Consider the following 82,637-nt stretch of genomic DNA (forward strand, 5'->3'; position numbering starts at 1 on the left):
GGACATCCGAAACATCCTGCGCTTCGAACAGGATTTTCCGGGCGCCAAGGTCTTCAAGCTCCAGCAGAACTACCGCTCCACCAAGTCCATCATCCAGGCGGCCCAATCGGTCATCCGCAACAATTCCCAACGCAAGGAGAAGGAGCTTTTCTCGCTCCGGGAGATGGGGGAGACCCCCACCTATTACCAGGCGGAGGACGACAAGGACGAGGCCGAATTCGTGGTGAAGACCCTCTACGAGCGGCTGGCCCAGCCGGGCCGGTCCTTCCGCCACGTGGCCATCCTTTACCGCACCAACGCCCAGTCCCGGGTGCTGGAGGACGCCTGCCGCCGGCATAACATCCCCTACATCATCGTGGGGGGGTTGAAGTTCTACGACCGCAAGGAAGTGAAGGACCTGGTGGCCTACCTGCATGTGCTGGTGAACCCGAAGGACTCGGTGTCGCTGCGTCGCATGATCAACGTGCCCATCCGGGGCATCGGGAGCGGCACGGTCGCCAAGCTGGAGGAATCGGCCAAGGCCCAGGACCTCACCCTTTTGGAGGCCGTGCGGCAGGGGGCGGTGAAGGGGGAATTCCCCAAGAAGACCACCAACGCCCTGGCCGCCTTCGCGGGGATGATGGACGGTTTGATGGCCGAAAAGGACGGGTTGAAGCCTTCGGAGTTCGTGAAAAAGGTCCTGGAGCGCTCGGGCTATCTGACCGAGCTGGCCAGCGAGGACACCCTGGAAGCCAAGATGCGGGCGGAGAACCTGAAGGAATTGGTGAACTCGGTCGTCGATTACGAGCAGGGGCAGGAGAACCCCACCCTGGAAGGCTATCTGGACCAGGTCTCCCTCTTCGCCGACGCGGACAAGCTGGAGGACAAGAAGAATTGCGTGACCCTCATGACCATGCACAACGCCAAGGGGTTGGAATACCCCATCGTCTTCATCACGGGCATGGAAGAAGGCCTTTTTCCGCATAACAATTCGATGGAGGCCGACGAAGAAGTGCAGGAGGAAAGGCGGCTCTGCTACGTCGGAATGACGCGGGCCATGGATGTCCTTTATATGACGGGTGCGGCCTGCCGCTATGTCTATGGAAGTCCCCAATGGCGGGCCCCTTCCCGGTTCCTTTCCGAGATCCCCAAGGAAATGATCCAGGTGACGGGCAAGGCGGCGAGGATCGTGGCCACCGAAGGCGGACTTTACGAGGTCAAGGACGCCAAATCCAAAGACTTCGACGAATTGAAGGACCCGGAATGGGACGACGATCCGGTCATGGCGCCTTACAGCTTGGGCGATACGGTCCGGCATAGCAAGTTCGGCAAGGGCATGGTGCTGGCGCTCAATGGGTCCGGAGAGAACCTGAAGGTGACGGTCTCCTTCCCGAACCATGGGAAGAAGCAGCTCTTGGCCAAGATCGCCAAATTGGAGAAGGTGGAATGACGGGGGACACGCAGGAAAAGACCATCATCCTTCCCGTCGCCGACGGCACCGACATGGCCGCCTTCGTGGCCGGGCCCGAAGAGCCCGCCCGGCGCGGCATCCTGGTCTTCCAGGAGATCTTCGGGGTGAACCGCCATATCAAGAACATCTGCCGGCGCTTGGCCCAGGAAGGCTATCTGGCCATCGCTCCGGAGATATTCCATCGCACGGCTCCGGCCGGTTGGGAAGGGAACTATGACGACTACCCGGCCTCCAAACCCCATATGGAAGCTTTGATCCCCGAGAACATCAACGCGGACGTGAGGGCGGCCTATGAATGGCTGAAGGGCGAAGGGGGGATCGGAGAGCGCCCCATCGCGGCGGTGGGGTTCTGCTTCGGGGGCATGGTGGCCTTCGGGACCAACACCGTCCTTCCCTTGAAATGCGCGGTCTCGTTCTATGGAAGCCGCATCCTGTCCCAGTTCATCCCGGTCGCCAAGGACCAGAAGGCGCCCCTGTTGCTTTTATGGGGCGGCAAGGACAGATCCACCCCGCCGGATAAGGTAAAGGAACTGACCGACGCCCTTCGGGCGGCGGGGAAGGATTTCGTCTCGGCCGAGTTCTCCGAGGCGGGCCACGGTTTCAACTGCGACGAGCGTTCGGCCTTCCATTCGGCCTCCGCCGCCTCCGCCTGGGCCCTGACCCTGGGCTTCCTCCAACATCACCTCTTATAGTCTGTCCTGAAGCGCCTGAAGACCAGCCAGCTCAAAAGAAGGCTTATGGCCCCTCCGGCCTGGAGCGCGTGGTTGGCCCCCACATGATCCGCCAATAACCCGATGAGGAAACTGCCGAAGGGGGCCCCGCCCCCGAATCCCAGGGCCCAGAGGCCCATGACCCGGCCCCTGAGTTCATTGGGGGTCTCGGATTGGATCAGGCTGTTACTGGTGGAGAAGAAAAGGATCACCCCATAGCCGCAGAAGAAGAGGAAGAAGGCCGCGCCGAGAGGATGGTGTTGCAGGCCGAAGAGCAGGATCGCTGTCCCGAACAAAAGGATCCCCCAAAAGACCTGCCGGTCCTTGAAGGGCCGGTCGCCCAGGGCGGCCACCGTCAGGGCCGCCGCGCAGGCCCCCAGGCCGTTGATGGCCGCCAGCCAGCCGTAGCCTTCCGCGTTCATCCCCAACTGGGCCTTGGCCACGGCGGGCAACTGGGAAATGTAGGGCCAGGCGCAGGTGCTCATGACCAGCAAAAGGGAAAGGGTCCGGAAGACCGAGGGGTTGCGGCGGACGTAACGGATCCCCTCCAGCAAATGATCCCACCCCTTTTGGCGGAATTTCACGGGTGGGAGGGTGATGCGGATGTTGTGGATGGCGTAGAGGACGGCCAGATAGCTTAGGCCGTCCAAGAGGAAGCACCAGGCCGCTCCCAGCCGCGCGATGAGGACCCCGGCCACCGCCGGCCCCAGGATGCGGGTGGCGTTCACCATGGCGCTGTTCAAGGCGATGGCGTTGGTGAGGTCCTTGGCCCCGACCAGTTCGACGATCATGGCCTGCCTCGAGGGGACCTCGAAGGCCGTGGCCAGGCCCCAGAAGAGCGAGAAGACCAGCAGGTAGGAAACCGAGGCCTGTCCCTGGAAAAGGAAATAGGAAAGCAGGAGGGACGAGAGCATCGCGACCCAACTGGTGGCGGTGAACATGCGCAGCTTGGGGATCCGGTCCGCCAGGGAACCCGCCCAGACCGAGAAGAGCACCATAGGCAGGGCATTGAGAGTGGCGACCAGGCCCAAGATGAATTCGGAGCCGCTCATCTGGTAGGCGATCCAGCCCAGCGCCGCCATCCGGACCCAGGTGCCGATCATGGAAATGAACTGGCCCATGTAGAAATAACGGTAATTGGGGACTTTAAGGGAGGCGAAGATACGCCGCCATCCGGCGGCGGGCGGCATGGCCTCCTCAGGCGAGGGGGCCGTGGGGAATTTTGGGAGGGTGGGTTTGTTCATGGCTCTTCGCCAAGGATAGTCCGGCCCCGTCGGCCGAAGCAATGACCCTGGCCGGACCTAGCGGTCCAGGAGCTCCAGTTGGGCGGTGCCGTCCAGGGACATCCGGGCCCGGATGCCGTCCCGGTCCACGAAGGCTTCCAGGATCCGGAAGGATTCCATGTCGGTCTTCAGGCTCGCGTGCTGTCCGACCGGACGGTTCAGGACCACGTTCATCCTTTGGCGCAGTTGTTCCAGCTTCCCTTCCACCGGGATGCGGGCTTTTTTCCGCAAGGCGTCGCGGATGTCCGATTTCAGGATCCAATTGGCCACCTGCATCAGCAGGTCCCCGGTCTTCACGTCGAAATCCAGGTCCTTCAAATAAAAGATCTCGTTATGGGGGTTGAAGGTGGGATGCCCCCGGAAATAGATGGTCATTTGGGAGGGTTCCCCATCGAAATTGATGAGCGGGTAATACTCGATGAGGGTCTGGGCGATGACCTCGCCCTGGGACCCGTAGAGCTTCACGCCTTTCACCTTGAGGCGGTAACTGCCGGTCCCCTTGATGCGGTAATTCACCAATCCGTTCTTGGGGTCCGCCAGGATGCGGTTGGCTTCCTTAAAGCTGACGGTCGTATCGCCGACCGCGTGGAAACCTTCCGGGCCGAACTTGTAAAGACCGAAGGGCGGGAGCTTCCGGAGGGTGACCTGGGGTTCGGGCCCGAAGACCACCTGGGGATGGGCGGTCATTTCCAGCACCAGGTTCCAAAGGAAGGGGTTCTTGGGATCGGCTTGGGCGACCCCGCTGCTCAAGGCTTCGGGACGGATCAGCAGCCAGATGTTCTTCTCGAGGAAGATGGGTTCCTGCATGGCGTCCCAGAGCTTGGGGAGTTTCTCCAGGTCGGTCGCCCCGCGCAGGGCGGAAAGTTTCCATCCCAGGTCCTTGACCTTGGTCTGCAGGAGCCTGTTCACCCGATGGACCTCCTGGTCCAGCCATTGGGGGATGTCCTTGGGCAGGTCGGTGACCTTGGGGAAGGCGAGTTTCACGGGCATGCGGATGACCGTGGGCGGGGCCGGGGCGAAGGAACGCTGCGGGGAATCGGAAGCGGGAATGGCGAGCGAAGGTTTCGAGGTCGCGCATCCGCAAAGCAGGCCACCCAAGAGAAGGACGAAGCCGGAAAAAAGGGCGCGCGCTTTCATGGGCTTACTATAGAACGCCGAAGGCCCCCAAAAGGCCGAAAAGATTGTCCTTTGGGGCTTCTTCTGGCAAGATAACGGCCCCCAGCCAAGGAGAAAGACTTGTCCCTTTCCGAAAAAGACGTCCAATACGTGGCCAAACTGGCCCGCCTCCAGGTGACCGACGAAGAGGTCGGCCGCTACACCCAGCAGTTGGCGAACATCCTGGAATACGTCGAACAATTGGGCAAGCTCGATACCTCCAACGTGGAACCCTTGACCCATCCCTTGGACGTGAAGAATGTCTTCCGCCCCGATGAGATCCGCCCCAGCCTGACCCAAGCCGAGGTCCTGTCCAACGCGCCGGAACCCCAGAGCGGGCATTTCAAAGTGCCCAAAATTATGTGAATCCAATAATGGAATTTTGGGCACCCTGAGCGACCGAAGCGAGTCGAACGGGTCACCCGGGATAAATGAGAAAAATGAAAAACGAACTGCTCCATAAAACCATCCACGAGATCTCGGCGGACCTAAAGGCCAAGAAGGTCTCCTCGGTCGAGTTGACCCGGGCCGCCCTGGACCACCTGGAAGCGGTCGAACCCAAGGTGCAGGCCTTCATCACCGTCACCCGGGACGGGGCCCTGAAACAGGCCGCCGAGGCCGACAAGCGCCTGGCCTCGGGGACCGATATCACCCTGCTCACCGGCGTTCCCCTAGGCATCAAGGACCTGCTTTGCACCCAGGGTGTCCGCACCACCTGCGCTTCCCGCATGTTGGAGAACTTCATCCCTCCCTATAACGCCACGGTGGTCGAGCGGCTTTACCGGGCTGGGGCCGTTTCGGTGGGGAAGACCAACATGGACGAATTCGCCATGGGATCTTCGACCGAGACCTCCTATTACAAGAAGACCAAGAACCCCTGGGACCTGCGTTGTGTGCCGGGCGGCTCTTCGGGCGGCTCCGCCGCCTGTGTTTCCGCCGACCAGGCTTTCGGCTCCCTGGGTTCCGATACTGGGGGCTCCATCCGCCAGCCCGCCGCCCTTTGCGGCATCGTGGGGCTCAAACCCACCTATGGCCGCGTTTCCCGCTACGGGCTCATTGCCTTTGCTTCTTCCCTGGACCAGATCGGTCCCTTCGCCAAGGATGTGGAGGATTGCGGCATCCTCTTGAAGGCTATCGCGGGCCATGACCCGATGGATTCCACCTCCGCCGACGTTCCTGTTCCCGACTATGGGGCCGAGATGAAGAAGTCCATCAAAGGATTGAAGGTCGGGATCCCCAAGGAATTCTTCCCGGAAGGGCTCAATCCTGAGGTTTCCAGCGCGGTCAAGGCGGCCATCGATCAGTTGAAGCAACTGGGCGCCGAGATCGTGGAAGTCTCCCTGCCCGCGTCCCCCTACGGCCTGGCGGCTTACTATGTGTTGGCTCCCTCGGAAGCCTCGTCCAACCTGGCCCGCTATGACGGGGTCCGTTACGGGTTCCGCGAGCCGGGCGAGAACATCGTGGAGATGTTCTCCAAGACCCGCGCGGCGGGCTTCGGCCCCGAAGTGAAGCGCCGCATCATGCTGGGCACTTACGCCCTTTCTTCCGGCTACTACGACGCTTATTACCTGAAAGCGCTGAAGGTCCGCCGCCTCATCAAGCAGGACTACGACAAGGCCTTCGAGAAGGTGGATGTCATCGCCACCCCGACCGCCCCCAACCCGGCCTTCCGCTTCGGGGAAAAGACGGGTGACCCATTGACCATGTATCTCGAGGATGTGTTCACCGTTTCCATCAATATCACCGGGCTTCCGGGCCTATCGGTGCCCTGCGGCCTTTCCAAGGCGGGCCTGCCCATCGGCCTCCAGCTCATCGGCAAGGCTTTTGACGAATCCACCCTCTTGAAGACCGCCTATGCCTATGAACAGTCCACTGACTGGCATAAGAGGAAACCGACGCTTAAAGAGAGTTAACCAGGCGCGCCGATGCAAAGTCGCATCGGCACATTGAAAATAAAGTTACTAGCGCGCTTTCGAATAAATGAGTTCGAAAGCGAAGGAAAAATGGAGAATTTCCAATGGAATGGGAACCGGTCATCGGCCTTGAGGTCCATGTCGAACTGAAGACCAATACCAAGCTCTTCTGCGGTTGCCCGACCGTTTTCGGGAACGATTCCAATACCCAGGTCTGTCCCATCTGCCTGGGGCTCCCCGGGACCCTTCCCGTCATGAACGCCAAGGCCGTGGAATTCGCGGTCAAGATCGGCCATGCCCTCAACTGCACCATTTCCAAATACTCCAAGATGGACCGTAAGAACTACTATTACCCGGACCTGGCCAAGGCCTACCAGATCTCCCAATACGACAAGCCGTTGAATTACGACGGCCATTTGGAGATCACGACCAAAGAGGGGACCAAGCGCATCGGCATCACCCGGGCCCATTTGGAAGAGGACGCGGGCAAGCTCGTCCACCAGGGCGGCAAAGCAGGGCGGCTGGATTCTTCCGATTATTCCCTGGCCGACTACAACCGGGCCGGCATCCCCCTGGTCGAGATCGTGTCCGAGCCCGATATCCGCAGCGCCGAGGAAGCCTATGCCTACCTGACGGAGCTCAAAAGCATCCTCCTCTATACGGGAGTGTCGGACTGCAACATGGAGGAAGGGTCCCTCCGCTGCGACGCCAACGTGTCCGTGCGGCCCAAGGGGCAGGAGAAATTCGGCACCAAGGCCGAGATCAAGAACATGAACAGTTTCCGCTTCGCCAAGCAGGCCATGGAATACGAGATCAAGCGCCAGATCGCCCTGCTCGAAAAGGGCGAGCGGGTGGTGCAGGAATCCCGCCTCTGGGACGTGACCGAGAACAAGACCAAGCCCATGCGCTCCAAGGAAGAGGCCCATGATTACCGCTATTTCCCCGAGCCCGACCTGGTGCCCATCGTCCTGAACGAGGATTATGTCCAGAAGATCAAGCAAGCCCTGCCCGAACTGCCGGGCGCCAAGCGGGAACGCCTCTGTAAGGCCTATGGCCTGACCCCCTACGATGCCGGGGTATTGACCTCGGAACAGGAACTGGCCGACTGGTTCGAGGCCGGCGCCAAGCTCTCCAAGAGCCCCAAGGGTTTCGCCAATTGGATGATGGGGGACATGGCCGCCAAGATGAAGGAGCAGGAAAAGGGCCTGAAGGACCTCAAGTTCGACCAGAAGAAGCTGGCCGAGCTGGTGGACCTGGTCGAGGGCGGCACGATCAACAGCAAACAGGCCAAGGAAGTCTTCGCCGAGATGTTCGACCTGGGTGTTTCGCCCGCCGAGGTGGTGAAGAGCCGGGGCATGGCCCAGGTCTCGGACCCCAAAGCCATCGAAGCGGCGGTGGATAAGGTCCTCTCCGAGAACCCCAGCGTGGTGGCCGACTACAAGGGCGGCAAGCAGGGCGTCATCGGCTTCCTGGTGGGCAAGGTCATGCAGGCCAGCCAAGGCAAAGCGAACCCTAAGTTGGTAAATGATGTTTTGAAAAATAAATTAGGTAATTAAAATTTTTTGAGGATATTTTTTTGGGACTTATTAAGCAAAACCGACCTTTTGGAATAACTTTTCTTTCGGTTTCTTCTTTGGCGGCTGGGCTTTATGGTATTTCTTTACTTTTCAATAATTTATCTACAATTTACCAGGCCTTCTCTCCTGGGGCAGTAGGGATGATGAAAGCCGTTGGGGGACTTTCTGCTACCTTTACTTGCTGTCTCTTCTTAATTGCTACAGCTTATGGATTATGGAAGATGGTTAAATGGGGATGGATTTACGCCATAATAATTTATGGTCTTATAGTTATTGCAAGAGTTACCGGAACAATTTTTGTAATTTATCAACAGCATCATTTTCGTGTCTCGATGAGGTGGGTAATCGGAAACGTTTTTTTTATATTTGCATTGGTGTATTTGCTTCAACCGAAAGTAAAAAAGTTGTTTGAATCGAAAGTTGTGGAAAAATTTGGTGACTAGAGTGGATTGGTAATTGAGCCCTGTTTCCTACGGCCCTTCCGATATCAACAATCCCCGCGGCACCCCCTTTGGGGGGCCTGTTCCCGAAAGCTATTGGCTGACCAAAGCGCTCATCTTCGACTTCGAATGGGTCATGGCCGAGGCCCAGAACCTGGGTTACGACAAGAAAGATTATGAAGACCCCACCCCCCTGACCGCCTTGAAGGATTGCCTGAGGACCCTCCGCAGTTACGAGGTCCGACTCTCCCTGACCACCAACCGCAAGACCCAGGAGATCATGCCCGAACTCCACCGCTTGAACCTGGCGGAGGATTTTGACAACATCCGCTGTGCTGAGGACGTGAAGAACCTGAAGCCCTCCCCGGAACTGCACCAGCTCACGATGGACATGCTGGGGGTCAAGCCCTGGCGGGTGGTGGCTTTTGAAAGCAAGACGGTGGGGGTCGAGGCGGCGAAAGCGGCGGGTATTTTCTGCGTGGGGCATCCGCCCATGGCGGACCAGGTGGATATGACCTTGGATTCCTTCACGGGCCTTCCCCTCATCCGGCTCTTGGAACTGATCGACAACAATAAACGGGTCAAGATGGGGTTGGTCCAGCCCTAGTCTTGGTGGGCCTTCAGGGTGGCCTTCACGAAATCCATGATGGGCTTCTTATATTGGTAGGCCACGCTGGGGAAGCTGTTGTGATCGATCCCCTTGATCTCCAGCCATTGCTTGGGGGGCGCAGCTTCCTCAAAGACCTGTCTTCCCAGGCTTTCCGGGATGATGGTGTCCTTTTCCGCGTGGGTCTCCAGGAGCGGGCAAGTCCTTGCCTGCACGTATTTCTCCGTCTCGAACTTGTCCTTCACCATGAAATCGGCCACCAGGAGCCAGGGTTTCCTTTGGCGGCTCACGGAAAGCACCGAGGGGAAAGCCCCTTCCAGGATGAGCCCGGCGGGTTGGACCTTGGTGGCCAATTGGGCGGCCACCGAGGAGCCGAGGGAATGGCCCCAGATGAAGATGCGATCCTCGGGGATGTCCTTGGTCTTGAGCCAGATATAGGCCGCGAGGGCGTCGCCGTCGAGCGCGGCCTCGCTCAAGGGGGCCTTCTGGCTGTCGCCATAGCTGCGGTAATCGAAGAGGAGGGTGTCGAAGCCGAAGTCGTAGAAGATCTTGGCCACCTGGGCCAGGTCGGAGAGGCAATCGGCGTTCCCGTGGCAATAAAGGAGGACGGGCCGTTTCGGGTCCGCCTTGGGGTGCTCGACCCACCAGCCGGTCAGGGAGACCCCGTCCCCGGAGGCGAAGGACACTTCCTGGTAGTTCTTCAGGCCGAACTGGACGGGGGTGGTGCCGTTGCGGGCCACGGGATGGAAGATCATGGCCCTTTGCAGGAGGACATAGAAGAAAAGGATGGTGCAATAGGCCAGCACAAGCGGGACGACAACGCGGGATAAATGTTTCAAGTCATGCTCCTGGAAGGAAAGGCGGGTCAATTCAGGATGCCTTGGATGTTTTATCAGAAATACTTGATTTCGATGAAACAAAAAGGCAATGGTAGGGGTATTCCAAGTGACCAGCCGTCCGGACAGGTGAACGATGATGGAACCCAAGAATCCCTTGAAGTGGCCGTTGGAAAGCAAGCTCAGTGAGATGGACTGGGGGAGCATGGAGTGGTTGTTGGACGACTCCATCGCCCCGGGCGCCGACATGAGCGTGGCGGTCATGACCGTGAAGGGCGGGGAGCTTTCCCCGGCCCATTCCCACCCCAACTGCAACGAATTCCTTCTGCTGACCCGTGGGTCGGTGGAACAGGTCTCCGGCGGCGAGAAGAAGGTCCTCCAGGCGGGGGACTCGGTCTTCGTCCCCGCCGGAACGGTCCATTCGGTCCGGAACCTCGGGGCCACGGACGCCCAAATGCTGGTCACCTATTCGGCGGGCGTCCGCAAATACGAGTCGGCCTGAACCTGCCTTAGCCGTTCTTCACGCTCTTGATGGCCTTCCAATCCTTTTGGACCGCCGGGGTCAGGGAATCCATATGCTTGAGGAAGAGCACCATTTTCCAGATCTGATCGTCGTTCAAGGTCGGGCTGAAGGCCGGCATCCCGGTCAGCCGGATCCCATGCTTGACCTTCCAGAAGATCTCACCCTCGGGATCGTCCTCGACCCCATGCTTGGCCAATTGGGGGGCGTGCTGGTAAAGGCCCATCGCGATGTTGGAGGCTTGCCCGTCGGAGGCCCCGTGGCAGACGGCGCAGTTCTGCGCGTAGAGCTTGATCCCTTCCTTCAGATTGGCGTCGGTCAGCGCCATCGGCACGGCCCCTTTGGGTGATTCCCGGTCGATGGAAGCGTGGAGGGACTTGCGGGCCATCCATTTCTCGATCGCCGGAGGCTTGCCGTCCGCGTTGGCGGGCATGAGGCCCATGGAAATGAAAAGGTAGCCCCCGAACAACAGGGCCAAGAGGGTCACCACGACACCGGATACGAAAGCTTTCATCGAATCCTCCTTGAAATGGATACTCGGGGATTTGGACGTCTTTCCCCGGTTTTCAACCTTTTACCGGTCCCCTTTCCAGGCCCTTTTCAGGACCCGAACGGCTTTTTTCGGTTTCCGGTCCCGGCCAAAGACCCCCTTATAGTTCATGCCGTTGGGCCGGTGCGTGGCCTGGGCGGTGCGGAAGTCGTTCAGGTTCCAGACGTGGGCCCCGGCTACGAAGGGCTTGCGGGCCATGATCCTCAAATAGCCATCGATCAGGGCGGCTTGGTATTCCTCGCTGAAGAGCGCGGGCGGGTCCGCGTGGCTTCCGGGAATGGCGTCGGCGCCGAATTCGGTGACCAATACCGGCTTTTTGAACCGCCGACCCATGGAGTCCAGATCCTTGGAAAGCCGGGGTAGGGCTTTTGCCAAGTCGCCCGGTTCCGAGTACCAACCGAAATAGCGGTTCACACAGACCGTATCCAGGAACGAGAAGGACGCTTCCTTGGTTCCCAAATAACTGACCAGGGTCACGGGACGGGTGGGGTCCAAGGTCCGGGCCAAACTGGCCAAGTCCTTGAAGAAGGGAAGGGCCGCGGGCCGGTGGGAATGGGGCTCATTGGCCAGGCTCCACATGACCACACTGGGGTGGTTCTTGTCGCGTTCGATCATGTCCCGGGTCATTTGGCGGCAAAGGGCCAGCCGTTTTTTCAGTCCCTCTTTCCGGAAGAAAAGGCCCACGGCCGGGGTTTCGTCGATGACGAGGAATCCCAACCGGTCGGCCAGGTCCAGGTCCTTTTCGGAATAGGGATAGTGGGAAGTCCGGTAGGAATTGGCCCCGACAGCGAGCATGTTCCGGAAATCCTTTTGCCGCTCCCGGTCCGTGAGGCCGCGTCCCAACCTGGGGGAATCCTCGTGCCTTCCGAAGCCCTTCAGGGAAATGGGTTTTCCATTCAGCAACAATTTCTCCCCGTGGACCTCGAAGGTCCGGATGCCGACCGGAAGGTCCACCCGGTCCACCGGGCGGCCGTTCTTCATCCGTTCGACCGTCAGACCATAAAGGGATGGGGAACCTGGGGCCCAAAGTTTGGCCTGGGGGACCCGAAAGACGGTCTCGGGGGAGGGGCCTTCGACCTGGAGGGGCCGCCCATGGCCGGAAAGCTTCATCCGGAATTCAGATCCCTCGGGAGCCGCCACCTGGACATGCACCAAGCCGGTGGGACCATCCGAGCGGGTCGAGACCGTCAGGTCCCGGACGGATTCTTTCGGCGTGCTGTAAAGGACGACCTCTCGTTGGATACCGCAATAGGGGAAGAAGTCGAAGGAGGCGGGCGGGTTGAATTGGTTGTTGAAAGCATCCTTGGGATGAAAGGGGACGTTGCCGGGCGGGACCCGGTCGGGCCGCAAAAGGCCCTCGACCCGCACCACCAGACGATCCATGCCTTTCCTTGGGATGTCAGTGACCTCGAACTGGAAAGGAAGATGTCCTCCCTCGTGCGAACCGAGCCTAAGCCCGTTCAACCAGACGGTGGCGTGGTAATGGACCGACCCGAAGCGCAGGAAGGTCCTGGAACCGCGAGGGGATGAAAAAGGCCGAAAGGTGGTTTGATACCAGCCGGGGCCCAGATAGTCCCAGAGGTCCTGGGCCTGCTCGTTCCAACTGGCGGGGACGGGGAGGAACCGGTCCTTCTTGAAGCCTTTTCCCCAACCCTTCCTGAGGCCCAGGTCCATGGGGTCCTTGCGGAATTCCCACCGGCCATCGAGAGCCCGCAACTTCCGGAACCGGTTCTTTTGGGGGCGGATCATCGTTGCTTTTTCCTCGGGGGGTGGGCGGTCCTCTTGGGTTGGGGGTATTTGCTTTCGTAGGGATTGAGCATGTTCTTATACGAGGGATTCTTCCAGAGATCCTTGGGGGCGGTCCGCTTGGGTTTTCGGGTGGCGCGTTTCAAAAGAGCGAGGCGGAGAGGCTGATGATCAGCGTGACGGTCACGGCCGAGACCAGGGTGGTGATGGAGACCACGGCCGCGGCGAAATGGGGCTCCTTGTCGTATTCGATCCCGAAAAGGACCACCGCGACGGCGGTGGGGAAGGCGCTGGAGACGAAAAGGACCCGCGCCAGGAGCCCGTGGAGCCCCATGAGTTGGATGATCAGGAAGGCCAGGAAGGGGGAAAGAAGGAGCCGCGCGGCGGTCGTGACCCAGACCTCCCGGGGGTGCCGGAGGGAAACCCCGCTTTTCCCCAACTGGGCCCCCAGGGTCAAAAGCGCGATGGGGAGCATGCCGTCGGAGACCCATTTCAAGGGGGTGATGATGGCGTCGGGCGGGTCCCAGTCCACCGCCCGAAGCAATAGGGCGGCGATGAGGGAATAAATAATGGGCATCCGGATGATGCTCTGAAGGCCCTTGCGCCATTCGCTCCAGCCGCCCGCGACAAGGATCCCCAGGGTATAGGTCAGCACGTTCATGGCGGTGATGGTGATGACCTGGATGGCCACCCCTTCGCCCTGGAAGGCCAATTGGACCACCGGGATCCCGTAATTGGCGGAGTTGAAGATCATCACGCCCAGGGTGGCCGAGGCGGCCAGGCTGGCCCTGAGCTTGAGCCAGCGGCCCAGGGCATAGGCGGCCCCGAAGTTGGCGCAGGCCAAAAGGGTGTTGAACAGGACGCTGTCGGCCATCTCGCGGTTGCCGGGCTTGAAGATGAGCAGGCTATAGAACATGAAGGCCGGCACGAAGACGTAGAAGTTGAGCTTGGAGAGGGTGGCCAGGTCGATGTGGAACTTCTGGTAGGTCCAGAAGCCGAGGGCCATGACCAGGAAGATGGGAAGGATGATGTCGCGGGCGATGGTCAGGAAGAACAAGGTCGGCCTCGCAGGCGGGGATGCGCGTCGCCAAAATTGTAACCGAAGGCCCGGAAAACAAATATCTTCAAAAGGCCGCTGCGTCTCGGCTATACTTTCGTTCCATGAAGGTTTTGTTAACGAACTCCCTCAAAACGCTCCCGCCGGGTCCCTCCCGGTGCCTTTCCGTGGTCCCCTAAATGGCCGACACGAAACGCCGCCAGTTCCTGGCGGTCCTTCTGACCGGAAGTTTCTGCCTTTTGACCGCCCTCTCCCTCGTCCCGACCGGGTCCAGGCATAACCTTTTGGGACCGGCGGGCGCCCTGGTCGGCTCCTTCCTTTATTACGGTTTCGGTCTTTGGGCCTGGCTCTTCCCCTTCCTTTTCCTCCGTCTCACCCTTCACCGCCTGCGTAAGGAACCCCTGGTCGAGCCCGGGTTCAAGATCCTGGGTTTGATCCTGGCCCTCCTTTCCTTTTGTTCCATCACCCGGGTCCTCTGGCCCGGCCGCCAAATGCTCGACGGCGTGGAGTGGGGCGGGTGGATCGGCATCCACATGGGGGACTGGCTCATCGGCGTCTTCAGCCCCGTGGGGTCGGTGGTCGTGGGGGTGCTGGTGCTGATCCTGGCCGCCTGGCTTTTGGAGAAAGAGGAGCATCTCTTGACCGCCGCCAAGAGCACCGTCAACGGGTTGAGCCGCGGCGGCAACTGGTTCCGCGAGCACGGCTTCGAGGCCCTGGCGACCCTGCAGGAAAGGCTTTCGGCCGCTCTCCAGGCCTGGAAGGACCGGCGCCAGGAAAAGAAGATCGGGGAGGAAGGCCGCCGGAAACTGGGGGTGGAGAAGGCCCCGGAACGCCCCAGCGAAAAACCCGCCCTATCCCGGCCCGCTCCCGCGACGGTCCTGTCGCCGGCCCCGGTCTCCCGGGTGGAGAAACCTTCGGTCCGTTCGCGCCCCCTCTTCACCGGTGAGGCGGAGGAGACCCCCGTTCCGCCCATGCCCGGGCCCGCGGAGGATGTGGTCTCCGCCGCGCTGGCGGAGGCCAAGGGGACGGGTCCGGAGGCCATGAGCCTGAAGCAAAAGATGGAGGCCGCCAGTATCGAGATGGCCGAGGAGGAACCGGAGGAAGAAAAGAAACCGGCCCGGGTCGTCCGCTCATGGCAGCTGCCTGCCGTGCATATCCTCAAGACCGTGGAGGATCCCAACGACAAGATGGTGGCCGATTTCGAGGGGGTGAGCCGCACCTTGAAGGAGACCCTCACCAATTTCGGCGTCGAGGCCACCGTGGTGGGCGTGAACCCCGGACCGACCGTGACCCAATACGAGGTCCAACCCGCGGCGGGGGTCAAGATCACCCGCATCGCGTCCTTGGCCGACGACCTGGCCCTGGCCTTGAAGTGCGGCCAGGTGCGGGTGGTGGCGCCCATTCCGGGCAAGGCCACCGTGGGCATCGAGGTGCCCAACGCCCAAGGCCGGTTGGTCACCTTCAAGGAGCTCATTTCCCAGGAGGAGTTCCTGGCGTCCAAAAAGAAACTGGGCGTGGCGCTGGGCAAGGACATCGCGGGCGCCACCTTCATCGCCTCCTTGAAGGAGATGCCCCACGTGCTCATCGCCGGGTCCACGGGTTCGGGCAAGAGCGTCTGCGTGAACACCCTCATCGCCAGCCTCATCTTCAAGTACACGCCCGAGGAAATGCGCCTGGTCCTGGTGGACCCGAAACGGGTGGAGATGACCATCTACCAGGGCCTGCCCCACCTTGCCCTGCCCGTCATGAACGATTCCAAACAGGCCCACCTGGCCTTGAAGTGGCTGGTGCGCGAGATGGAGGAGCGCTACGAGCAGTTGGCCCATATCGGCGCCCGGGACATCGACAGCTACAACGCCAAGGTCGCCCAGAAGCGCGAGGCGGGCGACACGGACATCTACCCCATGTATTACATCGTGGTGCTCGTGGACGAGCTGGCGGACCTGATGATGGTGGCGAAGGACCAGGTGGAGGAATCCATCACCCGGCTGGCCCAGATGGCCCGCGCGGTGGGCATCCATCTTTGCCTGGCGACCCAGCGTCCGTCGGTCGAGGTCATCACGGGCATCATCAAGGCCAACTTCCCCAGCCGCATCGCCTTCCAAGTGGCGTCCAAGGTGGACTCGCGCACCATCCTCGACATGAACGGCGCGGAAGCGCTTTTGGGCCGCGGGGACATGCTTTACCTCCCGCCCGGCGCTCCCAAACCCTTGCGGCTCCAGGGGGCCTATGTTACGTTGGAAGAAATCGAGCGTTTGGTGGACTTTTGGAAGTCCCAGGGCGCCCCGATCTTCTCGGCGGAGCTCAACCCGGCCAAGGCCAAGGACCTGGTCACCGAGGAGTCCGAGGACGAACTCTACGAACAGGCCAAGGAGATCGTGCTCAGGGCCAAACAGGCGTCCACTTCCTTGCTTCAAAGGCGTCTAAAGGTAGGCTACAGCCGGGCGGCCCGGCTCCTGGACGACATGGAAATGCGGGGGGTCGTGGGCCCCGCCGATGGGAACAAACCCCGGAAGATCCTCGTCCCAGGGGGCGGGGGACAGGCACCTTTGGAAGGCGGGGATGAGGAATTCGATGAGAACAATGCGTGAAATGGGCCGTTCGGCCCTCCTGGTCCTTTCCTTCGTCCTTCCCGTTTCCCTTTCGGCCGACGAGGCCAAGAAACCCCTGACCGTCGAGGAGATCTCCGAAAAGGTGGACGCCGCCCAGTCGGGCGTGAAGGACGCCCAGATGGACCTTAAGATGGAAATGAAGGACGCCCTCTCGGGCCAGGTCCAGCGCATCAAGGGCCAGGTCAAGATCAAGAACCCCGACAAGGTCTTCGTGCACTACAACGAACCCATCGACCAGGACCTCTATGTGTCCGGTCCCCTGGCCCAGATGTACCAGCCCGCCCAGAAGATGGTCTATCGCCGGGAGAACAAGACCGGGGAAGAGGCACAGACCCCTCTTTATGTCGGGGTGGGGAAGGAACTCAAACGCTACATGGGCATCAGCAAGGTCACCCTCCTGGAGGACTCGGACCAGCAGGTCCGCCTCCTCTTCAAGGCCAAGAGCGATGACGCCGGGTTCGACGAGATGAAGGTCACGCTCCGTAAATCCGACTGGTGGCCCACGCGCATGGAGGTGACCACCCCCTCGGCCACCACCCGCGCCGAGTTCACCCGGTTCCGGTTCGACCAAGGCCTGAAGGACGGCCTCTTCCAATTCACCCCTCCGAAGGACGTCGAGGTGGTGGACGGGGCGGTCTTCTGATGAGCATCGGTTCCGACCTGAAGGCGGCCCGGGTGGCCCGCAAGATCGACCTGGAGACGATCTCGGCCCGCACCCGTATCCCCCCGAAATACCTGGAAGCCCTGGAAGAGGACCGTTTCGACGTCTTCCCGTCCCAGACCTATGTGACCGGCTTCCTGCGCGCCTATGCCAAGGTCGTGGGGATGGACCAAGCCGAATTGACCCGCCGTTTCAAGGCCGAGACCCGGCCCCAAGAGATCCGGATCGAACCCATGAACGCCGAGGCCGAGTTGGAAAAGACCCTGGGTTGGAAGCCGACCCTGCACCGGCCCCCCGTCTTCCGCCCGGCCGACGAGGAAGAGGCCCTGCAGGAGACCCTGGAGGAGGACTTCGGCGAGAACATCCAGCACGAGGCCTCGGTCATGCGGCGGAGGGCCCGGCTCGGGCGCCGCTTCCGCTCCCTTCAAAAGTTTGGGCGCACGGCCTTGAGTGTCCTGGCGGCGGCGCTCCTGGCGGGAGGCGCCTATTACGGATTCAAAGCCCTTCCCAAATGGAAGTTGGGCACCGCGACCGCACCCGAGTCCGCTGCGGCCCCCACCGGGGACGGTTACACCGTCCCGGACAAGTACCAGCATCTTCTCCTGAAGGCCTTGGACCGCTCCTGGGTCCTGGTCACCACCGATGACGGAGCGACCCGCACCCAATTGGCCCTGGAGGCGGGACAATTCAAGACATTCAAAGCCCTCAAGAACTTTCGCCTGCGCGTGGGCAATGCCGGCGGGGTGGTGGTGCAATATAACCAAACACCCCTAGGGGTCCTGGGCACCACCGGCCAAGTGGTGGAAGTCCAGTTGCCTCCGGGCCCCCAAGGGATGCGGGCACTCTCGCCGGATGGGACCCCGGACAAGAACCCGGACTGACCTGTTTTTCCCGTCCTCCCCGCCCCCCTTTGTTCCCCCGCTTGGGTTAGAATCCTCCCCACATCCAATGAAAGCCGGGGTGCCCCATGGCCGATAGCTATTCCTTCGACGTCGTCTCCGAGGTGGACCTGCAGGAGGTCGATAACGCCGTCAACCAGGCGATGAAGGAGATCTCCCAGCGTTACGACTTCAAGGGCAGCATCAGCCAGGTGACCCTGAAAAAAGCCGAGAAGGAATTGGAGATCGTCTCCGACAACGAGACCCGATTGCAGGCCGTGGTCGACGTCCTGAAGGGCAAGTTCATCAAGCGCAACATCTCCCCCAAGGCCATGGACTTCCAGAAGGTGGAGGCGGCCTTCAGCGGGACGGTCAACCAGAAGGTCAAGATCGTCAGCGGGCTTCCCATGGAGGCGGCCAAGGACATCGTGAAACGCGTCAAGGACTCCAAGCTCAAGGTCCAGGTCTCCATCGTGGACGAAAAGGTCCGCGTATCGGGAAAATCCAAGGACGACCTGCAGGCCGTCATGCAGATGCTCCGGGGCGCCGCCGATATCAAGGTGGCCCTGCAGTTCAATAATTACCGCTAGGGACCCCATGGAAAGATCCGCCCCCCCTTCCTTCTTCGCCACCTATGCCTTGGCCGGTCGCCAGGCCTTGAAGGTCTGGCCCCTTTTCCTGGTGGAGTTCCTCTTCATGGTCCTCAAATACGGTGCTTTTTTACTTTCCCTGGCCGTCCTTTTTGGGCCCTTCCTGGCGCGCAACATGGGACGCCTCCTGGAGGGCCTGAAAGATCCAAAAGGTTATGATTGGTCCGAGGTGGTGGGGGATTGGTTGGGGATGGTCTCCGACGTTTCCTGGTGGGTCATCCTGGGGGTGGTGGTCCTGCTGGCCACGACCTGGTGGTGCCTCCTGGCGGCCCTGGAGGATGGCGGGATCTATGGGACCTTTTGGGACCTGGCCCGGGAAGGGAACCTCTTCTCCTTCGGTCGTTTCCTCGAGCGGGCCTTCCAGTTGTTGCTTCCCATGATCTGGCTCCAGATCTATCTGGGCCTTTTCGTGCTCTTGGCGCTGGCCTTCTGGGTGGTACTGGGGCTTTTAGCGGCCGGGTTCCTGGGGCTTTTGGGTTTTCCCTTCGGATTAGGCCTGGCGTTGGGGGTCCTCTTGGGCGCCCTTTTCCTGCTCTTTTGGGTCCTGTTCGGGATTGGGTTCGGGGCCTTCTCCTACTTGGCCAAGGCCTACGTTGCCCTGGGGGTCGGTGCGGGGGATTCCATCCGGCGGGCCTATGCCAAGTTCAAGGCCGACAGCTGGCGGGTGGGATTGGGAATGACGGTGGCACTGGTCCTTTACATCGCCGTGACCACGGCCATCCGGACCTTCTTCGTGTTCCTGGGGATGATCCCCTTGCTCGGCATCCTTTTCAAAATGGTGGATATGCTCATCGCCCTGGTCCTGGCCCTCTTGGTCCTGGTCCTGTTCCCGGGGCTTTCGGTGACCTACCTTCAGGATGAGGCGGAGGCTTGAACGGGATTTCCGCCCGGGGTTTCACCCTGGCGCTTCGCCCTTTTTCCGAGTCGGACAAGATCGTCCAGCTCTATACCCTGCAATGGGGACTCCTGCGCGCCTTGGTCAAGGGGGCCCGCAAACCCAAGAGCAAATTGGCGCCCGCCCTGGAACTCTTCAGCGAATCGGACCTGATGCTCACCAAGAAACCATCCGGGGACCTTTATCTCCTCACCCAGGTCAAGGTGGCGCGGGGCCACGGGGACTTGAGGAAGGACCTGGGTTCCATCACCCGGCTCCAGGTCCTGGCCGACCTTTTGATCCAGGCCCTGCCGGGGACCGAACCCCATCCCGAGGTCTATCACCTTTTGCGTGGGACCCTGGAAGCCCTGGAGGCGCATCCGGAGGCGGGCGAGACCCTGCTCATCGCCTTCGCCCTCAAATTCCTCGAATGCCTGGGCCATCCCTTGGAACTGTCGGCTTGCGCCCATTGCGGGTCCGAACTCCCCAAGCGGCCCGTCTTCCTCGTGCCGCACCGGGGCGGGGCCCTTTGCGCCGACTGCGGTCCCGCGGGAACGTCCCGGCTCTCGGTGAGCCCGGCGGGTCTCGGCATCCTGACGAAGATCCGGACCCTCTCCATGGACAAGGTGGACCGGGTGAAGGTCCCGCCCATCCAGGCCCGGGCCCTTTTCCTGGCGGTCATGGATTACGCGGAGCGGACCCTGGAAAGGGAATTGAAGACCATTCCCTACTATCTCACCCTGGAGCCCCTGCCCGGATGATCGTCCTGCTCATGGGCCCCATGGGGTCGGGAAAGACCACGGTCGGCCGGCTTTTGGCCGAAAGGCTCCGGGTCCCATTCCTCGACGCCGACGACCTTCACCCGAAAACCAACCGGGACAAGATGGCCCAGGGAGTATCCTTGGACGATCGCGACCGGGAGCCCTGGCTTATGGCCGTTCGCGAGAGGATCCTGCCTTACCGGGGAAAGGGACCGGAAGGGGTGCTGGCCTGTTCGGCGCTCAAGGCCCGCTACCGGGACTTTTTATCGGAGGGGACCCGGATCCAATGGTTTTATTTGAAGGGTGACCAGGAACTCTTGGGAGAGCGTTTGAAGGGTCGACAAGGGCATTTTGCCTCGCCAAAGTTACTGACGGGTCAATTGGCGGACCTGGAAGAGCCATCAAATATGACCTGGATTGATATCCGACTGGATCCTACTATTATCGTCGATGGGGTCCTGAAGGAACTGGAGGCTTCCCATGATGGCCACACCGGGTAGTGGAAAATGGGTCGCCGCCATGATCTTCGCCATCCTCGTGGCGGTGGTTTGGACCTTCCCCCAGCAGACCCTTTTTCTCCTTAAGTTCTTCCGGGATCTCGTCGCCTTGAATCTCCAGTCTTTTTTCGATTCCGTGGCCCAGATGGTCCACCAGCATTTCTCCCACTAGGGCCCATCGGGCCTAAAATTCATGAAAAACCTTGATTTGGAAAGCCCGATTCCTATACTTGACTTTCTTTTCAAGATTGCGGAAGGTTGAAGGGTAGGGAAAGAAACTCCCTTTGAGGCGAGGTGCCGGATGAAATTCTCAACCACCGAGGAATACGGGCTTCGGTGCATGCTCCAAATGGCCAAAAAAGGTCCCAAAGGAATGGTGACCCTGGTCGAGCTTTCCCAAAAGGAAGGGCTGACCACCGCCTATGTGGCCAAGATCATGGGTATGCTCCGCAAAGCCGGACTGGTCCAGAGCCTTCGGGGCCAAAGCGGCGGCTACCAGCTCGCCCGGGAGCCCCAGGCCATCGACGTCAATGAAGTGATGGAAGCCTTGGGGGGCAAGTTCTTTTCCAAGGAAGAGGTCTGCTCCACTCCCGGGGAACACGAGGTCTGCATCCATTCGATGGATTGCGCCATCCGGTCCCTTTGGACCGGCCTAGCCTTCTCCATGACCCACTATCTCAAGAAGTGCCGCCTTTCGGACCTGGTCACCACCGAACCCGAGATGGAACGGTGGGTGAGCCAGAGGGCCTCGGAGCCCTTCAGCCCGGCACGCCCTGGAGCGAAGCCATGAACCCAAGAGCCCAGGAAAAACCCGTGGAAGCGTTGACCCAGAACGAGTACCAATACGGGTTCATCACCGACATCGAGGCGGACTCGGCCCCGGCGGGTCTGAACGAGGACATCATCCGCTTCATTTCCAAGAAGAAGGAGGAGCCGGCCTTCCTGTTGGAATGGCGCCTCAAGTGCTACCGCCACTGGACCAAGATGAAGGAGCCGACCTGGCCCAGCGTGCATTACCCCAAGATCGACTACCAGGACATCATCTATTACTCCGCGCCCAAGAAGAACGGGCCCAAGAGCCTCGACGAGGTGGACCCGGAGATCCTCAAGACCTTCGACAAACTGGGCGTTCCCCTGCAGGAGCGCGAGATGCTGGCCGGCGTCGCCGTGGACGCGGTGATGGACAGCGTGTCGGTGGGGACCACCTTCAAGGCCAAGCTCTCGGAGCTGGGGATCATTTTCTGTTCCTTCTCGGAGGCGGTGAAGGATCATCCGGACCTGGTGGAGAAGTACATGGGATCGGTCGTCCCCTACAACGACAACTTTTTCGCGGCCCTCAACAGCGCGGTCTTCACCGACGGGTCCTTCTGCTACGTGCCCAAAGGGGTGCGCTGTCCCATGGAACTTTCCACTTATTTCCGCATCAACGCCGCCAAGACGGGGCAGTTCGAGCGGACGCTCCTCATCGCCGACGAGGGATCTTACGTGTCCTATCTCGAAGGCTGCACCGCTCCCATGCGCGACGAGAACCAATTGCACGCCGCCGTGGTGGAATTGGTCGCCCTGGGCGACGCCGAGATCAAGTATTCCACCGTGCAGAACTGGTACCCGGGCGACAAGAACGGGAAGGGCGGCATCTATAACTTCGTCACCAAACGGGGCGCCTGTCGGGGCGCCAGGTCCAAGATCTCCTGGACCCAGGTAGAGACGGGCTCCGCCATCACCTGGAAATATCCCTCCTGCATCCTGCAGGGCGAAGGTTCGGTCGGGGAGTTCTATTCGGTGGCGGTGGCCAACAACTACCAGCAGGCCGACACCGGCACCAAGATGATCCACCTGGGGAAGAACACCAAAAGCACCGTCATTTCCAAGGGTATCTCGGCGGGACATGGCCAGAACACCTACCGGGGGTTGGTGCGCATCCTGCCGGCGGCCGAAGGCTCCCAGAACTACACCCAGTGCGATTCGCTGCTGATGGGCGACCAATGCGGGGCCCATACGGTGCCCTACATCGAGGTGAAGAACGAAAGCTCCCGGGTGGGGCATGAGGCCTCCACTTCCAAGATCAGCGAGGACCAGGTCTTCTATTGCCGCCAAAGGGGTCTGTCCAATGAGGATGCGGTGAACCTGATCGTGAACGGATTCTGTAAGGAGGTCTTCCGCAAGCTCCCCATGGAGTTCGCGGTGGAGGCCCAGAAGCTATTGAACGTGAGCCTGGAAGGCTCGGTGGGATAAGGAAAGGACCAGCATGCTCGAGATCAAGGACCTACAAGTGAAGGCGGGGGACCAGCCGATCCTCCAAGGGATCAATCTGACGGTCAAGGCGGGGGAAGTGCACGCCATCATGGGCCCCAATGGCTCGGGCAAGAGCACCCTGGCCCACGTGTTGGCCGGGCGCGATGGATACGAGGTGACGGGCGGCCAAGTGCTCTTCGAGGGGAAGGACCTGTTGGCCCTGGCCCCGGAGGACCGGGCCCGCGCCGGTATCTTCCTGGCCTTCCAATACCCGGTGGAGATCCCCGGGGTGAACAACACCTATTTCCTCAAGGCCGCCCTGAACGCCCTGCGCAAGTCCCGCGGGGAAGAGGAACTGGACGCCATGGACTTCTTGGAACTGGTGAAGGCCAAGCTCAAGCCCTTGAAGATGGACGAATCCATGTTGCAGCGTTCGGTGAACGAGGGTTTCTCGGGCGGGGAAAAGAAGAAGAACGAGGTGCTCCAGATGGCGGTGCTCGAACCCAAATTGGCGATCCTGGACGAGACCGATTCGGGGCTCGATATCGACGCCCTCAAGGTGGTGGCCGAGGGGGTGAACGCCCTCAAGGACGCCCAACGGTCCTTCCTCATGGTCACCCACTACCAGCGCCTGCTCGACTACATCGTGCCCGACCGGGTCCATGTGCTGGCCAAGGGCCGTATCGTCAAGAGCGGCGGCAAGGAACTGGCCCTGGAACTGGAAGAGAAGGGCTACGGCTGGGTCGCCCCCGAGGGGAAAAAGGAAGCGAAGGTCTGATATGAACGCCGTCGATTTCAAGAAGAACTACCTGGAAGCCTTCAACGACTGGGAAAAGTCCGCGCTGACCAAGGACCCCTTCTGGATCCGCGAGACCCGCGAGGCCGCCTTGGCCTATTTCGAGAAGGCCGCCCTTCCCACCGCCGAGGAAGAGGCCTGGCGTTACGCCGACCTGGACCCCCTCTTCAAGGTCTCCTTCGCCCTCCAGGGCGACCGCCGCTCCAAGGAGACCGTGGCCCGGGAACTGGCTTCCCTGGGGTTCGACATGGGAAAGGCCGATCTGTTGGTCTTCGTGAACGGGCATCATTCCCCGGCGCTCTCGGCGGTCCAGGAAATGCCCCGCGGGGTGAAGGTCCAGAGCCTCATCCAGAGCCTGTCCGACGGCCCCCTGAAGCGCTATTTCTCCCATATCTTGCCCTTCGAGAACCGGCCTTTCGTGGCCCTCAATTACGCCTATTTCACCGATGGTCTTTTCCTCCATGTCCCCAAAGGAAGGTCCCTGGAGCGTCCCTTGCATGTGGTCTACCTCTCGAGCAATTCGGGGCGGCCGACCCAATCCCATGTGCGGAACCTCATCTTGATGGAGGAAGGGTCCAGCGCCAAGGTAGTCGAACACTACTGGGGCAACAATCTGAACCCCTATTTCACCAACGCGGTCACCAAGATCGCGCTCGAAAAGGACACGCGGCTGGAACATACCAAGATCCAGCAAGAAAGCGACCTGTCCTTCCACCTGGGGGTGGTGGCGGTGCGCCAATCCCAAGGAAGCCGCTTCCTGTCACGGACCCTTTCCACCGGCGGGGCGCTGGGACGGAGCGAGGTCGAGGTGGCCCTGGCCGAACCCCACGCCGAGTGCGCCCTGGAGGGGTTGTCCTTGTCCCGGGGCAAGCAGATGCTGGAACTCCACAGTTTCGTGGACCATCAGGCGCCCTACGGGACCAGCGACCAATTGTTCAAGGCTGTGGCCGATAAGGGTTCCGCCTCGGTCTTCGACGGGCGGGTGCTGGTGCGCGAGGGCGCCCAAAAGACCGATGCCCGCCAATCCAACAAGAACCTGGAACTGTCCAAGGACGCCAAGGTCTATGCCAAGCCCCAATTGCAGATCTACGCCAACGACGTGAAGTGCTCCCACGGCTCCGCCACGGGCCAACTGGACGAGGAGGCCCTTTTCTACTTCCGTTCGCGCGGCATCGGCCGGGAGGAGGCCCTCCGGAGCCTGGTCTATGCCTTCGCCGGCGAAATGGTGGGAAGGGTCCAGGACGCCCATTTGCAAGGGCCTTACCGGAAGATGGTGGAGGAGTGGCTGGAGGGGAAACCATGAAACTCACGGTGCCAAGGCAACACACGACACGGAGCCACAAGGCCGCGAAGGAAAGCATTTCCGCGAAAGACAAGACCTTCAATGTTCAAAGGTTCCGAAAGGACTTTCCGATCCTGCGCGAGAAGGTGCATGGAAAGCCGCTCATCTACCTGGACAACGCCGCGACCACCCAAAAACCCGAGGCGGTCCTCGAGGCCTTGGACGGTTACTACCGCCATACCAACGCCAACATCCACCGGGGCGTGCATTTCCTGAGCGAGAAAGCCACGGCCCAGTACGAAGGGGCGCGGGAGAAGGTCCGCGCCTTCCTGAACGCCAAGTCGGCCTCCGAGATCGTTTTCACCCGGGGAGCCACCGAGGCCATCAACCTGGTGGCCCAGACCTGGGGCCGGCAGAACTTGGGGCCGGGCGATGAGATCCTCCTGACCGTGATGGAGCACCATTCCAATATCGTGCCTTGGCAGATGATCGCGGCCGAGCGGGGCGCCAAGGTCAAGGCGGTGCCGATCAACGACCGGGGCGAGCTCATTCCGGAGGAATTGGGGAAGCTCCTGACCCCCCAAGTGAAGCTCTTGGCCCTGACCCATGTATCGAACGCCCTGGGCACCGTCAATCCGATCAAGGGGATCGTGGCCCTGGCCCATGCCGTGGGAGCCAAGGTGTTGGTGGACGGCGCCCAGGCCGTGCCCCATGTACCGGTGGATGTCCAGGACCTGGACTGCGATTTCTACGTGTTCTCGGGCCATAAGGTCTATGGACCCACGGGGATCGGCGTCCTTTATGGAAAGTACGCCCTTTTGGATGCCGTGCCGCCCTACCAAGGCGGCGGGGACATGATCATGTCCGTCACGATCGAGAAGACCCTCTATAAGAAACCGCCCCACAAGTTCGAGGCGGGAACACCGGCCATCGCCGAGGTCATTGGCCTGGGCGCCGCGCTGGATTACGTCTCCGCCATCGGGCTCTCCGCCATCGCCGCCCACGAGAAATCCCTCTTGGAATATGGAACGGCCCTTCTTAAGGAGATACCCGGGGTGATGCCGGTGGGGACCGCCGCCCACAAGGCAGGGGTGCTTTCCTTCACCTTGGGCGAGATCCATCCCCACGACATCGGGACCATCCTGGACCGGCAGGGCATCGCCATCCGCGCCGGGCACCATTGCGCCCAGCCGGTCATGGACCGTTTCGATATCCCGGCGACCGCCCGCGCTTCGCTGGGGCTTTACAACACCAAGGAAGAGTTGGATGCGCTGGCCAAGGGGATCAAGAAAGTCATCGAAGTATTTCGATGACAATTTTCAATTTTGAATTCTTAGTTTTGAATTCAAAATTAAGAATTAAAAATTAAGAATCGAGGCTTTGATGTCGGATTTCAGCGACCTCTATCAGGACCTGATCCTGGACCATCAGAAGAACCCGCGCAATTTCGGGGAACTGGCCGAAGCCAACCGCCACGCGGATGGTTTCAACCCGCTTTGCGGCGATAAGATCGCGTTGGACCTGAAGGTGGGCGTGGATGGCCGGATCGAGGACGTGAAATTCAAAGGGTCGGGCTGCGCCATTTCCAAGGCCTCGGCCTCGATGATGACCATGGCCCTGAAGGGGAAAAAGACCGAGGAGGCGGAGCGGATGTTCCACCAGTTCCACGACATGGTGATGGGCAAGGAAGGCGCCAAACCGACCGAGCTGGGCAAGCTCAAGGTCTTCCAGGGTGTGCGGGATTACCCGGCCCGGGTCAAGTGCGCCAGCCTGGCCTGGCACACCCTGGAAGCGGCCCTGCACCAGTCCAAGGACCTGGTCTCCACCGACGACGGGGTGGCGCCATGAGCCAGACCCAGGAACTGGTCACCCTCGCCCGGGATTGCAAGGTCATCACCATTCCCTATGGGACCGAGTCGGTGGTCTTCAAGGATGAGAAGGTCTATATCACCCAGAACCTGGGTGGAAGCTTCACCTTGCAAAGGGACAACGGCCAACTGGTCCGTCTCGACGGCAAGGACGCCGACGTGATCGGCAAGGAAGTGCCCGAGGAAGCCAAGGTCTTCAAGCTGGAATATGGCGATGAAACCCCCCGGGACGCCAAGGAGGTGGAGGACGACGTCTGGAAACAGCTTCGCACCTGCTACGACCCTGAGATCCCGGTGGATATCGTCGAACTGGGCCTGATCTACGAATGCTCCGTCGAGGACCACTCCCAGGGGGGGAAGAAGGTCCACGTGGTCATGACCCTGACCGCTCCCGGCTGCGGGATGTCGACCGTCCTCAAGGCCGAGATCGAGCAAAAGCTCAAGCGCATCCAGGGGGTCAAGGAAGCCCTGGTGGATGTCACTTTCGAGCCGCCCTGGAACCAATCCCTCATGAGCGAGGCCGCCCGGCTCCAATTGGGAATGATGTAAGCGTCCCGTTAAAACCCCGGGTTCCGGCGGCAAAAAGGATTAGAAAGGGCGTAAGGCGGGGCATACAATGTCCCCCGTCAAAATCCCCGCACTCAAGAAGAGATCCTCATGCCCGATGCGTCCTGGAGATCCACAGCCCGCCTGATCCTCATGAAAACGTTGGGAGTCGTCCTCTGCGTCCTTTTCCTCCTAATGGGGTTGGCGCTGCTGAGTTTCCCGATGGTGGCCCTTTTGACCAACCAAGGCGGCGTGGACGGCAAGGTGGTCGCCGTGTCCGACCGCACCCACGGTTGCCATACGGGCACCCGGGTGGGGGGGCTTTTCACCCTTTCGGTCACGAATTCATCGGAAGAACCGTCCCCTAAGAAGAAGCCCCAGGTCCATCCGAACGTGTACGGCGTCTACCCCGCTTGGCCGGACCATCTGGAACCCACGGCCGGGGACGAGGTGCGGATCTGGCCCGGGAAAAAGCCCCTTTTGGCCATGCCGGCCATCGAGGGATGGGGTTGGATCCTGTTGGGCACCGTATTGGTGGTAGGGTTGATCTTCCTGGAGTTCTCCTTACTTTCCCTGACCCTGCATTGACCGCTTTTCGGCCCTTTAAAAAAATCTTAAAAGCCCCGTTTTCTTGATTTAAAATAACCGCTCCTGGAGCTTCCATCCCAGGAGTTGTTAATTCAATTTTTTGAGGTTCGCAGAATGGCTCAAGGTACCGTGAAGTGGTTCAAGAACGAGAAGGGCTTTGGATTCATCTCCCAGGACGGAGGCGAAGATGTGTTCGTGCATTTTTCCTCCATTCAGGCTGACGGGTTCAAGACTTTGAACGAGGGTGACCGCGTCGAATTCGACGTGACCCAAGGTCAAAAGGGCCTGAAGGCTGAGAACGTCCGCCGGATCTGAAGCACGGCTAGAACGTTGAAAAGCCCCCGGCGGAAGCCAGGGGCTTTTTTTTTGCCTTTCATCCGCGTAAAAAGGCCTTTTTAGCTTGCGAAGTTTTTTTAAATCCCTTATTTTCCAAACACCCCATTTTCCCAGGAAAAGCATGGCCCCCTCGTTCCAAGAACTCATTTTTACCCTCAACCAATTCTGGGGCCGCCAGGGTTGCGTGGTTCAACAGCCCTATGACCTTGAAAAGGGCGCGGGAACCTTCAACCCGGCCACCTTTTTCCGTGTCCTGGGCCCCGAACCCTACCATGTGGCCTATGTGGACCCCTGCCGCCGCCCCAAGGACGGCCGTTACGGCGAGAATCCCAACCGGATGCAGCATTACTACCAATACCAGATCATCCTGAAACCTTCCCCGGACAACATGGTGGAGCTCTACTTGGAGAGCTTGGAACAGATCGGCATCCGCCAGGACGAACACGACATCCGTTTCGTGGAGGACGACTGGGAATCCCCGACCCTGGGGGCCTCGGGGCTGGGCTGGCAGGTCTGGATGGACGGGATCGAGATCACCCAATTCACCTTCTTCCAGGTGACCGGCGGGCTGGAACTGAAACCCGTGTCCGGCGAGATCACCTTCGGACTGGAACGCATCGCCTCGGTCATCCAGGGAGTGGACAGCGTCTGGGACCTGCATTACGGGGGCAAGGACATCACCTACCGGGACATCTTCCTCCAGTCGGAGAAACAGTTCTCGGCCTTCAACTTCGAGCATGCCAACACGAAGATGTTGCTACGCCATTTCAAGGATTACGAAGGGGAGGTCCGGCGGCTCCTCGAACTCCGGTTGACCGCCCCGGCCTATGACTATGTCATCAAGGCCTCGCACACCTTCAATCTGCTGGACGCCCGGGGGGCCATTTCGGTGGCCGAGCGTACCCACTACATCGCCCGGGTGCGGGCGATGGCCAAGGCGGTGGCCACCGTCTATGTGAAGGAAAGGGAAGAGCTGGGTTTTCCGCTCTTGAAAAAAGGTTAAGCCATGTACCTGACCAAGGACGCCATCCTGGAGATCGGTTGCGAGGAACTCCCTTCCTCCTATATCCGGCCGGCCATCGACCAGATGGTCGCGGCCGCGGAAGCTTCCTTGAAAGAACATAAGATCAGTTACCAGTACCTCTACACCTATTACACCCCCCGGCGCTTGGCCCTTTTCTTCAAGGGATTGCCTGAGATGCAGCAGGAGATCATGAAGGAAGTGACCGGGCCTCCGGTGTCGGTGGCTTTCGACGAGCATGGGCTGCCCACCCGCGCCGGGGAGGGTTTTGCCAAGGCGCAGGGCGTGTCGGCGGCCTCCCTGAAACGCATGATGACCCCCAAGGGCGAGGTGGTGGTGGCCCACAAGAAGAGCGGTGGGCGCATGACCTCCGAGATCATGGCCGAGGTCTTCCCCGAGGTCATCAAGAAGATCCGGTTCCCCAAGGTCCAACGCTGGGGCAATGGGGATTTCCTCTTCGCCCGCCCCATCCGCTGGGTTTGTTCGGTCTATTCCCGATCGGTCATCCCCTTCGGGATCGCAGGCCTTTACAGCAGCCGGGAGACCCGGGGTTTAAGGGCCCTCAAGCAGGGGCCTTTGGACGTGGTGGAAGCGGGGGATTACCTGGATGTCCTGCGCAGCGCCGGCGTGGTGGCCGCTCCCGACGAGCGCCGCCAGACCATCTGGAACAAGGTCCAACAGGCCGCCGCCGAACGGAACACCACGGTCATCGCCGACCCGGAACTTTTGGACGATGTGAACAACCTCATCGAGGCCCCGGACGTCATCATGGGGTCCTTCGACCCCCAGTACCTCACCCTCCCCGAACAGGTCATCGTGACGGCCATGCGGGAACACCAGAAATACTTCGCGGTGCGCGACGCCCAAGGCAACCTGGCCCCCTATTTCATCGGGGTCATCAATGGGACCCCCAGGGACAAAGCGGTGGTCATCCGCTCCAATGAGGCCGTCCTCAAGGCCCGGCTCGAGGACGCCAAGTTCTTCGTCGCCGAGGACCTGAAACTGCCATTGGAAGGTTGGGCCGAGAAGGTGGCCGGCATCACCTGGTTGGAGGGGATGGGGACCATGGCCGACAAGGCCGAACGCTTGTCCGGCCTGGTCAAGAAATTGGGCCCCCTTTGCGGCATCCCGAAGGAAAAGGTCGAGACGGCGGCCCAGGCGGCCCTCCTTTGCAAGGCGGACCTGGCGACCAACATCATCCGCGAGAAGGAATTCAACAGCCTCCAAGGCGTCATGGGCGGGCTCTACGCGGCCCAACAAGGCAAGCCGGAGGTCGGCGAGGCCGTTCAGTTCCATTATTTCCCCCGGTTCTCCGGGGACAAACTGCCGCCCGCCGGGGCATCGTCCCTTCTGAGCATGGCCGACAAGCTCGATACCATCGTGGGGTGCTTCCTGGCCGGGGTCATCCCGACGGGCTCCCAGGACCCCTTCGCCCTTCGGCGCCAGGCCTTGGGGATCATGCAGATCCTCTTGGAAAGCCGCTTGAAAGTCTCCTTGGACGACCTGGTGACCACCACCCAGAAACAGTTCGGGGGCAAGGTGAGTTCGAAGGTCACGGCCCAGATCCTCGATTTCTTCAATGGGCGCTTACAGACCATCCTGGAAGGACGTGGCCTGGTCTATGACGTCATCAATGCCTCCACGGCGACCGCAGCCCCGACCTTGATCGAGATGATCGCCAAGGCCGAGACGATCCAGAAACTCAAGATGGACCCGGATTTCCAGAAACTTGCCACCGCCGCGGGCCGGGTGCTACGCATCCTGCCGCCCAAGAAGGTGACCGCCAAGGTTTCCAAGCCCCTCCTCAAGATGGAGGAGGAGAGGGACCTTTTCGACAAGGTCCAGTTCGCCCAAAAGCTGGTCGCCGATACGGATCCTCATGCGGAAAGCTATTACGAGGACCTGATCGGGCACCTGGAGACGCTCATCCAGCCCATCCACGCCTTCTTCGAGAAGGTCATGGTCATGGACAAGAACGTCAAGGTGCGGAACAACCGCCTGGCCCTCCTCCAGCAGGCCGCCGAGCTTTTCCTTCGGGTCTGTGATTTCCGGAAATTGGTCTATGCCTCGGAGAACGCGGCCTCCCCGGGTTCGAACCCTAAAAGTTGACGGCTCTGGCCAACGGGGCCCAATCCTTGGTTTTTCACCCTCCTTATTTGACCCGCCTTCGTTGAAAAGAAAGACCCCTTTGCTACAATAACCGCCTTTCCGCCACCCCGACGTTCATGGCCGCTCATCCGCAAGGTTTCCGCTTTGGCCCTTTTCCAAAGCCGCCGGGATGGCATTGAAGACCCAAATCTTTTGATCCTGCCAGGAGGAAGTCCATGCCGAAGAAAGCCGCGAAGACCAAGAAGGCCGCCGGTAGCAAGAAGGGGAGCAAGTTCGTCTATTTCTTCGGCAACGGGAAGGCCGAGGGCACCGGCACCATGAAGGCGGAATTGGGCGGGAAGGGAGCGGGCCTCGCCGAAATGACCAACGCCGGCGTACCGGTCCCCCCGGGCTTCACCATCACGACCGAGACCTGCCGCATCTATTACGAGAACAACAAGAAGGTCCCCGAATCCATCGACAAGGAAATGCAGGTCCACTTGGCCCGCCTGGAGAAATCCCTGGGCAAGAAGTTCGGCGACCGCAACAACCCCCTGCTGGTCTCGGTCCGTTCCGGCGCCAAGTTCTCCATGCCAGGCATGATGGACACCATCCTGAACCTGGGCCTGAACGATGAGACCATCAAAGGCCTGGTGGCTTCCACCAACAACGAACGTTTCGCCTGGGATTCCTACCGCCGTTTCGTGCAGATGTACGGGAACGTGGTGCTGGACATGGGCAAAGAGGTCTTCGAACGCGTCATCGACACCATGAAGGAGGAGAAGAGCGTGAAGCTGGACACCCAGCTCACCGCCGCCGACCTGAAGGAGCTGGTCGAGAAGTTCAAGAAGCTCATCCGCGAGAAGAAGGGACAGGACTTCCCCCAGGACGTCATGGCCCAACTTCGGGGCGCCCGGGACGCGGTCTTCCGTTCCTGGATGAACGACCGGGCCATCTATTACCGCAAGCAGAACGACATCCCCCACGACATCGGGACGGCCGTCAACGTGCAGTCCATGGTGTTCGGGAACATGGGCGACGACTCGGGCACCGGTGTGGGGTTCACCCGCAACCCGGCCACGGGCGAGAAGAAGTTCTACGGCGAATACCTCCTGAATGCCCAGGGCGAGGACGTGGTGGCCGGGATCCGCACCCCCCAGCCCATCGCCAATCTCGAAAAGGACATGCCCAGCGTCTTCAAGCAGCTCTACGAGACCACCAAGCGCTTGGAGAAACACTATCGTGATATCCAGGATTTCGAGTTCACCATCGAGAAAAAGAAGCTCTTCATGTTGCAGACCCGCACGGGAAAGCGCACGGCGGCGGCGGCCGTCAAGATCGCCATCGACCTGGTGAACGAGAAGCTCATCACCAAGGAGGAGGCGCTCCAGCGCGTCGAGCCCATCCAGCTCGACCAATTGCTCCATCCGGTGTTCGATCCCAAGGCCCCGAAAGAGGTCATCACCAAAGGTTTACCGGCCTCCCCTGGCGCCGCCACCGGCCAGGCGGTCTTTACCGCCGATGAAGCGGTCAATTTCAAGTCCGAGGGCAAGAAGTGCATCCTGGTCCGTCTGGAGACCTCTCCGGACGATATCCACGGGATGGACGCGGCGGAAGGCATCCTGACCGCCCGCGGCGGCATGACCTCCCACGCGGCGGTGGTCGCCCGCGGGATGGGCAAGACCTGCGTGGCAGGTTGCGAGACCATCAAGGTGGACGAGCACAACAAGCGTTTCACGGTCGGTTCCACGGTCATCAACGAGGGTGACTGGGTCTCCATCAATGGGTCCACCGGCGAAGTGATCAAGGGCAAGGTCCCGACCATCGAGGCCGAGCTTTCCGGCGACTTCGGGGTCCTGATGGCCTGGGCGGACGCTGCTCGCACCCTCAAGGTGCGCGCCAATGCCGACATCCCGCGCGACGCTAAGGTGGCCCGCGCTTTCGGTGCCGAGGGTATCGGGCTCTGCCGCACCGAGCACATGTTCTTCGACGAGGATAGGCTCCCCCATATGCAGGCCATGATCCTGGCCACCGACGAGGCTTCCCGCCGGGAAGCCTTGAAGAAACTCCTGCCCATGCAGAAGTCGGACTTCCTGGGATTATTCGAGGCCATGGAAGGGTTCCCGGTGACGGTCCGTTTCCTGGACCCGCCCCTGCACGAATTCCTGCCCAAGCGCGAGGAGTTGATGGTCGAGGTGGCCAAGATGGAGGCCACCGGAAAGAACAGCACCTCCAACGAAACCATCAAGAAGGCCCTGGAACTGGTCACCGAGGGCGGATCCGACCTGCAAAAGGCCAAGAGGCTCCTGCACCGGGTGGAGGAACTCCATGAGTTCAACCCCATGCTGGGCCACCGGGGCTGCCGCCTGGGGATCACCTATCCGGAGATCACCGAGATGCAGACCGAGGCCGTCATTTCGGCCGCCTGCGAACTGGTGAAGAAGGGCAAGAAGATCGTTCCCGAGATCATGATCCCGCTGGTCGGGGACGTGGCCGAGCTCAAGGACCAGAAGGCCATCGTCATCAAGAAGGCCGACGAGACCATCGCCAAGTATGGGGTCAAGCTCGAGTACCTGATCGGGACCATGATCGAGCTGCCGCGCGCCGCCGTCACGGCCGACAAGATCGGGGCCGAGGCCGACTTCTTCAGCTTCGGGACCAACGACCTGACCCAGACCACCTTCGGGTTCTCCCGCGACGACACCGCGAAGATCATCCGCCATTACCAAGACCACGCCATCTACGAGAAGGACCCCTTCCAGGTCCTGGACCGCGGTGGAGTGGGCCAATTGGTCAAGATGGGTGTGGAGAAGGGCCGGAGCGTGAAACCCAAGCTCAAAGTGGGGATCTGCGGAGAGCATGGGGGAGACCCCAATTCGGTCGAGTTCTGCCACATGGTGGGGCTCAACTATGTCTCCTGTTCGCCTTACCGGGTGCCCATCGCCCGTTTGGCCGCGGCCCAGGCCGCGATCCGTCATTCGGGGAAGGGCAAGGAATATTCCTCGAAGTAAGTCCGCAGGTTGAACCTTTAAGGAGCGGGGACCACCCCGCTCCTTTTTTGTTTAAAGGGCTTTAACCCGCGCTCCTGAGGGTTTCCGAAAGCCTCTTTTGAGTTTATCGAAAATCGTTTTGTGTTATATTAGCCGGGCTTTTTAAGGCTTTTCGTCGGCGGTTCCGGGGGGCGTCCCCTCCGGTCTTTTCGCGGCCCAGACCTAATTGAACGTTCGGCTATCCCAGATCCCGGGGTTTTCATCCGATCCATGAAAAAAACGAAACTCTTTTTGTCCCTTGCCTTCTTCGCCGCCGCCATCGCCCTCCACGCCGATACCCAGGTCCCGTCCTCCATCAACACCGATACCCAATGGGAGGCGTCGGGCAATCCCTACATCATCCAGGGCAAGGTGACTGTCGCCAAGGGCGCCACACTCCATATCGGCCCCAATGTGCGGGTCCAGTTCCGGGGTCCGGCGGGCCTGGAGGTGGACGGCACCCTTAATGCGGAGGGTTCCGCCGCGGCCCCGGTGGTCCTGGACATGACCGAGGGGGGCCTGAAAAGCGAATTGTTCCTCAATGGGGCGACCGCCCTTTTGACCAACGTCCGGGTGCTCGGCGGCGTTTTCCTGGTCCAGGATACCCAGCTCCATCTGCAATGGTTCGAGATCACCAAAGGGAGCGGCCTCTATCTGCGGGGCGCCACCACGGCCAATGTCAAGAACGGGAAGATCTACGGGAACGCGACCGGTTTGGTCCTGGATGGCACCATCCAGGGAACCTTCCAGTTCAACACCCTGACCCAGAACACCTACGGTCTTTTCCTGAAGAACTTCTCCTATGTTTCGTTCACCTATAACAGCGTCCATGACAACGACAAGGATGTGGTGAACAGCTCCACGACCACCGCCCCCTTGGGCGGGAACTATTGGGGCAACATGGACGAGAAGACCATCCTGTCCAAGACCCAAGGGCCGGTCGATCTCGAACCCGTCCGGGACCTGAAAGAGATCCTGCGCCGATACATCCGGACCCAGCTTCCCACCATCACGAAGGAACAAGAAAAGGCCCTGAAGGATCGGGAAAAGAAGCAGGCTGAATCCGAAGCCGCCAAGAACCCGACCCCCGAGCCCGCCGTTGCTCCCGAAACACCCGCGGCTCCCGCTCCTGAAGCTCCGGCCGAAACGACCCCCGAGGCACCAGCCGCCCCGGAAGCCGCACCGGCCCCTGAGGAAACTCCGGCCGCCCCGGAGGCTTCCTCGGCTCCCGCAGGCGTGGCACCGGTCAAGGATCTGCCGGCCGCACCCCACAAGTTGAAAACCCTGACCTTGCCGGCCGACCAAGGCGATCTTTCCAAGATCCCGGGCCATGTCCCAGGTCCTTCCGAGAAACCCGTGGCCACTGTCGGCCCTGAAACAGTGGGCGCCCCGTCCGCCGCGCCGGAAGCACCCGCACCCGCCGCCGCTCCAGAAGAATCCCCGGCCCCGCCGCCCATGCCCATGGGCTCGGAAACGGCTCCGCCTCCCCCGGCCGAGAGCGGGACCTTGTCCCCCGTCGGATCGGAATCTGGGACCATGCCTCCCCCGCCGCAGATCGACGTGACGGCTCCGCCCGATCTGGATGGCAACTCGGCGTCCCCTTCAACCCCACCGCCTCCTCCGCTCCCCGCTTCAGCGGCCGAGACCGCGGCTCCGACTCCCGTGGTTGAGACCGTTCCTTTGGCCCCTCCCCCGGTGCCCCAGAGCAGCGTGGCGCCTTCGGATAATGTGAGCGTTCCCCCGCCGCCGGCCCTGAATGAACAAATGGCCCCTTCGGTGGCTCCGGCTCCGCCGTCGGCACCCCCGACCCCTGCCCCGACCCCGGTGCCCACGGTCAGTGCGGAGGATCAACAGAAAGCCTTGGAATCCCTGGATGGTGTGAGCGGGGATATCGACGGGATGCAGGCGCCTCCCTTGGACTTGAACCTGGACCTGGCCCCTTCCGACAAGGCGGGGAACAACAAGACCGGTCTAACCCTCCCTCCTATGAAGGACAGTAATGTGGCACCCCCGAAGGACTTGGACCTTCCCCCGACGGACGACAGCGGTACCTTGACCCCGGCCAAGTAAGGTCGGGTTTTAATTCTCCGAGCGCTCCGTTATCATTTGCTTGAAACCCTTTAGGTCCTGAACGCCCTTCCTCTATCTTTAAACCTTTCCGAAGCGAGGGAACCATGCCCATTCAAGTCGCCCTTTTTTCCATCGGTGAGAAGTACACGGCTCCCGGGGCCAAGGATGAGGCGGGGGATATCCTGAACGCTTCCTGTCTCAAGATGGGCTGGGAAGTGGTGGCCCGCATGCCTTTGAGCGGTGAGGAACAGGAATTGGCGGGCCAACTGGTCCAGACGGCCGACAGCGGGACGGTGGACATCCTCTTCACCATCGATGGGATCGGTTGCGGCGCCCAGGATCGGGTGCCCGAGGCCATGTACCAGGTCTGTGAAAAATGGATCCCGGGCCTGCCCGAGCTCATTCGCAACAAGGCCTACGAGAAGACCCCGTTGGTGGCCCTGACCCGGGGCGTGGCGGGTATCCGGGGAAAGACCCTGGTCCTGAACCTGCCGGGTTCGCCGACGGCGGTGAAGGACTCGATGGATATCCTTCGGCCGGTCCTCCGCCTAGCGGTGGACCATATCAAAGGTCACGGCGCTGGCTGAAGGAGCCCCTTTGGGAAGGACACTGGCCTTTCTCGCGGTCCTGCTCTCCCTCTCCGCCGGGCTTCAGGCCCGGACAGCCCTCAAGCACACCAAAGGTTCGCCCTTGCGCTCCCTTCATGCCCTGGAAAAAGATCTCGACTACGTCGACCTGTCGGCCTTTCCCCACGTGCGTATCAAGCTCAAGTACGCCACGACCGACAACTTTATGGGCCTCAACATGTATGGCCCCTTCCGAAAGGCCTTCCTACATAAGGACGCGGCCGCCATGTTCCGCCGGGCGGTGAACCTGCTCCAGAAGGAAAGGCCGGGTTATTCCTTCGTTGTCTTCGATGCCCTGCGTCCCCATTCGGTGCAATGGATCATGTGGGACCGGGTCAAGGACACCCCCGAACGTAAATACGTTGCCAACGCCGAGATCGGTTCCCCTCATAATTTCGGGATGGCCATCGACCTGAGCGTTTTGGATGAAAAGGGCAGGGAATTGGATATGGGGACGCCCTTCGATTCCTTCTCGGAGGTGTCCGAACCGAAATTGGAGCAGAGGTTCTTGGAGGAAGGGAAGTTGACGAAAGGCCAGATGGAGAACCGTCTTATCCTGCGCCGGGCCATGACCGGGGCGGGCTTTCTGCAGCTTTCCCATGAATGGTGGCACTACAACGGTCTGCCCGAACCGGAGATCCGCAAGAAATATAAGATCGTGGAATGACCCGGCCGGATGACCGGATCAGAAACCCTCGTCGGGGTAGGCTTCCTGGGAGACCGGGGCGGTTTTGGCGGGTTCCTCCTCCTCGGGGGTTGTATTGGGGGTCGCGCTCTTGACCATCGCCGGGGCACCCATTTCTAAAAGGTCGCCAGCGGGTTGGCCCGCGCCGTTATCGTTCGAAGAGGAATCAAGACCGTTGAGGGTCGCACCGCCCGTATGCAGGTTGCAGAGCCGGGTCGGGGCCGTTTCCTTCCGGAAGATCTCGTCCCTGGTCCGGGGACAGAAGGCGCTGGCCAAAAGTCCGCTATCCAGGCAGATCTTCTTGTGCACGAAATCGGCCTCGGTTCCCTTGGGAGGCTGGAAGTCCTCCACCGGTTTGCCTTCCATGGCCACTTTCATGAATTCGGCCCAGATCGGGGCCGCGGCCTCACCACCCGTTTGCCGGTGGCCCAGGCTTTGGCGTTCGTCATAGCCCACCCAAACCCCGCAGGTCAGGCTGGGTGTGTAGCCGATGAACCAGGCATCCACATTGTCGTTGGTGGTCCCGGTCTTGCCCGCCGCCGGGTAGGTGAACCCGAGCCGGCGGACGATACGCCCGGTCCCGTTATCCACGACGTCCTTCATGGTATGGGCCATGATGTAGGCCACCTCGGGGTCCAGGGCGTCCTGGGCAGAAGGGGTGTTGGTCTCCAGGACCTTGCCGGAAGAGTCCTTGACCGAAAGAATGGCGAAGGGTTCGACCCGGACCCCCTGATTGGCGAAGACCGAAAAGGCCTGGACCAGGTCCTGGAGCGTTACCTCCGAGGTGCCCAAACCCAATGTCAAGTTGGGCTTGATGGGGGTACTGATGCCCATCCGGCGCGCCACGCTCACCACCGGTTGGATCCCCAGTTTTTCCAGCAGCTTGATGGTGACCACGTTGATGGAATACATGAGGGCGGTGTGCAACGTGGTGGGACCCCTGAACTTGCCCGAGAAATTGGTGGGTCGCCAGGGTTTGCCCGTGGAAGGGTCGTCATAGACGACCGGCGAATCGAGGAACACATCGGCCATGGTGTAGCCGTTCTCGATGGCGGCCGCGTAGATGAAAGGCTTGAAGGCGGATCCGGGCTGGCGCTTGGCTTGGATGGCCCGATTGAAGACGCTCTTGCGGTAGTCGATGCCCCCGATCATGGCGCGGATGGCCCCGGTGTGGGGGTCCATGGCCAGCAGGGCCCCTTGGATGGGTTGGTCCACCGGGATCGTGGTCTGGCGGACCCGGCGGGCCACGATCTCGGCGTTGGCCACGCCCCTGGACAAGGCCTTTTGGGCCGCTTCCTGCATCTTCAGGTCGAGGGTGGTATAGACCGATAGCCCGCCCTTGTAGACCATTTGGGACCCATAACGTTGCTCCAACTGCTGGCGGACATATTCCACGAAATAAGGGGCGTTCTGCACCTCGATCTTCTTGAGCTCGATGGGAGTGTTGCGGGCTTCGGTGCACTCTTGTTGGGTGATGAAGCCGTGGTCGGCCATGAGGGAGAGGTCCAGGTTGCGGCGGGCCAAGGCATCCAGGGGCCTTTTATAAGGATCATAGTCATTGGGGGCCTTGGGCAGGCTGGCCAGCAGGGCGCATTCGGGAAGGGTCAGGTCCTCGACGTGTTTCCCGAAGTAGCTGCGGGCGGCCGATTCGACCCCATAGGCGCCTTCCCCGAAGTAGATCTGGTTCAGGTACATCTCCAGGATCTCCTTCTTGGAATAGTTCCTTTCGATCTGGAGGGCCAGCAGGATCTCGCGGATCTTCCGCGAGAAGGTCTTCTCATGGGTGAGGAAGAGGTTCCGGGCCAACTGTTGGGTCAGGGTGCTGGCGCCCTGGAGCTTCTGGCCGCCGTGCCGGACGTTCTGGATGAAGGCGCGGGCCATCCCGATGGGATCGATGCCGATATGGCGGTAGAAACGGTCGTCCTCGATGGCGATGAGGGCGTCCTGCAGGGTCTGGGGGATCTTGTCGAGGGAGACCACGGTGCGCTGCTCGAGCCAAAGCTGGCTGATGACCTCGCCGTTGACGTCATAGATGCGCGTGGCCTGGGCCGGGTTGGAGGTCTGGAGAAGTTTGATATCGGGGAGTTCCTGGAGCTGGGCGTAAAGGAAGCCCAGGACGATCCCGGACAGGGCGAAGCCCAGGATGAAGGCGTATTTCAGGAAGGTCAGGAATGGTTTGCGGGCTTTCTCGACTTTCTCGATCGGCATGGGTCCCTTCGGGGAAATGGAAAATTAGAGACGGTCATTATATCGACTGCGTCCCATTTCAACAGCCATCCCCGGGCCTTTTTGTTATCATGAGGCCCTTGTGAGCACCCCATTCGATAAAACCCCCGAACAACAATTGGAGATCCTGCTTCAAGGAACGGCCGAGGTCATCTCGAAGGCCGAACTTTTGGAGAAGCTCAAGGCCGCCCACAAAGAAGGCCGGCCCTTGCTCGTGAAGTGGGGAGCGGACCCTTCGGCCCCCGACATCCACCTGGGCCATACGGTGGTCCTTCGCAAGTTGCGCCAGTTCCAGGACCTGGGCCACAAGGTGCAGTTCCTCATCGGCGACTTCACCGCCATGATCGGTGACCCCACGGGTAAATCGGCCACCCGCAAACCCCTGAGCCGCGAAGAGGTGGCTGCCAACGCCAAGACCTATCTGGAGCAGGTCTTCCGGGTGCTCGACAAGGACCCGGCCAAGATCGAGGTCCGCTACAACAGTGAATGGTGCCGGCCCATGAGCTTCGAGGACGTCATTCGACTGGCCTCCCGATATACGGTGGCGCGTATCCTGGAGCGGGACGATTTCACCAACCGCATGAAGGAACAACGGCCCATCAGTTTGCACGAACTGCTCTATCCGCTCATCCAGGGTTATGACTCAGTGGTCCTGAAGTCCGACGTGGAAATGTGCGGGACCGACCAAAAATTCAATTGCCTGGTGGGCCGGGCCCTACAGGAGGAAGCGGGACAGCGGCCCGAAGCCATCCTTTCCATGCCCATCTTGGAGGGCCTGGACGGGGTCAAGAAGATGTCGAAAAGTCTGGGGAACTACGTCGGTGTGACCGATACGCCCAATGAAATGTTCGCCAAGCTGATGAGCGTTTCGGATGAACTTATGTGGAAATATTACGAACTTTTGTCCGACCTGTCCCCGGGGGCACAAAAGGACCGGAAGGCCCAGGTGGAAAAGGGCCAATTCCACCCGAAGACCGCCAAGCAGGAACTGGCCCGGGAGATCACCCAAAGGTTCCATGGCGAGGTCAAGGCGAAGGAAGCCTGGGACTATTTCGAGAACCGTCACAACCTGGACCAGTCGGTCGATTACGAAAAGGTCCAGGTCCCGCCCGGGGCCCATAAGGCGGCGGACTTCCTTTTGATGGTCGGCATCGTCAAGACCAAGAGCGATGCCAAGCGGCTCATCGAGCAGGGGGCGGTGGAGTGGGTGGACGCGGACCAGAAGAAAAGGAAGATCGGTTCCTTCAACGAGGTCATCGAAATGGGGCCAGCCCAATCCGGTTTGATCCGTGCGGGAAAGGTGTTCTTGAAGGTCGTTTCTTAAAGGTCTTTTCCACGGGGCGTGCCAGGTCGACCCGGACAAACGGTCGAAATTTCCCTTTTTCCTCCTTCGATTTTTTCCGAACTTCCGCCTTTTCCCTAGGCAGTCCCCGGGCCCCTGGCTATAATCCGAAAAGAAAGGCCCGCTCTCTTGAGATGCCATCAAGTCAGCGGCCTTTTGTCGTTTCAGGGGACAAATAAGCGCCCTAAAGCCCTTGTTTCCAGGGGGCGGGCCGGCCCTTGGGGGTGTCCTCGAGGCCTGAAATGGAAAAAAATCGGTAAATTTTTTTAGGGGTCGGACATGAGTGGTCACAATAAATGGGCGAAGATCAAGAGGACCAAGGGCGTCCTGGACCAGAAGCGTGGGCAGGTCTTCTCCCGTTTGGCCAAGGAGATCCAACTGGCCGCCAAGAGCGGCGGCGATCCGAATACCAACCTGAAACTGCGCACCATCCTGCTCAAGGCCAAGGAAGCCAGTATGCCCGCCGATACCATCAAGCGGGCCATCAACAAGGGGACCGGCGCCGAGGCGGGGGCCGCCCTGGAGGAAATGCTCTATGAGGGCTATGGGCCCGCCGGCGTGGCCATCCTGGTGGAGGCCGTGTCCGACAATCGTAACCGCACCGCCGCCGATATCCGCTCCATCTTCTCCAAATACAACGGGAACATGGGGGAATCGGGTTCGGTGAGCTTCCTGTTCGACAAGAAGGGCGTGATCCTGGTCAAGAAGGAAGCCATCGGCGAGGACGACCTGATGGGACTGGTCCTGGAGGCGGGTGCGGAGGACCTCAAGGGGGACAAGGCCGACGTATATGAGGTCACCACCGCCCCGGAGGCCTTCGACAAGGTCAAGAACGCATTGGATGAGAAAAAAGTCCCGACCGAGAGCGCCGAGGTCACCATGATCCCCAAGACCACGGTCCCTCTCGACGAGAAAAAGGCCGAGTCGGTCCTGAAACTTTATGACGCCCTGGACGAGCATGACGACGTCCAAAATGTACACGCGAACTTCGAGATCACCGACGAGGTGATGGCGAAACTTGGCCGGTAAAGTCCCAAGCCCGGGCTCCGGGCAGGTGGTCCTTGGGATCGATCCGGGACTGGCCCGGATGGGCTACGGGGCGGTGGTCCAGCGGGGCCATCAGATGAAGGCGGGCACCTACGGCACCTTGACCACCCCGGCGGGCGGGACCCTGGAGTCGCGGTTGGTCCTTCTCTTCGGGCGGCTCCAGGAACTCCTGGGAAAAGTGAAGCCGCAAGCGGTGGCGATGGAGGAACTGTTCTTCTCCAAGAACGTCAAGACCGCCCTGGCGGTGGGACAGGCCCGAGGGGTCGCTCTTTTGGCCTGCGGGCTGGCGAAGGTGCCGGTCTTCGAATACCGGCCCATGGAAGTGAAACAGGCCGTGGCGGGATATGGCGGGGCCGATAAGGCCCAGGTGCAGAGGATGGTGAAGATCCTCCTGGGGCTCCAGGAGGTGCCCAAACCGGACGATACGGCGGACGCGTTGGCCATCGCCATCGCCCATGCGCAAAGTTCGGGAACCGCGCTCTCCCAGGCGGTCAAGCGGATGAGCCGGGATAAGAACCTTTCGCCGGCCCTTTGGAAGGGTTCGGGGAAGGTCCAATAAAGGACGGAAGGGAACCGATATGTTGATGAAATGCAAGAATTGCCGCAACAAGCTCTACGAGAACGCCCGTTACTGTCCCGAGTGCGGTTATCCCGCGGACGAGAAATTCAACGTGACCGCCGAGGACTTCCTCCGGGACACCGAGAACAAGGGCAAATCGGACAAGCTGAGCCCCGACAGCGGCCAACCCCTGACCATCCTGGAACACCAGGGCCAGCAATATCTTTGGGACGAGGAGAACATGGGCGTCTGGATCGACGGAAAGATCCTGGAAGGCATCGACCGGGAAGCGGCCCAGGTGGTCTTTGAGAACCTGAACGACGAGGACCAGAAATACTTCAACCAGGCCAAGGAGCACATCAAACTGCGCTCTTCCGGGCTCACCAGCCCCTTTTCCCAGAACGAGCTGGATGAGCATTATTTCAAGGCCCTGGTCATCGACGAGGACTATGAGACCAAGGGCATTTGGCTGGACTCCAACGTGATCTCCTTCTGGTACGCCGCCACCCAGAACAAAGAGGCCCCGGCCTTGACCCAGGTCGAGGAACTCTTGCATGTGTTGGTCCACCTGAAATTCCTGGAAGACTGACCGCCATCCTGAACGGCGAGAGGTGATCCTTGATCGCTTTCCTCCAAGGGATCCTGACCGGCAAACAGGCCGACCGCGTGGAACTGGACGTGAACGGGGTGGGCTATGAGGCCTTCGTCTCCCAAAGGACCCTGGCCGCCCTTCCCGCGCCCGGCGCCAACGTTTCCCTGAAGACCTACCTGCATGTGCGCGAGGATGCCCTGCTATTGTTCGGGTTCCTGAAAGAAGCGGAGAAACAGGCCTTTCTCCTGGCCCTTTCGGTCTCCGGTGTGGGGCCCAAGGCCGCCCTGGGGCTTTTATCGGCGCTGGACCCGGAATCCTTCTATCAGTGCATCCTTCACAACGACCTCAACCGTCTAAAATCCGTACCGGGCATCGGCCAGAAGACGGCCCAGCACCTGGTGTTGGAATTGAAGGACAAGGTCGCCAAGTTGACCGGCCCGGCGGCCCTGGCCGGCGAAAGTGTTTTTAACGCTGAAACACGCAATATCGCCGATGCCATCGAGGGGTTGATGGGCCTGGGTTATTCGGCGGCCGAATCGCGCCGGGCGGTGTTGGCGGCGGCCCAGGACCTGGGCGGGAATTCGACGGTTGAAGAACTTTTAAGGGCGGGATTAAAATTAACGGCCTCCCATTGAGCCGGCCCGATCGAGGAGCTTTCATGAAGAATTTCAGCCTTCCGCGTTTAGCCTTCCTTTTGTGGTTCCTGAACTACGCCCTATTCGCGCTGATGCGATACGCCATGGGCGGCGGGCGGGTGGAGATCTTTTCCTTCATCGTTTCCGCGTCGGTCTGGACGGTCGTCGAGCTGGTCTGCCTGGGTTTCATCGAAGAGAAGTTCTGAGCCGGGAGGCTGGGGGCGGGGTTTTGGCGGCCCCGTTGAACCGCTCCAACCTTCCTGGCCCGATGTCGGGGTTTCGGTTCGTAAAGAAATGAAAAGGAGAAACGAATGAAAAAGTTCTTGAGCTTGTTCTTGGCCCTGGGGTTGCTGCAAGCCGGGGCCGCCTTCGGCGGGGTCATCCAGGATTGGAGCAATGTCCAATCGGGCAACGCGGGCCCCTACAATGACAGTGCCTCCAAGGTGGAGTTCACCTTCGACGCAGGCCCCAAGGGCGGGGAGAAATCCCTGAAGATCACCAGCAACATTTCGGCCAACGGTTATGCGGGGATCTACACCAACCCGGGCGGAGTGGACCTTTCCAAATTCGGGAATCTGAAGTTCATGGCCAAGGCCACCGTTCCGGGCGATGTCCAGATCGCCATTACGGACGCCTTCGGCGTCCAGTACGTCTCCAAGTTCACCATCCCTTCCAAGGATTGGACCGAAGTGAACGTTCCTTTGGCCTCCTTCTCCAAGGACCCCTACTACACACCGCCCCAGGCGGTCCTGGGCCATCCAATGGACCTGAGCAAGGTCGGCAATTTGAACTTCTCCCCGCAGGCCAAGGGGGATGAGATCATCTGGGTGGGACCCGTTTCCGCCGATGGGGCCCCGGGCGCTTCCGCCGCCTCGAGCGCTTCCGCCTCTTCTTCCACGACGTCCGCGGTCGCCGTGCCCAGCGGCCCGAGTGTGCCGGTGTTGGACATCGCCACGCTCGATTCCAAGAGCGCCGGGACCTTTCAGGACAGCCAAGGCTCCTCCTTCACTTTTACCACGAAGGAAAACCCGAGCAAGAAAGGTGACCAGTACCTGGCCATTAATTATGTGCTCACCCAAGGGGGCTATTGCGGGATGTGGGCCCGGGCGGGCGGGAACGATTGGAACGGGGTCAACCTGAAGGATAAGAAGGTCATCAGCATGACCATCTATTCCAAGGAGCCGGTCTCCCTGGGATTGGCCATCAAGGATGCCACGAACAACCAATATGTGCTGGACACGCCCATGACCAAGGGCGGGAAGTGGGAAACCGTCGTGGTCAATCTTTCCGACTTCAAACTGGACCCCTATTACACCCCGCCGGACGCCAAGAAGGGCGCCCCCGAGGACCTGAGCAAGGTGACGGGGTTCAATATCCAGGCCAAGACGGTCGGGAAGTTCACGGTCGCCGTGGATAACGTCGTCGCCAAGTAATACTCGGCTCGTTCCTGATCCCCGGATTTCGTTCGAAATCCGGGGATTTTTGTTTTTATTGATAATTGACGGGCTAGGGGTGCAAAGATAAACTTTGGCTCCTTTTGGACGACCCGAACGCTGGGGTAGCTCAGCTGGTAGAGCAGCTGTTTCGTAAACAGCAGGTCGCCGGTTCAAACCCGGTCCCCAGCTCCATTTTCAAGCGAATGGGATCGAACCCGGGAAAGGGCCGGTAGAACGGAAGTTTGACTGGATGTGCTTCAGGGATCCGCAAGGGGAACTTCCCTGGCAAGTGCGAAGCGCCAAGACGGTTTCCTGCCTCCGATTTCCCCCTAAAACCCGAGGTTTTCATCGGCCCCGGGCCTATTTCCTTGACTTGCCATGGACGGTTTTTTTAATATCCATCTCCCTTTGGCCCAGGCCCGGGGTTGCGGTGGTCTTCGGTCTGCCCGATCTTTCATCGTGAAAATCAAAATTGAATCGTCCGTGAGGAGGAGCCGTGTCCGTCAAGATCCGTTTGAAACGCATTGGAAGCAAGAAGAAGCCGAGCTATCGCATCGTGGTCCTGGATTCGACCATGTCGGGCAAAGGCCGCCGGGTCGAGGATCTGGGGACCTATAATCCCCGCGCCAAGGAAGAGGCCCAAGTCCTCAACCTGAAGAAGGAAAACATCCAAGCCTGGATCAAAAAGGGCGCGGTCCCTTCCGATTCCGTTTCCGGGATCCTGCGCAAAGCCGGGATGGCGGTTTAAGACTCCCCTCGGGGACCCCGGGGAGCCTGCGCTTAACGGCGCGAGCGGGGGCCCGCAGTCCATGAAAGAGGTGTGGCTATGAAGGAATTGGTCGAATACGTCGCGAAGTCGCTGGTGGACAAGCCGGAGAGCGTGGCGATCCAGCAAAGGCTCGAAGGCAACCTGACGGTCCTGGAATTACGCGTCTCCCGGGACGATTACGGAAAGGTCATCGGGAAGCAAGGGCGGACCATCAAGGCCCTGCGCACCCTGGTGTCCGCCTCCTGCGCCAAGAACGGGTTGAAATACTCCCTCGAAGTCGTTGAGTAACCCTCCTCCGTCCCCAAGCACCCCGAACGACTTCACCGTGTTGGCGGTCATCGTCCGCCCCCATGGCCTCAAGGGCGAGGTCAAGGTGAACCTCCTTTGCTCGGGTTTGGACCGGCTGAAGACCTGCCCGAACCTCCGGCTGGTCAAGGACGGCCGAGAGCTCAAGGCCGTCACGGTCGGGCGTTCGTTCATGCATAACGACGGGGATGCGGTGGTCCGGTTGATGGAAGTGGAGGGCGTGGACGAGGCGGAGTCCTTGCGGGGGGCCTATTTGGCCATCCGGTCCGGCGAGAGACCGGACCTGCCCGAAGGGGCCTATTACGTGGATGACCTGCTGGGTCTGGCCGTGGAGAACCCTCGGGGGGTCCTCCTGGGACATATCGAGGAAGTCATGGACGGCCTGGCCAACGCGGTCTATGTGGTCAGGGACGGCAAGAACGAGGTCCTGGTCCCGGGCTTAAGATCGGTGGTCCGAAGCGTGGACCTGAAGGCCCGCCGAATGGTGGTGGACCTTCCGGAAGAGATCGATGGCGAAACCGCGGATTGACATCCTAACGCTCTTCCCGGAGTACTTCGAAGGCCCCTTTTCGGTGAGCATCGTGAAGCGGGCGCTGGACAAGAAGGCCCTGACCCTCAAGACGCACTACCTGAGGAAATGGGCCAAGGACAAACGAAAGACCGTGGATGATGTGCCTTACGGGGGCGGCGCTGGAATGGTGTTGAAGCCGGACATCCTGGAGAAGGCCCTGGCGGCCATCAAGAGGGGCCGCCGGAAGGTGCGGACCCTTTATCTCTCGCCGCAGGGGAAGCGCTTCGACCACGCCATGGCGTTGGAACTGTCGAAGGAAAAGGACCTGCTGCTGGTCTGTGGCCATTACGAGGGATTGGATGAGCGGGCCATGGGGTGGATGGATGGGGAAGTGAGCATCGGGGATTTCGTGCTCACCGGCGGGGAACCGGCGGCCGCCGTGATAGTGGATGCCCTGGTGCGTTTCCTACCGGGTGTGGTAGGGGACCGGTCCTCGGTGGAGAAGGACAGCTTTTTTAATGGATTATTGGACCACCCGCACTATACTCGTCCCCGCCTTTTCAAGGGGATGGAGGTGCCGGAAGTCCTCTTGTCGGGGAACCACGCGCTGATCGATAAGTGGCGCAAGAAGCAGTCGCTGAAGAGCACCCTGGCCAAGCGGCCCGACCTTTTAAAGGCGGTCCAATTGGATGACGAGGAAAAGAAGCTTCTCGCCGAGGCCGAACGGGAGTTGGAGCAGGGAAGTTAGGCAAAGTCAAAGAAGGAGTGGTAGGTCATGAACGCGACGATAAAGAAGATCGAGGATGCCCAGATCATCCGCAAGAATGTCCCTTTCAGGGTCGGTGATACCGTTAAGGTCTCCCTGAGGATCAAGGAAGGGGAGAAAGAACGTATCCAGGCCTACGAGGGCGTGGTGATCGGGATCCAGGGCAAAGGTGGGAAGATGCGTTTCACCGTGCGCAAGATCTCCTACGGGGTCGGCGTGGAAAAGACCTTTTACTTCCAGTCCCCCATGATCAAGGACGTCAAGACCGTCCGTTCCGGCAAGGTGCGCCGGGGCAAGCTCTTCTACCTGCGCGGGAAGCTCAATAAGAAGGATGCCCGCATCCAGGAGAACAAAAAGGGCCTGCAGGTCCCGGCCGAAGGCGCCGCTGAGGCCGCTTCGGCGGCCAACGTGGAGCCGGCCCCTGTCGAGGCTCCGGCCGCCCCTGCCCCTGAAACCAAGGCCTAAAAGGGCCCAATCTTTCCTGCCGTTCTAGGCCGCCCCGAATGGGGCGGCTTTTTTATTTCCGGACCAAGGCCCTGACCGGGTTCGTTCGGGGCGTTCCGAACGTCCAAAGGCATATGCGAAGGAGCCTGGTCTTGGGCAGGGCGCTGGGCCCGGCCTCTCCCTTGCGGTGGAAAGACACCCTGGGTAGGATAGCCCCCATGAAAAAAGCCCTCTTTCTCCTCCCTCTGGCCGCCGGGCTGGCCTTTCATTGGGCTTGCACAGGTAGCGGGGCGGTCAGCCCCCTTTCCCCCGCCAAGGCTTCCACACCCGAGGCTTCTTCCTATAACGATTCCCAAGTGGTCTATTGGGCGCCCTTTCCCTTGGCCGCACCCGTTTCCGAGGTCTTGAACGGGGTCTGCCTCCTCTCCAAGAAGCAAGGATGGGCCTGCGGCAATAATGGACTTGTCCTGAAATTCGACGGGGAGACCTGGGCCTCGGTCGATACGGGCCTGGCCAAGAACGAGAACCTCATGGCCATCGCCTTCGCCAGCGAGAGGGAAGGATGGGCCGTCGGCACCCATGGCATCATCCTGCATTACAACAACGGCAACTGGAGCTCGGACGCATCCCAGACCCAGGAACTCCTTTATGGCCTGGCGGTCAGTCCTTCCCGTACGGTCTGGGTCGTGGGTTCCAACGGGACCCTGCTGACCTACAACGGTGTTTCCTGGGGCAAGATCACCGGGATCCCGGGGCCGACCGCCGGGACCACCCTGGTGGAGGACCTTTATGACGTCGGATTCTCCAGCCCCAATAACGGTTGGGCGGTGGGCAACCGGGGGACCATCCTTCGCTATGACGGGCAGAAGTGGACCTCCTTCCCGGCCTCGCCCACGACGGAGCGGATCAACTCGGTCTCCGTCCTTGACGATGCCCAGGCCTGGGCGGTCGGGGCCTTCGGGACCATCCTGCGGTTCAATGGGACCGCCTGGAACAAGATGGGCAGCGCCTTTTCCGGGGTGGACCTCTACAAGGTCCGCATGAAGAGCGATGACGACGGCTGGGCCGTGGGCCAGGATGGGACCCTCATTTATTACGACGGATCCCGTTGGATCTCCCATGTGAAGCCCGAAGGGAAACCCTCCCTGAACGGGGTGGCTTTTTACAAGGAGGTGGGTTTCGTGGTGGGGCAGAACGGGACCATCCTTCGGTATCAACCCAATGGGGACACGGCCCAATTCTCCTTCCTGTTCAAGGGTTTGGCCTCCCAGGACCTGGCCAAGACCCCGGCCCAATGGACCCTGGTCTATACCCTCCTGAACCAAAGTCCCAAAGCCTCGCCCCTGGTCACCTTCAGCCTTCCCCTCCCCAAGGGTTTTGAGGCCTTCACGCCCCAGCCCACGCCTTCCCCCACGGGGACCCTGATCCCCACCGCGACCTCCACCCCCAGCGCCACCCCGACGGCCACGACGGAAGCCAAGGGGACCCCGTCCTCCCCCAAGGCCGAAAGCGCGGGAAAGCCCATTCCGCTCTCGGGGACCTGGAAGGTGAAGGATGACCGCCTGGAATGGGAAGTGGGGAACATGGCGATAGGCGAATATAAGTCCCTTTCCATCCAGGTGCGGGAAAAGAAGGGTGAGAAGGCCGAGCCGCCGGTCGTCTTCCGGGCCCAGATCAAGTCCGCCGACAAGGTCGTTTCCGAGGCGGCGCCTCTGACCATCCTCCAAGCGCCGACGGCTCATGGCTCCCCGACTCCAGGCCATTGAGGCGGAAGCCCTCCAAAAGCCTTCCCTTCAAGAAGCCTTGGATTTCGTCCGTCTGCAATTAGGCCCGGAGGATTCGGCCGGGGCCAAGCGTCTGCTCGAAAAATTCGAACGCAAGGCCGCCAAAGAAGAGAAGGAGAAGGACCGGCTCAAGACCCTCCTTCGTTATGAGACGGAAGCCCGCCAAAAGGGATGGGTCCGTGTAGCGGGGGTGGACGAGGCGGGGCGGGGACCCTTGGCCGGGCCGGTGGTGGCCGCCGCGGTCATTTTGGACCCGGACTTGCCGCTCGCGGGCGTGAACGATTCCAAGAAGTTGACCCCCGAAAAGCGTGAAAGCCTCTTTCCGATCATCCAAGACAAGTCGTTGGCCTACGGCATCGGGATGGCGTCGGTGGAGGAGATCGACAGCCTCAATATCTACAAGGCGGCCCGGTTGGCCATGGAACGGGCGGTCGAAGCGATCGCGCCCCCGCCGGACATGCTCTTGACCGATGCCATGCCGCTCCCCAAGTTCCAGGTCCCCCAGAAACCCTTGGTCCATGGGGATGCCCTTTCCCTGAGCATCGCGGCGGCCTCCATCCTGGCCAAGGTGACCCGGGACCGGATGATGGCCGAACTCCACGATCGATACCCCCATTACGGTTTTGGGAACCATATGGGCTATGGCACCGCCGAGCATCTCCAGGCCTTGGAAGAGCACGGACCCTGCCCGGAACACCGCCTGACCTTCGGCCCGGTCCTCAACTCCCTGGCCAGGAAATTCCCGGACGGGCCTTTGGGGTTCTGGCGGCATCAGTTGGAGAACGCCCAAGACGCGGACCAACTCCAGCAGGTGGGGGTCCGCATCAAGCGGCTCACCGGGGGCCAGTTCACGGAAGTACAAATGGAGGGTTTGCGGGAGGTCTTTCGCAGTAGGCGGGCCCAATGGCCATGAAAAAGAAGCCCAGTACCCACTCCCAAGGGAAGCGCGCCGAGGAAACGGCGGCCCTTTTCCTGAAGCTCAAGGGATACCGGGTCCTGGAAGCCAATTACCGGGTGCCCCAGGGAGAGATCGACCTGATCGCGTCCCGGGGAGGGGCTTTGGTCTTCGTCGAGGTGAAGAGCCGAAATGGAAAAACCCAGGGAACGCCATTGGAGGCCGTTACGCCCCGAAAAGTGAAACGCCTCACGGCCGCCGCATCCATCTATCTTTCCAACCGGCCCGAAGAAGAAAGGGAATGCCGATTCGATGTGGTCACCCTAGGCCCGGACAAGAACCTACTGGGCCTTCCCAAGATCCGTCATTTCGAGAACGCCTTCTCGCCCGAGGGCTTTTTCAACGTTTGACCGCTTGGTATCACCCTAAGGTCCCGGGTAAATCGTATCTCCATTCCCGGCCCCGAAAACCCATCCCTGGCCGTCCTCCCCATCCTATGATGGGTCCATTCTTCAGGAGGAACCCGATTGGCCACCCCCTCGTTCAAGATACCGTCCAAGACCCTCAAACTGCTGAGGATGCTCGGCCGTCTCGCCGACGAACGGGGCGAGGCCGCCTACGCGGTGGGGGGCTTCGTGCGGGACCTTTTGCTCAAGCGTTCCGGGGTCGATATCGACATCACGGTCGAGGGGGATGGGCTCACCTTCGCCGAGGCCCTGGCCAGGAGGACCGGCTCGGAGGTGGAGGCCTTCACCCGCTTCGGCACTTCCATCGTGGTCATTCCGGGCTTCGGTAAGGTGGACGTGGCCACCGCCCGCACGGAAAGTTATGACCATCCGGGTGCCCTTCCTTCCGTGAAGAAGGGAGGGATCGTCCAGGACCTCTTCCGGCGGGATTTCACCCTCAACGCCATGGCCCTGAGCCTTTCCCCGGGTTTTTTCCTCAAGCTCCTGGACCCCTTCGGAGGCCTGGCGGACCTGCGGAAAGGCCGTATCCGGGCGCTCCATGAGAAGAGTTTCATCGATGATCCGACCCGCATTTTCCGGGCGGTTCGGTTCGAGCAGCGCTTCCAGGAAAGGATCGAGCCCCAGACCCAGAAGTGGCTCCTGGCATCGGTCAAGGCCGACCATATCCAGCGGGTCTCGGGTGAAAGGCTTCGCAACGAACTCCGGCTCATCTTCCAGGAAGCCAAGCCCGAGAAGGCGGTCCTTCGGTTGGAGGAATTGGGAGTTTTGCCCCATATCCATCCGTCCCTGGGAGTGACAAAAACGGCCCGTAAGGTCCTGGTCCGCATCCCCCCAAGCCTCGCTTTTTTCCGCCGGACCGGTATTCGGCTGGAGGACGAGAAAATGGTCTGGTTCCAGACCCTTTTCACGCATCCGGACGAAAAAGGGGCCGCCGGCATCGTCAAGCGATTGATGCTGTCCCGCTCCGAGGAAAAGATCGTGCGCCAATCGGCCCGGGCCTTTCCCGTCCTTTTGGCCCGGCTCGGCCGCAAGGAAATGTCCGTCAGCCGCCTTTATAAGGAACTTTGTCCCCTGAAGCCGGAGGTCCAGTGTTTTTTGCTGGCGGCCAGCGAAGGTGTCCTGCGCCGCAAACTGGAACATTATTTCCGGAAGGTCCAGGGTTCGAAACCCTGGGTACGCGGTAAGGACCTGCAGGCCCTGGGGATCCCGGCCGGGTTCCGTTACAGCTTCATCCTGCTGGAAGCCCTGAACGGCCAACTGGACGGAAAATTCAAGGACCGGCGTCAGGCCCTGGAGTGGGTCAAGAATTCCTTCGTCGCCTGAACGTTGAAGTTGGACCTTCCTTCCGATAAAGTTGTCCCTCCGGATCCCAATGAACGAAAGATGGTGGTGTGATGACCGAAGGGCGTATCTTCGAAGCGATCCTCAAGCTCGGGATCCTGGTGTTCTCCCTGAGCCTCCACGAGTTCGGGCATGCCTACGCGGCCTACCGGCTGGGGGACCCGACGGCCAAGATGTTGGGTCGTTTGACCCTGGATCCCCGCGCCCACGCGGACCTGATCGGGACCATCCTCATGCCCCTTTTGATGATCCTGAACCCGGGTTTGAGGCTCTTTGGTTGGGCCAAGCCGGTCCCCGTCACGCCCGAGAATTTCCAGAACCCCAAAAGGGACGGCGCCCTGGTGGCCTTGGCGGGTCCGGCGGCCAATCTGCTGCTCTGTGTCTTTTCCCTGGCAGCCCTTTCCATCCTGGACCTGACGGGCTTCCTGGGCCTGTCCGAGGATACCTTGCCCATCGTCCTCCAGTTCTTCCGGACCTTCTTCTGGCTCAATTTCGTCCTGGCCGTCTTCAACCTCATCCCCCTCTATCCCCTGGACGGCAATTGGATCCTCAAGTATTTCCTTCCCGGCAAGCTCTCCTATTCCTTCGCCCGCCTGGACCGCTTCAGCGGGATGATCCTTTTGGTGGTCTTCTTCACCGGGGGGTTCAACCTCCTCTTTTCCCCCCTGGCGAACGGCCTGTTCGATGTCATGCACTTGGCGGGCATGGGCCGTTTGTCCCGCATGATCTTTTGAGGGTCCCTTGAGCCAGACCTCCCCCGCCCCTTCCCGCATCCTTTCCGGCGTCCAGTCCAATGGCCGCCTTCACTTGGGCAACTATTTCGGGGCCATCCGCAACCACATCCGCCTCCAAGAAGAAGGGGAGTGCTTCTATTTCATCGCCAATTACCATTCCCTGACCACCCTTCAGGACGCGGCCCAATTGTCCAAGTTCACCTTCGCCGCGGCGGCCGATTACCTGGCCTTGGGGCTGGATCCCTCCCGAGCCGCCCTTTTCCGCCAGAGCGACGTCCCCGAGGTGGCCGAGCTCTCCTGGCTGCTTTCCACGGTGACGGGGATGGGCCTTATGGAACGAGCCCATTCCTATAAGGACAAGGTGGCCCGGGGCATCGCCCCCAGCCTGGGTCTCTTCTTCTACCCGGCCCTCATGGCCGCCGACATCCTCATCTACCAGAGCGACAAGGTGCCTGTGGGACAGGACCAGATCCAGCACATCGAGATGTGCCGGGACATGGCGGGTTACTTCAACCACACCTTCAAGAAGGAAGTGTTCAAGTTGCCCGAAGGGGTCCTTTCCGATGTGCCCAAGGTGGTGGGACTCACGGGGGGCAAGATGAGCAAGAGCGACGAGGCCAGCGTCATCCCCATCTTCGGCGAGCCTTCCGAGATCAAGAAGCGGGTCATGTCCATCGTGACCGATTCCAAGGGTGTGTCCGAACCCAAGGATCCGGAGACCAATGTCATTTATATCCTTTATAAGTTGGTGGCCGAACCGTCGGAGATCGAGACGATGGAAAAGGGGTTCCGCCAGGGCGGCATGGGCTATGGCGACGCCAAGAAGCTTTTGCTGGCCAAATTGGAGCAGGTTTTCGGGGGAGAGCGCCGGGAGAAACGAAAAAAGCTGGAGCAAAACCCCGACCAGGTGGAAGATGTGCTCCTGGAAGGGGCCCGCAAGGCCCGCCGGGTGGCGGCCCGGACCATGGAACAAGCCTATGAGGCCGCCGGCATCCCTGTTTCGAAGGCCAAGAAAGCCTTCTTGAACGCCTCCTTCTGACCTTTTCGGCCCTCGAAATCCTTCCCACGCCTGCCTGGAGCCACTAAAATCCGTCGGCTATCCCGACCCCGAGGGGAACTTGAGCGACAACCAACCGGAAAACAAGAGCGAGAAGGGGCCCGTCGAGATCTCCCTTTCCACGACCACATCTTCGGTGACCATCCAAGAGGTGGTCAACGAGCAGGACCAAAGGCCCACCTACCGCATTACGCTCCCCCTTTTCGACGGCCCCATGGACCTCCTGCTCCATCTCATCAAAGAGCATGAACTGGACATTTACGACATCCCCATTTCCCGCATCACCCGGGAATACCTGACCTACCTGGACCTGATGCAATCCCTCAACTTGGAGATCGCCGGGGACTTCCTGGTCATGGCCGCCACGCTCATGCAGATCAAGAGCCGCATGCTGCTCCCGGTGGACCCCACGCCCGATGAGCCCCAGGAGGACCCCCGGCTGGAACTAATGCGGCGCCTCATCGAATACAAGAAATTCAAGGACGCCGCCGACCAGCTCCTGGAACGGGAAAAGGGCCAACAGAAGCTCATTCCCCGCAACGTGCCCTCCGAGATGCTGGAAGTGGGCGAGGAGGAACATCTGGAGGAGGTCACCCTCTTCGGGCTCTTGGCGGCCTTCAAGGACGTGCTCATCCACGCCCAAGAGGACGTGACCGCCGAATTGAGCCGGCCCGAGATCACGGTCAGCCAGAAGATCAACGACCTCATGGACGTGCTGCAGGCCGAGCGGAAGCTCCTGTTCCGACCCCTGATGACGGCCTGCCGGACCAAGATCGAGAAGATCGTGGCCCTTTTAGCCCTGCTGGAACTGGTGCGGTTGAAGCTGGTACGGGTCTTCCAGAACAAGGTCTTCGGGGAGATCGAGGTTTTCCTCAACGTGGACGAGGTCCCCGCCGCTTCGGACGCCCATGGGACCACGGAGTGAACAGGGATAACGGACGAGGTCTTTGGACCGGGTCCTCGGCGCTCCCTGGTGAAAAGCCGTTGAATTATGGACCGGAACGGAGAAAATCGTAGCCCATGGAACAAGACAAGCTCAAAAAGGTGCTGGAAAGCCTCCTCTTCGTCAGCGAGACGCCGCTGACCGCCAAGAAGATCGCCTCCTTCGTGAAGGATGTGACGGTCGAGGAGGCCCAGTCGGCCATGACGGGCCTTCAGGAGGAGATCAACGCCCTGGACCGCAGCTTCCAGGTCATCCAGATCGCCGAGGGTTTTCAACTGGTGACCCGGCCCGAGTACCACAAGTGGGCCAAGGAGCTCTACAAGGTCATCACCAAGACCCGCCTTTCCAAACCGTCCATGGAGGCGCTGGCCATCATCGCCTATAAACAGCCCGTGACGCGGGCGGAGATCGAGGCCATCCGGGGAGTGGAGGTGAGCAACCTCATCCAATCCCTGCTGGAGAAGAGGATGGTCCGCATCCTGGGCCGCGCCGAGACGCCGGGCCGTCCCCTGCTCTACGGCACCACCCAGGAGTTCCTGGTCCATTTCGGCCTGAAGGACCTGGTCGACCTTCCCAAGGTCTCCGAGATCCAGGAGTTGGCCGGGGACCGCCCCTCGCCCGAGTTCCTCAAGGAGATGGAGGGGGAACTGCGGCGCCGCGAGACCAAGATGGGACTCTCCCCCGTGGAGGCCCCCGTCCTGGAGGGCGATCCCGAGGGGCCGTCGGCGTCCGAAGGGACGCCGCCCGAAGGAACCCCGTCCGGGACCACGCCCGAAGGCTGACGTTCTCACGACGCCCGCATCCTATCTTTCCCCCGTTTGACACCCCCTAGCGGGTTGTTTATAGTTAGGTCGTTATCCGCGCCCCGACCCAACTTCATGGAGCCTTTTTTGAGCCCAGAAGCCCCCAGCCCCGCCTCTCCCAAGAAACCAGCGCGAAAGCACCACCTTTTCTCCCTCCGGGTCAAGTTCATCCTGGTCCTGACGGTCCTTATTTGCACGGTCATGGGGGTGGTCACCTGGCTGGTGCTGGACCAGATGCGACAGACCCTCATCCAGCAGGTCATCGACCGTGGGGAAGCCCAGGCTCGTAGCCTGGCCCTGAACAGCCTCAATCCCATGTTGAACATCCTGGCCCGGGCCACCACCAATACCGGGGGCATGGCGGGGCTGGAGGATATCGACGTGGACCTCATGCAGTTGGTCACCGACGCCATGAAGGTCGAATCCACCGCCTCCAAACGGGAGATCCCCACCGGTCTTTCCCCCTTTCAGGAACAATTGATGGGCTATACCAACACCCTCAACGAGATGGCCCGCAAGGCCATCTGGCCGGATGAGAACGTCCTCAAGACCAACGGGGACATGGAATACGCGGTCATCATCAACAAGGATGGGAAGGTCATCGCGCACAACGACATCTCCAAGGTCAACCAACCGGCCTCGGAGATCCTGCCCCCCGGCCTCAAGCCCCTGGATGGCCTCAAGGAGAACTCCACCTTCACCCAGGCCTGCAAGACCCGGGATGGGAGGGAGATCTACGACATCGGGGCCCCGGTCCTGACCTTCACCGTGGATGCGGCGGGACAAAGGGTCAACCTGAAGGTGGGCGAGGCCCACATCGGCATGAACCAGAACACCATCACCAAGGCCGTGCGCTATGTGGCCATGGCCATCATCCTCACCACCGTCATGATCCTCCTCATCGGCATCCTCTTCATGACCATCTTCGTGACCATCCTGGTCAAGCCCATCCGTCTCCTGGTCAACGGCGTTTCGGCCATCGCATCCGGCGATTTCGACCAGAAGATCAACATCAAGCGCGCCGACGAATTGGGCGACCTGACCGACGCCTTCAACGACATGGCCAAATCCCTGCGGGAAAAGGAGGTCATCAAGGGGGCCTTCTCCAAGTACGTGACCAAGAGCGTGGTGGACCGCATCCTCCAGCACCAGGATGGCCTGAAGCTGGGTGGCGAGAAAAAAACGGTGACGGTGTTCTTCTCCGATATCCGGGGGTTCACTCCCATGTCGGAAGTGCTCACCGCCGAGCAGGTGGTCCATATCCTCAACGAATACTTCACCGCCATGACCGCCATCATCTTCAAGTACGAGGGGACCCTGGACAAGTTCATGGGCGACGCCATCATGGCGGTCTACGGCGCCCCCATCGATTTTCCCGACCATGCCGAGCGGGCGGTCCTGGCGGCCCTCGAGATGAGCGAGAAGATGAAGGAGCTCCAGGCCAAATGGCGCTCGGAGGGAAAGCGGGAAGTGAACATCGGCATCGGCATCAATACGGGCGAGGTCGTCGTGGGGAACATCGGGTCCAACGAGCGGATGGAATATACGGCCATCGGCGACAATGTGAACCTGACCCAGCGGCTCGAATCGGTCGCCGAGAAGGGCCAGATCCTCATCTCTTCCGCCACTTATGAGAAGGTCAAGCACAAGGTCGATGCCGTCATGTTGGACCCCATCAAGGTCAAGGGAAAGGCCGAGAAGGTCGTGGCCTACAGCGTGATCGGGCTCAAGAGCTGAGCCCGGCCATTTTCCCGTCCAAATAGCCGGAAAAACCGATGCTCCACGGGCCGGGACCCCGCCGGAAGGGTTCCCGCGATAGGATGGAAGGGGCGGGAACGTCCAAAGGAAAAGCCGAGGGGAAGCCATGTCCGAAGACAAAGCGATGATCGTCAAGATGGCCTTCCTCTACGTCCAGGGAGGGGAATGGTACAAGGCCATCGAGGAATACAAGAAGCTGCTCGCCATGGATCCGGAGGACGCCCATGTGCACAACATGATGGGCGACGCCTACGCCAAGAAGAAGGACGATGTGGACGCCCTCCAGAGCTACTTGAGGTCCAAGGAGATCTACGAGCGGCAGGGCCAGACCAACAAGATCGCCAATATCGACAAGAAGATCGGGAAGCTCTCCACCGACCGGATGGACATCAAGCAGAAGCAGTATTTCCTCTCCATCACCAAGACCCTGGAGGCGGACCGGCTGGCCGCCGAGGGACGTTTGGAGGAGGCCATCGCCTTCTTCCACCAGCTCATCGCCGCGGAGCCCATCAATTTCTCCTACCGGGAAAAACTCTCCAACCTGCTGCTGGAGAACGCCATGGTCTCGGAAGCGGCGGCCCAATTGCGGGCCATCGCCGAGGCCCACCTGGGCGAAGGACGGCTGGAACCCGCCCAAGCCTATGCCGGGAAGTTGTCCCTGATCGATCCCGACGGGCTGGACACCCATCGTCTCCTGGGGACCTTGGCCAAGAGGACGGGACAGGAGGAGACATCCCTCCACCACCATTCCCGTCTGGCCCAGTTGGCCCTGGAGGCGGGGCTTTACGAAGAGGCCCAAAGGGCCGCCCAGGAGGTCCTGGCGTCCCAACCGGGGCGTTCGGACCTGAAACTCATCCTGGCCAAGGCGTTCCTTGGACAGAAGAAGAACACCGAGGCCAAACAACAGTTGGAGAGCCTGCTGAAGGATAATCCCGGCGACGATGCCCTGGTCGAACAGCTCCTGGCCATGAGCGAAGAGGCCAAGGACTGGGCGGGGGCTTTGAACCATGTCCAAGCCCTCCTCGCCAAGCGGCCCGACGATCCGAAGTTAAAACCGCGCCTGGCCCGGGCGCTCCTCCAAACGGGGAAAAGGCCGGAAGCCCTGCAGGTCTACCAAGGCCTGGCCCTGGGCGCATTGGCCGAGAACCGGGTCGAGGCCGCCATGAGCTATTTCGATTCGATCCTGGCGCTCGACCCCGAGAACACCGAGGTCCTCAAGAAAAAGGGCGAGATCTACCTCAAGCTCAACAAGAAGCAGGAACTCATCGACACCTACAAGAAGCTCCAGACGGTCTATACCAACAAGAAGATGATCGAGGAAGCCAAGAAGGTGGGGTTGGTGCTCACCCGCCTGGCCGGGATGAAATAACCCTTGGGAAAGCCTCAGCCGTCCCACTTCGGCCTCGCGGGCGACGTGAAATGCCTGCGTTGCGGGGCGACGAACATCCCCGATAACAGGATCTGTGGCCGCTGCGGCGCCAACCTGCCCCTGGTCTACGACGAGGAGGGGAGCGTGGTGCGCTTGGAGGAGAATTCCTTCCGGGTGACCCGCTCGGCCAAGCGTTCCGGGGCGGCGAAAGGCCCGTCGGTGAACCGGACCCGTTGGATGTTGAGGGTCTTGGTCATCCTGTTCGCCCTCTTTACGGCGGCTTGGTTCCTGGCCCACAAAGGATAAAAAGGTAGCCCTACGATTTCCTCTGGAAATCTCTGGGTCGAGACGGTCGCAGGGTGGGTTTTTGTCACTGGAACCTTGTTCCAGTGACTTCTCCGACCGTCTAACCCTTTAAGCCGCCGGACCCATCCTGTAAAATCAGGGCCTTTCCTTCGACACTTTCCCATTTTCAACCTGAAGGGTCCCATGACTCCTTGGTCCGAGCCCAAAACCGAAAAGAAGGTCTTTCTGGAGACCTTCGGATGCCAATCCAACGTCCTGGAATCGGACCATGTAACGGGGCTCCTGCTCAAGGGCCGTTTTTCCATGACCCAGGAACCGGAGGAAGCGGACGTCATCCTTTTCAACACCTGTTCGATCCGGGACCACGCGGAACACAAGGTCTTCTCGCGGCTCGGCCAACTGGCCGAATGGAAAAGGGAGCGGGATGGCCGGGTGATCGGTGTCATGGGCTGCATGGCCACCAGCTACAAGGATCAGTTGCTCGAAAGGGCGCCCCATTTGGACCTGGTCGTGGGGCCGGACCAATATCCCAGGATCCCCCAAGTGTTGGAGGAGGCCTCCCGCACCGGCCAAAGCCAGGTCCTGGCCGATTTCGACCCCATCTATTTTCCCGAGAACGACCCGGCCCGTTTGGCCCAGCCCCACCGGGCTTTCATCGAGATCATGAAGGGATGCGACAAGTTCTGCACCTTTTGCGTGGTGCCCTTCACGCGCGGCCGCGAGGTCTCACGGCCCGCCGAAAGTATCCTGGAGGAGGTCGCCCGCATCGCCGGGGCCGGGGTGAAGGAAGTGATGCTCCTGGGACAGAACGTGAACTCCTATGGGCGGCCTGGTTTTTCAATTGAAAAAATAAATAATGGACAACGAGGCAAGCCCAGTTCTCCTATAACGACGGATGGGGGAACAGGGCTGGGGCTCTCCTCCCCGGGCCGCACCCTCACCTTCGCCCGACTTTTAAGGGAGGTCGCCTCGGTCCGGGGTATCCAACGGGTGCGGTTCATGACCTCCCACCCCCTGGACCTGTCCGACGAACTGGTCGAGGTCATGGCCTCGACCCCGGCGGTCTGCGGCTCCATCCACCTGCCGGTCCAAAGCGGTTCGGATACGGTCCTCAAGCGCATGAACCGGAAATACAGCGTGGCCCATTACCTCGAAAGGGTCCGGGCCCTGAGACGGCAGGTGAAGGACCTTTACGTCACCACCGACCTAATCGTGGGGTTCCCGGGAGAGACCGAGGCGGACTTCCAGGCGACCTTGGACCTGCTGGAGGAGGTCCGTTATGACGCGGTCTATAGCTTCAAATATTCCCCGCGCCTGGGCACCCCCGCCGCCCGGATGTTGAACCAAGTCGAGGAGGAGGTCCAGGACGAGCGTTTGGCCCGTCTCAACAACGTGGCCTGGAAACATGCCGCCGAGTCCTGCGAAAAGAGGATGGGGAAGGTGGAGGAAGTGATGGTGGAGGGTCCTGCGGACAAGACCCCGGACGCCTTCTATGGTAAGAGCCGCCAGAACCGGACCGTGGTCTTCCCGGGGCGGGGGTATGGCGCGGGAGATGTGGTGAAAGTCAAAATCGAAGGTCATAAAGTGGCGAACCTCTACGGGGTCGTCGTAGAACAGGGATGAAAATGATGAACGCGGATAAAAAGATCGAAGAAAAAAGGGTCCGGATCATCGGCGCCCATCCTTATTTATCCCTGTTTTTAATGTTCTTCGCCTTGGGGTCTTTTGCCGCAGAGCCCACCCCCAAACCGACGGAAGACACCCACTCCCTTTTCGAGAAGGCCCAAAAGCTCTTCGACCAAAAGGACTACCAGGAAGCCAAGGACACGCTGAACCAGTTGGTGGCCAAACACCCGATGGACGAGTACATCCCCAGGGCCCGTCTGCTTTTGGCGAACCTGCAGGAAGATTTCAACGTCTCCATCGCCCAATTCAAAAGCCTGGCGGCGGAATACGCCGATAAGCCCGAGGGAGAGGAGGCCCAGAAGGACCTGGGGGCCCGTTATTACCTGGCGGATAAATACGAGGAAGCGGCCAAGAGCTACCACGAGTTCCTGGAGACCTACCCGAAGAGCCTGGCCCTGCCGGAGGTCCATTATTGGTACGCAGCCTCCCTGGCGGCCATGGACAAGAACGACCAAGCGGTCGATGAATATAAGAAGGTCCTGGACCTTTCCAAGGACAGTGCCTGGGCGCCCAAGGCGTTCCTGGGAATGGGAAACGCCTATTTCAAGATGAAGAAATACGATGACGCCCGCGACCAGTACCTGAGGATCCTGGACCGCTACCACCTTTATGATGAACTGAACCTCGTCTATTTCCGCTTGGGCCAGACCTACGAGGCCCAGCAAAAATGGCGGGAAGCCCACGCGGCTTTCCAGACCCTGATCCAGCAATATCCCAGGTCCTTCGAGGTCGCCGAGGCACGGGACCACTTGCGGGCCCTGGAAAGCCTCCATGCGGACATTGCCCACGCTCCCGAGGCGGAGGAGCCTACCCCCACCCCAACGGTCGTCACGGTCCAAGCTGCGCCCGTCCCCCATCCGGGGGTCACGCCCGAGCCGGTCCTTTCCAAACTGCCATCCTCGCTTGCGCCCAAACCCTTCCATGTACAAGTGGGGGTCTATTCGAAGAAAGTCAACGCGGACAAGGCCCGCCAGGCCATCCACAAGGCGGGTTACAGTTCCTATGTCGTCACGGCCAAGCAGGAAGGGGTCCCCTATCCCTATTACAAGGTGCGGGTCGGGAATTACGCCGACCGGGCCTCCGCCGAGAAGGTCGCCAAGATCCTGGCCCAGAAGACCAAAGAAAAAGCCATCGTGATCGAAGATTAGCTGTCAGCCGTCAGTTGTCAGGTATCAGCTGATAACTGAAACCTGAAAACTTGGAACTGGGGTCCAATGGACGATCTAACGCCAATGATGCGGCAGTACCTGGAGATGAAGCGGGTCTATAAGGACCAGGTCCTTTTCTTCCGCTTGGGCGATTTCTACGAGATGTTCTTCGAGGACGCCAAGACCGCGGCCCGGGTCCTTCACCTCACCTTGACCGCCCGTTCCGGGGGGAACGACCGCAAGATCCCCATGGCGGGCATCCCCTTCCACGCCGCCGACAACTACATCGCTAAGCTGGTCAAGGCGGGCTATTCCATCGCCATCTGCGAACAGGCCGAGGATCCGGCGCTGGCCAAGGGCCTGGTCAAGCGGGAGATCGCCCGGGTCATCACCCCGGGCACCATCCTGGCCCCGTCCATGCTGGAGGAAAAGGCCAACAACTACCTGGTTTCCGTGGCCCCTTCGGCCCAGGGATTGGGGCTGGGCGTGGTGGACGTCACCACCGGGGAGTTCAAGGCCTGTGAATTGACCGGCCCCACCCGTTTTTCCGTGGCCGCCGACGAACTTTCCAAGTTCAACCCATCGGAGATCCTGATCCCCCAAACCCAACCGGAGACCGAGGAATGGGCGGGCCTGCTCAAGGCCGTCAACGGCGCGACCCGTTCCCATATCGAGGACTGGAAGTTCTCCACCGACGAAGGCCGGGAAGCCCTGGAGGAGCATTTCCAGGTGAAGTCGCTCGAGGGCTTCGGTCTGTCGGGGCAACCCCAGGCGGTACGGGCGGCGGGGGCCATCCTCCAATACCTGAAAGAGACCACCCACAGCGTTCTTTCGCACCTGGTGAGCCTTTCCACCTTCCAGGTCGGAGAGGGGATGGTGCTGGACGCCACCACCCAACGCAACCTCGAGATCGTGAAGCCCATGCGGGACGACGGCAAGGAGGGGACCCTGCTCTCGGTCCTGGACGAGACGGTCACTTCCATGGGCGGGCGGTTGCTCCGCCAATGGCTCATCACGCCCCTGACCTCGGTCTCGGCCATCAAGCGCCGCCAGGATGCGGTGGAAGAGCTTTTGGCCCGCCAGGAGGACCGGGAAACCCTGCGGGAGTTCTTCCGGCAGGTCTCCGACCTGGAACGCCTCGCGGGGCGCATCGGCTGCGGCACCGCCAACGCCCGGGACCTGGTGGCCCTTAGGACCACCCTTTCCCTTTTGCCCAAGGTGCACCAGGTGCTCAACGGGTTCAAATCCCAGGCCATCCGGGACCGGGTGGAAGGGTGGGACAACCTGACCGAGATCCAGCAACTCCTGGAAAAAGCCATCCATGACGAACCGCCCCTGGCGCTGCGGGAAGGGGGGCTCATCAAGGCCGGTTATAGCCCTGAACTCGACGAGCTCAAGGGCGCCTCGGTGGAAGGCAAGGGCTGGATCGCCCAATTGGAGGAGAAGGAGAAGCAACGCACCGGCATCTCCTCCCTCAAGGTGCGTTATACCTCGGTCTTCGGCTATTACATCGAGGTCTCCAAGGCCAACCTGGACAAGGTCCCCAAGGATTACCACCGCAAACAGACCCTGGTGAACGCCGAGCGCTTCATCACCGACGAGCTCAAGGGCATGGAAGGGAAGGTCCTGGGGGCCCAGGAGAAGGCCGACAAGCTCGAGTATGAGATCTTCGAGAAGGTCCGCGCCCAGGTGGCCCAGGAACTCTCCCGCCTCCAACGCGTCGCCCGGGCCCTGGCCGAACTGGATGTCTATGCCTGCATGGCGGCGGTGGCCGACCGGGGACGTTACGTGCGGCCCGAGGTGGACGATGGTCCCGAGCTTTCCATCGTGGAAGGGCGTCATCCGGTGCTGGATCGCATCCTCTCCAGCGACCAATTCGTGCCCAACGACACCCACTTGGGGGTGGAGGGGGTGGAGATCGTGGTCCTGACCGGGCCCAATATGGCGGGGAAGAGCACCTATATCCGCCAGGTGGCCCTGCTTTCCCTCATGGCCCAGGTCGGGTTCTATGTCCCCGCCCAGAAGATGAAGGCGGGCATCGTGGACCGTATCTTTTCCCGGGTGGGGGCCTCCGATGCCCTCACCCAGGGCCAGAGCACCTTCATGGTGGAGATGGTGGAGACCGCCAATATCCTCAATCACGCCACCCACCGAAGCCTCCTCATCCTCGATGAGGTGGGCCGGGGCACCAGCACCTACGACGGGGTCTCCATCGCCTGGGCGGTGGTGGAGTATATCGCGACGAAACTCAAGGCCCGGACCCTCTTCGCCACCCACTACCACGAACTGACGAGGCTCTCCGGCACATTCCCCAACGTGAAGAACTTCAATATCGCGGTGCGAGAATGGAACGAGCAGATCCTGTTCCTGCGCAAGATCGTGGAGGGCGGCACCGACAAGAGTTATGGCATCCAAGTGGCCCGCTTGGCCGGGGTGCCCAAGGAAGTGGTCAACCGCGCCAAGAAGATCCTGGCCGGTCTTGAAACCGGTACCTTCCTTTCGAACCCCTCCAAGGGCCCTTCCAAGGAAACTGTCGAGGCCGAAGAGAGACCCGACGCGGGGACACCCGATCCAACGGCGCCCCAGTTGTCCTTTTTCGGGACCGGCGCCAAGCATCCCATCCTGGAGGAACTGAAGGGCCTCGATGTGGATGGTCTCACCCCCCGGGACGCCCTCAATATCTTGGGGGAATGGAAGAAGAAGGTCGAAGAGTAGAAAAATCTTGATTTTTCCCGGTCCGAAGGGCCATAACTAATCCATCGGTCTTTCGTCCAAAGGACAAGGCCGTGGATCCCGGATCAGGAGCGTTCCCTTGAAGAAAAAGCCGTTCTTCTTCCTGAAACACCTGATCGTGGCCATCCTGTTGGGCCTGATCTTCCGGCCGGTCATCGTTTCCGCCCAGACGAAGGGTTTGCTCCATTCTTCCCATGCCCTTAAAAGCCCCGCCAAGGCCGTCGTTCGGTCCAAGACCGTCAAGGCCTCCTTCCGGCATTTGGACCGGGAAAGGCCCGAGTCGATGGCCGTCGCGCCGGTCTTCGGGACGACGATGGTCTTTTCCGCTTTTTGCCGTGCCGCCGTTCCCTCCGCTCTCTCGCATCCCCCCATCCGCTCGAACAGCCCGCTGATCCTCCGAATCTGATCGTTCCTTTCCGCTAGGCGGCCCTGCGTCCATTGGACCCGGGCCGGAACCGCGTTCGCGCGGAATCCTCGTGAAAGGAGCGTTCTATGAAACGTGATGAATGGATCCTCGGCATCCTGCTTTATTCCCTCATCCTCCTGGCCGCCAATTCCGGCCCCCTGGCCGCGAAATTGGAACAATGGCATTGGGACCGGCCCCTTTTCGCCGGCCGGACCCAATTTTGGACCGTCCTGGTGCCACGCTCCTGGGGGGCTTGGATCGAACATTGGACCGCCCGGGTCCAGGAGGGCCTTTCCACTTGGGCGTCCTTCGGACGGACCTTGATGCGCTCTGGGCCGTCCTTCGATTTTTTCTTCCCCGGCAGATCCCGTTCGTTGGCCCATGGGAAGGTGACTTTGCCCGATGAAAGGAGGAACTTGAATGGAAAAGAACCACAAAAAGGTTGAGGGAGGGATCATAGTGGCCGCCAAGCGGGCGCCGCGTATGGCGCGGGGCCCGGTGGTCCGGTCGAACCCCTTCGGATTGATAAAGCTTTTCCTCAAGGGATACCTGAGAAAAGACCATTTGGTCCGCCAGAAAAAGGTGGCCGATTGGCTCTCCGTGGCCCCCCGGGTCCGGATGTCCCAGATGGCCAAATGGGCCGACTTGACCCGCAACGCGATCGTGGAATCCGCCACGGAGACATTCCAGGCCTCGTTCAAAAGGGACCTTTCGGAATCGGAAAAGGTCTTCATGCGGGTCCATGTCGAGGAATTCGTCCAGAAGGTCGGTGACGACCGGGGCCGGCGCCCCTGACCCGCAAGCCGGCTCTTATGCCGATATCCCTTGAGGACCGAAGAAAGGGACCTCAAGGGAAGAAGGTTTTTGAAGGTCCTCATTTCCCAAAAGGCCCGGTTTGCAGCGCCGGGACCTTGCCCGGTCCTTCCTGACCGGGCGAAACACCTGTCCCCGGGGCCGGCGGGTCCGACCCGATGGGCCATTTGCCGGGCTTTTCCCGGGCCTGGAGGTTGATAAAGGCGCTGTCAACCCCCCTTTCCCTTGGCTAAAATAACCTCCTTGGCCGGTCGAACCCGGCCCCGACACCTTTCCGACACCTTATGAAGCCAGGTGGGCCTTGCTGAAAAAAGACGACAAGATCCAAAAAAAGAACTTCCCTTACGACCTGCCGGTCGAGATCGAGACCCGGGCCCATGGCCAAGTCATGGCCCGTTGCCCCCTGCTTCCGGGTTGCCAAGCCCAAGGCGCCACCCCCAAGGAAGCCCTGGAAAAATTAAAGAACGTCATCGACCTCTACCTCCGGACCGCTTCCCCGGCCCTCTTTGAAAGCCTGGAAAAATTCCCCGGGGTGGCCACCCTCTACGACCTGGCCGAGTTCCGGGGCTATCTTTACGCCGCGACCGGACGCGATTCGGTCCTGAGGTCCTCTTCGGGCGCGGCGGGTTCCTGGAAATCCATCCCCATCACCAACTTGGACACCAAGTTCTATACCCCGACGGGCAAGGATCCGGAGGAGGGGGGGGACTATGTCACCCAGGTCTACTGCCTTTGCGTCTATGCGCCCCCCGGCAAGGAACCGGTCCTTTACGCGGGCACCAACTTGGGGGGCGGGATCTACCGCACCACCGATGGCGAGACCTGGCAGGAAGCCTTCTCCACCGACGAGGACCGTATCCATTCCCTTTGTGTCTTCAAGGGACGGCTCTATGCCGGGACCAGCTCCCACGGCAAGGTCTATGCTTTCGACGGGACCCAGTGGAACACCGTGGGGGCCCTGAGCGAGGTGGCGGTCACTTCCTTGGGGGTCTATCGGGACCGTCTTTACGCCGGGACCTATCCTTCGGGGTTCCTTTTCTCCACCCGGGACGGGCTGAACTGGGAGGAAACGGCGGCCACCGGACAGAACTTCATCCAATGTTTCCATGAGTTCCAGGGCGCCTTCTACGCGGGCACTTCCAGCCCCAAGGGCGTGAAGGTCTTCCGCACCGTCAACGGCGCCGACTGGCTCTGCGTTTATGAGTCCGTCCGGGAACAGAACCTCTACTGCATGAAGGCCTTCGAGAACACCCTTTACGTGGGCACCGGCAATTCGGGCCGCATCCTCAAGACCCAGGATGGGAACGAATGGGGGACCGCCTTCGCCGGGGATGAGGAAGGGGTGCGGGCTTTCGCCGTTTTCGGCGACTATCTTTACGCCGCCACCGAGAACGAAGGATCGCTGCTGCGATCCACCTTCGACATGGCCCGGCCCCCCGAGATCACCGAACTGACCGTAGAGCGGGTCACGTCCTCCACCGCCCTCATCACCTGGACCACCGACATCTCCGCCACCACCGAACTGCATTACGGGGAGAAGGGTTCCGAACCCCGCAAGGCGGTGTTGGACCGCAACCTGGTCCTCCAGCATCGGGTGCACCTGACCGACCTGAAGGCCGAATGCGAATATGAGTTCCAGGCCGCCAGCGCCTTCCGTTCCTCATCGTTGAGCGTGACCGAATCCTCTTCCTTCAAGACGGTCCCGGTCCCGCCCCCGGCCCTGTCATCGCCCAGCCACCCGATCCCGGGACGGTGGGAGAGATCGAGCGACGTGGAGATCCTCCTGAACCCTCCGGCCGCCCTTTCCGGTTATTACTACCTGCTCAACCATTATCCGGAGACCGTGCCGGCGCCGCCGGAAGCCTCCTATACCCAGGACCGGCGCGTGGCCCTGTCCGGTACGCCCCAGGGCAGTTGGTACTTCCATGTGGTGGGGGTGGACGAAGCGGGCAACATCGGGCGCCTGGCGTCCCATTACCGGTTGCAGGTGGACACCGAGGCGGCCCCGCCGGTCGAGCTTAAAAGCCCCACCCATCCGGACCCGGAACGCTGGGTGGCCAACCCGACGCCGGTGGTCGCTTGGGAGACCCCCAAGGATCTTTCCGGGGTGAAGGGCTTCTTCCTCAAGGCCGACCACGACCCCACCACCGTGCCGGGCCCCGGCAATGGGGATTTCCTCGACGGGACCCGCAGTTCCCTCGGACCCCTGGAGGACGGCCTCTGGTACGTCCATGTGACCGCCCAGGACGAGGCGGGGAACCTGGGGAGCCAGGCCGCCCATTTCCCCCTGCGCATCGATACGAAGGCCCTGGCGCCGACGCTCTCCTCCACGACCCACCCCCAGCCCGACCAGTGGTACTCGAACAAGCGGGTCGAGGTGGAGATCCACCCGCCCCACGACCTGTCGGGGATCGAAGGCTACCACTACGTCTTGGACCACGAGCCGGGGACCCTGCCGGATACGGAAGGGTCCCAATGGACCTCCCAGGCCCGTATCGTCATCGAGGAGGTGGCCGACGGCCAATGGTTCCTCCACGTGCGCACCAAGGACCGGGCCGGGAACCTGTCGCCCAACGCCGCCCACCTGAAGCTGAGCATCGACACCCTGGTGGCGCCCCCGAAGGTCTTCTCCTCGACCCATTCGGAGGACGGCCGCTGGTACCAGAACCGCCGGGTGGTCCTGAACTGGGAGGACCCTTTCGAGCATTCGGGCATCGAGGGCTACTATTACAACATCGACAAGCGCGCCGATACGGTCCCCAACGACAAGAACTCGCTTTTCACCAGCCAGCGAAGCGTCTCCTTCGAGCTGACCGACGACGGCCTCTGGTATTTCCACATCACCACCAAGGACAAGGCCGGGAACGTGGATTGGAAGGCCGTCCATTACCCCTTGCGGGTGGATTCCCATGTGGGCCGGGCCGTGATCACCTCCCCCACCCATCCGGACCCGGAAGCCTGGAGCACGGTCCCGAAGGCCCAGTTCAAGTTGACCCCGCCGGACGACCTGTCGGGGGTGACGGGCTTTTATTACCTCTTTTCGGAGGACGCCCAGGCCGTTCCCGACGCCAAGAACGGCACCTTTACGGACAAGAACGAGATCAACCTCGACATCCCCCGGGACGGGGTCCATACCCTGGCGGTCATCTGCCAGGACAAGGCGGGCAATCTTTCCAAGGAAGTGGCCACCTACCGCGTCCGTCTCGATACCCAGGTGGGGCAGGCGGTCCTCCAATCCTCCACCCATCCGGACCCACAGAAGTGGTATGCCGTCCAGCGCGTTGAATTGACCTGGAAGGATCCCGCCGACCTGTCGGGCATCGAGGGCTATTACTATCACCTGGACCGGGAGGAGCAGTGGGCCCGGGATATCCAGGCCATGACCTGGACCACGGGACGGGGGACGGTGGTCACCATCCCCGAGGATGGCATCTGGTTCCTCCACCTCGCCGCCAAGGACAAGGCCGGCAATATCGGCGATTGCGCGCGCTATTCCATACGCATCGACAGCTCGGCGGGGGTGGCCACCCTGAAGAGCTCCACCCATCCGCCCCACCAATGGGTCAAGACCCAGGTGCCCCTGTTCCAATGGGACCCGCCCCGGGAGCTTTCCGGGGTCGAGGGGTATTACCTGGGCCTTGACGCCCAGCCCCATTCCATTCCGGGGCCCGGGAACGGCAAATGGGTCACCGAGACATCCCTCACCGGCCCTTCCCTCAAGGACGGCAAATGGTTCTTCCACGTGGTGGTCAAGGACCTGGTGGGGAACGTGGGGAAGGAAGCCGCCCATTATCCCATCCTGATCGATACCCAGGCGCCTAAGTCCCAGATGAAGCCCATGCCCGCCCTTCTGGACAAGACCCAGGTCTATGTGGAATGGAGCGCGGTGGACGCCCATAGCGGGGTGGCTTCTTATGATGTGCAGGTGAGCACCAACGGGGGGGGCTGGGCCGACTGGCTCACCCATGTCACCGAGACCAACGGGGTCTTTCCGGGCAAGGACGCGCAGAAATACGGTTTCCGGGTGCGGGCCCGGGACAACGCGGGCAACGTGGAACCCTATCCCGAAAAAGCCATGGCCTCCACGCAGATCGACATTTCCGCTCCGGATCCCATCCTCCAGCTCAAGGCCACGCCGAAGGCGGGCGGGGACATCGAATTGAAATGGGCCCCGGTCGCCGACCGCATCTCGGGCACGGACCATTACCGGGTCTATCGCTGGGTCGAGGGGGAGCCCAAGACCAAGATCAGCGTGGACGGCCAGGTCAAGACCACCGAGTTCCTGGACCCGGGGGCTTCCCTCAAGGAGAACATCGCCTACCACTACTGCGTGCAGGCCGTGGACCGCATGGGCAACGAACAGCATGAGGGGAACGCGGAGGCGGTCTCGCTCTCCGACCATGGGGTCGGACTTCCGACCGTCACTTCGCCCACCCACTCCAGCGACGATTGGAGCTCCCAGAACTCGGTGGTGCTGGTCTGGGACGCACCCGCCGACGCCACGGGCATCGCCGGCTACTATTACAAGCTCGACCAAAGCCCCAACGCGCGCCCGGACGAGACCCCCGACCATTTCCTGGACGGCCGCCGGCTGGAACTCTCCAGCCTGGAGAGCGGCATCTGGTATTTCCACCTGACGGCGAAGGACCGGGCGGGGAACGTCAGTTCGGAGGCCGCCCATTACCGCCTGCGTATCGACACCACCCAGCCTTCGGCGCCCCAGGTGACCTCCACCAGCCACCCCGATCCCCAATGTTGGTATTCGTCCGGGAAGCTGGACCTGCATCTTTCCTCGGCCCCGAAGCTCTCCGGCATGGACAGCTTCTATTACGTCCTGGACCAGCAGGAAAACACGGTCCCCCAGCCCAGCGAGGCCCAACGGACCACCGAGAACCGGATCGCCCTCAAGGTGCCGGAGGCGGGCACTTGGTTCGTCCACGCGGTGGCGAAGGACCGGGCGGGCAACTTCTCCGAACCGGCCCATTTCCAGGTCCGGGTGGCCTCGGGCGAGATGCCCCCGCCGGTCATCCACAGTTCCACCCATCCGAGCGAGGACGAGGCGGTCAACCATCACGACCCGCTCTTCACCCTGGAGGACCGTCACGACGGCAGTTTCAAGCCCGTGGGCTATGTCTATAAGTTGAGCCCCAAGGAGAAGGAGACCTTGACCGAGGAAGACCCCTTCACGACCGACCGGTCCATCCAGGCGAAGGACCTCTCCGAAGGGACCTGGTTCCTCCACGTGGCGGCGGTGGGGAAGAAGGGCAAGCCGGGCCAGCTCATTTCCCGTCGCCGCATCCGCATCCAGCGCCTGGGCAGGATCGGGGGGACCTTCCTGCGCAAGGACGGGATCACCCCCATTCCTGGCGCCAAGGTCGAGATGATCCGGGGCGAGAGGACCGCGGCCTCCAGCGTGACCGATCCCAAAGGACAATTCCATTTGTCCGAACTTCCGGAAGGACGTTATGAGATCCGTCTCTACAGCGACCAGGCTTCGGTCCTCCGCCTCAAGGACATCCCCGTGAGCGCGGAGGCGGGGATCGAGGGAGCGGTCTTTACCGAGGATATGGGGATATTTCCTACGCCCCCCAAGCCGGGCCCGGTCCGCTTCTATTACTTCCTCAAGGAAGACTGCAACGTGACCCTGGAGATCTTCGACGCCACGGGGACCTTGGTGGGCAAGGTGGAAGAACGCAAGGAAGGCGGGGCCTATGCCGCGACCCTCTGGGACGCGGTCGGCAAGCCCGAGGGCGAATACCTGGTGAAGATCTCGGCCAAGAGCATCACCAAGAACGCCATGTCCCGCTTTTCGGTGAAAAAATTCAAGCTCCAAAAAGCGGTGAAGGAATTGGCCTCCCCGGCGGTCCCTTAAGGCCCTTTTTCTTGACTCGTAGGGGCTAAGTTTGTAGGATACGCCCCTGTTTCGCTTCCCTGAATGGGGCGCCCCAGTAGCAGGTCCTCAAGGACACGCTACAGGGCTCGTGACAAAGCGAAGGAAGTTCCTTCCTTTCCTTTCTCCGTCTCCTGCAAGGGGTTGTAGCTCAGCTTGGTTAGAGCGCCTGCCTGTCACGCAGGAGGTCGCGGGTTCGAGCCCCGTCAACCCCGCCATTACAAATTTTAAGTTGTCCCCAGCAGATGCCAAAGGCCTTTGACCATAAGGGTTTCGCAACCCGGACCGGTCAAAGGCCTTTTTTTGTTCCGATGGTCAGTGAAGACCGTTGAGGACAAAAACAGGCTTTCAATGACACTCAATGACACCAATATGACACGGGACGGCCTCCTGCTGTTTCAAAAGGGGATTCTGGTCCGGACATCCTGTTAGCTTGCTTGTGTCATACAAAACAGCCAAGAATTGCCCCCCAAGCGATTGCACAAGGTTCATCCCGAAAGTATTAGAATGATTAACACAATATAGTTGGGGAGACATTTTGATCGGTAAATGGTATGGAAAATTATTCGAGGTCCAGCCGGGATCAAGGTCTTGGTTGAGTGTCATCCTTTGGTGGGAACTAAGGCGTATCCCATATAACCTTTTGGTCGGTTTTGTGGGCTTGATAAGCCTGTTGGTCTTTCTTTGGGTGGATAGCCACCATCCCTCAAATGATAGCGATTGGTCGATAGGGTTCTCCGTTCTCGGTTTTGGAATCCTTGCCAACATGGCCTTCACGGGAGGATGGGTAACCGAGCTTTTCCTCCTGAAAATATCGCCGAGAAAAAATTTTAATTTTGGGCCCATCGCTTTTAAACGTGGTCTTATCTTTTCTTTGGTGGTGTGTTTTCTGCCTGTGGTAGGCATTTTTATCGAGGCTTGTTATGGGTATGCGCACTTGGAACTTCCGAATGGAATAGGAATTTTTTTGGTCCACATCATCCAAGGGTTGATCGCGTTAGCGATGGTGGGTTTTATATCAATCGTATTTTATGTTTTGCTCTTTGGCCCATTTGTTTGGGAGCCGTTGACGAAAAAGAGGCGGAAGGAGAAATGGAAACAGGCCCTCCTCAATCCTAATTGGGAGCAGGTTTCTCAAAAATTAGGACGGCCTATCCCAAAAGCGCTTAAGCAATTTTACGAAGATGCCAATTTCATAATGAGTGGTCCGCGCTTTGTTGCCAGGAACAATAAAAAGAAAGGTGAGGATAGTTGGTATCTTGCGGGGGTTAGCCCCGTAAAGAAGGAATATGTCTTGGATCTTGAAGACCTTCCAAAAAATTCGTTCGAAATCGCCAGTGATGGCTCCGAGGGCATTTATTACGTTGTCATCGATCAAAACATCCTTAACCGACTTCCGGTCTATTTTTATTACATGGACAGCCCTAAGACCGAATCAAATCCCGTTAAAGTGTCCAATTCCATCAAGGAATTCTCCCGCTTGCCTTGGCGAAAATGGGAAGGAAAATAAATAGAGTTTAGGCCGCATATAAGGATATGAGTCTTATGAAGATCAAATTTCCAATCAAAACCCGAAGATTGATCATAAGGGAAATTGAGAATGGCGATTTTAAGGAGTTGCATTCGTTTGGTTGTTTGCCTGAAGTCTGGAAGTATGTGCCTCATGGCCCTAATACCGAAATAGACACAAAAAAATATATCAAATGGGCTCGGGCACAGAACCTTAAAAAGCCGCGTTTTCAATTTCGACTTGTCATCATTCAAACGAAAACAGGAAATCTAATCGGTGATTGTAACATCATCGTCGCGAATCCTGTCGACCGTGGAGCGCACTTGGGGTACGCGCTCCATCCAGCCTTTTGGAATAAAGGTTTTGCGACCGAGACTGTCAAAGGTCTAATTCGATTCGGTTTCAAACAGTTGTCGCTTCATCGAATTTATGCGACTTGTGACACGAAGAACCTTGCTTCCAAAAGAGTACTGGAAAAGGCCGGAATGAAATATGAGGGTACTTTTCGGAAGGATAAGTTCCAAAAGGGTAAATGGCGGGACACGCACCAATTCGCCATAGTAGCTTCCCGATAGATCATTGGGCCTAAACTTCAACGACGGGGGAATTATTTGAGGATCTTACGAATCAAGATTTTAGTGGGTTTGGTTCTGTTAAGCGAGGTTGGCCTTTTGTGGGCGGACCCAGCCACCGTTTATTTGCATAAAGTCAAAGTGTTCATGAATAACGGTTCTCAAATAACTGGCTACGTTTTTTGGGGACAAGAGGACTCCCAAAGAGGGCCCTTTACCACGAATAAATTTTTAGAGCATTGGGCAAAGCATTTAAACAACGCCACCAAATTCGATTTATTTAAATCGGCTTTCAATATAAACGACAAAGGGTATCTCGCTGGTATCGCCCATTTGAAAGGTGACGAGATTCAGATTGACGCTCTTGAGGTGAAGAAGATTATTTCGACACCAGATAAATTTGAGGGAAAAGGGATAGTTTGCGGCTTTCCTCCATTGACCAAAGCGGAAATCGACCAAATGCAAAGCAGGCTGTATTACACCGACACAATGGCCTCTGGCGTGGCGGATGTCTTGGCTTTTAGTTATGACCCGAAGGTTGGCAAGGCTCTTCTTCATAAGATCCTATTGGATTTCCAGAAGTCCTCTGACTTTGGGGCAAAGGCTGAAAAATTTAAACGGAAGGTTTTAGCCAAAAAAGTGGTTTTGGTCTATTCCGGGTGCGATTAAAAGTCGTCCTTGTATTTCGGAGGTCATTGGTGTGAAAAATCAAAAATGTCGGAAATTAGCGGCACAACATCTAACGTTGGGATTGGATTCTGGGAAAGCTGAACTATTTCGACAAGCATTTCTTGATGTGATCGAAAAAGAAGGCGGCCTAGCCGCGATTGCCAAGAAAGCCAAATTGCCCCTTCGTGAGGCGAAAAAGATATTGGCCGATCTGGAAGCTTTTCAGCTTTGGGTCGATATTTCCAAAATCATAAAGGGATTAGGGGGCGATATGGCCTTTCGTGTGACGACCTCTTGAAAAGTAATTCGAGGTATGGTATTAAATACCACATAGGGAATTAGGGCGGACATGGAACATATTGAGATAGCAGAAATTAACTACCGATTGATTTTGTTACCTCAATACACAAAAGACTTAAAGAGTCTAAAACGTCTTGAACCCAAACTTCATGCTGAAGTCCGGGAAAGCTTGAAGACGGAAATTGAGTCCGGAAAGCTGGATGAGATCAAAGAAACGGGTGGTTGGGTAAAAGGGCGGGCTGGTTCGCCGACCAGGAATATGGGTAAGAGTGGTGGATTTAGATTCATCTACCTTCTCTTCCGTGTTCAACATGACATTTACCTCCAAACCGTTTATGACCATCGGCCCAAGAAGGATTTGACCCCGGATGAAAAGAAAGCATTAAAGGCCGCCGCAGTTGAGATCAAGAAGGCCTACGAGTTGAACGAGGGTAAAAAATGAGTACTAAAACTAAAGGGTTCAAAGAATTCAGCGCCAGCTTGCGTGAAGGGGTAAAGTTCGCCCAAGGCAAGAAAGCCAATGTCAAAGTAGAAGAGATTCTGATCAAAACCACGGGCGCTGACATTAAAGAAGCTCGTCAAATACTGAAAGTTTCCCAACCTCAGTTTGCGAATCTCATGGCGGTTAGTCCTGAAACAGTGAAGAAGTGGGAACAGGGAAAGAATCCGATCCCTGCTGCTGTTGGTTATTGGGCCGAAGGATTAAAAACTCGTCCTGAAACGACCAAGCGTCTTTTATTTGAAATGGTGGGTCATTTCACAAAGGGTGCAACCCGGTTCGCCGGACATTAAGCAAATTGATGTGAAAAAAGCTCTCGGAATTCCGAGGGCTTTTTTTATTTAAGGGGCCTGCAAAGAAACGAGGAAGAATGGCGATTAAAAGTAAGACGACTATTATTCTGGGTGCAGGGGCAAGTTATCCGTATGGTTTTCCTCTTGGCACCGAATTATTGAAACAAATAATCGAGCTAAAGGGGAACTCCGATTTTTTGTCCAAACTTGAAACTGCATTTCCCGGCCCTATGGGGAAAACTAGTAAGCCTTCTGCTCAAGAGGAATATCAAGAACTTACCGATTTATTGGAACGGAGTGGGTTGCAATCAATTGATGCATTTATGGTTGCGCAACCCAAAATGGCTGAAAAATCCAAATTCGCAATCGCCTACTTGTTACTACATTGCGAAGAAAAAAATCCTAATGTAAACGCTGAGAAGAATCGCGGAGATTGGTACCGCTATTTATACAATGAATATTTATCGGGGGCATCGGCCCCAAGCATAAAAGCAATTATTGATAACGAAGTGAGGTTTATAACCTTTAATTATGATGTCTCTCTTGAGCGATTTTTCTTCAACGCATTAGATAGTAAATTTGGACGTAGTGATGCTTTGCTATTTTTTAAGTCAATCCCAATAAAACATATACATGGGAAGATTCGGATTTTGCCTTGGGAAGCCGGAACAACAGCCGCTGATTTTTTATTCCACCTGGATACCGCCAAGATCAAAGAATACTCTCAAGGCATAAACTATGTTCACGAAAATAAAAATGATTCCAGCATGGATGCGACCAGAGCTTTATTGACCGATTCGGAAAACATTGTGTTTCTGGGTTTTGGTTATGACCAAAGAAACGTTGAAATATTAAGAGTGGATTGGCACCGAGCAAATACTCACTTTTATGGAACTTTTTTTGGAATGGAGGAAGGGGAGGTTGAAAAAAAGTTAAGACTCGTTGGCGTCAAAAACGGTGGAAATTTCACTTGCGGAAAGACTGATGACGATTCATTTGTTTTTTTAAAAAAGATAGCCAACAAAATTAACTGAAAAATATTGGCGCTGGCAAATCCTTCCCCCCTGGCCTCGGTTACCTTCGGTGATCCTTGACACACATCTTCCCCGGGGTTTTGCTCCTTGTTCCTTAGTTCTAAAATAGGAGTCGCAATGAAATCGGGTTATCTATACGTTTTGGTCCACCCATCTGATCCTAACCTTTACAAAATCGGTGTGACTACTCAAAGTCCCGAGAAACGATTGGCCGCACACAACAGCAAGTACGAAGAATACACGGGCAAAATCGTAAAAAAGACCGGTCAGAAATGGGAAATCAAAACATACATTTCCGTCCCAGATCCTTATTGGGCTGAATCTGTTTTTTGGGGTGCAACGGGATTGGCAGATATCCCGTATCGAGGTGGTGTTGAAATTGAAAAGATGGAATGGAAAACAGTACAGGTGGGTTTAGAAGCGGCGAAAAAAGCCGGTATTCGTCCCCCGGAGCCAATACCCGATTGGGTTTATACATATACGGCGCGGGTGAATAAGCGACTGGAGGGACGAGAGATAAAACTTTTAGGACAAGTTCGAAGTATGTTTGGGAAAGCCAACTTTCAATGTAGCAATGGCCATGAATGGCGGACGACACCTGAAAATGTAGCTGAAGGCGAAGGCTGTCCGAAGTGTGGGATAGGTGGAAGGACCCCGGAGGAAATTAGGCAAGCCGTAAAACCAGGGCGTCTCTGTCTTTTAACTAATCCCAACAAACCAGGATTTATTAAGATCGTGCTGATAGACAGCACACATGAACAAACTACTGATGAAAGTTTTTGGCAGGGTTGGGAGGTGCATCGCTATCGGAATGTTGAAGAATCCGCCTTAGCTGAATCAACAATTTGGGAATTGCTAGGTATTCCTAAGCCTGATGGAAATGAACCAATCAAAATGGATTTAAAGAAGGCTGAACAAGCGTTTCGAGATTTGATTTATCGAATGCAAAGTGAGATTGCTTCAGCGGAAAAGAAGAAAGAGAACGGCTCAAAATAAACTTCGCCTCTTTGGGGAAAGCCTTCCCCCTGGCCTCGGCTACCTTCGGTGATCCTCGGCACACCCCCTTCTCCTGGGGCTTTGCCCCAAACCCCAATGGCTACTTGAATACTATTGTTTCTTCAGACTTGTCTTTGAACCAACCGGAAATGTTTCCACATTTGCTACAGGAAAAATGAATTCTATAGTCCTTGCGTCGGTGCAGTTTATCCTCCGTGACCCAAATTGGTTTTCCATCTCCGTCAACCTGGTCAGTTTTGCGAGTGACGGGTTTGATGTACTCCTCAATTCTTAATAACTCTTCCTCCCTAACCTCCCGCATAAAAAACTTTTTGCATTTGGGACATTGGGTTTTGAGGACTACATCAAGAATAAAGAAAAGTATTAGGAGTCCCGCAACCCACCAGATCCACGAGGGAATGGCGCCCAAAAGTGAAGGATGATCTGCCCATGGGTCATTAGAAAACATCAAAGATTCCTCTGAATTTATTTCGGACATTATAAATTAATTCAAAGGATGAGCTGAGTTTGTTTTCTCTTCTCCCGATCGGCCTTAGCCACCAGTGGCTTGCCCTCGGACACGAATAACGTGTCCGGGTCACCAGGCCTCGGATGCTGTCGCTTCGCTATCGCACTCCGTCGGAAACTCGAAAACGTTTATTGGGCCGATATTACGCAGGGCTTCATATCGTTCTATCCCTCCTTGGCCGCCCCTTTCCTCTTCGAGGGGCGGCCCCGGAGGCTGCTCCCAGTTAAAGGAGCAAGGCCATGACGAAGAGAAAACACGAAGCGCTAACATTCGACGTGAAGGTGTTACCCCCGCCAACGGTTCCCCCGGCTTCCTGGGCCGAAGCTAGGGCCGACTACAAGAGGGGGCCGGTCATATCTAGCCCCGAGGACGTGGCCGCCTACTTCAAGCAATACATCGGCGGAAAAGATACGGAAGCCTTCCTGACCATGTACCTGGACCACCGGAACCATGTTTTGGACGTGGTGCTGAATCAGGAGGGGACCGTGGACCACACCGCCGTCTATCCCCGGGAGGTCCTCAAGAAGGCCCTGGACTTGAAGGCAACGGGCATTATTTTCAGCCATAACCACCCAGCAGGGAGCTTGGAGCCTTCCGAAGGGGACAAGGCCTTAACCCGCCAAATTTTGACCGGGGCCAGGGCCTTGGGCATTACCGTCCACGACCACCTAATCGTGACCCATGAGGGACACTTTTCCTTCCGCCAAGCCGGGCTTTTGGTCTAGGGGGTGCAATATGGACTTCCTACATGAAGGCGAGGTTTGTTATCACGGTTGGAACGAAGAAGGCGAGGGCAGACCTTGCCCGACCTGCGCGGGGTACTGTCCAAGTTGTGGACGATGGGGATTAACCCTGGATTGGCAGACGGGGAATTGCCTGGACTGCCAAGAGGTATTTGACTCGGACTACCAGGGATAAAAATCCAACAAAAATCAGGCCCTGTCCCCAGGGCCGTTTTGTGTCCGGCAGGGTAGGGTGATCCCTCCCCTGCACCCCACCCCGTTTTAACAAAGAAAGAAACAATGACTGGAAATCACATCCTGTTAAAATGGCTAACAATACGATGAAAAATATAAAACCGAAATTAATTACGATAGATGAGACCTCGAAGCATTTAGACGAGGTCAAGGAATTGGGGAGAAAAAATTCCTCAACATTAGGGTTTTTCCCTGACGGGGCATTTTTGGACCATGCCCACAAAAAAAGAATATTGGGTGTAATTATAGGAAATGAATTTGCGGGATATTTGCTTTACAGAGTTTCAAAAAATTCAGTCAAAATTGTCCATTTGTGCATCAAAGAGACCTTTCGTGGAAAAAATTTGTCCAAGGTATTAATAGACCAACTGAAAAATGAAACCTTAATGTTTCGAGGAATTGCTCTTAGATGTCGCCGGGATTTCCCTGCGAACAAGATGTGGCCCAAATTAGGTTTTACGGCTATTAGTGAAAAAGCAGGCCGCAGTTTGGAACAAAAGACACTAACCCTTTGGTGGCTTGATCATGGCCATCCAAATTTGTTTACCTTTTCTGTTCAAAAGCAAGCGGAAACAAAATGGACGGCGGTAATTGATGCCAATATCTTTTTCGACTTGTTTAGCGACGAAAGCGAAGAATCGAAAGCACTGTTAGCAGATTGGCTTAAGGATGATTTGGAATTGTGCGTAGCGCCTGAAATTTTTAACGATATTGATCGTTCAGATAATTCAGAAAATAGAAAAAAGATGAAGGAGGCGGCGAAAAACTTTTCTACCTTGCCAGTCTCAAACGACTTAATAACCGAAACTCAAAAAAGTCTTAAAAAGTATTTCCCCAAAGATTTAACAGATAGCGATCGTTCGGATATAAATCATCTTAGTCAAGCAATCTGCTCGGACGCTGATTTTTTTGTTACTAGAGATCAAGTTTTGCTGGATAACGCTGTAAAAATAAAAGAAGAGTTTCCGATAGAAATTGTTCGTCCGTCAGATTTAATCATCAAGCTAGATGAACTTTTACACTTGAAAAATTATTATCCTTCACGTTTGGCCGGGACAAGCTTGAGCACGAAAAGCATTACAAGTGGAGAACAGGATTCAGTCTTCTCCGAGTTTAGGAATCCAATAGGGGGAGAAACAAAAAGTGATTTTTTACAAAAGCTGAGGAAATACTTAGCAGACCCGCAGACCTTTAGGTGTTCAATCGTTCAGGACGCCTTAAAACCTTTAGCTTTTTTTGTTCTAGATAGATCTGAAAAAAATAAACTGATAATACGGTTTTTGCGATGCAAGCAAAATAACCTTTCTTTGACTCTGTTGCGCCATCTGTTGTTTCATTTTTTAAAAATTTGCGTGACTGAAAAACGTGCTTGTCTTGTTATTTCGGATAACTATTTATCGGGACATGTTGAAAGAGAATTATCGAAAGACAAATTTGTAAAGCATGGAAATGATTGGCACAAATTACTTTTCGACTTCGTTGGTGACTATAAACAGATAAATAATAAATTGAAAACACTTGTCTCTTCTGGGGTGGTCGACCGAAAAATATTTAAAGATCACATCTCTGTTTTGAAAAGAAAAAATATTTTCAAAGATAATCGATCGATCAATGAGCTTCAAAAATTATTTTGGCCATTAAAAATTGAGAGTAAAGACTCCAACATTTATTTGGTTCCCATTAGGCCCAGATGGGCTAAGGATTTATTTGACGAAAATATCGCTAATGAAGATCTCTTTGGCGCCAAAAAGGAATTAGCTCTAAGTCGAGAGCAAGTTTATTATCGCTCTGCTCGCCCTTCGGGGATCAAAGCTCCCGGTGGCATTTTGTGGTATGTGAGCGAAGACAAAGGCTATAGTGGCACAAGTTGCATACGAGCATTTTCAATTCTTGATTCTGTGGAAATCGCAAAACCCAAAGACCTTTTTAAAAAATATGAACGGCTTGGGATTTACAGCTGGAAAGATGTTTTTAAAACAGCAAAAGCAAATATTGGGAATGACGTTATGGCCATTAAATTTTCCGAAACAGAACTTTTTAAGAATCCCATCCCAATGAAAGATCTTTCAAAAATTCTTTCCCGAAGAGGAAAAGGTCTTTTGCTACAGTCGCCACTGAAAATCACGAACGACGTCTTTTTGGAAATTTATAGATTAGGGTGTGGAGAATGATCGGTAAGCCAAATAAAGAAAAAGTTCTGCTCTTATCGATAAAGCCGAAATATGCTAATAAAATATTTTCTGGCGAAAAGACAGTAGAACTTAGGAGGACAAAGCCGAATCTGAAGAGGGGAGACATCGTGGCAGTTTATGTTTCGTCTCCAATTATGGCTCTGTCGGGGGAATTTGAAGTTGATGAAGTATTGGAACGCGAACCGGAAGAATTATGGTCGGAAGTTGGAGAAGAATCGGGAATCGAAAAAAATGAGTTTAAAAATTATTATCGTGGAGCTGAAATCGCTTTCGGAATTAAGTTCAAAAAAGTAGTTAATTTTAAACAACCCGTCCCATTGTCAAATTTAAGAAAAACCTGGACCGGATTTACC

79 protein-coding genes, 2 tRNA genes and 1 pseudogene (1 of these 82 running past the window's edge) are annotated in these 82,637 nt (G+C 58.9%); 74 read left to right on the top strand and 8 right to left on the bottom strand.

Going from position 1 to position 82,637, the window contains the following annotated elements:
• Window positions 1-1,429, top strand: partial view of a UvrD-helicase domain-containing protein gene (locus VHE12_12930; protein ID HVZ81686.1) — the 3' portion only. Its footprint begins 776 nt before the window's first position; only the last 1,429 of its 2,205 coding nucleotides appear in the window; its start codon lies beyond the left edge, outside the window; the stop codon is at window positions 1,427-1,429.
• Window positions 1,426-2,142: a dienelactone hydrolase family protein gene (locus VHE12_12935; protein ID HVZ81687.1), complete on the top strand. Its 717-nt coding sequence runs from the start codon at window positions 1,426-1,428 to the stop codon at window positions 2,140-2,142. The genes VHE12_12930 and VHE12_12935 overlap by 4 nt, the downstream gene beginning before the upstream one ends.
• Here the strand turns inward: VHE12_12935 and VHE12_12940 are convergent.
• Window positions 2,130-3,404, bottom strand: coding sequence for an MFS transporter (locus VHE12_12940; GenBank protein ID HVZ81688.1), 1,275 nt, complete (start codon window positions 3,402-3,404; stop codon window positions 2,130-2,132). The two genes, VHE12_12935 and VHE12_12940, sit on opposite strands and share 13 nt — an antisense overlap.
• Before the next feature lie 57 nt (window positions 3,405-3,461).
• Entirely contained in the window at window positions 3,462-4,580 is a 1,119-nt protein-coding gene (locus VHE12_12945) for a DUF4403 family protein (GenBank protein ID HVZ81689.1), read from the bottom strand.
• A 99-nt stretch (window positions 4,581-4,679) separates the two neighbouring features.
• Here VHE12_12945 and gatC point away from each other — a divergent pair, with 99 nt between their 5' ends.
• From gatC to VHE12_12970, 5 genes are all read left to right on the top strand, one after another.
• A complete protein-coding gene (gene gatC / locus VHE12_12950) occupies window positions 4,680-4,964 on the top strand; it encodes an Asp-tRNA(Asn)/Glu-tRNA(Gln) amidotransferase subunit GatC (protein ID HVZ81690.1) in 285 nt (94 codons plus the stop codon).
• 74 nt (window positions 4,965-5,038) lie between these two features.
• A complete protein-coding gene (gene gatA / locus VHE12_12955) occupies window positions 5,039-6,511 on the top strand; it encodes an Asp-tRNA(Asn)/Glu-tRNA(Gln) amidotransferase subunit GatA (GenBank protein ID HVZ81691.1) in 1,473 nt (490 codons plus the stop codon).
• A 104-nt stretch (window positions 6,512-6,615) separates the two neighbouring features.
• On the top strand, window positions 6,616-8,067 hold the full coding sequence (gene gatB, locus VHE12_12960) for an Asp-tRNA(Asn)/Glu-tRNA(Gln) amidotransferase subunit GatB (protein ID HVZ81692.1): 1,452 nt from the start codon (window positions 6,616-6,618) through the stop codon (window positions 8,065-8,067).
• Between the two features lie 20 nt (window positions 8,068-8,087).
• Complete coding sequence (locus VHE12_12965; protein ID HVZ81693.1) at window positions 8,088-8,531, top strand: hypothetical protein; 444 nt, start codon at window positions 8,088-8,090, stop codon at window positions 8,529-8,531.
• A gap of 13 nt (window positions 8,532-8,544) precedes the next feature.
• Window positions 8,545-9,135 (top strand): HAD-IA family hydrolase, encoded by a 591-nt coding sequence (locus VHE12_12970; protein HVZ81694.1) that lies wholly within the window; start codon window positions 8,545-8,547, stop codon window positions 9,133-9,135.
• Here VHE12_12970 and VHE12_12975 read toward each other — a convergent pair.
• A complete protein-coding gene (locus VHE12_12975; GenBank protein ID HVZ81695.1) occupies window positions 9,132-9,974 on the bottom strand; it encodes an alpha/beta hydrolase in 843 nt (280 codons plus the stop codon). The genes VHE12_12970 and VHE12_12975 overlap by 4 nt on opposite strands.
• A gap of 136 nt (window positions 9,975-10,110) precedes the next feature.
• Here VHE12_12975 and VHE12_12980 point away from each other — a divergent pair, with 136 nt between their 5' ends.
• Window positions 10,111-10,473, top strand: coding sequence for a cupin domain-containing protein (locus VHE12_12980; protein ID HVZ81696.1), 363 nt, complete (start codon window positions 10,111-10,113; stop codon window positions 10,471-10,473).
• Between the two features lie 7 nt (window positions 10,474-10,480).
• Here VHE12_12980 and VHE12_12985 read toward each other — a convergent pair whose 3' ends face one another.
• The 3 genes from VHE12_12985 to VHE12_12995 all read right to left on the bottom strand — a co-directional run bounded on the left by VHE12_12985 (window position 10,481) and on the right by VHE12_12995 (window position 13,844).
• The gene (locus tag VHE12_12985) at window positions 10,481-11,005 is read right to left on the bottom strand and encodes a cytochrome c (protein ID HVZ81697.1); all 525 of its coding nucleotides are present in this window, start codon (window positions 11,003-11,005) and stop codon (window positions 10,481-10,483) included.
• Window positions 11,006-11,065: 60 nt separating this feature from the next.
• Entirely contained in the window at window positions 11,066-12,790 is a 1,725-nt protein-coding gene (locus VHE12_12990) for a glycoside hydrolase family 2 TIM barrel-domain containing protein (protein HVZ81698.1), read from the bottom strand.
• Between the two features lie 139 nt (window positions 12,791-12,929).
• Window positions 12,930-13,844 carry an AEC family transporter gene (locus VHE12_12995; GenBank protein HVZ81699.1) on the bottom strand — a complete coding sequence of 305 codons (915 nt, stop codon included), beginning with the start codon at window positions 13,842-13,844 and terminating at the stop codon, window positions 12,930-12,932.
• Between the two features lie 179 nt (window positions 13,845-14,023).
• On the opposite strand from VHE12_12995, the gene VHE12_13000 reads away from it, so the two are divergent.
• The 23 genes from VHE12_13000 to VHE12_13110 all read left to right on the top strand — a co-directional run bounded on the left by VHE12_13000 (window position 14,024) and on the right by VHE12_13110 (window position 37,929).
• Complete coding sequence (locus tag VHE12_13000; protein HVZ81700.1) at window positions 14,024-16,435, top strand: DNA translocase FtsK; 2,412 nt, start codon at window positions 14,024-14,026, stop codon at window positions 16,433-16,435.
• Entirely contained in the window at window positions 16,419-17,099 is a 681-nt protein-coding gene (locus tag VHE12_13005; GenBank protein HVZ81701.1) for an outer-membrane lipoprotein carrier protein LolA, read from the top strand. The genes VHE12_13000 and VHE12_13005 overlap by 17 nt, the downstream gene beginning before the upstream one ends.
• Window positions 17,099-17,998, top strand: coding sequence for a RodZ domain-containing protein (locus VHE12_13010; protein HVZ81702.1), 900 nt, complete (start codon window positions 17,099-17,101; stop codon window positions 17,996-17,998). The genes VHE12_13005 and VHE12_13010 overlap by 1 nt, the downstream gene beginning before the upstream one ends.
• An 86-nt stretch (window positions 17,999-18,084) precedes the next feature.
• Window positions 18,085-18,585, top strand: a complete 501-nt coding sequence (locus tag VHE12_13015) for a YajQ family cyclic di-GMP-binding protein (protein HVZ81703.1) — start codon at window positions 18,085-18,087, stop codon at window positions 18,583-18,585.
• Between the two features lie 7 nt (window positions 18,586-18,592).
• Entirely contained in the window at window positions 18,593-19,519 is a 927-nt protein-coding gene (locus VHE12_13020; GenBank protein HVZ81704.1) for a hypothetical protein, read from the top strand.
• Window positions 19,516-20,280 (top strand): DNA repair protein RecO, encoded by a 765-nt coding sequence (gene recO, locus VHE12_13025; GenBank protein ID HVZ81705.1) that lies wholly within the window; start codon window positions 19,516-19,518, stop codon window positions 20,278-20,280. Before VHE12_13020 ends, recO begins: the two co-directional genes overlap by 4 nt.
• Window positions 20,277-20,780, top strand: coding sequence for a gluconokinase, GntK/IdnK-type (locus tag VHE12_13030; protein HVZ81706.1), 504 nt, complete (start codon window positions 20,277-20,279; stop codon window positions 20,778-20,780). The genes recO and VHE12_13030 overlap by 4 nt, the downstream gene beginning before the upstream one ends.
• Window positions 20,761-20,949 carry a hypothetical protein gene (locus tag VHE12_13035; GenBank protein ID HVZ81707.1) on the top strand — a complete coding sequence of 63 codons (189 nt, stop codon included), beginning with the start codon at window positions 20,761-20,763 and terminating at the stop codon, window positions 20,947-20,949. Before VHE12_13030 ends, VHE12_13035 begins: the two co-directional genes overlap by 20 nt.
• A 129-nt stretch (window positions 20,950-21,078) precedes the next feature.
• Complete coding sequence (locus tag VHE12_13040; protein HVZ81708.1) at window positions 21,079-21,567, top strand: Rrf2 family transcriptional regulator; 489 nt, start codon at window positions 21,079-21,081, stop codon at window positions 21,565-21,567.
• A complete protein-coding gene (sufB, locus tag VHE12_13045) occupies window positions 21,564-23,012 on the top strand; it encodes a Fe-S cluster assembly protein SufB (GenBank protein ID HVZ81709.1) in 1,449 nt (482 codons plus the stop codon). Before VHE12_13040 ends, sufB begins: the two co-directional genes overlap by 4 nt.
• Window positions 23,013-23,025: 13 nt before the next feature.
• Window positions 23,026-23,790, top strand: a complete 765-nt coding sequence (gene sufC / locus VHE12_13050; GenBank protein ID HVZ81710.1) for a Fe-S cluster assembly ATPase SufC — start codon at window positions 23,026-23,028, stop codon at window positions 23,788-23,790.
• A 1-nt stretch (window position 23,791) separates the two neighbouring features.
• Window positions 23,792-25,111 (top strand): Fe-S cluster assembly protein SufD, encoded by a 1,320-nt coding sequence (gene sufD, locus VHE12_13055; protein HVZ81711.1) that lies wholly within the window; start codon window positions 23,792-23,794, stop codon window positions 25,109-25,111.
• Window positions 25,108-26,403: a cysteine desulfurase gene (locus VHE12_13060; GenBank protein ID HVZ81712.1), complete on the top strand. Its 1,296-nt coding sequence runs from the start codon at window positions 25,108-25,110 to the stop codon at window positions 26,401-26,403. Before sufD ends, VHE12_13060 begins: the two co-directional genes overlap by 4 nt.
• Window positions 26,404-26,473: 70 nt before the next feature.
• Window positions 26,474-26,938: an SUF system NifU family Fe-S cluster assembly protein gene (locus tag VHE12_13065; protein ID HVZ81713.1), complete on the top strand. Its 465-nt coding sequence runs from the start codon at window positions 26,474-26,476 to the stop codon at window positions 26,936-26,938.
• Entirely contained in the window at window positions 26,935-27,507 is a 573-nt protein-coding gene (gene sufT / locus VHE12_13070; protein HVZ81714.1) for a putative Fe-S cluster assembly protein SufT, read from the top strand. Before VHE12_13065 ends, sufT begins: the two co-directional genes overlap by 4 nt.
• Before the next feature lie 108 nt (window positions 27,508-27,615).
• Window positions 27,616-28,092 (top strand): hypothetical protein, encoded by a 477-nt coding sequence (locus tag VHE12_13075; GenBank protein HVZ81715.1) that lies wholly within the window; start codon window positions 27,616-27,618, stop codon window positions 28,090-28,092.
• 114 nt (window positions 28,093-28,206) lie between these two features.
• Entirely contained in the window at window positions 28,207-28,407 is a 201-nt protein-coding gene (locus VHE12_13080) for a cold-shock protein (GenBank protein HVZ81716.1), read from the top strand.
• A gap of 142 nt (window positions 28,408-28,549) precedes the next feature.
• Window positions 28,550-29,431: a glycine--tRNA ligase subunit alpha gene (locus VHE12_13085; protein ID HVZ81717.1), complete on the top strand. Its 882-nt coding sequence runs from the start codon at window positions 28,550-28,552 to the stop codon at window positions 29,429-29,431.
• A gap of 3 nt (window positions 29,432-29,434) precedes the next feature.
• Window positions 29,435-31,558: a glycine--tRNA ligase subunit beta gene (gene glyS, locus VHE12_13090; GenBank protein HVZ81718.1), complete on the top strand. Its 2,124-nt coding sequence runs from the start codon at window positions 29,435-29,437 to the stop codon at window positions 31,556-31,558.
• Between the two features lie 215 nt (window positions 31,559-31,773).
• The gene (gene ppdK / locus VHE12_13095; GenBank protein ID HVZ81719.1) at window positions 31,774-34,548 is read left to right on the top strand and encodes a pyruvate, phosphate dikinase; all 2,775 of its coding nucleotides are present in this window, start codon (window positions 31,774-31,776) and stop codon (window positions 34,546-34,548) included.
• A 249-nt stretch (window positions 34,549-34,797) separates the two neighbouring features.
• Window positions 34,798-36,636, top strand: coding sequence for a right-handed parallel beta-helix repeat-containing protein (locus VHE12_13100; protein HVZ81720.1), 1,839 nt, complete (start codon window positions 34,798-34,800; stop codon window positions 36,634-36,636).
• A 104-nt stretch (window positions 36,637-36,740) separates the two neighbouring features.
• On the top strand, window positions 36,741-37,223 hold the full coding sequence (locus VHE12_13105; GenBank protein HVZ81721.1) for a molybdopterin-binding protein: 483 nt from the start codon (window positions 36,741-36,743) through the stop codon (window positions 37,221-37,223).
• A gap of 10 nt (window positions 37,224-37,233) precedes the next feature.
• Window positions 37,234-37,929, top strand: a complete 696-nt coding sequence (locus VHE12_13110) for a M15 family metallopeptidase (GenBank protein ID HVZ81722.1) — start codon at window positions 37,234-37,236, stop codon at window positions 37,927-37,929.
• Between the two features lie 18 nt (window positions 37,930-37,947).
• Here the strand turns inward: VHE12_13110 and VHE12_13115 are convergent, their stop codons facing one another.
• Complete coding sequence (locus VHE12_13115; protein HVZ81723.1) at window positions 37,948-40,155, bottom strand: PBP1A family penicillin-binding protein; 2,208 nt, start codon at window positions 40,153-40,155, stop codon at window positions 37,948-37,950.
• A gap of 100 nt (window positions 40,156-40,255) precedes the next feature.
• Here VHE12_13115 and tyrS point away from each other — a divergent pair, with 100 nt between their 5' ends.
• The 40 genes and pseudogenes from tyrS (at window position 40,256) to VHE12_13315 (ending at window position 78,586) form a co-directional block, all read left to right on the top strand.
• The gene (gene tyrS, locus VHE12_13120) at window positions 40,256-41,497 is read left to right on the top strand and encodes a tyrosine--tRNA ligase (protein HVZ81724.1); all 1,242 of its coding nucleotides are present in this window, start codon (window positions 40,256-40,258) and stop codon (window positions 41,495-41,497) included.
• Window positions 41,498-41,794: 297 nt separating this feature from the next.
• Window positions 41,795-42,544: a YebC/PmpR family DNA-binding transcriptional regulator gene (locus VHE12_13125; protein ID HVZ81725.1), complete on the top strand. Its 750-nt coding sequence runs from the start codon at window positions 41,795-41,797 to the stop codon at window positions 42,542-42,544.
• Entirely contained in the window at window positions 42,534-43,121 is a 588-nt protein-coding gene (ruvC, locus tag VHE12_13130) for a crossover junction endodeoxyribonuclease RuvC (GenBank protein HVZ81726.1), read from the top strand. Before VHE12_13125 ends, ruvC begins: the two co-directional genes overlap by 11 nt.
• A 25-nt stretch (window positions 43,122-43,146) precedes the next feature.
• On the top strand, window positions 43,147-43,710 hold the full coding sequence (locus VHE12_13135) for a zinc ribbon domain-containing protein (protein ID HVZ81727.1): 564 nt from the start codon (window positions 43,147-43,149) through the stop codon (window positions 43,708-43,710).
• Window positions 43,711-43,739: 29 nt separating this feature from the next.
• Window positions 43,740-44,348, top strand: a complete 609-nt coding sequence (gene ruvA / locus VHE12_13140; GenBank protein HVZ81728.1) for a Holliday junction branch migration protein RuvA — start codon at window positions 43,740-43,742, stop codon at window positions 44,346-44,348.
• A 23-nt stretch (window positions 44,349-44,371) separates the two neighbouring features.
• The gene (locus tag VHE12_13145) at window positions 44,372-44,554 is read left to right on the top strand and encodes a hypothetical protein (GenBank protein ID HVZ81729.1); all 183 of its coding nucleotides are present in this window, start codon (window positions 44,372-44,374) and stop codon (window positions 44,552-44,554) included.
• A gap of 105 nt (window positions 44,555-44,659) precedes the next feature.
• Window positions 44,660-45,781, top strand: a complete 1,122-nt coding sequence (locus VHE12_13150; GenBank protein HVZ81730.1) for a carbohydrate binding domain-containing protein — start codon at window positions 44,660-44,662, stop codon at window positions 45,779-45,781.
• A gap of 119 nt (window positions 45,782-45,900) precedes the next feature.
• Window positions 45,901-45,976 (top strand) — tRNA-Thr (locus tag VHE12_13155).
• A 304-nt stretch (window positions 45,977-46,280) separates the two neighbouring features.
• Window positions 46,281-46,532 (top strand): 30S ribosomal protein S16, encoded by a 252-nt coding sequence (rpsP, locus tag VHE12_13160; GenBank protein HVZ81731.1) that lies wholly within the window; start codon window positions 46,281-46,283, stop codon window positions 46,530-46,532.
• Between the two features lie 78 nt (window positions 46,533-46,610).
• Window positions 46,611-46,841 (top strand): KH domain-containing protein, encoded by a 231-nt coding sequence (locus tag VHE12_13165; protein HVZ81732.1) that lies wholly within the window; start codon window positions 46,611-46,613, stop codon window positions 46,839-46,841.
• On the top strand, window positions 46,834-47,388 hold the full coding sequence (gene rimM, locus VHE12_13170; protein ID HVZ81733.1) for a ribosome maturation factor RimM: 555 nt from the start codon (window positions 46,834-46,836) through the stop codon (window positions 47,386-47,388). The genes VHE12_13165 and rimM overlap by 8 nt, the downstream gene beginning before the upstream one ends.
• The gene (gene trmD, locus VHE12_13175) at window positions 47,369-48,118 is read left to right on the top strand and encodes a tRNA (guanosine(37)-N1)-methyltransferase TrmD (protein HVZ81734.1); all 750 of its coding nucleotides are present in this window, start codon (window positions 47,369-47,371) and stop codon (window positions 48,116-48,118) included. Before rimM ends, trmD begins: the two co-directional genes overlap by 20 nt.
• Before the next feature lie 27 nt (window positions 48,119-48,145).
• Window positions 48,146-48,493, top strand: a pseudogene (gene rplS / locus VHE12_13180) (50S ribosomal protein L19).
• 305 nt (window positions 48,494-48,798) lie between these two features.
• Window positions 48,799-50,346: a YCF48-related protein gene (locus VHE12_13185; protein HVZ81735.1), complete on the top strand. Its 1,548-nt coding sequence runs from the start codon at window positions 48,799-48,801 to the stop codon at window positions 50,344-50,346.
• The gene (locus tag VHE12_13190) at window positions 50,321-51,277 is read left to right on the top strand and encodes a ribonuclease HII (protein ID HVZ81736.1); all 957 of its coding nucleotides are present in this window, start codon (window positions 50,321-50,323) and stop codon (window positions 51,275-51,277) included. The genes VHE12_13185 and VHE12_13190 overlap by 26 nt, the downstream gene beginning before the upstream one ends.
• Window positions 51,268-51,669 carry a YraN family protein gene (locus VHE12_13195; GenBank protein ID HVZ81737.1) on the top strand — a complete coding sequence of 134 codons (402 nt, stop codon included), beginning with the start codon at window positions 51,268-51,270 and terminating at the stop codon, window positions 51,667-51,669. Before VHE12_13190 ends, VHE12_13195 begins: the two co-directional genes overlap by 10 nt.
• A 117-nt stretch (window positions 51,670-51,786) precedes the next feature.
• Window positions 51,787-53,049 carry a hypothetical protein gene (locus VHE12_13200; GenBank protein ID HVZ81738.1) on the top strand — a complete coding sequence of 421 codons (1,263 nt, stop codon included), beginning with the start codon at window positions 51,787-51,789 and terminating at the stop codon, window positions 53,047-53,049.
• A gap of 71 nt (window positions 53,050-53,120) precedes the next feature.
• Window positions 53,121-53,801: a site-2 protease family protein gene (locus VHE12_13205; protein ID HVZ81739.1), complete on the top strand. Its 681-nt coding sequence runs from the start codon at window positions 53,121-53,123 to the stop codon at window positions 53,799-53,801.
• A 7-nt stretch (window positions 53,802-53,808) separates the two neighbouring features.
• Window positions 53,809-54,840 (top strand): tryptophan--tRNA ligase, encoded by a 1,032-nt coding sequence (gene trpS / locus VHE12_13210; protein HVZ81740.1) that lies wholly within the window; start codon window positions 53,809-53,811, stop codon window positions 54,838-54,840.
• Window positions 54,841-54,919: 79 nt separating this feature from the next.
• Complete coding sequence (locus VHE12_13215; GenBank protein HVZ81741.1) at window positions 54,920-55,783, top strand: segregation/condensation protein A; 864 nt, start codon at window positions 54,920-54,922, stop codon at window positions 55,781-55,783.
• 95 nt (window positions 55,784-55,878) lie between these two features.
• Entirely contained in the window at window positions 55,879-56,583 is a 705-nt protein-coding gene (gene scpB / locus VHE12_13220; GenBank protein ID HVZ81742.1) for an SMC-Scp complex subunit ScpB, read from the top strand.
• Window positions 56,584-56,691: 108 nt separating this feature from the next.
• Entirely contained in the window at window positions 56,692-58,341 is a 1,650-nt protein-coding gene (locus VHE12_13225; protein ID HVZ81743.1) for an adenylate/guanylate cyclase domain-containing protein, read from the top strand.
• A gap of 127 nt (window positions 58,342-58,468) precedes the next feature.
• Window positions 58,469-59,731, top strand: coding sequence for a tetratricopeptide repeat protein (locus VHE12_13230; GenBank protein ID HVZ81744.1), 1,263 nt, complete (start codon window positions 58,469-58,471; stop codon window positions 59,729-59,731).
• Between the two features lie 3 nt (window positions 59,732-59,734).
• Window positions 59,735-60,037: a hypothetical protein gene (locus VHE12_13235; GenBank protein ID HVZ81745.1), complete on the top strand. Its 303-nt coding sequence runs from the start codon at window positions 59,735-59,737 to the stop codon at window positions 60,035-60,037.
• A 183-nt stretch (window positions 60,038-60,220) separates the two neighbouring features.
• Entirely contained in the window at window positions 60,221-61,660 is a 1,440-nt protein-coding gene (locus VHE12_13240) for a MiaB/RimO family radical SAM methylthiotransferase (GenBank protein HVZ81746.1), read from the top strand.
• Window positions 61,661-61,665: 5 nt separating this feature from the next.
• Entirely contained in the window at window positions 61,666-62,871 is a 1,206-nt protein-coding gene (locus VHE12_13245; GenBank protein ID HVZ81747.1) for a tetratricopeptide repeat protein, read from the top strand.
• A gap of 66 nt (window positions 62,872-62,937) precedes the next feature.
• Window positions 62,938-65,586: a DNA mismatch repair protein MutS gene (mutS, locus tag VHE12_13250; GenBank protein ID HVZ81748.1), complete on the top strand. Its 2,649-nt coding sequence runs from the start codon at window positions 62,938-62,940 to the stop codon at window positions 65,584-65,586.
• Window positions 65,587-65,683: 97 nt separating this feature from the next.
• Window positions 65,684-66,010 (top strand): hypothetical protein, encoded by a 327-nt coding sequence (locus VHE12_13255; protein HVZ81749.1) that lies wholly within the window; start codon window positions 65,684-65,686, stop codon window positions 66,008-66,010.
• A gap of 86 nt (window positions 66,011-66,096) precedes the next feature.
• Window positions 66,097-66,456: a hypothetical protein gene (locus VHE12_13260; protein HVZ81750.1), complete on the top strand. Its 360-nt coding sequence runs from the start codon at window positions 66,097-66,099 to the stop codon at window positions 66,454-66,456.
• The gene (locus VHE12_13265) at window positions 66,431-66,805 is read left to right on the top strand and encodes a hypothetical protein (GenBank protein HVZ81751.1); all 375 of its coding nucleotides are present in this window, start codon (window positions 66,431-66,433) and stop codon (window positions 66,803-66,805) included. Before VHE12_13260 ends, VHE12_13265 begins: the two co-directional genes overlap by 26 nt.
• Window positions 66,806-67,124: 319 nt before the next feature.
• A complete protein-coding gene (locus VHE12_13270) occupies window positions 67,125-72,695 on the top strand; it encodes a hypothetical protein (GenBank protein HVZ81752.1) in 5,571 nt (1,856 codons plus the stop codon).
• Window positions 72,696-72,853: 158 nt separating this feature from the next.
• Window positions 72,854-72,931: transfer RNA gene (locus VHE12_13275), tRNA-Asp, on the top strand.
• 320 nt (window positions 72,932-73,251) lie between these two features.
• On the top strand, window positions 73,252-74,223 hold the full coding sequence (locus VHE12_13280; protein ID HVZ81753.1) for a hypothetical protein: 972 nt from the start codon (window positions 73,252-73,254) through the stop codon (window positions 74,221-74,223).
• 35 nt (window positions 74,224-74,258) lie between these two features.
• The gene (locus VHE12_13285; GenBank protein HVZ81754.1) at window positions 74,259-74,798 is read left to right on the top strand and encodes a GNAT family N-acetyltransferase; all 540 of its coding nucleotides are present in this window, start codon (window positions 74,259-74,261) and stop codon (window positions 74,796-74,798) included.
• Window positions 74,799-74,942: 144 nt separating this feature from the next.
• Window positions 74,943-75,464, top strand: a complete 522-nt coding sequence (locus tag VHE12_13290; protein HVZ81755.1) for a hypothetical protein — start codon at window positions 74,943-74,945, stop codon at window positions 75,462-75,464.
• 31 nt (window positions 75,465-75,495) lie between these two features.
• Window positions 75,496-75,762 carry a hypothetical protein gene (locus VHE12_13295; protein HVZ81756.1) on the top strand — a complete coding sequence of 89 codons (267 nt, stop codon included), beginning with the start codon at window positions 75,496-75,498 and terminating at the stop codon, window positions 75,760-75,762.
• A gap of 51 nt (window positions 75,763-75,813) precedes the next feature.
• Window positions 75,814-76,206 (top strand): hypothetical protein, encoded by a 393-nt coding sequence (locus VHE12_13300; protein HVZ81757.1) that lies wholly within the window; start codon window positions 75,814-75,816, stop codon window positions 76,204-76,206.
• A complete protein-coding gene (locus VHE12_13305; protein ID HVZ81758.1) occupies window positions 76,203-76,556 on the top strand; it encodes a hypothetical protein in 354 nt (117 codons plus the stop codon). The genes VHE12_13300 and VHE12_13305 overlap by 4 nt, the downstream gene beginning before the upstream one ends.
• Window positions 76,557-76,633: 77 nt before the next feature.
• Complete coding sequence (locus tag VHE12_13310; protein HVZ81759.1) at window positions 76,634-77,590, top strand: hypothetical protein; 957 nt, start codon at window positions 76,634-76,636, stop codon at window positions 77,588-77,590.
• A gap of 117 nt (window positions 77,591-77,707) precedes the next feature.
• Window positions 77,708-78,586, top strand: coding sequence for a GIY-YIG nuclease family protein (locus VHE12_13315; protein ID HVZ81760.1), 879 nt, complete (start codon window positions 77,708-77,710; stop codon window positions 78,584-78,586).
• A 100-nt stretch (window positions 78,587-78,686) separates the two neighbouring features.
• On the opposite strand, the gene VHE12_13320 is transcribed toward VHE12_13315, so the two are convergent.
• Window positions 78,687-79,085 (bottom strand): hypothetical protein, encoded by a 399-nt coding sequence (locus tag VHE12_13320; protein ID HVZ81761.1) that lies wholly within the window; start codon window positions 79,083-79,085, stop codon window positions 78,687-78,689.
• Between the two features lie 269 nt (window positions 79,086-79,354).
• On the opposite strand from VHE12_13320, the gene VHE12_13325 reads away from it, so the two are divergent.
• The 3 genes from VHE12_13325 to VHE12_13335 form a co-directional block, all read left to right on the top strand.
• Window positions 79,355-79,840 carry a JAB domain-containing protein gene (locus tag VHE12_13325; GenBank protein HVZ81762.1) on the top strand — a complete coding sequence of 162 codons (486 nt, stop codon included), beginning with the start codon at window positions 79,355-79,357 and terminating at the stop codon, window positions 79,838-79,840.
• A gap of 323 nt (window positions 79,841-80,163) precedes the next feature.
• Window positions 80,164-82,263: a PIN domain-containing protein gene (locus tag VHE12_13330; protein HVZ81763.1), complete on the top strand. Its 2,100-nt coding sequence runs from the start codon at window positions 80,164-80,166 to the stop codon at window positions 82,261-82,263.
• On the top strand, window positions 82,260-82,637 hold a 378-nt coding region (locus VHE12_13335), incomplete at its 3' end, for an ASCH domain-containing protein (GenBank protein HVZ81764.1). The genes VHE12_13330 and VHE12_13335, both read left to right, overlap by 4 nt.

The organism is bacterium (genome assembly GCA_035549195.1).
GTDB lineage: Bacteria > Oederibacteriota > Muellerivitia > Muellerivitales > Muellerivitaceae > DASZRK01.

Excerpts from the sequence above, each read along its gene's own strand:
- VHE12_12935 (HVZ81687.1), top strand. The coding sequence starts at position 1,426 with ATGACGGGGGACACGCAGGAAAAGACCATCATCCTTCCCGTCGCCGAC.
- VHE12_12940 (HVZ81688.1), bottom strand. The coding sequence starts at position 3,404 with ATGAACAAACCCACCCTCCCAAAATTCCCCACGGCCCCCTCGCCTGAG.
- VHE12_12945 (HVZ81689.1), bottom strand. The coding sequence starts at position 4,580 with ATGAAAGCGCGCGCCCTTTTTTCCGGCTTCGTCCTTCTCTTGGGTGGC.
- gatA (HVZ81691.1), top strand. The coding sequence starts at position 5,039 with ATGAAAAACGAACTGCTCCATAAAACCATCCACGAGATCTCGGCGGAC.
- gatB (HVZ81692.1), top strand. The coding sequence starts at position 6,616 with ATGGAATGGGAACCGGTCATCGGCCTTGAGGTCCATGTCGAACTGAAG.
- VHE12_12980 (HVZ81696.1), top strand. The coding sequence starts at position 10,111 with ATGGAACCCAAGAATCCCTTGAAGTGGCCGTTGGAAAGCAAGCTCAGT.
- VHE12_12985 (HVZ81697.1), bottom strand. The coding sequence starts at position 11,005 with ATGAAAGCTTTCGTATCCGGTGTCGTGGTGACCCTCTTGGCCCTGTTG.
- VHE12_12990 (HVZ81698.1), bottom strand. The coding sequence starts at position 12,790 with ATGATCCGCCCCCAAAAGAACCGGTTCCGGAAGTTGCGGGCTCTCGAT.
- VHE12_13000 (HVZ81700.1), top strand. The coding sequence starts at position 14,024 with ATGGCCGACACGAAACGCCGCCAGTTCCTGGCGGTCCTTCTGACCGGA.
- VHE12_13005 (HVZ81701.1), top strand. The coding sequence starts at position 16,419 with ATGAGAACAATGCGTGAAATGGGCCGTTCGGCCCTCCTGGTCCTTTCC.
- VHE12_13010 (HVZ81702.1), top strand. The coding sequence starts at position 17,099 with ATGAGCATCGGTTCCGACCTGAAGGCGGCCCGGGTGGCCCGCAAGATC.
- VHE12_13015 (HVZ81703.1), top strand. The coding sequence starts at position 18,085 with ATGGCCGATAGCTATTCCTTCGACGTCGTCTCCGAGGTGGACCTGCAG.
- VHE12_13020 (HVZ81704.1), top strand. The coding sequence starts at position 18,593 with ATGGAAAGATCCGCCCCCCCTTCCTTCTTCGCCACCTATGCCTTGGCC.
- VHE12_13030 (HVZ81706.1), top strand. The coding sequence starts at position 20,277 with ATGATCGTCCTGCTCATGGGCCCCATGGGGTCGGGAAAGACCACGGTC.
- VHE12_13035 (HVZ81707.1), top strand. The coding sequence starts at position 20,761 with ATGATGGCCACACCGGGTAGTGGAAAATGGGTCGCCGCCATGATCTTC.
- VHE12_13040 (HVZ81708.1), top strand. The coding sequence starts at position 21,079 with ATGAAATTCTCAACCACCGAGGAATACGGGCTTCGGTGCATGCTCCAA.
- sufB (HVZ81709.1), top strand. The coding sequence starts at position 21,564 with ATGAACCCAAGAGCCCAGGAAAAACCCGTGGAAGCGTTGACCCAGAAC.
- sufC (HVZ81710.1), top strand. The coding sequence starts at position 23,026 with ATGCTCGAGATCAAGGACCTACAAGTGAAGGCGGGGGACCAGCCGATC.
- sufD (HVZ81711.1), top strand. The coding sequence starts at position 23,792 with ATGAACGCCGTCGATTTCAAGAAGAACTACCTGGAAGCCTTCAACGAC.
- VHE12_13060 (HVZ81712.1), top strand. The coding sequence starts at position 25,108 with ATGAAACTCACGGTGCCAAGGCAACACACGACACGGAGCCACAAGGCC.
- VHE12_13065 (HVZ81713.1), top strand. The coding sequence starts at position 26,474 with ATGTCGGATTTCAGCGACCTCTATCAGGACCTGATCCTGGACCATCAG.
- sufT (HVZ81714.1), top strand. The coding sequence starts at position 26,935 with ATGAGCCAGACCCAGGAACTGGTCACCCTCGCCCGGGATTGCAAGGTC.
- VHE12_13075 (HVZ81715.1), top strand. The coding sequence starts at position 27,616 with ATGCCCGATGCGTCCTGGAGATCCACAGCCCGCCTGATCCTCATGAAA.
- VHE12_13080 (HVZ81716.1), top strand. The coding sequence starts at position 28,207 with ATGGCTCAAGGTACCGTGAAGTGGTTCAAGAACGAGAAGGGCTTTGGA.
- VHE12_13085 (HVZ81717.1), top strand. The coding sequence starts at position 28,550 with ATGGCCCCCTCGTTCCAAGAACTCATTTTTACCCTCAACCAATTCTGG.
- glyS (HVZ81718.1), top strand. The coding sequence starts at position 29,435 with ATGTACCTGACCAAGGACGCCATCCTGGAGATCGGTTGCGAGGAACTC.
- ppdK (HVZ81719.1), top strand. The coding sequence starts at position 31,774 with ATGCCGAAGAAAGCCGCGAAGACCAAGAAGGCCGCCGGTAGCAAGAAG.
- VHE12_13100 (HVZ81720.1), top strand. The coding sequence starts at position 34,798 with ATGAAAAAAACGAAACTCTTTTTGTCCCTTGCCTTCTTCGCCGCCGCC.
- VHE12_13105 (HVZ81721.1), top strand. The coding sequence starts at position 36,741 with ATGCCCATTCAAGTCGCCCTTTTTTCCATCGGTGAGAAGTACACGGCT.
- VHE12_13115 (HVZ81723.1), bottom strand. The coding sequence starts at position 40,155 with ATGCCGATCGAGAAAGTCGAGAAAGCCCGCAAACCATTCCTGACCTTC.
- VHE12_13125 (HVZ81725.1), top strand. The coding sequence starts at position 41,795 with ATGAGTGGTCACAATAAATGGGCGAAGATCAAGAGGACCAAGGGCGTC.
- VHE12_13135 (HVZ81727.1), top strand. The coding sequence starts at position 43,147 with ATGAAATGCAAGAATTGCCGCAACAAGCTCTACGAGAACGCCCGTTAC.
- VHE12_13145 (HVZ81729.1), top strand. The coding sequence starts at position 44,372 with ATGAAGAATTTCAGCCTTCCGCGTTTAGCCTTCCTTTTGTGGTTCCTG.
- VHE12_13150 (HVZ81730.1), top strand. The coding sequence starts at position 44,660 with ATGAAAAAGTTCTTGAGCTTGTTCTTGGCCCTGGGGTTGCTGCAAGCC.
- VHE12_13165 (HVZ81732.1), top strand. The coding sequence starts at position 46,611 with ATGAAGGAATTGGTCGAATACGTCGCGAAGTCGCTGGTGGACAAGCCG.
- trmD (HVZ81734.1), top strand. The coding sequence starts at position 47,369 with ATGGCGAAACCGCGGATTGACATCCTAACGCTCTTCCCGGAGTACTTC.
- VHE12_13185 (HVZ81735.1), top strand. The coding sequence starts at position 48,799 with ATGAAAAAAGCCCTCTTTCTCCTCCCTCTGGCCGCCGGGCTGGCCTTT.
- VHE12_13190 (HVZ81736.1), top strand. The coding sequence starts at position 50,321 with ATGGCTCCCCGACTCCAGGCCATTGAGGCGGAAGCCCTCCAAAAGCCT.
- VHE12_13195 (HVZ81737.1), top strand. The coding sequence starts at position 51,268 with ATGGCCATGAAAAAGAAGCCCAGTACCCACTCCCAAGGGAAGCGCGCC.
- VHE12_13205 (HVZ81739.1), top strand. The coding sequence starts at position 53,121 with ATGACCGAAGGGCGTATCTTCGAAGCGATCCTCAAGCTCGGGATCCTG.
- scpB (HVZ81742.1), top strand. The coding sequence starts at position 55,879 with ATGGAACAAGACAAGCTCAAAAAGGTGCTGGAAAGCCTCCTCTTCGTC.
- VHE12_13230 (HVZ81744.1), top strand. The coding sequence starts at position 58,469 with ATGTCCGAAGACAAAGCGATGATCGTCAAGATGGCCTTCCTCTACGTC.
- VHE12_13240 (HVZ81746.1), top strand. The coding sequence starts at position 60,221 with ATGACTCCTTGGTCCGAGCCCAAAACCGAAAAGAAGGTCTTTCTGGAG.
- VHE12_13245 (HVZ81747.1), top strand. The coding sequence starts at position 61,666 with ATGAACGCGGATAAAAAGATCGAAGAAAAAAGGGTCCGGATCATCGGC.
- mutS (HVZ81748.1), top strand. The coding sequence starts at position 62,938 with ATGGACGATCTAACGCCAATGATGCGGCAGTACCTGGAGATGAAGCGG.
- VHE12_13260 (HVZ81750.1), top strand. The coding sequence starts at position 66,097 with ATGAAACGTGATGAATGGATCCTCGGCATCCTGCTTTATTCCCTCATC.
- VHE12_13265 (HVZ81751.1), top strand. The coding sequence starts at position 66,431 with ATGGAAAAGAACCACAAAAAGGTTGAGGGAGGGATCATAGTGGCCGCC.
- VHE12_13285 (HVZ81754.1), top strand. The coding sequence starts at position 74,259 with ATGAAGATCAAATTTCCAATCAAAACCCGAAGATTGATCATAAGGGAA.
- VHE12_13290 (HVZ81755.1), top strand. The coding sequence starts at position 74,943 with ATGAATAACGGTTCTCAAATAACTGGCTACGTTTTTTGGGGACAAGAG.
- VHE12_13300 (HVZ81757.1), top strand. The coding sequence starts at position 75,814 with ATGGAACATATTGAGATAGCAGAAATTAACTACCGATTGATTTTGTTA.
- VHE12_13305 (HVZ81758.1), top strand. The coding sequence starts at position 76,203 with ATGAGTACTAAAACTAAAGGGTTCAAAGAATTCAGCGCCAGCTTGCGT.
- VHE12_13310 (HVZ81759.1), top strand. The coding sequence starts at position 76,634 with ATGGCGATTAAAAGTAAGACGACTATTATTCTGGGTGCAGGGGCAAGT.
- VHE12_13315 (HVZ81760.1), top strand. The coding sequence starts at position 77,708 with ATGAAATCGGGTTATCTATACGTTTTGGTCCACCCATCTGATCCTAAC.
- VHE12_13320 (HVZ81761.1), bottom strand. The coding sequence starts at position 79,085 with ATGTCCGAAATAAATTCAGAGGAATCTTTGATGTTTTCTAATGACCCA.
- VHE12_13325 (HVZ81762.1), top strand. The coding sequence starts at position 79,355 with ATGACGAAGAGAAAACACGAAGCGCTAACATTCGACGTGAAGGTGTTA.
- VHE12_13330 (HVZ81763.1), top strand. The coding sequence starts at position 80,164 with ATGGCTAACAATACGATGAAAAATATAAAACCGAAATTAATTACGATA.